The organism is Nonomuraea rosea (assembly GCF_039539705.1).
Taxonomy (GTDB): Bacteria; Actinomycetota; Actinomycetes; order Streptosporangiales; family Streptosporangiaceae; genus Nonomuraea; species Nonomuraea rosea.
Genome location: NZ_BAABDQ010000015.1, coordinates 170865 through 285297, shown reverse-complemented (window position 1 = coordinate 285297; position 114433 = coordinate 170865). Strand labels below are relative to the sequence as shown.

Genomic DNA, 114433 nt, shown 5'->3' with positions numbered 1-114433 from the left:
GATCCGTGCGTTCTCATACCCGCTGGTGTAGCCGGAGATGTTCACGATCGTCGCCAGCCCCTGCACGCCGGTGCCGGCCACGGCGGCACCGAGCGCTCCCTCGTAGGAGTGGCCGATCATCCCGGTGCGTCCGGTGGTCCAGGTGGCCTTGACCGGTTGGCCCTGGTCGTCGTAGGCGCTGGCCCGGCCGTTCAGCCAGTCGACGACCGCCTTGCCGCCCAGCACGTCGGCGGCGCCGTAGGAGGTCGGGCAGCCCTCGGACAGCCTGGTGCCGATCATGTCGACGGCCAGGTACGCATATCCGCGGGGCACGAAGTAGTTGTCGTAGGCCAGCGGGAACTTCGTCACGTTCCCGTTCGCGTCGTACTTCTTGTGATCCAGCTCGTAGCCGACGCCGGGATTGTCGTAGTACGGGCTCTCATGCATGATCACCGGGACCTTGAGCCCGGAACCTGACTCTTTCGGCCGGATGATGTCCACCCGGACTAAATCCTTCTTGCCGTCGCCGTCGCTGTCCACCGACGACTGCACCCGGACGTGCTCACGGATGGCGTCGGTGTAGGAGAAGACGGGCTGCGTGAGCCCGCCGGAGATGTCAATCTTCGGCTCCGCCGTCGCGGAGGCGGCGGGGGTGCCGGCGATCACGAGCGGAGTCGCGAGTGCGACCGCGGCGAGGAACCCCCGCCATTTCAAATCGGACATGTGCCATCCCCTTGAGCTGGTAGCTGCTATCGACAAAGGCGCTGCATCACGGGCCGCCGAGACCCTCGCGACAAGTCCGTCAGACGACGTCGAGGGCTTCGATGATCTTGCGGGTCATATCCGCCTGGGTGGGGCTGGGCTGGGCCTGATGGGTGCGGGCGGTGGCGTCGGCGGCGACGAGGACGGTGTGGCGGAAGTTGTCGGCCCGGTGGGGCTTGCCGGCGGCGTCGGCGGCCGACATCAGCGTGACGGCGCCGTACGCGGCGGTTCGCAAAGTGATCTGCCTGTTCGTCACGCCGATCTGGATCAGGACAGGCTCGCTCGCCACGGTCTAGGAGAGCTTGCGGCGGTAGGTGTTCATGGCGAAGACGTAGGCGACGACGAGGATGCCGACGCACCAGGCCAGCGCGATCCAGATGTCGCTGCCGACCGGCTGCTGGCTGAACAGGGCGCGGATGGCGTTGACGATGGAGGTGACCGGCTGGTGCTCGGCGACAAAACGCACCGGGCCGGGCATGGTGTCGGTGGGCACGAACGCCGAGCTGAGGAAGGGCAGGAAGATGAGCGGGTAGGAGAACGCGCTCGCGCCGTCGATGGTCTTGGCGGTGAGGCCGGGGATGACGGCGATCCACGTCAGCGCCAGGGTGAACAGGATCAGGATGCCGGCGACCGCGAGCCAGGCCGCCACTCCAGCCGACGAGCGGAAGCCCATGAGCAGGGCGACGAGGACGACGACCACGAGCGAGATCGAGTTGGCGATCAGCGAGGTCAGCACGTGCGCCCACAGCACCGAAGAGCGGGCGGTCGGCATGGACTGGAAGCGCTCGAAGATGCCGCCCTGCATGTCGGTGAAGAGCCGGAAGGCGGTGTAGGCGATGCCCGAGGCGACCGTGATGAGCAGGATGCCGGGCAGCATGTAGTTCACGTACGAGTCCGACCCGGTGTCGATCGCGCCGCCGAACACGTAGACGAACAGCAGCATCATGGCGATCGGCATGATCGCGGTCGTGACGATGGTGTCCACGCTGCGGGTGATGTGGCGCAGGGAGCGTCCCAGCAGGACGGTGGTGTCGCCGAAGAAATGCTTGGTCATCGTGGTTCCCTACGCGTTCGTGGCGACGTTGCGGTCATCGCCGGTGTGCTTGTGGCCGTCGGCGCCGACGAGGGTGAGGAAGACGTCCTCCAGGGTCGGCTGCTTTTCGATGTATTCGACCTTGGCGGGCGGCAGCAGCTGCTTGAGCTCGGCCAGGGTGCCGTTGACGATGATGCGGCCCTGGTGCAGGATCGCGATCCGGTCGGCGAGCTGCTCGGCCTCGTCCAGGTACTGCGTGGTGAGCAGCACCGTCGTCCCCCGGTCGGCGAGCTCCCTGACGGTCTGCCAGACCTCGATGCGCGCCTGGGGGTCGAGCCCGGTCGTGGGCTCGTCGAGGAAGATGACCGGCGGGTTCCCCACCAGGCTCATCGCGATGTCGATGCGACGGCGCATGCCGCCCGAATACGTCGACACCTTCCGCCCTCCCGCGTCGGTCAGCGAGAACCGCGCGAGCAGGTCATCGGCTATCTGGCCCGGATCGCTCAGGTGCCGCAACCGGGCGATCAGCACCAGGTTCTCCCGCCCGCTGAGGATCTCGTCGACGGCCGCGAACTGCCCGGTCAGGCTGATCGACTCGCGTACGTCGGCCGGTTGGGTGGCGACGTCGAAGCCGTGCACACTGGCAGTCCCCGCGTCGGCCTTGAGCAGCGTGGACAGGATTTTCACCGCGGTGGTCTTGCCGGCTCCGTTGGAGCCGAGCAGGGCGAAGATGCTGCCCCGCGCCACCTCGAAGTCCACGCCGCGCAGCACCTGCAGCTCTTTGTACGACTTCTGCAGGCCCTGCACGCGGATCGCAGGGCCCTGGGCCTGATGGACTGTCATCTGGACATCCGTTCTCTCGTTGTTGATGGCGCGATTGATGGCGTTGGTCAGGTGGCTCCGGTCGCTGAGCCGTTCATGTCGTTCACCATCGCCGACCGCGCTGATTCCGGGCCGTTGCGGCGCTGACGCGGCCGCTGACACGACATCGCGGATGGTCAGCAGCCGAGCCTGTCGGCGATCACACCCAGCACCTGCCGCAGATCGCGTGACATGCGGGCACGCAGGCCGATCTCGGCGATGCCGGCGGCGAATCCCGGATGCCCGGGAAGGACTCGGTGGACGCTGTGGGCCACCCGGGTGCCCGCGGGGCAGACGGTGACGGCGTACACCCCGCCGTACCAGCTCTGCACCGCCAGCCTGGACCGGGCCCGGTCCACCTGGATCTCCACCGGCTCCACGGGCCCCGCGAACTCGGCGCTGTAGGCGTCGGCGCCGGGCCCGGCCACCACGGTCATCGCTCCCTGGCGTGCCGCCGACGCCCGGGCCAGCACCAGCAGGTTGTCATCGCCCACCCGCCCTTCGGCGACGGCGAGCAGGAGTGCGGAGACGGCTGGAACGGGCGCGGGGAGTATCCCGTCCACTTCCCATCGGACGGGCAGCGCGTCCAGCTCGTCCAGCAGAAAAGGCGTCGTGTGCATGGCGATGAGCTTCGACCCGGCGGCCTGTCCGGGACAATCCGTACCGCGCCTTCCGGGACGCCGCAGATTCCACCGATATCGGGCTGGCCTGCGCTGTCACGCCCGCGAACGGCTGGTGCGCAGGTGTCCCGGGACGGGACGGGACACCGGGGCCAGACTCAGGACACCGGGGCCAGACCCGCTTGAGCCGCCGAGGCCAGATAGCTGAGGCCGTGCGCGGTGGCGATCTCCAGCGCCTCCTGGAAGTGCCGCGCCGCGGCATCTCGATCGCCTGTGGCCAGACAGGCCTTCGCGTACGGGAGGAGGCTGCGCACCATCCGATGCGGCTCACCGGCCTCTTCGAGCATCAGCATGGCCTCGGCGTGCATGGCCGTCGCCTCCTCGGCGTGGCCGAGGTGGCGCAAGGCGACGGCGACGTCTGTGCGGCTGATCGCCTCGAAGACCGGATGGCGGGTGGCCCGGCTGAGCGCGACGGCCTGCTCAGCCAGGTCGAGAGCGGTCTGGGCGGCCCCCAGGCCGAGTGCCGCCCGGCCGAGCACATCCAGGCACATCCGCTCCTTCTGCCGGTCCAGCCCGCGCGCGGTCTCGAGCAGGTCCCAGACGACCTTGCGGGCCTCGCCGTACTCTCCCAGCTGCACCAGAGCCCGCCCGAGGCGTACGCGTACGTACACGCCGGCGGCGGCTTCGCAGGGTGGCACCAGTCCGGTCGCCTGGCGCAGGAGTTCGATGGCGCCTTCGGCGTCACCGGCATACAGCCGGACCTCCGCCAGCTGTTCGATGGCGATGGCCTCGCCGACGACGTCGCCCTCCGCGGCCATCAGCGCGCGAGCCGCCTGGAGCTCTGGCACCGCCTCCGCCAGCCGGCCGGTGCGCAGCAGCGCGGCGCCCAGCAGGTACCGGTGCGAGGCGAGCATCCGGGGCGCGCCGAGCCTTTCCGCTGCGGGCATACTGACCTCGAGCCCGCGGCACAGCTGTGCCATGCCACCGCGCCGCCCGAGGGAGATCACGAAGGCGAACTGGCCGAGCCCGACCGCCGGCGCATCGACGCGCAGCTCCACGGCGAGCGAGAACGTCGCGGTGATGTTGTCCCACTCGGTGTCCAGCCAGTCGGCTCCGGCATGAGAGAGATCGGGCAGCGCGGGAGGCGGCTGCGACACGATGACCGGCACGGGGATGACGACCAGCTCGATCACGTCCTTCACGGCCAGCAGACCGCTCAGGTAATAGTCGGCCAGCCGGGCGATCGCCGGGCCGGAGTCGGCTGCGGTGTCGTCGGCGCGGGCGACCTGACGCAGCAGGTCGTGCATCCGATAGCGACCCGCCGCAGGCTCCTGCAGCAGATGGACATCGACCAGGTCCTCCAGCAGGGCACGGGCGTTGCCCAGCGAGATCTGGGCCAGGGCGGCCGCGCCGTAGGCGTCGATGTCCTCGCCCGGCACCAGCCCGAGCAGCCGGAACATCCGCCGCTGGGCGGGGTCGAGCTGCCGCAGCGACATCCCGAACACGTCCGAGACCGCCAGCTCGCCCTCGCGCAGCCGTTCCGCCAGGGTGTCGAGCGTCCACGCGGGCCGGTGCCGCAGCCGCGCGGCGGCCACCCGGATGGCCAGCGGCAGGTTCCCGCATCGGCGCAGCACCTCGCCGACGTCACCGGGCCGGGTCCCGCCCGCGGAGGCGACGAACAGCTCGGCCGCCTCCTGCGTCGGCAGGACGTCCAGCGAGATCGGCTGGACGGCGTCCAGCTCCACCAGCCGCCGGCGGCTGGTGATCACGACAAAGCTCTCGCCGGCGCCGGGCAGCAGATCGCGTACGTGAAGAGCATTGGCGGCGTTGTCCAGCAGCACGATCGCGCGCCGCGTCGCCAGCTCCGACCGCCACAGCGCGGCCCGTTCGGCCACCCCGTCGGGAATCCTGCCGGGCGGCACTCCGAGCGCGGCCAGCAGCACGCGCAGCGCCTCGGCGGGCTCGACCCGCTCCTTGCCCGGAGTGAACCCGTGCAGGTCCAGGTAGAGCCGGCCGCTGGGGAAGTCGGCGGTCAGCAGATGCGCGGCGTGTACGGCCAGCGCGGTCTTGCCGACGCCGCCCATGCCGTCGATCGCCACCATCGTCGTGTTCCGCGCGGCGTCGAGGAGGGCGGCCAGCTCCTCCCTGCGGCCGGTGAAGGCGGTGACGTCGTGCGGCAAGTCGTTGCGCACCGGCGCGGCGGCAGCCGTACTCACCTGAGGCCCCTCCTTGGCCCGCTCCCACACCTCACGCAGCAGCCTCGGATCACGACCGGCCGCCTTGCACAGCGCCACCACCGCCGGCCAGGGCGGAACAGCCTGGCCGGCGAAGTAGCGCGACAGCGAGGAACTGCTGACGTGGACGTCGCGGGCCAGCTCGCGCAAGCTCCGCCCGGTCGCATCACGCAGCTGCCGCAGCCGCCCCGCCAACTCCTCGCTCATTCTTGCCAGCCCTTCGCAAAGCTCTAAATGGCCCCAAACTATGGCGCGTCGAAAGCGAAGCGGCTACGACCTCGCGCACGATTGGGCCGCGATCTCACTCGCGGGGCGATGACGTTCAGGAGGTTACAGCGGGGCGGCCGTCGGCTCAGATCCGAGGGCCGAGGAACCAGGCGGGGCACCGAGCTCGATGACCGGGAAGCCGGTGCCCTGCGAGTGGTTCAGGGCCTTATGGCCGGACGTACTTGATGGAGCTGGTCTTGTTGTCGAACCCGTTGTTCGTCAGGTCGCCGTCCGAGGAGCTCGGGCTCGCCGCGTAGCCGTACGCGCCGGAGCAGTTGGAGGTGTTGTAGAACTGCACCCTGGCGGCGCTGTTGTTCCGCATGGAGCTCGCCTTGTTGTTCACTCTGGCCACGCTGTAGCACAGGTTCCAGCCTTCGAACATGAACTCCTCTTCTGCGCCCTCGAACTTGTCGTGCTCGTACAGGCAGAAGGCCAGCGCGCAGGAGCTCGCCGCCTCGGCCTGCGCGGTGGGGCCGGCTCCCATCAGGCTCAGCAGGGTCAGTGCCGCCACACCGGCGCCGCGCACTCTCGCTCGCTTCATGCACACCTCATTCTCGGGGAACCGAAGTCGGGGTGATCATGTCAGGTGCATGCCGGAAAATTCCACGAATTTGGTTAAGTGGTGGACATGTGCCGTGTCAGCGCTCCAGCCGCACCCCGCTCTGGTCGAAGTGCCGCTGGAAGGGGGTGTTTCAGCAGATCATCCGCAGTGCGGCCGATCTTGCACGGAGCGTGGGCAACAGGGTGACAACAACCTGTTCGGGCCTGTCTGGCATCGCCCCAACAGCCTCATGAGAAGGAATAGGCTCAGGCGAGAACTTTGGGCCGGCGCGCAGTTGGGGGATGGGTGAGCAAGTCGTTCGTGCACCTGCATGTTCACACCGAGTACAGCATGCTGGACGGGGCAGCAAAGATGAAACCCCTGTTCAAGGAGGCCGAGCGGCTGGGCATGCCGGCGATCGCGATGTCCGATCACGGGAACATGTTCGGCGCGTACGAGTTCCAGTCGGTGGCCAAGAACAGCCCGGTCCAGCCGATCATCGGGATCGAAGCCTATGTGGCGCCCGCGTCGCGCTTCTTCAAGAAGCAGGTCTTCTGGGGGTCCCGCGCGGAGACCGGCGTCGCCGACGGCGAGGGCGGCAAGGACGTGTCCGGCGGAGGCCGGTACACCCACATGACCATGTGGGCCAAGAACGCGACCGGGCTGCGGAATCTGTTCCGGCTCTCCTCCAAGGCCTCGTTCGAGGGCTACTACGGTAAGCCGCGCATGGACCAGGAGCTGGTCGCCGAGTACGCGGAAGGGATCATCGCCACCACGGGCTGCCCGTCCGGCGCGGTGCAGACCCGGTTGCGGCTCGGCCAGTTCGACGAGGCGGTGCGCGTCGCGGGCGAATATCAGGAGATCTTCGGCCGTGACAGCTACTTCCTGGAGCTGATGGACCACGGGATCGACATCGAGCGGGAGGTCCGGGCCGATCTGCTCAAGCTGGCCAAGCATCTCGACATCCCGCTGCTCGCCACGAACGACTCCCACTACGTGACCGAGGACCAGGCCGACGCGCACGACAGCCTCCTGTGCGTCGGCGTCGGCAAGAACAAGGCCGACCCGAACCGGTTCCGGTTCAACGGCTCCGGCTACTACCTCAAGTCCGCGGACGAGATGTACGCCCTGTTCCCCGAGCTCCCGGACGCGTGCGACAACACGCTGCTCGTCGCCGAGATGGTCGGCGACTACAGCGAGGTGTTCGCGGAGGTCAACCGGATGCCGGACTATCCGGACGTGCCCGAGGGGGAGACGCAGGAGTCGTGGCTGCGCAAGGAGTGCGAGCGCGGCCTGGAGCTGCGGTACGGCACCCCGGTCCCGCCGGAGGTGCTGGACAGGTACGAGACCGAGATGAAGGTCATCGGCCCGATGGGGTTCTCCTCCTACTTCCTCGTGGTCGCCGACATCTGCCGGCACGCCCGCGACAACGGCATCCCGGTCGGGCCCGGCCGAGGGTCGGCGACCGGCTCGATCGTCGCCTACGCCACCCGCATCACCGAGCTGGATCCGCTGGAGCACGGGCTGCTGTTCGAGCGGTTCCTCAACCCCGAGCGGATCAACCCGCCCGACGTCGACCTCGACTTCGACGACCGCCAGCGCGACCGCATGGTGGCGTACGTGACCGAGAAGTACGGCGAGGAGATGACCGCGCAGGTCAACACGTTCGGCACGATCAAGGCCAAGGCCGCGGTCAAGGACTCCTCCCGCATCCTCGGTTACCCGTTCGCGGTGGGCGACAAGATCACCAAGGCGATGCCGCCGGACGTCATGGGCAAGGGCGTGCCGCTCGCCGACCTGTTCAACAAGGACCACCCCCGCTACAACGAGGGCAACGAGATCCGCGCCCTGTACGAGAACGACAACGACGTCCGCCAGGTGATCGACACGGGCCTCGGCATCGAAGGGCTCATCCGCGGCACGGGCGTGCACGCGGCCGCGGTCATCCTGTCGTCGGATCCGCTGCTCGACCTCATCCCGATGCACAAGCGGGACAAGGACGGCGTGATCATCACGGGGTTCGACTACCCGAGCTGCGAGAACATGGGCCTGGTCAAGATGGACTTCCTGGGTCTGCGGAACCTGGGCATCCTCGACCACGCCATCAAGATCATCGAGCAGAACAAGGGGGTGAAGCTCGACACCCTGACGATCCCGCTCGACGACGAGACGACCTACCGGCTGATGGCCCGCGGCGACACCCTGGGCGTGTTCCAGCTCGACGGCGGCCCCATGCGGCAGCTGCTCAAGCTGATGGAGCCGACCCGGTTCGAGGACATCGCGGCCGTGCTCGCCCTCTACCGGCCGGGCCCGATGGCGGCCAACGCGCACACCAACTACGCGCACCGCAAGAACAACCGCCAGGACATCGACCCCATCCACCCCGAGCTGAAGGAGGCTCTGGAGCCGATCCTCGGCCCCACCTTCCACCTGCTCGTCTACCAAGAGCAGATCATGGCCGTGGCCCGTGAGCTGGCCGGATACACGCTCGGCGGCGCCGACCTCCTTCGCCGCGCCATGGGCAAGAAGAAGAAGGAGATCCTGGACGCCGAGTTCGCCAACTTCCAGGCCGGCATGCGCGGCAACGGCTACTCGGACGAGGCGATCCAGGCGCTGTGGGACGTCATGCTGCCGTTCTCCGGCTATGCGTTCAACAAGTCGCACACCGCCGGCTACGGCCTCGTCGCCTACTGGACCGCCTACCTGAAGGCGAACTACCCCGCCGAATACATGGCGGCGTTGCTCACCTCCGTGGGCGACGACAAGGACAAGGCCGCCGTCTACCTGGCCGAATGCCGCAAGATGGGCATCCAGGTCCTGCCGCCGTGCGTCAACGACTCCCAGCTCGACTTCGTCGCCGTCGGTGACACCCAGGTCCGCTTCGGGCTCGGCGCGGTCCGCAACGTCGGCGAGAACGTCGTGGAAGGCATCGTCAAGGCCCGCAAGGAGAAGGGCCCCTACACCGACTTCAACGACTACCTGGCCAAGGTGCCGCTGACGGTCTGCAACAAGCGGGTCATCGAATCGCTGATCAAGGCGGGCGCGTTCGACGCGCTCGAACACCCGCGCAAGGCCCTGCTCATGATCCACGAGCAGGCCGTCGAGTCCGTCATCGACATCAAGAAGAACGAGGCCCACGGCCAGGACTCGCTGTTCGGCGGGATGGACGACGACGGCGACGACGCGGCCTTCACGATCGCCATTCCCGAGATGGAGTGGGACAAGAAGACCAAGCTCGACTTCGAGCGGGAGATGCTCGGCCTGTACGTGTCCGACCACCCGCTGGCCGGCACCGAACGGCTCCTGGCCCGCAACCGGGACACCACGATCGCCGACCTGCTCGACAGCGGCCGCGACGACCGCGGCGACGTCCGCGTGTGCGGGCTGATCACGAAGGTGGACAAGCGGGTCAACAAGGCCGGCAATGTGTGGGCGATCGCGACCGTCGAGGACATGGACGCCGCCGTGGAGTGCCTGTTCTTCCCCAAGAGCTACGAGCTGTACGCGCCGGAGCTGCGCGAGGACGTCGTGGTGTCGGTGGGCGGGCAGATCAACAACCGCGACGGAGCCATCAGCATCTTCGGGCAGGACCTGACGCCGCTCGACGTGTCCGGCGTCACCAGCGACGCGGGGCACCCGGTCACCCTGCAGCTGCGCGAGGAACGCATCAACCCGCAGCTCGTGGACGAGCTGCGTAACGTGCTGAAGCTGCACGAGGGGCCGGCGCCCCTGCTGATCAACCTGCGGCGCACGGCAGGGAAGACGATGGTGCTGGCGGTGCCGGAGTTCCGCGTCAACCCCGAGCCGTCGTTCGCGGCCGACATCAAGCAGTTGTTCGGTCCGGAGGCGATATCGCTCTGATCCATCGGCCCAGGCCCCAAAGGACACAGGAAGCTTCCGTACCGTAACCAAACATTGCTTTGCGTATGCTTAGGTGTTCTTTGACATTTCCTGTGTCGGATGGGGTTAACGGGTGTCAAGGTACGGCTGGCGTCATTCGGTGTTCGCGCCCGTGGTGGGACTGGCGGTCTCCGCGCTGCTCATGATCGCCGGAATGGTGGAGGCGCTTCTGGTGTCCGTGGGCGCGGCCACGGCGCCGGTGGCCGCGGAGCTGGTGGTCACGCTCATCATCGCGGTGTTCCTGACCACGGTGCTCAGGATCGTCCGGGCCATCCCGGACATCCGGCGGGAGAGCGAGGCGACGGCGCGGGCGGTGACGAGCATCCAAGCCGTGACGCCGGGCGAGGACACGCTGGTGGGGCGGCGGCTCCGGCTGTTCAAGGAGGCGGCTGAGGCCGGGAACGACTGCGAGGCCGTGCTGAGCGCCCGTTCCGCGCTGGACGACAGCGAGATGGTGAACAAGCACCACCTCGACCACGCGCTGATCTGGGCGCTGCCGGTCTTCGGGTTCATCGGCACGGCGCTGACGATGGGCGCGATGGTCAGCTCGTTCTCCAGCGCCCTGGACAGCAAGGGCGACCCCGGCGTCCTGATCGCCGCGCTCAAGCAGCACGTGCTGCCCGAGCTGGCCTCGGCGTTCGGCGTCACGCTGATCGCGTTGTTCCTGAGCGTGCTCGCGTTCGGCTCGATGGCCCTGGTCGAGCGGGCGGAGCGGGCCAGCGTGGTGGAGGCCGACGAGGTGTTCCTGATCTACATCGCGCGCCTGCCGGCCAAGCAGGCGGCGCCGGCCATGCACGGGCTCACCCAGGAGCTGGCCCAGTCGAGGGGCCGGACGGAAGAGCTGGTCAAGGGCCTGGACGCGCTGCGCACGGCGGTGGAGCGGCTGAGCGCCGCCGAGAGCCGGCCGCAGAAGTACACCCTGGTGAGGGACCAGTGAGGAAACGACCCGTCAGGTCGTTCGCACCGCCGCTCGACCTGCGTTTCATCGACCTGTTCATGGCCATCGTGCTGGCGCTGTCGTTCGTCGCGATCATGCTGACGGTCGTGGCGCGGATGCTGCCGACGGAGGCGGCCACGCCGCCCCCGCGCCAGGAGACGAGTCAGGTGACGCGCCAGGAGCTGCGCCAGAACGTGGCGCAGCTGAAGAAGCAGCTCGACGCCGCCGTGGCGGCCAGGCAGCGGGCCGAGGCGGAGCTGCGTACGGCCCAGGCGCAGTTCGCCGACCAGACGGCCTTCGCGCTGCCCTGGTGGCTGATCGGGTTCTGTGCCGTGCTGGGGGTGCTCGCCGTGTTCATGAGCTGGCGGATCCGGCTGTGGAACAAGGGGAACCTGCCGCGCCTGCGCAGCTGGCTGGTCATCACCGTGGTGGTCGCGGCGGTCACGATGGTGATCAGGTCGCTGAGCGACGCCGACGGCTATCTGCTGCTGGCCGAGATCCCCTGGTGGGGCGCGGCCGCCCTGTGCCTGGGGCTGTTGCTGGTCGCGTACGTGTTGATCACTGACATCCGGGACAGCCGCAGCACGCTCGGCAAGATCAAGGTGCGGTCGGCGAGCGGCTCTGCGCCCGGCCAGTAGCAGATGTTCCCTGATCGTTCAGCGGGCTGTCGGCAGGCGGTCACGGTGATCGGGGGTGACGACTCCACTCTTTATATCGGCTTGCCCGTAATCAAGATCAGGGCTGGTCGTAACGCTGGAGGAGTTCCGCATGCCGAGCAAGTTCCTGTCCGTCCTGACGATGGGCGCCACGGCCGCCGCCGTGCTCGCGAGCGGCGCGGGCACGCCCGCCGCCGCCCAGGCGTCCACCTGCGCCGACGCCCCGCGCGGGCCGGTCGTGACCGGAGCGGTGTTCAGCGAGCCGGTGGGTGGTGACCCGGCCGCCATCGTGCGCGAGCTCTGCGGGCTGGTACGGCAGACGCCCGCGGGTGCGACCATCCAGATCGCGCACTTCGTCATGTCCGGAACGGCCGGCACGGAGTTCGTCGCCGAGCTGGTGAAGGCGCACCAGCGCGGGGTCAAGGTGCGGGTCATCCTGGACGGCGACACGCGGGGCGCGGCGATCGCGGCCCAGCTCGCGACGGCGCTGGGCACCGACGCGGCCGGCGACTCCTGGGTGCACGTCTGCACGGGACCCATGTCGGGCGGCACCGCGGCCTGCATCGGGGACAAGGGGCAGCACAACAAGTTCTACCTGTTCTCGCGGGCGGGCCGGGCCTCCGACGTGGTGGTGCAGTCCTCGGCCAACCTCACCGACCTCAACTCCACGACGTACTGGAACAACGCGGTCGTCCTGCCGGGCAACCGGCGTCTCTACGCCGCGCACGAGTCCTACTTCGGCGACCTGGCCGCCGAGCGGAAGAACCTGGACTACAACCGCGTCGTCCAGACGGGCTCGCGCGGCGGCTCGGTCCTGGCGCACTTCTTCCCCCGCGCCCAGGGCGACCCCATCGTCGACTACCTGGACAAGGTCTCCTGCCGGGGCCGTACGAAGCTCCGGGTCGGCATGTCCGAATGGGACACCTACCGCATCGCCATCGCCGAGCGGCTGCGCGACCTGGCGGGCGACGGGTGCGCGGTGCAGATCGTGTACGGGATCATGGACGAGGAGGTCAAGGCCGTGCTGGCGGCGCAGCCGCGCATCGAGCTGGCCACCCTCGGGTCGGGCAGCGCGCTGCTCGGGCGGATCCACTCCAAGTACCTGCTCGTGGAGGGCTCGTACGACGGGGACCGCGACGCGCGCCGGGTGTTCACCGGCAGCCACAACTACAACGAGACGTCGCTGCGGCGTAACGACGAGACGTTGCTGCAGCTCAACGACAAGGACGTCTACCGGCAGTACGTGGCGAACTTCGACAGGATGCGGGCCGCGGCAGGGGCCGCGCAGACGTCGAGCTGACGGGCCACGCTCGCACCCGCGCGGATCGGATCCTGGAGCGGTCAGCGGTCAGCGGTCAGCGGTCAGCGGTCAGCGGTCAGCGGGCCGGCACGGTCTCGGGATCCGTACGGGTGCCGAGCTCGAACTCGGCGGCGAAGCGCTCATCCCCGAGCGCGTGGCGCAGGGCCCGGGTGATGCGATCCACGTCCCCTCGCTCGGCCGGTGGCAGCGGCGCGCCGACCGAACGGCGGAGGGCGGTGGCGATGCCGAGCAGGCGGGCGGCGCGCGGCGCGTCCCCGGCGAGCCGGTGCGCGCCCGCCAGGCCCTCCATGGACAGGGCGACCGCGCGGGGGTCGCCGATCGCGCGCGCCGAGCCGAGCCCCCGCAGGTGCAGCCGCAGGGCCGCATCGGCGTCGCCGAGCTGCTCCGCGGCGAAGCCCAGCTCCGCCAGGACCAGCGCCAGGCCGGGCTCCCCGCCGACACCCCGCAGCCAGTCCACCCACTTCGACAGGTGGGCGCGGACCTCCTCGTGCCTGCCCTGACGGCGGGCGCTCAACGCCAGCCCCACTTCGGCGAAGTGCTCGGCCACCTTGTCGAACTGCCCGGCGGCCAGCACCATCGCCCGCCGGTGCAGCTCGTCGGCCCCCGTCAGGTCGCCCTCCAGCAGGCTGATCCGGCCCAGGCCCGACAGCCTGAACGAGACGTCGCCCCAGAGCGACAGCTCCTCCGCCATGCGCAGGCCCTCCCGGTGCAGGCGGGCCGCCCGCGGATAGTCCCCGCTGATCTCGGCGAGCTCGGCGAGCGTGTTGGTCGCCTTGACCTGGCCCCACTGGTCGCCGAGTGCGCGGAAGATCGCCTCGCTCTCCAGCGCGTCGCTCTCGGCGGCGGACAGCTCGCCGCGGGCACGCGCGATCGTGGCCCGGACGCTCAGCGCCGCGGCGACGCCCCAGCGGTCGTCCAGCGCGCGGCAGCTCTCCAGCGCCTCGGCGAGGAGGCCGGAGGTGGCGGACAGGCCGGTGAAACCGCGCTGGGCGTAGCTGAGGAACCATTGGGTCCTGGCGCGGGCGCGGGGGCCGGCGATTCGCTCGTACGGGATCGGGGTGATCTCGTCGGTGCCGCTGCTGAGCAGCAGCGATATTCCCGTACGCCAGGCGGCGGCCTGGACGTCGGCGCTGACCTCCAATGCCAGGTCCAGCGACCTGCGGGCCTCGGCCAGGCGGCCGCGTAGCACCCAGTACCAGGCCAGCGCGTTGACCAGCCGGGCGGCGTCCTCGCCCGCGCCGAGCTGCGCGGCGGACTCCAGGGCCGTGCGCAGGTTGGCCCACTCGCTGTCCAGTCGCTCCAGCCGGCGCCGCTGGTCGTGGCCGTGGAGGTGCGGCTGGGCGCGTTCGGCGAGGCCGGTGTAGTAGCGGAGGTGGCGGCGGCGGAGCTCGTCGTACTCCCCGGCCTCGCGCAGGCGCTCGGCGCAGTAGTCCCTGACGGACTCCAGGAGCCAGTAGCGGGGGCCGTCGGCGCTGTCGGCCATGGTGACGAGCGAGCGGTCCACCAGGCGGGCGAGCAGGTCCAGCACGTCGATCCCGGGCTCCGCCGCGACCTGCTCGGCCGCGTCCAGCGCGCACCCGTCGGCGTGTACGGCCAGCCGCCGCAAAACCACGTGTTCCTGCTCGGACAGCAGGCTCCAGCTCCAGTCGATCATCGCGCGGAGCGTCTGCTGCCGTGCGGGCCCGCCACGCCTGCCCGAGGTCAGGACCCGGAACCGGTCGTCCAGGCGGTCAGCCAGCTCGCGCACGCCGAGGGCGCGTACGCGGGTGGCGGCCAGCTCCAGCGCGAGGGGGATCCCGTCCAGGCGGCGGCAGATCGCCGCTATGGCGGAGGCGTTGTCGTGGTCGAGCTCGAACCCGGGCGCCGCAGCGGCGGCTCTGGCCACGAAGAGCGCCACCGCGCTGGAGGTCTTCATGCCCGACGGCGTCGCGTCCTGGGCCGGCAGGTCAAGCGGGGGCACCGGCCACAGCCGCTCACCGGCGATCGCCAGCGGCTCCTGGCCGGTGGCGAGGACCCGCAGGTCCGGCGCCGCCCGCAAGAGCGCCCCGGCCAGTGCGGCGACGGCCTCGACGACGTGCTCGCAGTTGTCGAGCACGAGCAGCATGCGCCTGGCACGCAGTGCCCCCGCCAGCCGCCCCAACGGCCCCTCGCCGGCCAACCTCCCCAACGGCCTTGCGCCGGCCGTCCGTTCCAACGGCCCCTTGCCCGGCAACCGCTCCAACGGTGCCGGTCGGGTCAGGGGGTCGGCTGCAGGGGTGACGTCGTCGCGGATGCCGAGCACCGAGGCCACCACGTCGGCCACGGCAGCCGCCGAGCCGCCGGAGGCGCGTTCGAGGCCGGCCAGCTCCACCAGCCAGACGCCGTCGGCGAACGTGTCCTCGACCGACCGCGCGACCTCCAGCGCGAGCTGGGTCTTGCCCACGCCGCCCGGCCCCGTGAGGGTGACCAGGCGGGACGACTCCACGAGGGCGCGGACCCGGGTCAGCGCTTCCGCCCGGCCGACCAGGTCGGTCACCGCCGCGGGCAGGTTGGTGCGGGAACGTGCCGGGGCGGCGGCCGGAGCCTGCAGCGCCGGGTCCTGCCTGAGCATCGACGTGTGCAGCGCCACCAGCTCAGGGCCGGGATCCGCCCCGAGTGTGTCAGCGAGGTGCTCGCGCAGGTCGGCGTAACCGGCCAGGGCCTCGCCCGCCCGGCCCGCGCGGTAGAGGGCGAGCAGCTGCGCGGCGCGGAGCCGCTCGCGCAGCGGATGGCGGGCCACCAGGTCGCCGAGCTCGCCGGTCAGCAGGCTGTGCTCGCCCAGCTCCAGGCGTACCTCGGCGTGCTCCTCCAGCGCCACCAGCCGCTCCTCTTCGAGCCTGGCGGCCACCGGGCGGGCGAACTCGGCGTCGGCGAAGTCCGCGTACGCCGGCCCCCGCCACAGCGCCAGCGCGTCGGCCAGCAGCCCAGCGCGCGCCCGGGCGTCGCTCGTGGCGCGTGCCCGCGCCGTCATGGCCAGGAACCGGCCCGCGTCCACGGCGTCGGCGGAGACCTTGAGACGGTAGCCCGGCGACTGGGAGTCGACCAGGTCCCGCCCGCCGGGCTCGGCGGCCTCCAGCGCGCGGCGCAGCTGGGAGACCCTCGTGTGCAGCGTGCCGACCGGGTTGCGGGGCAGCCGCTCGCCCCACAGGTCGTCGATCAGCCGCTCGGCCGGCACCGGGCGGCCTTCGTGCGCGAGCAGATCGGCCAGCAGCGCTCGGACCTTCAGGTCGGGGATCCGTACGGGCCTCCCGCCGGCCGTCCAGACGGCCTGCGGGCCGAGCACCCCGAAAAGCATGCCGGAAGGTTACCCGAGCACCGGAAACCGGCCCAGGACCGGGGCTTGCGGCGGGACCTGCAGCGGACCTGCAGAAGACCCGAAGGGCCAGGAGGCAGGGTGAAGCCATCGAACCCGATCGACTGAAGGAACCGACATGATCAACCGTGTGTACCGGCTCGCCTCCCGTCCGCTCGGCGAGCCGCGTCCGGAGAACTTCGAGCTGGTGGAGGAGGAGGTGCCGCGGCCGGGTGCGGGACAGATCCTGGTGCGCAACACCTGGATGTCGGTCGATCCCTACATGCGGGGCCGGATGGACGACGCGGAGTCGTATATTCCGCCGTTCCAGGTCGGCGGCCCGCTGGAAGGCTCCGCCGTCGGAGAGGTGATCGCCTCAGAGGCCGGGGAGATCCCGGTCGGCGCGACGGTGTCGCACTTCCTGGGCTGGCGGGAGTACGCCCTGCTGAACGCCGCGGAGGCGACCGTCGTGGACACCGGCATCGCGCGCCCGCAGGACTACCTCGGCGCGCTGGGCACGACCGGGCTGACGGCGTACCTGGCGCTGACCGTGATCGCGCCGGTGCGGGAGGGCGATGTGGTGTTCGTCTCCGCCGCCGCGGGAGCGGTCGGCAGCATCGCCGGGCAGCTCGCCCGCAAGCTCGGCGCCGCCAAGGTGATCGGCTCGGCCGGAGGGCCGGACAAGGGCAAGAAACTGATCGAGACGTTCGGCTTCGACACCGCGATCGACCACCGGGCCGGCTCGGTGGCCGGGCAGCTCGCCGCCGCCGCGCCGCAGGGCATCGACGTGTACGTGGACAACGTCGGCGGCGACCACCTGGAGGCCGCCATCGGCGCGCTCAGGACCCACGGCAGGGCCGCTCTGGTAGGCATGATCAGCCAGTACAACGCCACCGGGCCGGTCCCAGGCCCGCGCAACGTCTACGACCTGGTCACCAAGCGCCTCTCGTTGCGCGGCGTGCTGGTGACCGATCATCTCGACCGCTTCCCGGAGTACATCGGGAAGGCGGCGGCCTGGCTCACCGACGGCACCCTGCGTACCGAGGAGACCGTGTTCGAGGGCATCGAGCAGGCACCGGCCGCGTTCCTCGGCGTGCTCCGCGGCGCCAACACCGGCAAGATGCTCGTCCGGCTCGGCCGATGACCGGCGACGGCGGCCGGGCTGAAGGAGATCGGGCTGAAGGAGGCCGGGCTGAAGGAGGCCGGGCGATGCCGGGTGCGCTGCTGGTCGTCGCGCACCCGCGCGGTGACTCCCTCACCGCCGCGGTCGCCCGCCGGGCGCGGAGCCGTCTCCAGGCAGCCGGCCTGACCGTGGACACGCTGGACCTGTACGCCGCCGCCTTCGACCCCCGGATGACGCCGGCGGACGAGCCTGACTGGGGCGACCCGGGCAAGACCTATTCCGCCGAGGTCCGCGAGCACATGCGGCGGATCGACGCGGCCGAGGTGATCGCCGTGGTGTTCCCGGTCTGGTGGTACGGGCTGCCGGCCATCCTCAAGGGCTGGATCGACCGGGTCTGGAACTACGGTTTCGCCTACGGTCAGGGCAAGGCCCGCCTGGGAGGCAAACGGCTGCTGTGGCTGGGCCTGGCCGGCGAGTCGCGAGAGTCCTACACCGAGCACGGTCTCGACGAGATGCTGGAGCGCCAGCTCCGGATCGGGATCTCCGCCTTCTGCGGGATCGAGGACGTGGGAGTGCGCTTCCTGTACGGGTGCCTGCCCCAGGACGCCGGAGCGGCGGCGCGGCCCCTGGGCGAGGCGGACGACGTACTGACCGGGTTCCTGCCCGAAGCCGGGGCCGGCCGCGCTCAATGAGCGCAGCCGGCGTACTCGTCGAGGCGGCGCAGCATCGCCACCAGCATGAGCGGGAACATGGCCACGTGCGAGACGATCATCAGCCCGCCGCCGTCGATGACGCCCAGCCACAGCAGCGGGAAGAGCGGCACGACCGGCGCGAACATGACCGCGCACATCTCCAGCGTCGGGGCCCAGCCGTGCCCGCGGAACCGCATCCACGCGGCCATGCCGACGGACATGTTGAAGGCCATCGAGAGGTACCAGAGCTCCGGCTGCTCGGCGTGGGAGACGCCGAGGCCGACGGCGGACTGCAGCAGGCCGAGCGCGAACATCCCGACGAACATCGCGATGATCATCTCGACGTAGTGGAGGGCGAACTTGCCCCAGCGGCGACCGGTGTTCGGGGTTGTCGTAGTCATGCTCCGACTGTGGCGGGCAGGGGCGGCCGGGGGCCAGGGCGGCGGCGAGGGAGGTCCGGAAACTTGGGTTCTCCGTCCCTCGGACCTACAGTCGGTGCCATGGACGTACGGCGGGTCGTGATCGTGGCCTACGAAGCGGCCGAATTACTCGAGATCGCCTCCGTCACCTCGACGCTGGAGAGCGCCAACTGGCACGGCGCGCTGCCGTACTACGAATATCGCGTGGCCACGCCGGGCGGGCACGCCATCACCACCGCCACCGCGCTGACCCTGGACGCGCAGCTGGCGCTGGAGCGGGTCACCGGCCCGCTCGACACGCTGCTCGTGGCCGGCGGCATCGGCCACGAGGACGCCGCGGGCAACCCGCTGGTGGTGGGCCATGTGCGGCGGCTGGCCCGCGAGAGCCGCCGGGTGGCGTCCGTCTGCACGGGCTCGCACATCCTCGCCGCCGCCGGCCTGCTCGACGGCCGGCGCGCCACCACGCACTGGATGCAGGCCCAGGAGATGGCCGCCCGCTTCCCCAAGGTCATCGTGGACCCCGACCCGATCTTCATCCGTGACGGCAACATCGCCACGTCCGCGGGCATCACCGCCGCCCTCGACCTCACGCTGGCCTTCGTCGAGGAGGACAACGGCACCGAGCTGGCCAGGACCGTGGCCCGGAACTTGGTCACCTACCTCCAGCGGCCCGGCAACCAGGCGCAGATGAGCATGTTCGTCAGCGCCCCCTCGCCGGCGAACAGCCTGGTCAAGCGGACCCTCGAATACATCGGCGCCCACCTGCGCGACGACCTGAGCACCTCCGCGCTGGCGACCGAGGCGGGCGTCAGCGAGCGGCACCTGACCCGGCTCTTCCTCAAGCACCTGGGGGAGACGCCGGGCCGCTACGTCCGGCTGGCCCGCACCGAGGCCGCCGCGCATCTGCTGGCCTCCACGTCGCTGCCGATGGCGTCGGTGGCGGTGCGGTGCGGGTTCGGGACGGCGGAGACGCTGCGGCAGGCGTTCGTCGACCGGTACGGGATCCCGCCCTCGCGCTACCGGCTGACCCAGGCTCCCGCGGCCGGATGAACAGTACGGTTCGAGGGTCTGGCTAGTGTGTCTGCGATGAACGGTGACCGCGTCATAGCCGGGTACACGCTGCGGCGCCTGCTCGGCCAGGGCGGCATGGGCGAGGTGCATCTCGCTGCCACGCCCACCGGCGGCCTGGCCGCGGTCAAGGTCATCCACCCGGCGCTGGCCCGGGATCCGGCGTTCAGGCGGCGCTTCGGCCGGGAGGTGGCGGCGGCGCGGCGGGTGGCCAGGTTCTGCACCGCGCCGGTGCTGGACGCGGGGATCGACGGGGACGTCGCCTACCTCGTCACCGAGTACGTCAGAGGGCCCGACCTGGCGCAGGCCGTGCACGATCAGGGGCCGCTGTCGGGCGGGAACCTCGAAGCGCTGGCGGTCGGCATCGCGACCGCGCTGAGCGCCATCCACGGGGCCGGGGTGATCCACCGCGACCTCAAGCCCTCCAACGTGCTCCTCTCGCCGCTCGGCCCGCGGGTGATCGACTTCGGCATCGCCCAGCTCGTCGAGAACGACAGCCTGGCCAGCCAGGCGATACTCGGGACGCCCGCGTTCATGGCGCCCGAGCAGGTGCGCGGGGAGCCGCTCACGCCCGCCGCCGACGTCTTCGCCTGGGGCGGGGTGATCGCGTTCGCGGGGACGGGGCGGCTGCCGTTCGGGGGCGGGGCTCGTGGCGAGGTGCTGTACCGGATCATGCAGGAGGGGCCCGTGCTGGACGGGCTCGACGAGGCGATCAGGGGGGTGGTGGAGCGGGCGCTCGCCAAGGATCCCCGGCTACGGCCCACCGCTCAGCAACTGCTCGGCGAGCTGGTGGGCGGGACGCGTCTGGCCGCGGCCACCGAGGTCGTCGAACGCACCTGGACCGGCGCCACCACCGCCGACCTGCGCTCCGGCGAAGCGGCCCGCCTTGGGGAAGAGGGCCGCTCCGGCGATCCCGCCCGCTTCGGCGATCCTGCCCGCTTCGGCGATCCTGCCCGCTTCGGCGATCCTGCCCGCTCCGGGGAGCCTGCCCGCTCCGGCGATCCTGGCCGCCCTGGGGAGGCCGCCCGCTCCGGGGAAGCCCGCCTCGGGGAAGGGGGCCGTTCTGGGGAGGCTGGCCGCTTCGGGGAGGCGGGCCGTTCCGGCACCGCTCCTGTGGTGGCCGGGTCCCCGGGGGCGGTCGCCGTCGCCGGGAAGCACCGGGCCCGGTGGCCGTGGGTCGCGGGCGGCGGGGTGCTCGCCGTGGCCGTCGCCGTGACGCTGGTGGCCGTGCCGGGGCTCTGGCGGACGACCTGGCCGTACGAGGCGGCCTTCGGCGACTCCTGGGCTCTCGGCTCGTCGGAGGGCGGCGACGCCCGGCTCTCCGGCGCCGGCTACGAGCTGACGGTCAATCCGGAGTGGCGGCTGTGGAAGTCGGCCCCGCGGCAGGAGCCGGAGGGCGGCGTGATCGTCAGCGCGAAGGCCACCCTTGAGGACGGGACCGGGGAGTACGGTGTGTGGTGCCACGGCTCGGCGCGTTCGGGAGAGCGCTACGAGTTCGGGATGAGCGACGCGGGCTACGTCACGATCGTCAAGCGCCGCACGGGCACGCGGGGCCGGACCCTGTTCGGCCCGGCGAAGGCGCAGGGCGCCGAGAGCGACCGCATCGTGGCGGAGTGCGGCCGGAGCGGGGGCAAGGTGACGTTACGCATGTGGCTGAACGAACGCCTGGTCGCCGAGGCGTCCGACGCCGACTCCCCGTACGGTCCGAGCGAGGCCGGCGTCTACGCGGCGGCCGGCGGGAGTGCGTCCGCGCGGGTCCGCTTCGACTCGTTCGCGCTCAGACCGGTGGGCGAGTGAGCCGTAACGTGCTGCTGAGGGGTGCGTGAGCGTGCGGTTCGGCGTGCTCGGGCCGCTGCGTGTGCACGGCGGGCAGGCGCCGGGGCCGGCCAAGCACCGCACGCTGCTGGCCGCGCTGCTGCTGTCGGCCCGTGTGCAGGTGCCGGTCGAGCGGCTGATGTCCGTGGTCTGGGACGACCGGCCGCCGGCGTCGGCGGAGTCGGTGCTCAGGGTGTACGTGAGCGCGTTGCGCAAGCTCGTGGACGGCATCCGTACGGTGCCGGGCGGCTATCTGATCGACGTCGAGCCCGAGGACGTCGACTGCCACCGGTTCGAGGCCCTGGTCGCCGAGGCCAGGCGGGTCAGGGCGGCCGGGCGGGTCGCGGAGGCGGCCGACGCGTACCGGACGGCGCTGGGGCTGTGGCGGGGGCAGGCGCTGGCCGATGTCGAGTCGTCGGTGCTGCGCAGGGCGCACGCGGTGCCGCTGGAGGAGCTGCGCCTGACCGCGGTGGAGGAGCGCGTCCAGCTGGATCTCCGGCTGGGGAGGGGCGCGGAGGTGGTCGGGGAGCTGCGGGCGCTGGTCGGGGCGCACCCGCTGCGGGAACGGGCCTGGGTCCGCCTCATCGAGGCCCTGCACCAGGCGGGGCGCCGGTCGGAGGCGCTCGGGGCCTACCAGGACGCGCGGCGGACGCTGGTCGAGGAGCTGGGCCTGGAGCCGGGGACCGAGCTGGTGGCGGCGCATCAGCGGGTGCTGACGGACGCGCAGGACGGCCTCGCCGGCCCGCATGAGCCCGGCCCGCATGAGCCAGGCCTGCGGGAGCCCGGTCTCTGGGAGCCGATGCGCGAGCCGGCGTCGGCGGGCGCGTACCAGCGGGAGGTGTCCGGCGGTCGCGGGCCGGTGGACGAGCTTCCGCCGGATATTTCGGACTTCGCCGGGCGGCAGGACGTGATCGACTGGATCACCCGGACGGCCGGCGAGAACGTGGCGGGGAGCGGGCACGCCCCAGGGGACGGGCACGTAGCGGGGGAGCGGCGCGGCACGGAGGACGCGCGCGAGCACGCAGGGGCGCCGGTGCATGTGGTGCTGCATGGTCCGCCCGGTTGCGGCAAGTCGGCGGTGGCCGTGCATGCCGCCGCCCGGCTCCGGCGTCCCGACGGACGGCTCTACGCCGCGCTCGGCGCCAGGCCCCCAGGGGCGGTGCTGGAGGACCTGCTGCGTTCGCTGGGCTGCCCGGACGGCGCGGTGCCGCCCGGGCTGGACGAGCGTGTACGGCTGTACCGCAGCATGACGGCCCGCAAGCGACTGCTCGTCGTGCTGGACGACGCCGCCGACGAGGCCCAGGTGCGTCCGCTGCTCCCGACCGGGCCCGGCAGCCTCACCCTGGTGACGAGCCGGTCGTCGATGGCCGGGCTGGAGGCGGCGCGGGCGTACGAGCTGGGGGTGCTCGGCCCGGACGAGGCCGTGGCCATGCTCGGCGGGGTGGCCGGGCACGATCGGGTACGCGCGGAGCCCGAGGCGGCCGCCCGCATCGTCCAGCTCTGCGGCCACCTGCCGCTGGCGCTGCGCATCGCCGGATCCCGGCTGGCCAGGAAGCCCGGCTGGACGCTCGCGCACCTGGCAGGCCGGCTCGGGGACGAACGGCGCAGGCTGGACGAGCTCAGCGCCGGCGACCTGGCCGTACGCGGCAGCCTCGCGCTCGGCTACCGCGGCCTGCCCGACCGGGAACGCCGGCTGCTGCGCGGGCTCGGCGCGCTGTCGGCGCCCGACTTCGCGCCCTGGGTGCTCGACGCCGACCTGGAGCCGCTGGCGGAGGCCGGCCTGCTGCAGTCGCGGGGGCTGGACGAGGCAGGCCAGGAGCGGTACGGGTGGCACGACCTGACCAGGCTCTACGCCGCCGAGCGGCTGGCCGAGGAGGACGGCGGGGCCGGTGCCGTGCTGGCGGCGCGCGCGGGCGCGATCCTGGAGCGGACCCGGCAGGCCAGGGCGTCCCTCCTGCCCGCCGAGCCCGGCACGGGCCGCACGGAGGTCCATCCGCCCGAGCCGTCCCGGCAGAGCGGAGCCTCGCTCCCGCCCGAGTCGTCCCGGGAGAGCGGAGCCTCGCTCCCGCCCGAGTCGTCCCGGCAGAGCGGAGCCTCGCTCCCGCCCGAGTCGTCCCGGGAGAGCGGAGCCTCGCTCCCGCCCGAGCCGTCCCGGCAGAGCGGAGCCTCGCTCCCGCCCGAGCCGTCCCCGGAGGCCGGTGCCTCGCTCAGGACCGGGTGGTTGCGGCAGGAGTCGCGGTGGCTGAGCGCCGAGCGCCGGTTCCTGGTCGCGACGGTCGCCGACTTCCACCACGCGGGCCTGTACGAGGCCGCGTGGCGGCTGGCGTTCTACCTGACGCCGCTGTTCGAGCTGGGCGCGTACCACGACGACTGGCACACGACCACGGCCACCGGGCTGGACGCGGCCAGGGCGGCGGGCCACCGGCACGGCGAGGCGCTGCTGCTCCGCGGCCTGGCCGATCTGCACCTGGCAGAAGGCCGCACGGAAGCGGCGGCCGCGGCGCTGCGGGCGGCCCAGCCGCTGGTGCACGGGCTGGAGCTGGCCAGGCTCACCCTCCGGCTCGGCCTCGTCCAGACCAGGCGGGCGGAGGCGGAGCGGGCGTTCGTACGGGCGCTCGGTGTCTTCGAGGAGGCGGGCGACCGGCGCGGCCGGGCGGACGCGCTGCGTGCCCTGGGCGCGTTGCGCGGCGAAGAGCGCTCGCTCGACGAGAGCCTGGCCGCCTACCAGGCGCTGGGCGATCCGCGCGGCGAGTCGGAAGCCCTGCTGGACCTGGCCAGGCTGCATCTCGCCGCCGGACGGCGCCCGCAGGCCCGCGACTGCGCGGAGCGGCGCCTGGGGATCAACCGCCGCCTCGGCGACCGGCTGCCGGAGGCGGCGGCTCAGCTCGTCCTGGCCGAGATCGCCAGGGCGGAGGGGGCAGCGGGCGCGGCGGCGGACGCGGCGCGGGCGGCGCTGGAGACGTTCAGCGCGTACGGCGACCGCAGGAACGCCGCCCAAGCCCTCCTGTCGCTCGCCCGAGCCGCGTCGGACCTCGGGGATCTCGACGGCGAAGTTGATGCGCTTATGCGTGCTATGGGAGAGTTTGACGGCCTCGGCGACGAACCCGGCAAGGCGGAGGCCGAAAGGCTCGCGCAGGACGCCCGCAGGCGGCGTGGTCAGCGGATATAGCGGACTATGCGGATCCTGAACATCGCCTCCCTACGGTGAGAGCCACATCCCGAACGACGAAGGTGATCACATCATGCGAAAGACGATCGCGCTGGCAGCCGCGGCCGTCGCGCTGGCAGGTTGCGGCATGCTCCCTGGTCAGCAGGGCGGTGGCGGCGAGGAGAAGCAGTCGCAGCCGGTCGCGGCCGAGCCGTCCGCGACGGCGACCGCCACGGCCGCACCCGAGCAGAGCGCGCCCGCGCAGGAGACCGCGGCGATCGCCACCCGCGAGGCCAAGGTGGGCGCGGGCGACATGTACGGCAAGGCCCGCGCGGACATCACCTCGCTCAAGCGCCAGGGCAGGACCATCAGCCTCAACTGGACGATCACCGCGACCGACGGCAAGGTCAACCTGCACAACGGCATGGGCGGCGGCTCGCTCGACTACACGGTCTCGGCCGTGTCCCTGATCGACCCCGTCAACGCCAAGCGTTACCGCGTGGCCCGCAACGGCACGGGCGAGGACGCGGAGTGCGTGTGCTCCGGCACCCAGGGCCAGTTCCTGGAGACGGGCGAGGCGTCCTCCCTGTACGCGGTGTTCGCCGCGCCTCCCGCGGACGTCACGAAGATCAACGTCGAGATGCCGATGATCGGCGTGTTCACCGATGTTCCGATCTCTTAGCCTCGCCCTGACGCTCGTCCTGTCGCCGACGCCCCAGCCGAGCACGCCGCCCGGCGCGACCGGCGCCATCGAGGACCTGGTGCTGCCCGTGGAGGACATCATCGGCGAGGTCGAGTCGCTGGACGGGACCGAGAGCGAGACCAAGCAGGGGCGCCAGGTGACGGTGGCGCTGACCAGCGACGTGCTGTTCGCGCTGGACAAGTGGCAACTGACCGCCAAGGCCCGGCAGCGCCTTCAGCAGGTGGCTGGGAAGGTCAACGCCGAGGGGGCCGGCGGGGTGGTCAAGATCGAGGGGCATACCGACGATCAGGGCGCCGACGCGTACAACGTCGCCTTGTCGCGGCGGCGGGCGCAGGCCGTGCAGACCGCCATGCGCGGGCTGCTGACCGGCGCGGGCGTCACCCTCCAGGCGAGCGGGTACGGCGAGAGCCGCCCCAAGCTGCCGAACCTGGTGGACGGGAAGCCCATGCCGAAGAACCGGGCCAAGAACCGCCGGGTGGAGATCGTCTTCACCGCCAAGCAGTGACCCCACCCCGAATCTTGAGGTAGGCGCAAGCGGCCCGCCCGATGCCGGGGCCGGGGTCACTCGCCTTGGAGCTGGCCCATGGTCACGACGATGGTCTGCTTGGCTCCGTTCGAGCGGACCAGCCCCACGCGGGCCCGCTGGCCGGGCTGGAGAGTGGTGATGGTCTCCGACAGGTCGGCCATCGTCGGGGTCGGCTCGCCGTTGATCGAGACGATCACGTCACCGGCCTTGATCCCGGCCTTCGCCGCGCCGCCGTTCGGCTCCACCCTGGCCACCCCCACGCCGCTGGGCTGGCCGTCGGAGCCGATGATCGTGCTGCCCCTGACGCCCAGCGCGGCCCGGTGGCTGTTGGTGACCTTGCCGTTCTTGACGATCTGATCCGCGATGTCGGTGGCCGTGTTGCTCGGGATCGCGAACCCGATGCCCGGCGCGGCGCCCCCGGCGAGGTCGGGGTCCGTGGCCGCGAGCGTCGGGATGCCGATCACGTGGCCGGACAGGTCCACGAGCGCGCCACCGCTGTTCCCCGGGTTGATGGCGGCCGAGGTCTGGATCGCGCCCGCGATCGTGGCACCGGGCGAGCCCGGGTTCTGCGGCTCCGTGACCGTGCGGCCGAGCGCCGAGATGATGCCGTTCGTGACGCTGCCCGACAGGCCCAGCGGGTTGCCCATGGCGAGCACGATCTGCCCGACCCGCAGCTTGGACGAGTCGCCGAACCGGGCCGGTCGCAGCCCGTCCGGATTGGTCACCTTGATGACCGCCAGGTCCCCGGCGCTGAACGACTTGACCAGCTTGGCCTTGCGCGGCGCGCCGCCGGTGGCGAACGTGACGTCCATCTCGGTGGCCTGGCCGACCACGTGAGCGTTCGTGACGATGTGCCCGGCCGAGTCGAACACGATGCCGGACCCGAGCCCCACCTTGGTGGTGATCTGCACGATCGACGGCAGGACGTCCGTGATGACCTTCTCGTACGCGGCCTCCAGCGGCTGCACCGCGGCGGGCGAGCTCGGAGACGGTTTCGCGGACGTCGCGGTCCGGCTGGGTGAAACGGTGGTCGGACTGGCGGACGGCCCGGCGGCCGGTGGAGGGCCGCAGCCGGCGAGCAGCAGTACGGCGGCGGCCAGTCCAGCGGCGATCTCCCTCATGGGAGATCTGTGCCCACCTCAGCCCGAAAGATACGTTTCACGGACATGTCGCCTGCTCAGCTTGCCTGTCGGCGTGCGCGGCAGCGACTCCCGATATTCGATCAGGCGGGGGTGCTTCAGCCTGGCCAGCCGGGGTGCGCAGTGGCGCAGCAGCTCCGCGGTCAGCTCTTCGCCGCCCGCCACACCCGCCTCCGGCTGGATGAGCGCCACGACCTTGTGCCCCCACTCGGGATCGGGTACGCCGATCACCGCGACGTCCGCCACCGAGGGATGTTCGAGCAGCGCCGCCTCGATCTCCGCCGGATAGATGTTGACCCCGCCGGAGATGATCAGGTCCGTCCGCCGGTCCAGCAGGAACAGGTAGCCGTCCGCGTCCAGATAGCCGATGTCCCCGGGCGTGTACGCCCGGCCACGCATCGACGCGGCCGTCTTGTCCGGATCGCGGTGGTACTCGAACCTGTTGATCCCGCCGATGTACACGAGCCCGGGCAGGCCGGCCGCCACCTCCTGCCCGTCCTCCCCGATGATCGTGAACGCCATCCCGTCCAGTGCCTTGCCGACCGTGCCCGGCCTGGCCAGCCACTCCTGCGACGACACCATGGTCGCGACGGCCGCCTCGGTCGAGCCGTAGTACTCCCACAGCACCGGCCCCAGCCAGTCGATCATCGCCTGTTTGGTGGCCGGCGGACATGGCGCGGCCCCGTGGTACAGGTGGGTGAGGGACGACAGATCGTACGACTCCCGGTCGGGCACCGCCAGCAGCCGGTGGAACATCGTGGGCACCATGAACGCGTTCGTCACCCGATACCGCTCGATCAGCCCCAGCACGGAGGCGGCCTCGAACCGCTCGGGCGCCACGATCGAGTGCCCGAGCTGCAGCGCCATCATCGCCTGCCCGTACGGAGCCGAGTGGTAGAGCTGCGAGCACACCAGGTGCACGCCGCCGGGCGGGAGCCTGAAATGCCGCCAGCTCTTACGCATCAGGATCGGGTGCAGCTCCTCCGGCGTCAGGTCCAGCAGCCGCCGGCGGACCCCCTTGGGCTGTCCGGTGGTCCCGGAGGTGTAGAGCATCATCGACCCGGCCCGCCGCTGCGCGGGCGCGGTGCCCGGCTGCCCGGTCAGCAGCTCGCCGACCGTGAGCGCCTCCGGTGAGATCACCACCTTGGCCCCGCAGTCGGCCACGATGTAGTCGGTCTCCTCGGCGGTGAAGTGCCAGTTGACCGGAACGAGGTATGCGCCGATCTGGTACGTCGCCAGCATCATGGTGAGGGCGTCGAGCCCGTTCTTCAGCACGGTGACCACGCAGTCGCCCGGTCCGGTTCCGCGCGAGGTCAGGCCGTTGGAAGCCTGGTTCACCCGGGTCAGCAACTCGCCATAGGTCGCGCCCTCGTCACCGAGCAGGGCAGGACGTTCAGGGTCGTCGGCCGCGATCTCATAGAAACCCCTCATGTCCGCAGACCATACAGAATTAGATTCTGCTGGGGGAATAGAGGAATTATCCTGCGCTGTCGTGACGTAACCTCAAGGCCATGGCGGACGTCGGCGACCAGAGACCTTCATATGACTCACCCACCACCCCGTTCCGCAAGATCGTCCTTCCCGCCGAGGAGACGATCAGGATCTCTCGGCCGCCCGCGCCGGGCCCGTCCAGCCCGATAAAGCCCCCGAACCAGGCACCGGGCCAGCCGTCGAACCAGCCTCCCAGCCAGGCCCCCGCTCAGCCGCAGAACCAGCCGCAGAACCAGCCGCCGGGCCAGCCGCAGAACCAGCCGCCGGGCCAGCCGCAGAACCAGCCGCCGGGCCAGCCGCCGAGCCAGCAGAACCAGTCGCCCAACCAGGAGCCGCCGCGGCAGCCGCCCGTGTGGCCGCCCGCGAACTTCCCCGTCTCGGGCAACCGGGGGCAGCAGCGGACCCAGCCGCCCCCGCACCACCCGTTGCCGATCCCGCCCAAGCCCCCGGCCAGGCGTCTCGGGGACATCCCGATCAAGGCCATCTACCTGCTCGGCGCCATCCTCGGCACCGTCGTGGCCGTAGCGCTGATCTTCGTGCTGTTCTCGGGCGACGTGCCCGCCAACAAGCAGTCGTCGGAGACGGTCGCCCCCGTCGCGCCGGTCCCGAGCGCCAGCGTCTCCGCGTCGGCGTCGCCCAGCCCGACCGTCAGCGAGAGCCCGATCGTGCTCCCGCCGGTGCCGGAGAGCAAGAAGTTCCCGACCCTGTCGGGCACGGCGTCCCTGGTCTCGGGGCTCATCACCGACAAGACGGTCGGAATCACCTACCCGCGGCTGGCTGCGCCGTGGAAGGCCAAGTCGTTCCCGCCGTTCTCGATCGCGCAGCGCATCGGCAAGGTGGCCATCCCGCACACGGTGGTCGCCTCGGCCATGTTCCCCGGCGATTCGCCGACCAAGAAGCCCACCACGAACGCCGACTACCGCGAGATCGCCACCCAGGCGGCCCGCTGGGCGATGCGCACCCAGTACCCCAAGGGCGCCACGCTGGCCTGGACCGGCTCCCAGAAGAACCCGCTCGGCAAGGGCTGGACGCTCGGCTTCAAGGTCACCTTCACCTCCGGCGGCAAGCAGCAGGTCGCCCAGGCCGTGGTGACGGTCGTCGAAGTGGGCAAGACGAAGCCCGGCATGCTCATGGCCTCGATCCCCGAGTCGAACAAGACCCGCTGGCCCGATCTGAACACGCTCATCAAGCAGGTGCGACCGCTCTAGCCCGGCCGTCCGTCTAGGTCAGAAGCATGCTCTAGAATATGATTCTGGCATGGACGCGTACCTGGCTGGAGGATGAGCAGATGGCGATCGGGTTGAGCGAGGAGCACGAGGCGCTCCGCGATTCGGTGAGCGGCTGGGCGGAGCGCAACGTGCCCGCGGATTTGCCGCGCACCGGGGCGGACGAACGCCCCGCGTTCTGGTCGGGCCTCGCCGAGCAGGGGCTGCTCGGCCTTCACCTGCCCGAGGAGTCCGGTGGGTCGGGCTACGGGCTGCTGGAGACGGCTGTGGCCGTCGAGGCGCTGGCCGAGCGGCTGGCGCCGGGGCCTTATGTGCCGACCGTGCTGGCCAGCGCGGTCATCCACGCGTCCAAGCGGCGCGAGCTGCTGGAGTCGCTGGCCGACGGGAGCCGCACCGGCGCCGTCGCCCTGACAGGCGCGCTGAGCGGCCGCCGCGCCGACGACGGCTCGCTGGTCGTCTCCGGTACGGCGGAGCCCGTGCTCGGCGGTTCGCTGGCCGACGTGCTGGTGCTGCCGGTGACCACCTCGGAAGGCGAGGAGTGGATCGCTATCGACGCCTCCGCCGCCACGGTCACCACGATCAGGTCGCTCGACCTGACCAGGCCGGTGGCCAAGGTGGAGCTGTCGGACGCGACCGTGCCCGTGGAGCGGATCCTCGACGGCGTCGAGGGCCCCGACGTGCTCAACCTGGCCGCCATCCTGCTCGGCGCCGAGGCGGCGGGCCTGGCCTCGTGGTGCGTATCGGCCGCTTCCGACTACGCCAAGGTACGCGTCCAGTTCGGCCGCCCGATCGGCCAGTTCCAGGGCATCAAGCACAAGCTCTCACGCATGCTCGTCGCCCTTGAGCAGGCCCGCGCGACCGTCTGGGACGCCACCAGGGCCGAAGGCAAGGAGCTCGAGTTCGCCGCCGCCGTCGCCGGGGTGATGGCCCCCGACGCCGCGGTCCAGTGCGCCAAGGACGCCATCCAGACGTTCGGCGGCATCGGCTACACCTTCGAGCACGACGTCCACCTCTACTACCGCCGCGCGCTCACCCTGCGCGCCCTGCTCGGCTCGTCGAGCGAGTGGGCCGCCACGGTGACCTCGCTGGTCCTGCAGGGCGTCTCCCGCGAGATGGAGATCGACCTGCCCGAGGACGCCGAGGAGCTGCGCGAGTCGATCCGTACGGAGGTCGCGGAGATCGCCACGCTCGAAGGCAAGGAGCAGAAGCGGGCCCTGGCGAGCCGCGGGTTCGTCATGTCCCACCTGCCCAAGCCGTGGGGCCGCGACGCCAAGCCCCTGGAGCAGGTGCTGATCGCGCAGGAGCTCAAGGCCGCCAAGGTCAGGCTGCCCGCGATGATCATCGGCGCCTGGGTGGTGCCGTCCATCGCCGCCTACGGCACGCCCGAGCAGCAGGAGCGGTTCCTGCCGAAGACGCTCAGCGGCGAGATGATCTGGTGCCAGCTCTTCTCCGAGCCCGGCGCCGGCTCCGACCTGGCCTCGCTGCAGATGAAGGCGGAGCAGGTCGAGGGCGGCTGGCGGCTCAACGGCCAGAAGATCTGGACCTCGGTCGCCCACGTGGCGGAGTGGGGCATCTGCATCGCCCGCAACTCCAGCGAGGGCTCCAAGCACGAGGGCATCACCTACTTCCTCGTGGACATGAAGGCCCCGGGCGTCACGGTCAGGCCGCTGACCGAGATGACCGGCGAGAACCTGTTCAACGAGGTCTTCCTGGACGACGTCTTCGTCCCCGACGACCTGGTCGTGGGCGAGGTCGGCGAGGGCTGGAAGGTCGCGCGCAACACGCTGTCGAACGAGCGCGTCTCGCTGTCGTCCGGCTCGGGCGGCACCGGCGCGTCCGTGCCCGACCTGGTGGGCCTGATCGGCAGGCTGGGCCGCGAGCTCACGCCGGCCGAGGAGCAGGAGGTCGCCGGGGTCGTCTGCGAGGGCCACTCGATCAACGCCCTGTCGCTGCGGGTCACGCTCAAGCAGCTCGCCGGGTCCGAGCCGGGCGCGGACGCCTCCGTACGCAAGCTGCTGTCCACCTCGCACGCCCAGCACGTCTCGGAGTCGGCTGTGGACCTGCTCGGCGCCGCCGCCGTGGTGGCGGCCGACATGAAGCTCGGCGACGCGGGCTACTGGAACAGGGCGGTGCTCGCCACCAGGGCGATGACCATCTACGGCGGCACCACCGAGGTGCAGCTCAACATCATCGCCGAGCGCATGCTGGGCCTGCCCAGGGACCCTGAGCCGGGCAAGTGACGCGTCCCGCTATCCCCCCACGGGCTGTGGGGGGATGGCCGGGCCGTTCTCCGCGGGGGCGGGGACCCCGATCCTGATCTCCCCGACGCACGACGTGCCGCCGGTCGTCCGGAGGGCCAGCTCGTTCCCGGCGCCCCTGACCGGGACGAAGGTCCTGCCCAGGTCCCGCCCGGCCGGCGCGGAGCCCTGCGCGAACCCGAGCCGCACGTTCATGGTGGTCTCGGCGCCGTTGAGGTAGGAGACCTGGACGGTGTACTCGGCGTCCGGCAGCGGGGCGGGCAGCGGGAAACGTACCTCGTCCCGGCCGACGGGCACGCAGGCGGCGCGGGCGGGGATCGTCACGCCGTCGATCCGCAGCGGGCGCAGCCGCCCTTGCCGGTCGAAGATCAGCGGGTCGGCCACCGGGCCCGCGAGCTGCTTGAGCCAGGAGATCGCGTGCGGCGCGGTCGGGCCGAGCACGCGGGAGTGCCGGGCGTAGTCGTAGAAGAACACCGGGAAGGCCACCTTGTCCGGCACGAACGTGTCCAGGACCACCGTGCCCGCGGGCACCGCCGCGAGCGCCTGCGCGCCGGTCTCCACGTAGCTCTTGACGTTGCGGCCGAGCGGCCGGTCGGCGTAGGCGGCGACCGACCACACCGAGCCCGCCGCGAACACCACCGCCACCGGCGCCCACACCCATTTGAGCGGGATCGCGGGGCGGCGCCAGGGCCGCTCCTCGCCCTGGAGCGGGATGAACGCCAGCCCGATGACCAGGGCCACGACCACGGCGGTGGAGGAGACGTACCGGAGCTCGAATCCGCTCAGATCGGGACCGAGCAGCTCGACCCGCCCGAGCATGATCGGCACCACGTCCGCCAGCAGGAAGTAGCCCAGCAGCAGGAGCCAGGCCAGCCACGCGCGCCGCCGCCAGAGCACGGACACGGTCACCGCGACGACCGCGACGGCCAGGCTCGCCCACATGAGCGCGGGCGGCGTGGCGCCCAGCGCGTAGTCCTCGCCGATCGGCTGCCACCGCCACGGCCCGCCCAGCGACGTCGGCACGAGAGAGCCGGTCAGCAGCGTCCACGCCGCCTTCACGGCGACCTCGGCGCTCGGCAGCGACGGCTCGAACGCGGCGTTCGTGAGCTGCACGGAGGAGAAGAGCTGACGGAAGAACACCACCGCGTACGGCACGAGCACGCCCAGGTAGAGCAGCCACACCCGGCGCAGCCGCACCCCGCCGAGCCAGCCGATCGTGAGCACGAACGCCAGCACCGGGATGAACGGCGCCTTCACGAAGAAGACCATCCCGAGCACCGTCCAGCCCGCCGCCGCCACCGCGTGCCTGAACAGCCCGGTACGGGTGTAGAGCACGTGCGAGCCGAGCGCCATCGGCAACGCGATCTGGAACGGCAGGGTCTCCGCCACCACCGCCCACCACGACAGCCCCGGCACCGTCATCGGCGTCAGCAGGTAGAACCCGAGCGGCACGAGGATCGCCGGCCGCGTCCCGAACAGCAGCCGCAGCAGCCGCAGCAGCGCCAGCCCGGCCGCCGCCTGCAGCCCGATCGCGAGCCCGTGCGCGAGCACGTCGTTGTAGACGCCGAGCCGGCCCATCGCCCAGTGGATCCCGAACGCCCCCGGCATCAGGTGGCCGAAGTCGATCCGCATCAGGTAGTCCCAGGAGAGCGGGCCCTCCAGCCCCCTGGCGATGAACATGAAGTCGTCCTGACGGAAGAACGTCCGTCTGACCAGGTCGAACTTCCACACGAGCTGCACCGCGACCAGCACCAGCCCGATCGCGAGCACGGCGTCGCCACTGCGCAGCCGCTCGCGTAACCGTTCGAGTCGCCCTTGACGTGCCCCCGCTGTCATCACGCTCGTCATCACCCCGTGCCTCCCGCCGAAGAGTAACCAGGCGGAGCTCGGGCGGGGAATGGTCGTATCAGGCTTGTGATGTCATAGCGGGATGCCGCACGCGTCCCGAGCCGGGCTCGCCTCCGCCCTCCTCGGGCTCGCTCTCGGCTGCCTGGCCCTCGGCCCGGCGCTGGGCTGGGGGTTCACGCTGCTCCAGGACATGGTGTTCGTGCCGGACCCGGAGTTCTCGCGGTTCACGTTCGGGCTGGCCGGCGGGGCCGCGCGGGTGGTGCCCAGCGACGCCGTCGTGACCGCGCTGTCGATGGTGCTGCCCGCCGAGCTGGTGCAGAAGCTGATCCTGCTGGCGATCTTCGTGCTGGGCTGCTCGGGGGCCGCGCTGCTGCTGCCCGCGGACTCGCTGGGGCCCAGGCTGGTGGCGGGGACGTTCTACGTGTGGAACCCGTACGTGGCCGAGCGGCTGCTGATGGGGCAGTGGGCGCTGCTGCTCGGGTACGCGGGCCTGCCCTGGGTGGTGCGGGCCGTGTGGCCGGGGCGGCGGGTGGCGCTCGCGGTGCTGCCCGCGGCGGTCGGCGGGTTCGCGGCGATGACGGTCACCGCGCTCACGGCGCTGCCCGTCGCGCTCCCGCGTTGGAAGGCGGTCGCGCGGGTGGCGGGGGTGCTGGCGGTGTTCAGCCTGCCGTGGCTGGTGCCGACCGCGCTGCGGCCGCAGGGGATCGACGGGGACCCGGTGGGGGTGGAGGCGTTCGCGGCGCGCGCGGACACGCCGTTCGGCGCGGTGGGGAGCCTGCTGTCGCTCGGCGGGATCTGGAACGCGCACGCGGTGCCGCCCGGCTACGAGACCTGGGCGGGGGCGGTGGCCAGGCTCCTGCTCACCCTGGCCGGGCTGGTCTTCTTCCTGCGTGGCGAGGCGCCGTACAAGCGGGGGCTGGCCGTGGCGGCGGCCGTCGGGCTGGGCGTGGCGTGCGTGGGGGTGAGCGAGCCGGGCAGGCAGGCGTTCACCTGGGTCATCGGGGTGTGGGGCGGGTTCGCGGTGTTCAGGGACGCCCAGCAGTTCATCGCGCCGCTGGCGCTGGCGGCGGCCCTGGGGCTCGGGCTGCTGACCGCAGCCGTCGGCCGCAACCGGGCGTGGGCGGGGGCGATGGCCCTGGTGCCGGTGGCGGTGCTGCCGACGATGGCCTGGGGCTCCCTGGGGGCGCTCGGCGCGGTGCCCTACCCCGAGAGCTGGGCGGCCGCCCGCGCGGCCATCAGAGGCGACCAGGCGGCCGGGGACGTGCTGGTGCTGCCGTACGAGTCGTACCGGCGGTTCCCGTGGAACGGGGGGCGGGCGGTGCTCGATCCGGCGCAGCGCTACTTCGCCGTCCCGGGGCGGCGGGTGGTCGCCAACGACGCCGTACGGGTCGGGGGACTGGTCGTGGAGAGCGAGGATCCGCGGGCCCAGGAGGTAGAACGCGTACTAGAAGGACCCTCACCGGACCTGCCGCGGGCGGGGTTTCGCTACGTGATAGTCGATGCGGGGACTGGTGAAGAACGGGACCGGTTCGGCATCTGGCTACGGAGTGCGAGGGTCCTGGTCGACACCGGTGACCTGCGACTGTACAGATTTGAAGGGCCTGTCGCGGAGGTCTCGTCAGGATAGGCATCCTGATCAGCGGATTTATTAAGATTTCGTAGAGCTACTTCCGAGTAGCAAGAATTGGTTCTAAGTTTGGGGACGCCCGCACCATTGCCCGCTTGAGGAGGAACCCCCGTGATCAAGATCCTCTTAGCAGCGATCATCGGCGTCGCTGTAGCGGCTCTCGTGGCCACGGTCACCACGGTCTCCCTCACCGGTGCCACTGCGACGCCGGTCAATCAGCCGCTCTACAACTACGGCGACCGGTAACCAGAGCCGCCATGCCTCCCTCTCCGCGAGGGGACGAGGGGACCAGCCGACCACCACTGCTTGAGATCGTCATTCCCGCGTACAACGAGGAACGACGACTGCCAGGGGGGCTCCTGCAGCTGTGCGCGAAGCTTGCCCGCATGCCGTTCCCGACTGCCGTCATCGTCGTAGACAACAACAGCACCGACCGCACGGCCGAGATCGTCGAGACCTGGCCGCGCGGCTCCGTGCCTGTCCGGCTCATCCACTGCGCGACTCCAGGGAAGGGAGCCGCCGTCCGCGCCGGCCTGCTCGGTACGAGCGCGCCGTTCGTCGGCTTCTGTGATGCCGACATGGCCACCGACCTCGACGCCATCGACGCGGCCTTCGGGCTGCTGCTGTCCGGCGAGCGGGTGGTGATCGGCTCCAGGGGGCATCAGGGGTCCCTGGTGGAGAACCGGCACAGCAAGGTCCGCGAGCTGGGCGCCTTCGGGTTCCGCGCGCTCGCCGGCGTGCTCGTGCCGGGAGTGAGCGACACCCAGTGCGGCTTCAAGTTCTTCGACGGCGTCCTGGCCCGCGAGGCCGCCGCCGTGCTGCGCACGCCCGGCTTCGCCTTCGACGTCGAGCTGCTCGCGCGCTGCGTCGAGCACGGCTCGGCGGTCCAGGAGATCCCCGTGCGCTGGCACGACGTGCCGGGCTCGCGCTTCTCGCCGGCCAGGCACACCTTCGGCATCGTGCTGGAGCTGGGCAGGATCTGGCTCCGGCTGCGGGCCCAGCCGCGCGTCGTCGAGCGCCCGGCCTGGGAGCCGCCGCTCGACCCCGTCGGATATCCGTGAAGATCGCCGTCGTCAACTGGCGTGACCCCTGGCATCCCCAGGCAGGTGGCGCCGAGACGTACGCCTGGGAGCTGGCGCGCCGCTTCGCGCGCTCCGGCCACGAGGTGTGCTTCGTCACCGCCCGGGCGCCGGGGCAGAGCAGGAGAGAGCGCGTCCAGGGGGTGCGGATCGAGCGGATGGGCGGTGTTTTCACCGTCTATCCGCTGGTCCTGGGCTGGCTGCTGGCCCGGCGCGGCCGGTTCGACGCGGTGCTCGACTGCCAGAACGGGATCCCGTTCTTCACCCCGTGGGTGGTGCGGCGGGGCACCAAGGTGTTCTGCGTCATGCATCACGTGCACGACCGGCAGTTCGGGGTGCACATGCCGGGGTGGCTGGCGGCGTTCGGGCGCTTCCTCGAAGGGCCGGTGTCCCGGTGGAGCTACCGGCGGCACGAGAGCGTGGCCGTCTCGCCGTCCACCGTGCAGGCCATGCGGGAGCGGCTTGGGTGGCACGGAACGGTGCACATCGTGCCGAACGGGGTGAGCGTCGCTCAGCCCGGAGAGGTCGTGCGAAGTCCGGCGCCACGGCTCGTGTGCCTGGGCAGGCTCGTCGCGCACAAGCGGGTCCACCTGCTGCTCGACGCCGTGGACTCGCTCAGGGAGCGCTGGCCGGGGCTGACCGTGGACATCGTCGGCAGAGGGCCTGAGGAGGCGCGGCTGCGGGCCCGGCTGCCCGAGGGCGTCACGTTGCACGGCTATCTGTCCGAGGAGGACAAGGCCCGGCTGGTCGCTCAGGCCTGGTTGCACGTGAGCGCCTCGCAGGGGGAGGGCTGGGGGCTGAGCGTGCTGGAGTCGGCCGCGCTCGGCGTCCCTACCGTGGCGTACGACGTGGACGGGCTGCGGGACGCGGTACGGCCTGGCGAGACGGGCTGGCTGCTGTCCGAGGGGACGGACCTGGCCAAGGGCATTGCCGCCGCACTCGACGAGCTGGACCACACTTATACCGTGAAATGTCGGGATTGGGCGGACCGTTTCTCCTGGGATCGCAGCGCGGAACGCTTCACCGCGCTGCTGCTCGGCCATGACGTCGAGCCGGGCTGGGGGGCGCGGTGACCCGGCGGCCACCGATCGACCGGCTGGTCGCCGGTCGGGCGGCGACCCAACCGGCGACAGACCGCCTGGTCGCGGGCCGCCCCGGCACCGGCCGCCAAGGTCGCCCCGCCGCCGGCCAACCCGCCGCCGGCCAGCCTGTCTCCGGCCAGCCTGTCTCCGGCCAGCCCGTCTCCGGCCAGCCCGTCTCCGGCCGGCCCGTCTCCGGCGCGCCTGCCTTCGGGCGGCCGGACGGCGCGGCCGCCGCCGGTCCGGCGGAGCGCGTGCCCGCAGGACGCGGGGATGGCGCGCAGCCGGTTGACGCGGATCAGACGCCGGCGGCGCGGTTGCCCGGAGGTGCCGGGCAGGCGGCGGGGCGGATGACCGGGCGGGCGATGGGGGAGCGGGCCAGGCAGCGGTTCTGGCTGCTGATCTGCTGCCTCGGCTTCGGCGTGCTGGCGTTCACCACCAAGCCCGGCCACCTGATCTCCGACACCAAGATGGACCTCGCGCTCAACCCGGTCGGCTGGCTGGAACGTGCCGCTCACCTGTGGGACCTCCAGCACTTCGGCCAGCTGCAGAACCAGGTCGCCGGCTACATCTTCCCGATGGGCCCGTTCTTCACGCTGGGCGACCTGGCGGGCGTCGCGCCCTGGGTGACGCAGCGCCTCTGGCTGACGCTGCTCATGTGCGTGGCCTTCCTCGGCGTCGAGCGGCTGGGCAGGCAGCTCGGCATCGGCACGCCGGGCACCAGGATCGTCGGCGCGCTCGCGTACGCGCTGGCTCCCAGGACGTTGTCCATCCTCGGCGAGATCTCGATCGAGTGGCTGCCCGCCGCGATGCTGCCGTGGATCCTCATCCCGCTGCTCACGGCCTCGGAGACGGGCCAGCGGGCGCGCGCGGCCGTCAGGTCGGCGCTGGCCGTGGCGCTGTGCGGCGGCGTGAACGCGGTAGCCGTGCTGGCCGTGCTCGTCGCGCCCGTCCTCTACATCCTCACCAGGCCGCGCCCGGTGCCACGCTGGCGCATGTTCGGCTGGTGGACGGCCGCGGTCTCGGTCGCCACCCTGTTCTGGTGGCTGCCGCTGCTGCTGGTCGGCCGCTACGCGTTCTCGTTCCTGCCGTACACCGAGACCGCCGAGACCACCACGCAGGTCACCTCGCTCACGAACGTCCTGCGCGGCGCCTCCGACTGGGTGCGCTACCTGCCGCTCAGCGGCGTCTTCGAGCAGCCGGCCAGCTACGCGATCGCCACCTCCGCGGTCATGATCGTGGTCACCGGCCTCCTGGCCGCGCTCGGCCTGGCCGGGCTGGCCCGCCGCGACCTGCCCGCCAAGGGTTTCGTGGTGCTGCTGTTCCTGGTGGGCGTGACCGCGCTGGTGGCGGGGCACATCAGCGCGCTGGAGCCGATCGTGGCCGAGCCGGTGCGCTGGCTGCTCGACGGCCCGCTCGCGCCGCTCCGCAACCTGCGCAAGTTCGACCCCCTGGTACGCCTCGCGCTCGCCTTCGGGCTGGCCCACCTGCTCGTCAGGGCCCGGCTGCCGCTGCGTACGGTCTCGGTCGTGGCCTTCGCCGCGCTCGTGCTGCCGGTCTTCAACCAGGGGCTGGCCGCGCCCGGCGACTTCAAGGAGGTGCCCGCGCACTGGCGGGAGGCGGCGGCCTGGCTCGACCAGAACGCCGGCGACGACGGCGTGCTGATCGTCCCCGGCGCCAAGTTCGGCGAGTACGTCTGGGGCCGCCCCCTGGACGAGCCCATGCAGGCCCTGTCCACCGCCCGCTGGACCACGAGGCAGATCACGCCACCGGGCTCCGTGGGCCTGACCAGGCTCCTGGACGCCATCGACCAGCGGCTCACCGCCGGCCAGGGCTCGCCGGGGCTGACCGCCGTGCTGCGCCGCATGGGCGTGCGCTACCTGCTCGTCAGGAACGACCTGATCAGGCAGAACCTCCAGGGGGCCTGGCCCGCCCGGATCTTCGAGGCACTGCGCGAGTCGCCCGGCATCAAGCGGACCCGCTCGTTCGGCGAGCCCGTCGGCGACAAGGAGACCGACGACGCCGTCAACTCGCTGGACGCGCCGTTCCCCGCGCTCGACCTGTACGAGGTGACCGGCGGCTCGGACCTCGTCTCCGTGCAGCCGGTGGCCGACGCGCTGGCCGTGCGCGGCGGCCCCGACTCCCTGCTCACCATGGGCGACCTCGGCCTGCTCGGCGACGGCCCGGTCCTGGTCAACGGCGACGCGGGCAAGCGCGAGACGCCGACCGTGGTCAGCGACGCGCTGCGGCTGCGCGAGCGTTCGTTCGGCGAGATCAGGTCGAACTGGTCGCCCACCCTCACGGCGGACAAGAAGGCGGATTTCGCCGGGGTCAGGGAGCTGGACCTGCTGGAGGACGGCTGGCTGGAGGACACCGCCACCGCCGAGTACCGCGGCATCTCCGGCATCAGCGCCTCCTCCTCGGTCGCGGATCCGTACGCGATCGCCGGGATCAGCACCACGGGCCGCAGCCCGTGGGCGGCCATGGACGGCAATGTGGGCACCGGCTGGGAGAGCGACGGCACGAAGGCCCCGCAGGGCGAGTGGCTGCGCGTGGACCTGCCGGGACAGATGCGGATCCCGGATCTGCAGGTCATGTTCGCCCCCGACCTGCTGCTCGGCCAGGCGGTCAAGCGGGTGGCCGTGGAGACCGAGTCGGGCAGCCTGGAGCAGGACGTCCAGCGGACCACGGACCCGCAGCGGCTGCGCGTCCCCGCGGGGCCCACGAGCTGGGTACGGATCAAGGTCGTCGCGACCGCGTCCGCCGAGTGGAGCTACGGACAGCGCGTCGGCATCGTCGAGCTGTCCATCCCCGGAATCGTGGCGGCCCGCACGGTGCGGCTGCCCGGCAAGGGCGGCGACGTGTTCGTCATGGACCGCGGGCTCGACGAGCGGCCCGCGTGCATGCGCAACCAGACCCGGTGGATCTGCAACGAGCTGGCGCTGGCCAAGCAGGGCGAGGAGACCGGGTTCGACCGGACGTTCGCCGCCGGATCCGGCATGAGCGCGAACGTGCGGGGATCGGCCGTGCTGAGGGATCCCGAGCTGGCCGACCGCTTCACCCGGGTCCGTGCGGACCTGACCACCGTGACCGGCTCGTCCCAGCTCAGCGACGACGCGGTCGTGTCGCCCAGGTCGGCGTTCGACGGGGACGCGAGCACCACCTGGATCCCCAAGTCCGAGGACGCCGAGCCCACGCTCACGCTCGCCTGGAAGGGCAGGCGGACGATCTCCAAGCTGCAGATCGGCCGCCCCGGCGGCGACAAGCAGCCGCTCGACGTGATCGTGACGGGGGACCGCGGCGCCGTCCGCGCCGGCCGGGCCGACGAGCGGGGCGTGCTCACGTTCAAGGCCATGTCCACCACCCGGCTCAAGCTCCGCTTCGCGCCGTTCTCCAAGCGGCTGCAGGTGACCGAGCTGGTGGTCCCCGGCGTCGACCCGGTGGGCAGGCCCGCCGACATTCCGCTCAGGCTCGGGTGCGGGCTCGGGCCCGCCATCCAGGTGAACGGCAAGACGATCCGCACCAAGGTCGCCGGCACCCACGCCGACCTGCTCGAACAGCGGCCCGTGCAGATACTCGGCTGCTCGAGGGCGGAGGTCGCGGAGGGCGACAACCGGGTGCGGGTGGCGGGCTGGGAGCCGTTCACGGTCGAGAACCTGGTGATCGGCACGCTCCCCGGCAAGCCGCGCGGCGTGGAGGGCGGCGTGGTGCAGAGCGTCTGGACGCCGGCGGAGCGCGAGCTCAAGGTGAGCGCGCCCAAGGACTCCTTCCTCGTCGTCAACGAGAACTACAACGCCGGCTGGCGGGCGCAGATCGGCGGGAAGACGCTCAAGCCCGTACGGATCGATGGCTGGAAGCAGGGCTGGGAGCTGCCGGCGGGCACCACCGGGACCGCGCGGCTGGAGTACGTGCCGGACCGCGCCTACTGGTTCGCGCTCGTCGGCGGGCTGGCCGGGATCGCCCTGCTCGCCCTGATCGCTCTCGTGCTGCGCGGCCCGCGGCCCGAGCACGTGCGCTCGACCGCCCCCGCCTGGGCCGCCCGCCCGGGGCGCTGGCGCGCGCCCTACGCGGTCGCGCTGGGCCTGGCGTTCGGCGGCTGGGTGGCGAACTGGCCGGGCATGCTCGCGGTGCTGGGGGCCGTCCTGGTGACCCTCCTGCTACGCGCCAGGCGGCTGCCCGCGCACTGGGCGGCGGCCGTCGCGTTCGGCGGGGCCACGCTGTCCCTGGCGGCGGCCATGGTGCTCAGGAACCAGGGGGTGGACGTGGCGCTGTTCCTGGATCCGGTGCCGCAGCTGGCCGCCTGCGCGGCGGTGGGCGTGCTGTTCGGGCAGCTCGTCACGGAGCCGGCGCGACCGGCACAGGAGCAGGAGAGCCCGGCGGCCGAGCAGCTGCTGACCGGCGTCCGCTGAGCCTGAGCACGGGCGACTCCACCAGGTGGTAGCTGCCCACGCTGAGCAGCGTCGTCACCACGAACGACACCACCGCCACGCTGGTGAAGTCGGCGGAGAACGGCTGCGCCCCGGTGAGCTTGAGCTGCAACGTGATCACCGGCGCGTGCCAGAGGAAGAAGCTGTAGGAGACGCGACCCAGGTAGGCAGCCACGGGGTTGCCGATCACCCGGTTCCTGAGCGAGCCGGGCCTGGACGCCAGCGCGAACGGCGCCACCAGCAGCACCGCCACCGCGGCCTCCAGGCTCACCCGCCACAGCGACTGCGACAGGGTCGGCAGCGTCAGCGAACGCGGCCCGCCCAGCTCCGTGCTCAGCACCGCGTACAGCAGCAGGGCCAGCACCAGGAGCTGCGGCGCCAGCGAGTCGATCACCCTGCTGTGCCCGATCCAGACCGACAGCACCGCCATCGCCATGCCACAGGCGAAGAACACCAGGTGGTACGGCAGCCAGAGCGCCAGCTGCGGCTGCTCGAACGTCCGCGCGACGACCACCGTGGCCACCGAGACGACCGGCAGCACCGCGATCCCCGCCAGCAGCCTGACCGCCCTGTTCGCGCCCGCCCGCGCCCACTTGTGCAGCGCCCAGGCCAGCACCGGCAGCAGCACGTAGAACGACATCTCGATGGGCAGCGTCCACATCTGGTAGAGGCCGTCGGGCGTGGGATCGCCGGGGAAGTAGTTCTGCAGCAGCAGCATCCATTTCGCCCAGCCGGTCCAGTCGAACGAGCTCCACGCCCACAGCGCCAGCCCGGTCACGAGCCAGTAGACGGGCATGACGCGCAGCACCCGGCGCCACAGGTAACGCAGCGGACGCGGACGTGGCGTATCCTCGATCACCGCGCGCGCCCACGGGCGGTACAACAGCAGGCCCGACAGGAGGAAGAAGATGGGGACGGCGATGCCGAGCCGGCTCATCATCCAGGCGTACATGCCCTCGCGGTACATGACGCCGGTGTTGCTGCCGACGTGCAGCAGCCAGACGCCGAGAGCGGCGACCGCGCGGATGCCGTCGAGGGCGGCGTCCCTGCTTCTCATCCCTGCCTCCACGCTGCTGTCCCCCCGGCTGTCCACTGGGCTATGCCCCTCGGCCAAACCACGATAGAACTTGTTTCTATCGATTTGGTTGCGGTGGTATGGCCGCCAGTGACGCGCATCACCCCCTGTCATACTTTGTTGCTCGACGCTCACACCAGACGGAAACACGTTCTACAAATGCGGAGGATTCGATGGGCCGTATCTCCACGCTCGTCCTCATCGGGTTCGGCGCTTTCTTCATCGCGTTGGCGCCACTGGTGAAATTCTGGGCCGCCGAGCAGATCATCTCCGCCCCGGCCGACCAGTTCGGCATCTCGCGGCTGGAGGCCAAGGGCGCCCAGTACTTCTCCCTGCAGGACCTGAAGGTTCTCACCGGTGACCTGGACATCATCGTCACCACGCGCGGGGACGTGAAGGAGGCCAACTCCGACCGGGTGGTCTGGGACGAGGCCACGGTCGTCAACGACGTGACGAACGCCCGCCCGCAGATCGACATCTCGGAGCGGCGCAGCGCCTTCAACCGCTACACCGGCACGGGCGTCAACTGCTGCGGGACCAGCATCGAGAAGGCGCCGGTCACGCTTGAGGGGCAGATCTACAAGTTCCCGTTCGACGTGGAGAAGAAGACGTACAAGGTGTTCAACTCCACGGCGGCCAAGGCGTTCGACGCCACGTTCGTCCGCGAGGACAACGTCAACGGCCTGCCGGTCTACGTCTTCGAGCAGACCATCCCGCCGACCAAGACCGAGACCCGCAGCGCGCCGGCCAACGTGCTCGGCATCACCGGCACCACCGGGGACGTGCAGGTGGACCGCTGGTACGACGGCAAGACGACGTTCTGGATCGAGCCGGTCACCGGCGCGCCGGTCCGGCAGGAGCAGCAGCGTCACGAGGTGCTGAAGACGCAGGACGGCGTCGAGCGCACCGCGGCCTTCATCGCCACCGCGAAGATGACCGAGCAGACCGTGAACGACCTGGTCAAGAGCGCGCAGGACGGCAAGAGCCAGATCAACCTGGTACGCAACATCATCCCGCTGGTGCTGCTGGTCCTGGGCGTCGTGCTCGTCGTCGCGGGCATCGTCCTGGGCCGCAGCCGCCGCACCGAGTGACCAGCCGCACTTTCAGGGGCCCGCATTTCGCGATGCGGGCCCTTTTTCGCGCTGGCGGCGAGGCGAACTAGAACACGTTATCGCTGTAGGTTACTCGCTGGTACCGACGAAAGGTTCTAGTCTAGAACGCGTTGCAGTTCGCCGTTCTGCGGACGTATTGTCGGGGCCATGCGGACACGTGTCACGGACATGTTCGGAATCGAGCTCCCGATCTTCGCCTTCAGCCACTGCCGGGATGTGGTCGCCGCCGTCAGCCGCGCGGGCGGCATGGGGGTCCTCGGGGCGCTCTACTTCACACCTGAAGAGCTCGAGATGGAGCTCAAGTGGATCGACGACCACGTGGACGGCAAGCCGTACGGCGTGGACGTCGTCATGCCGGCCTCCTACGAGGGCGCGGACTTCGCGCCCGAGGAGCTCGTCGGCCGCCTGCAGTCGATGATCCCCGACGGGCACCGCGCCTTCGTCGAGGACCTGCTCGCCAAGCACGGCGTGCCGCCGCTGTCCTCGGACTCGGATCACGGCCGCGTGCTGCTCGGCTGGACGGACGCGACGGCCAGGCCGCAGGTGGAGGTGGCCCTGCGCCATCCCATCGCGCTCCTCGCCAACGCCCTCGGCCCGCCGCCCGCCGACGTCGTGGACCTCGCCCACTCCCACGGGGTGAAGGTGGCCGCGCTCGCCTCCACCCCCCGCCACGCGCTCAAGCAGGTGGAGGTCGGGGTGGACGTGGTCGTGGCCCAGGGCACGGAGGCCGGCGGCCACACCGGCGAGATCTCCACCATGGTGCTGATCCCTCAGGTGGTGGACGCGGTGGACGTGCCCGTGCTGGCCGCGGGCGGCATCGGCAACGGCCGTCAGATGGCCGCGGGGATGGCGCTCGGCGCGGAAGGCGTCTGGACGGGCTCCATCTGGCTCACGGTCGAGGAGGCCGACACCCCGGAGATGGCCAGGCAGCGCATCCTGGAGGCCACCTCCAGGGACACCGTGCGCTCGCGGAGCTGGACGGGCAAGCCCGCCCGGCTGCTCAAGAACGAGTGGACGGAGGCGTGGGAGTCCGAGGAGTCGCCGGGGACGCTGCCGATGCCGATGCAGTTCATGCTGGTGTCGGACGCGCTGCGGCGGATCGGGCGCTCGGACGTCTCGGAGCTGGCCACGTTCCCCGCCGGGCAGATCATCGGCATCATGAACCAGGTCCGCTCGACCAAGGACGTGGTCTTCGGGCTCGTGGAAGAGTACGCGGAAGCCCTCGAACGGCTGGACCGCATCACCGGCGACTGATCCGGCGACCTCGGCGGGCGTGTGCTCGCCGAGGTCTCCCGGTCTCAGTGGGCCTGATAGGTCGGAGGGCGCTTCTCGCGGAAGGCCCTGGTGCCCTCCTTGGCGTCCTCCGAGCCGATCACCGGCCACCCGAGGTCGTCCGAGACCTTCAGCGCCTCGGGCTCCGGCAGGCCGAGCGTGTCGCGATAGGTGCGCAGGATCGCCTGCACCGCCAGCGGTCCCGACGCGGCGACGTCCGCCGCCAGCTCGCGCGCCACCGCCAGCGCCTGGCCGTCCGGGACCACCCGGTTGACCAGCCCCATCGACAGTGCCTCCGCCGCCGTGACCGGGCGGCCGGTGAGCAGCAGGTCCATGGCATGGCAGTACGGGATCTGCCGGGGCAGCCGGACGGCGCTGCCGCCCATGGGGAACAGCGCGCGCTTGGCCTCGAACAGGCCCAGCGTGGCCGACTCCGCCACCACCCGGAGGTCGGTGCCGACCAGCAGCTCGGTGCCGCCGGCCACCGCGTAGCCCTCGACCGCGCAGATGATCGGCTTGGTCGGCAGGTCCTCCCGCAGCAGGCCCTTCCAGTGGAAGTTGGGGATCTGGGCGGCTCTGGCCTGGACGTCCGGGTCCGCCGACGGCTGGCCCATGGCCTTGAGGTCCGCGCCGGAGCAGAACGTGCCCTCCGCGCCGGTCAGGATCGCGACCCGGATCCCGGGCTCGGCGGACGCGTACGCCCATGCCGAGGCCAGGCCGATCAGCATGTCCGAGGACAGCGCGTTGCGGGCCTCGGGCCGGTTCATCGTGACGGTCAGCACGTGGCCGTCGCGTTCGATCCGGCAGTGCGGCGTGCTGATCGGCAGGAGCTCCACGTATGCCTCCGAAGTCGGTTAATCAAGCGCTTGCTACGAACTTCGGCCCCAGGATACGCTCCCAGCATCAAACAAGAACAGGTTCCAATTTTGCTTCACCCGAACCGCCGTGCGAGGGAGTGCCGTCGTCTGGGCAGCGGCGTGAGGCGACAGCGCCGTTTCGCGGAGCGAGGTCTGAGGTTTTGCGAGGGAGTGCCGTCGTCTGGAGGAGCGTCGGGAGCGCAGCGACCAGAGCGGGGGAAGACGGCGGCGTAGGGCGACCGAGCCCGCCGAACGGAGTGAGGCCATGAACAGGAGGAGCAGATGGGGACGCTCGGTTTCTGGCGGCTCGCGCAGGCGGATCCCGAGTGGATCGCGGTCGTGGACCCCGACGGCACGCAGCACCGCGCAGGTGACCTGCTGGCCCGCTCGAACCGCCTCGTACACGGACTGCGCGAGCTGGGCCTGAAGCCGGGTGACGGCATCTGCGGCCTGGCCCCGAACGGCGCCGACGGCCTGGTGCTCTACCTGGCCGCGCTGCAGGCCGGCTGGTACTACACCCCGGTCAACTGGCACCTCACCGGGCACGAGATCGCCTACATCGTCTCCGACAGCGAGGCCAAGGCGTTCTTCGTTCACCCCCGCCACCTCAAGGACGGCGCCATCGGCGCGGAGGCCATCGAGCCGGACCGCCGCTTCCTGCTGGGCGAGGCCGGCGACGAGGGCGCGGGGTTCCGCCCGGTCGCCGACCTGACCGACGGGCAGCCCGACACCGCGCCCGCCGACCGCACCGCCGGCGCCACCATGCACTACACCTCCGGCACGACGGGCAAGCCCAAAGGCGTCAGACGCCGGCTGAACGGCCTGGACCCGGACGACGCCGCCGAGCTGATGACCTTCCTGCTCGGCCTGTTCGGCATCACGCCCGGCCGCCCCAACGCCCACCTGGTCACCTCCCCGAGCTACCACACGGCGGTGACCCAGTTCGGCGGCACGGCCCTGCACATGGGCCACACGCTCATCTACATGGACAGATGGGACGCCGAGGAGATGCTGCGCCTCTGCGAGCGTCACCGCGTCACGAGCTCCCACATGGTCCCGACGCACTTCAAGCGCCTGCTCTCGCTGCCGGAGAAGACCCGCGAACGGTACGACCTGTCCTCGCTCACGTGGATGATCCACGCCGCCGCCCCCTGCCCGGTCCCGGTGAAGTGGGCCATGTTCGAGTGGTGGGGCGACTGCGTGTACGAGTACTACGCGGCCACCGAGGGCGGCGGCACCCTGGCCACGCCCGAGGGCTGGAAGTCCCACCCGGGCACGGTCGGCTCCGCCTGGCCGATCAGCGAGCTGCTCATCGCGGACGACCAGGGCGAGGCCGTAGCGACCGGCACGCCGGGCACGATCTACATGAAGATGATGGGCGTCCCGTTCGAGTACAAGGGCGACCCCGCCAAGACCGCCGCGAACCGGCTCAAGGACTACTTCACCGTAGGAGACATCGGATACCTGGACGAGGACGGCTTCCTCTACCTCTGCGACCGCAAGGCCGACATGATCATCTCCGGAGGAGCGAACATCTACCCCGCCGAGATCGAGAACGAGCTCATGGTCCACCCGAAGGTGGCGGACGTGGCCGTGTTCGGCATCCCGGACGAGGAGTGGGGCGAGCAGATCAAGGCCGTCGTCGAGCCCGCCGAGGGCGTGCGGCCCGGCCCCGAGCTCGTCGCCGAGCTGCTCGCGTCGCTGGAGGGCCGCCTGGCCAGGATGAAGTGGCCCAAGACGGTCGACTTCATCGCCGAGATGCCCCGCGAGCCGAACGGCAAGCTGCTCAAGCGCAAGCTCCGCGACCCGTACTGGGAGGGACACGACCGTGCCATCTGACCCGCTGGTAGCTCAGCACGTCCTGGAGTTCCCCGGCGGCTACACGCGCACCACGGGCCCGGTGATCGGCCGCTTCCTGAGCGAGTTACGCGGCCGTCGCATCGTCGGGGTGCGGACCGCCGAAGGCCGGGTGCTCGTGCCGCCCCTGGAGTACGACCCCGCGACCGGGGAGCCGGTGACCGGCGAGTACGTCGAGGTCGGCCCGGCCGGCACGGTCGTGACGTGGGCGTACGTCCAGGAGCCGATCGACGGCCACCCTCTCGACCGCCCCTTCGCCTGGGCCACGATCAAGCTGGACGGCGCGGACACCGCCCTCGTCCACGCCGTCGACGCCGACAACCCGAAGCTGCTGCAGGCGGGGCTGCGCGTCTGGCCGGTCTGGCGCGACCGGCCCACCGGCAACATCACCGACATCTCCTACTTCGCCCCCGAAGTCACGAAGATCGTGTCCAGCGTGCGCGCCGAATACCGCCTCCAGGCGGGCGGCGCGCTGCGCGTGTTCCTCGAAGGCGTCGCGCGCGGCGTCCTGCTCGGCGGCCGATGCGCGACCTGCGACAAGGTGTACGTGCCCTATCGCCGCTCGTGCCCGGAATGCGGGAGCGGCATCGCGGAGACCCTGGAGATCCCCGACACCGGGACGATCACCACGTTCGCCATCAACAACCTGCCCGACCCGCGCGCGCCCGAGGTGCCGTTCGTGTCGGCGTACATCCTGCTGGACCAGGCGGACATCCCCTTCATCGCGCTGATCGGCGGCGTGCCGGCGCACGAGGTGCGCCAGGGCATGCGGGTCAAGGCGGTCTGGGTGCCCGAGAGCGAGCGCACGGCGTCCATGGCGAACATCCGCTGGTTCGCCCCCACCGGCGAGCCAGACGTGGAGCTGACATGAGAGACGTGGCGATCGTCGCGTTCGCCCAGACGCGGCACACCGATCACGACACCGGGCTGACCGAGCCCGAGCTGATCCTGCCGGTGATCAACGAGGTCAAGGAGCGCACGGGGCTCAAGCGCTTCGGCTTCACCTGCTCGGGGAGCTGCGACTACCTGGCCGGCGCGCCCTTCTCGTTCGTCTCCGCCCTGGACGCGCTGGGCGCCTGGCCGCCCATCTCGGAGAGCCACGTGGAGATGGACGGCGCCTGGGCGCTCTACGAGGCCTGGGTACGCCTCCAGCACGGCGACATCGACTCGGCCCTGGTCTACGGCTTCGGCAAGTCGTCACTCGGGGACCTGAACAAGATCATGACGTTCCAGCTCGATCCGTACTATCTGGCGCCGCTCGGCCTCGACCAGCTCTCCTACGCCGCGCTCCAGGCCAACGCGGTCGGCGCGGACCGGAAGGAGCTCGACGAGATCGTCCGGCGCAGCCGTACCGACGGGCGAAGCAACCCGTACGCGCTCGATCTGCCCGACCCGGACGGCGCGGAGTTCGCCGTACAACCGCTGCTGAAGACGGACGTGCCGCCCATCACGGACGGCGCGGCCGCGATCGTGCTGGCGACCGGCGACCTGGCTGCGCGGCTGTGCCCGCATCCCGCCTACATCAGGGGGATCGCCCACCGCATCGAGCCCCACTACCTGGGCATGCGTGATCTGGCCAGGTCGGTCTCCGCGGCCGACGCCGCGCGTGCCGCGGGCATCGGCAAGGGGCCGGTCGAGGTGGCCGAGCTGCACGCCCAGTTCCCGCACGAGGAGCTCATCCTGCGGGAGGCGCTGGAGCTGCGCGGCGACACGGTGATCAACCCCTCGGGCGGGCCGCTGGCCGCCAACCCCGTCATGGCCACCGGCCTCATCCGCATCGGCGAGGCGGCGCGGCGCATCCACGACGGCACCGCGGTCCGGACCGTCGCGCACGCCGCCGGAGGCCCCTGCCTGCAGCACAACCTCGTCACGGTCCTGGAGGCTTGAGATGGGCAACCGGTGTGCGGTCATCGGCGTCGGGCAGACGCACTACACGACCAAGCGCAGGGACGTGTCGATCGCCGGGCTCGTCCGCGAGGCGGCGCTGCGGGCGCTGGAGGACGCGGGGCTCACGTTCAAGGACATCGACGCCGTGGTCGTCGGCAAGGCGCCCGACCTGTTCGAGGGCGTGATGATGCCGGAGGCGTACCTGGCCGACGCGCTCGGGGCGGCCGGCAAGCCGATGATGCGGGTGCACACGGCGGGCAGCGTCGGCGGCTCCACGGCGCTGGTCGGGGCCAGCCTCATCCAGGGCGGCGTGCACGAGCGCGTGCTGGTCGTGGCGTTCGAGAAGCAGTCGGAGTCCAACGCCACCTGGGCGCTGTCCACGCACCTGCCGTTCAGCGCGTCGCTGGTGGTGGGCGCGGGCGGCTACTTCGCGCCGCACATCCGCGAGTACATGCGCAGGTCGGGCGCGCCAGGACACATCGGCTCGCTGGTGGCGGTCAAGGACCGGCGCAACGCGCTGAAGAACCCGTACGCGCACCTCAAGATCCCCGGCATCGACCAGCGGATGGTCGAGTCCACGCCGATGCTGTGGGAGCCGATCCGCTACCTGGAGACCTGCCCGTCCAGCGACGGCGCGTGCGCGATCGTCCTGTCGTCGGAGTCCGCGGTCACCGGGACCCCGGCCTGGGTGCACGGGACGGCGATGCGCTCCGAGCCGATCTTCCGCGCCGGGCGCGACGCGGTCAGCCCGCTGGCGGGCAAGGACTGCGCGGCCGACGTCTACCGCCAGGCCGGGATCGCCGACCCGCGGCGGCAGATCGACGTGGCCGAGGTGTACGTGCCGTTCTCCTGGTACGAGCCGATGTGGCTGGAGAACCTGGGGTTCGCGGCGGAAGGCGAGGGATGGAAGCTCACCGAGTCCGGCGCCACGGCGCTCGACGGTGACATCCCGTGGAACCCCTCGGGCGGGGTGCTGTCCAGCAACCCGATCGGGGCCTCAGGTCTGATCAGGTTCGCCGAGGCCGCGCTGCAGGTGCGCGGGATGGCCGGCGAGCACCAGGTGGACGGCGCCCGTACGGCGCTCGGCCACGCCTATGGCGGGGGAGCACAGTTCTTCGCGATGTGGATCGTCGGACGGGAGAAGCTCTGATGGAGTTCAACCACGCTGACTTGTTCGAAGGGCTCGCGGACACGATCGGAGACAGGACGGCCATGGTGTGCGGCGCCGAGCGCCGTACCTACGCCGAGCTGGAGGCCGAGTCGAACCGGCTCGCCCACTACCTCATGGACCTCGGCGTGCAGCCGGGACAGCACGTCGGGCTGCACCTCTACAACGGCGTCGAATACGTCGCCGGCCTCCTCGCCGCGCTGAAGATCAGAGCGGTGCCGATCAACGTCAACTACCGCTACGTCGAGGCCGAGCTGCTCTACCTGTACCAGGACTCCGACATTCGGGCGCTGCTCTACGACGTCGAGTTCGACGCACGGGTGGCCGCCGTCGCGCACCAGGCGCCGCTGCTGGACCACCTCGTCTCGGTGGGCGGGCCGTCGTCGATCGCGTCGGCGGTGCCGTACGAGACGGCTCTCGAACGGGGCAAGCCCGAACGCGGCTTCCCGCCGCGCTCGGGGCAGGACGTGTACATCATCTACACCGGCGGCACCACCGGCATGCCGAAGGGCGCGATGTGGCACGTCGAGGACCTGTTCATGGGCTTCGGCGGCGGCAACCCCTACGGCGCCCCGCGCACCACCCCGCAGGAGGTCGTCGACGAGGCGATCAAGGCCGGTCCCATGGTCATGATGGCCGCGCCGCCGCTGATGCACGGCGCGGCGCAGATGGCCACGTTCATCGCCTGGTGGATGGGCGCGACCATCGTGTACGTGCGCAAGTTCGACGCCGCGGAGGTGTGGCGGACGGTCGAGCGCGAACACGTGTTCACCATGAACATCACCGGCGACGCCATGGCCAGGCCCCTGGCCGAGGCGCTGCAGGGCGGCGGCTACGACGTCTCCTCCCTTCTGGTGGTCAGCTCGACCGGCGCGATCCTGTCCGGCGCGGTCCGCGACCGCCTCCAGGAGCTGCTGCCCAACGTGATGATCCTGGACAACTTCGGCTCCACCGAGTCCGGCTACACCGCCTCGGGCGTGGCCGGGTCCTCGCCGGAGAAGGGCCTGCGCTACCAGCCGAACTCCGTGGTCAACCTGGCCGTGCTGGACGAGCAGGGCCGGCCCGTCGAGCCTGGCTCCGGCCAGATGGGGACGATGGCGAGGACCGGGCGAGTGGCGTTCGGCTACTACAACGATCCCGAGAAGACCGCCCGCACGTTCGTCACCGACGCCGACGGCACCCGCTGGCTGCTGACCGGCGACCTGGCGACCGTGGACGCCGACGGGACCGTGAACGTGTTCGGCAGGGGCTCGCAGTGCATCAACACCGGCGGGGAGAAGGTGTTCCCCGAAGAGGTCGAAGCGGTGCTCAAAGGGCATCCGTCGGTGTTCGACGCGGTGGTGACCGGGGTGCCCGACGAACGGTGGGGCAACCGGGTGGCGGCCGTGGTGGAGCCGCGCGAGGGCGTCGAGGTGACGGCCGCTGAGCTGGACGAGCACTGCAGGACGCTGCTGTCGGGGTACAAGGTGCCTCGTTCGTACGCGTTCGTGGCGGAAATGGTGCGCTCGCCCGCGGGCAAGGCGGACTACCGCTGGGCCCGCGAAACGGTGCAGGCGAACGACTCCTAGCCTTTCCCGCGCCGTAGCTTTCCCGCGCTGCACGCCCCCGCTGCTCGCCCCCGCTGCTCGCCCCCGCTGCTCGCTCAGCGGGGCGTGAGGCGCCTGAGCTCGTCCTCGACGGCCTTCCGCTCCTCGTGCACGCCGGCCTTCTCCAGCAGCCGCAGCCGGCGGTGCAGCACGTCACGGAGCAGCGCGCCCAGCTCTTCGCCCTGGTCCGTGCCCTCGTCGGCGGGCGTCTTCGTGGCGGCCAGGTCGCGCAGCAGCCCGGCGGAGACCCGCAGCGCGGCGTCGGCGGCGTCGTCCCTGCCCAGCTCCTGCTGGCAGAAGCCGAGCCGGGCGTGCGCCACGGCCCTGGACAGCTCGTCCCGCGTCACCTGCGTGCCGCGATGGAAGACGAGCCCGGCCTCCAGCGCGCGGCCCGCCTCCATGAGCGCGTCGCCCAGCATGAGCATCGCCCTGGACAGCAGCCCGCCGAGCAGCGGATCCCCGTCCGGGGCGAACCGCTCCAGCGCCGCCACCGCCTCCCGCAGCGGCTGGACGGCCTCGGCCGCCAGGTCCCGCATCCTGAGCGCGGCGGCCAGCGTGAGGCAGGCGCCGGCCCGGCTGGTGTGCAGGGCGTGCGCGTTCATGCCCGTGGTCAGCAGCTCGTCGTAGATCGCGATGGCCTCCCGCGCCCTGGCCTCGGCCTCCGTGCCGCCGTCCAGCCGCAGCAGGGGCAGCAGCTCGGAGCTCTGCGCCAGCGAGTCGGCCAGGATCGCCCGGTACGTGAGATCGCCCGGCGACCGCCTGGCCACCGGGATCAGGCCCTCCACCAGCGCGTTCGCTTCGGCCAGCGCGCCCAGCATCATGTGGCACCTGGCCAGCCGCTGGGTGGCCAGCGCGTGCTTGAGCGTGTCCAGCGGATGCCCGGACGCGGCGATTCGCGCGTACTCGGCGGCCTCGGCCGGCCGACCGGCCGCCAGGAGGTCGTCGGCGATCACCGCGGCGGTCTCGGCCGCGGCCGGCGGATCGGGCAGCCGGGTGAACAGGCCGAACGCCTCCACGAGGTGCGCCATCGCCTCCTGCTTCCTGCCGAACGCCCGCAGCACCCGCCCGCGCACCTGGATCGCCTGGGCACGTACGTGCGGCAGCTCCGGTCCGGTCTCCTCGGCCCGGTCGAGCTCGGCCAGCGACCAGGTGATCGCCTCAAGGGCGGCCTGCGGGCGGTCCAGCATGGCCAGGCTGGAGCCGAGCCGGGCGTAGGTGACCGCGGCGACGGCGGGGTCGTCGAGCTCGTCGCACAGGTCGGCGGCGCGCTCGCAGTGCGCCAGGGCTTCGACGGGGCGGCCGTGTTCGAGCAGCTTGACGGCGTACCGGTTGAGGGTGTCGGCCAGCAGCCCGCCGTCGGCCTCTTCCCTGCCGAGCAGGTCGACGGCCCGCTCCAGCACGGCCAGCTCGTCGCCGGCCCGGTCCGGCGACGCGGGGCCGCCGTGGCTCGCGTGGCTCGCGTGGCTCGCGTGGCTTTCGTGACCGAAACGGGCGAGCGCGGCCAGGGCCTGGCCGAGGGCGCGCCGGTGGGAGCCGGCGACGGCGGCGAGCCCTTCGTACACCCGCACGGCCAGCTCGGCGGCCAGGATCGCGCTCTCCCCATCGCCCGCACGCTCCGCGGCGTCGGCGAACCGCGCCAGGCACCGGCCGTACTCGTCGTGCACCTCGGGATTCCCGCTCGCCGCCACCTCACGCTCCAGCGCCTGCGCGAACCCGCCGAGCGACGGGAGCAGCAGCCGTCCGGCCCCTTCGGCGCCCGCGAGCTCGCTGAGGAAGCCGGAAAGCTCCTGGACGAGGACGTGGAGCACGTCCGGCCCGGGCAGCGGCCGCAGATCGAGGATCCGCGCGTGCAGGCCGATGCCGGCCGCGGGCCCCTCCTCCGCCACCCGCATCCGGGCCAGCCGGATCAACGCCAGCAGATGGACGTCGACGAGATCGGGCGGCGCGGACCCGTGCCGCATGAGCAAAGCGGTCCCCTCGGCCAGCTTCGCCGCGGCCGCGTCCCTGGCCGCGTCTCTGGCTGCGTCCCTGTCGCGCGGCCTGTCGCTATCGCGTGGCCTGTCGCCGTCGTGCGGCTCATCCCTGCCGTGCGGCTCGTCGCTGTCGTCCGGCCCGGCACCGTCGTCCGGCTCGTCACCGTCGTCCGGCCCGGCACCGTCGTGTGGGTCGTCGCCGTTGTGCAGCTGGTCGTCCCGGTCGGACAGCTCGGCCAGGCACAGGCCGCTGAGCTCCAGGCAGGTGGCGAAGAGCAACTCGTCGCGACCGCCCGGCTCGGCCGGCAGGAGGTCGAGCGCCTCGGTGACCGCCTGGAGCGCGCCCTCCACGTTCTGCCTGGTGAAGCGGATCCCGGCCTGGAGCCGCAACGCTCCGGCGAGCGCCCGCGGCGCCTCGAACCGCTCTCCCACAAGCCCCGCGTACAGCTCGACCAGCCGACCGGCGGCCGACTCCGCTTCGGACGCGCGGCCGGCGCGGGACAGCGCGACGGTCTCCAGGATCCGCAGCTCGGCCAGCTCCGTGCGGAACGCGAGGTTCGTACCGATCTGCGGCTCGTAGGACTCGATGGCGGTGAGCAGGTGCGGCAGGGCCTCCTGGTCGCGGCCGAGCGCCACGAGCGTCCGCCCGAGCGCCGCCGCCACCATCCCCACGGCGATCGGATGCAACCGCTCCGGTACGGAGTGCCGCTGGAGCAGCTCGGCGGCCTGCGTCGCGAGCACGAACCCGTCCCCGGCCCGCCCCGCGTCCGCCCAGGCGCGGGCCAGCACGGTCTGGGCGGAGAGGTAGGCGTGGACCTCCTCGGGCCCGGGCGTGCCCGCGCTCTCGACCGCATTCCTGCGCTCGGCCAGCAACCGCTCGGCCCTGTCGACGGCCTGCTCCGGCCGATCGGCGACCAGCGCCAGCAACCAAGGCCGCTCATGACGCCGCTCGCCGACGAGAGCTGTCAGCCGAGGTAGCTCATGGCGGTGCTCGCCGACCGGAGCCGCCGGCTCAGGCTGCTCATGGGGACGCTCCCCGACCGGAGTCGGCAGCCAAGGCCGCTCATGGCGGCGCTCGCCGACCAGAGCCGCCAGCGCCGGTTGCCCGGTGGCCGGTTCTAGCTGGTCATGTGCGCGTTCTGCGACCTGTGCCGCCCGCAGCCGTCCCAGGCCGGCCCGGACCTCGGACCGATGGCGCAGGTAGGTGCCGTCCGCCGCGTCCAGCACGTCGTACAGCTCGGCGGCGAGTTCGAGCTGAGCCACGCCGTCGGCGGTCCTGCCGAGCTCGGTCAGGCACAGGCCGAGCAGCCGTCTGGCCCTGGCCTGCGTCGCCGTGTCGTCCTCCGCCGTCACGCACCCGGCCTCCTGGAGCGGATCGAGCGCCTCCTCCGGCCGGTCGTCGATCAGCAGCAGCTCGCCCAGATGGAGCAACTGCCCGGCCAGCTCGTGGCGGTGCTCGTCGGGCTCCAGGGCGACGAGGGCACGCAGGTTCCGTACGGCCTCGGCGGCGGCTCGTACGGCGGCGTCCAGATCGTCCAGCCGGTCGTGCAACCTGGCCAGCAGGGCGGCGGCCTCGGCCAGCATGAGCCGCAGCCCGGGCTCCTCGCCGGCCAGGCCGCGCAGGCGTACGACGGCTTCGGTGGCGGGGACGAGGGCGTCGCGCGGCCGGTCGTGGGCGTCCAGCCAGGCGGCGAGCAGGTGCAGGCGATGGGCCACGTCGCGGTTCGTGGCGGCCGCGGCCCTGACGGCGGTGGCGACGGCGACGGCCAGACAGGCGGCCAGCTCGGGCAACGCGGCCGCGTCCGACTCCTCGAACGGCGCCAGCGGCTCCGGCCCCTGCCCAACTCCCACTTCGACCAGCCCAGACGTCCCAGACCCGGCGCCCCGAGTAGTCCTGCCGGCTACGTCCCTCGGCACACCCGGGTTCGCCCCGACCCCACCCGCCAGCGCGCCGGCGCCCTGACCTGCGGTGCCTCCACCTGCGGTGCCTCCCGGCGCACCGATACCGCCCTCGGGACGGACTGTCCTGGCCTCCGGCAGGCCGCCCGCTCGGACGGCCGTCGCCGGAACAACGGGCGCCTGGGCGGTGGCCGCTGGGGCAACGCCGGGGTCTCCCGATCGCTCGCCGCCAGGGTCTCCCGATCGCGTCTCCGGTCGCCTGTCGCCGGGGCGTCCCGATGGTGCCCCCAGAAGCCCCGCCGCACCCTCCGCCCGCTCTCCCGCCAGGCGTTCGTCCGGGCGGTCCGGCGGCGTCAGCAGGCGTGGAGTCGTCCGTCCGGAAGGCGCCGGCGGGCGTTCGTGCGTGCGGCCGAGAGGCGTCGGCGGGCGTTCGTAGGCGCGTCCGGGAGGTGTCGGCGGGCGTTCGTACGGGCGGCCGGGAAGTATCGGCGGGAACTCGTGCGCACCGGACGCGGTGGTGACGGCGGCGGGCAGCACCGACAGTACGCCCGCAAGATCCGCCGCGAACGCCGCGTCACCGCCCGCCGCCTCGAACGCGTCGATCGCCTCGCTCAGCCGCCCGACCTCCAGCAGCGCGCACGCCAGGTTGTGGTGGGCCTGCGCCGCCGGCCCCACGTACCTCGGGTCGTCCTCGGCCAGGATGCGATACCGGGTCGCCGCCTCCTGTGCCGTCTTGAGCGCGCTGCCCGGCTCACTCGTCAGCAGCAGGCAGGCCGCGAGGTTGAACAGCGCCTCCGCCTGCCCGGCCGCCTCCCCGTACGGGGGAGCCGCGGCGAAGATCTCCACCGATTCGGCAGCCGCGACGATGGCCTCGCCCAACCGGCCCACGGAGGCAAGCCGGCCCGACAGCAGGGACAGCGCCCCCGCCAGCGCGTTCCGCTCACCCCTTGCCCGCCGGTGACGTACGGCCAGCTCGCCGAGCGTCACCCCGAGGGCGCGCAACCCCAGCGACGTGTCCCGCAGCGGCAGGGCGTCCGCGGCAGACCCCGCCGCGTCCCCGAGCCCACCGGGGAACAACCCCAGCGCGGCGTCGAGCACGTCGCCGAGCCGCGTCCCGGGCGCCGACGCCGCCTCCGCGACCAGGCTGCCGATCCTGGCCGAGATCAGTGAGCGCAGCGCCGACCGGACCGGTTCCCTGTTCGCGGACAGCCGCAGGACGTCGAGCATCCGTACGAGATGCCGCACCGTGCGGCCTTCGTCGTCGTGCACGGCGAGTACGAGGGCGTCCAGCCCCTCCGTCTCGGCCAAAAGCTGCTCGGCCACGACGTCAGGACCGAGCGGGGACAGTCGCGCACCGCCGGGGAAGACCCGGCTCAGCCAGCTGCCCATGTGCGAGGCCCGGCCGCGGAGCCCGGCCTCGCTCATCGCACGAACCCGGAGCCCCGGTACGGCCGTCAGCAGGCCGGGCAGCTCCGCCGGCGTCGGCTCGGTCAGCGTGAGCACCGCGACGGCCTGCCGCACGGTCACGTCGTCCACCCGGTCGTACCCCGACGGCCAGACCCGCGCCCACTGATCGCACTCACGCGTCAGGAAGCGCCCGAGCAGCCCCCAGCCGGTTTCGCGCGACGTGCCCAGCCCGCTGCCCGGTCTGTTGCTGGGTCCGTTGCCCGGCCCGTTGCCCGGTCCGTTGCCCGTGTTGGGCCGGTGCGTTTCCTCCGGCTCCACGTCCTCGCCGCCGTCGCGCAGCCGCATCAGGGCGGCCAGATGGACGTGCAGCGGAAGGCCGTGATCCGGGTCGTCGAGACGGGGCAGATCCGGCAACGCGGCCCTGCTGGGCGCGAACGCCTTCATGGCCGCCCGCGCGTGCTCGGTGCGTTCCGCCAGGGTGAGCGGATGGCCGTTGAGCTGGATGGTGGTGGTCGTGAGCCGTCTCAGCCACCCGCCCGCCGCCGTGTCGAGCCGCCGCCGCCACTCCGCCTCGGCGGGCTCGCGGGTCACCAGCAGGAGCCGTGCGCGGGGGTTGCGCCCGTGCTTGGCCAGCCGCCGTACCAGCTCGCCCACCAGCGGCGACGACGGCTCGGGGTGGTCGATGACGAGCAGCGCGGGGCGTAGGGCGTTCAGGGCGGTGGCCTGCTCGGCCAGCGGGCCGCAGGCGGCATCCAGCGGGAGGAATCCGGCGTCCCACCCCGATTCCGCCAGCTCCGCGCACAGCTCGCCGGCCAACCGGGTCTTGCCTGTGCCGCTGCGGCCGGTCAGGACGGCGATCGACAGCGCGGCGGGCTCGGCGGCCCAGGCGCGCAGCTCCGCCAGCTCGTCCTCCCGCCCCAGGTAAGGCACCACCGCGTGCCGTGCCATCAGCAGCATCCAGTCCGGGGAGTCCTGCGGCAGCGGGGCGCGAGCCGGCGTCAGCAGGCTGGAGAGGGTCACCGCGGGCTCGCCCTCCGCCACGGTTTCGAGCTGCCCGGGCGCCACGCCCGTCAGCTCGCGGAACCGTTCGTCGCTCAGCAGCGCCGTCACGGGGACTGCGTCGAGGCGGCGCTGGATGTATCCGGCGGGACCGGCCGCGATCACGCCGATGAGCTGCCCGGCGGGCTCGGCGAGCAGGACGGCGCCCGACATGCCGTGCCAGAGGGAGGCGGGCACCGACTCGGGCTCCGGGCTGAGCACGCTGACCGCCAGCGCCTTCGACACCGCGCCCGTGGGGGCGTCCACGAGACCGGACAACGTCTCCGCCGCCCTGAACCCGGCCCGCTGCCGCGCCTGCGGAAAACCCCTGGCCACGCAGCGCAGCCGGTAGCCGGAACGGTCGGCGGCGACGCGGGCCCAGCGGACGTGTTCGATGCCGGGCAGGTCGCTCCACGGCGAATCGGCCACCCGCAGCAGGACCGCGCCCGATCCGCCGCGCCCGCGCCACACCTGCTCGGCCGCGACCCAGCGGGCCGACCACGGCGGGCGTACGTGACACGGCGTGTCAGGATCGACCACGCTGCCAGAGGTCAGCACGAGATCGGCACCGATCACGTAACCCGACCCGGTCATGCCGACGAGGTCGTCATGACCCGAGTAGACCTCGACGACCCGTTCGAGCCCGAGGCGTTGTGGTGGCGTGTCCATGGGGTCCGCCTATGCGCTACGTCCGGACGTGCCGTCTCCCGCGATCAGCTTGTGATCTCACTATCGCACTATGGCTCGGAAATTTCGCGGCTTGTCGGGCCATCTTGAAAGGGCGATATATCAAGAGTCATCAAATTCCCGATATATGCCGTCGGGGACCGCGCGACAGGGTCAGGTCTTCTCGGCGGTGAGCCAGGCGGCCAGCCCGAGGTACACCACGCCGCTGCCGACATCGAGCCGCCGGCGGATGCGGGCGGACCTGCGCACCCGCCCGGCGAGCGCGGAGGCGAGCATCGCGTACGTGCCGTCCGTCGACATCCCGAGCGCCATCCACAGCAGCCCGAGCACCAGGATCTGCGGCCCGACCGGTCCCGCCGCCGGGTTCGTGAACTGCGGCAGGAACGCCAGGAAGAAGATGGCGGTCTTCGGGTTGAGCACGTTCACCACGAAGCCCTCCCAGAACAGCCGGCGCTTCGACTGCACGCGCAGCTCGATCGCCTCCTCGGCCTCCTCGCGCCGGATGAGCTTACGCAGGCCGAGCCAGATCAGGTAGGCCACGCCCACGTACTTGACCACGGTGAACGCCGTGGCCGAAGCCGCCAGCAGCGCACTGATGCCCAGCGCGGCGGCGGCCACGTGGACCAGCGAGCCCGCGTGCACGCCGAGCACCGAGATCAGGCCCGCGGCGCGGCCTTGCGAGACGCTTCTTGTGACGATGTAGAGGACCGCGGGTCCGGGAACCAGCAGCAGGCCCAAGGTGACCGCGCAGAAAATGGCAAGTGCGGAAATGTCCGGCATGGGGCAATCGTAAAGGCCACGTCAAAGGCTTTCTCGGCAGGGTGAAGGCTCTCCCGCAGGCGAACACGAGGCCCCCCTAGCACGCGCGGAGGTCCGGCGGGCGGTTAGCCGGGCAGGCTCTGGCGCAAGGACTGGAGCAGGGCTTCCGTGGCCGGCGGGTGCGGGGGCTCGCCGTAGACGGCGGCGTACACGTGCCTGCTCGACCCCGGCACCTCCGCCACCTCCACCTCCGGGTTGCGATGCGCGCTGAGCGCGAGCCCCGGCAGCATGGTCAGCCCCAGCCCCGCCGCCACCAGCGCCTGCACCGCCACGATGTCGTCACTGGTGAACGAGATCCGCGGCTCGAACCCCGCCTTCTCGCAGAGGTCCAGCAAATGGCTGCGGCACCGGTCGCACCCCGCGATCCACCACGATTCCGCATGGTCGGCGAGCTCGCCCGCCGGGCCGCTGGACACCAGGTAGCTGGGGTCGTCGAAGAGGTGGATCAGGTGCAGGCCGCCGTCCTCGGGGGCGGTGTCGTCGTACCTGAAGATCACCGCGACGTCCACCCGCCCAGCCCGCAGCAGCCTGAGCGCCTCCGGCGGCTCGGTCTCCGTCAGATGCAGGCGCAGGTCCGGGTGCTCGCCGGACAGAACGCGGGCCGCCTTCGGGATGAACGTGCCCAGCGCGGAAGGGAAGCCCGCCAGGCGTACGCGGCCGGAGCGCAGGCCCACGTGGGCGGCGAGCTCCTCGGCCGTGGCGTCGAGCCGGCCGAGGATGTCCGCGGCCCGCTCGGCCAGCAGCCGGCCCGCCTCCGTCAGCCTGATGCCGCGCCCGGCGCGCTGGATGAGCCGGGCGCCGGTCTCCGCCTCCAGCCGGGCCAGATGGTGGCTGACCGAGGGCTGGGAGTAGTGCAGCTCCTTGGCGGCCGCGGTCAGCGAGCCCTTGCGGGCCACCGCGACGAGGACCCGCAGGCGTGCGACGTCGAGCATTCATCAATCATATCTATGGATATGCCAGAAGACTTCAGTTGGACCTATCGGTCAGGACATAGGACCGTAGAAGGGGAAGGCAGGTTATCCATTTTCCCTAGGGGGATAGCATGAATATGGCCACCATTACCGCCGTCAGGCCGGGGCTGGATGCGCTCGTGTCCGGCGTTTCCGGCATCGTCGCTCAGCGTCAAGGAGGCCACGAGACCGCGCATGCCGTCGCCGACCTGATCCGCGACCGGCTGCCCGGCCCCGATCTCCTGACCCCGCAGGAACGTGCGGGCGCGCCCGACCACTACGTGTCGTACGTGCTGCACGCGCAGGAGGAGTTCTCGATCGTCGGGGTCGTGTGGCGCCCCGGTCAGTACACGGTGATCCACGACCACGTGTCCTGGTGCACGTTCGGGATCCTCAGCGGGATCGAGCACGAGACCCTCTACCGGGACATGGGCGACCACCTGGTCGAGATCGGGCAGACCGCCAACCGGCCGGGCGAGGTCAGCGGGTTCGCGCCGCCCGGGGACATCCACATGGTGCGCAACACCAGCGCGGAGGTCGGGGTGTCGGTGCACGTCTACGGCGCCGACGTCAGCCGCCTGGGCAGCAGCGTCCGCCGCGCCTACGACCTCCCGGTGAGGTGACCGCCGGCGGCCTGGCCGGTTCGCCTGCGGCGGCGAACGGCTCACCGACGCTCCGGCCGGTCTACGGCCTGACGGGCAGGTAGCCTTCCAGCCGGTCGGCCAGCTCCTTCGGCCGGGCGAGCATGGGTGCGTGGCTGCCGTCGATCTCGTCGGGCGTGATGCCGAGCCGATCGCGTACGACCCGCCGCATGAAGTCAGGCGTGAAGAAGCGGTCGTCCCTGCACAGCAGGAACCTCGTCGGCACGTCCGGCCACCCGTCCAGCGGCCAGGGCTCGGCCGTCGACTTGTCCGCGTGCGACCGGCCGCGCGTCATCGACTCCGCCGCCAGCTCCGCCGGCACGTCGTGCAGGAACAGGCCGATGGGATCGTCCATGTCCTTGTGGTCGAAGCCCGTGTCGCGCCACCAGTCGGCAGGCCGCTCGCCCGGCGCCGGGATCATGGCCGTCACCATCACGAGGAGGTCGGCCGGCCGGCGCGCGCAGACCAGCGGGCCGACGAAGCCGCCCCACGAATGAGCCACCACGACCAGGTCGCGGCGGTCCCCGACGGCCTCGATCACCGTGTCGGCGTAGTCGAGCAGGCCGGCCGACTCGTCCTCGACCGGCAGGTCCACCGCGACCGTGTCATGCCCCCTGCCGCGTAGCTCGGGCTCCAGCAGGTGCCAATCCCAGGCGGAGCCCCCTCCGCCGTGAATCAGCGCGAACGTCGCCATCTCCGCACCTCCCCCGGCGCGTCCAGCACGCGCCCGCTCGACCAGCAGCCTGACATCTCCCTACGACAGTTCTCCGCTGCCGGCGCCCCAAAGCTCGCTGGACTGGGACGGCGTGCGCGTGGAAGGTGGCAGGGAGGTGGTGCCGAGTCCGGCGATGAATTCCGGACGCCGGGGGAGTCTGCCCATGCGTACGGCCGTACCGAAGGAGTGATCATGGAACCGACCACGGAGCTGGACGCCCGGTTCAGCGCGGAGAACGCCACCCCGACCCCCTGGGCACAGGCCCGCGACCAGCTCGAACGAGCGGAGACGTACTGGCTGAGCACCGTACGCCCCGACGGCCGCCCGCACGTCACGACGCTGCTGGCCATCTGGCGGAACGACGCGATCTACTTCTGCACCGGAGCGGAGGAGCAGAAGGGCAGAAACCTCGCTGCCAACCGCAACGTCGCGCTCACCACCGGCGCCAGCTCGTTCAGTGAGGGCCTGGACCTGGTGGTGGAAGGGGTGGCCGAGCGGATCACGGATCCCGGCCACCTCAAGCGCCTCGCCTCGGCCTGGGAGGCCAAGTACGGCGCGGAGTGGCATTTCGAGGTCGGCGACGGCGCATTCGTGAACTCGGCGGGCGGGGAGGCGCTGGTGTTCGAGGTGGCGCCCGCCAAGGTGCTGGGCTTCCGCAAGGGCGACTACAGCCAGACCCGCTGGCGCTTCCAGTAGAGACAGGAAAGGAAATTTGTGCAAACTATATTGCGCAAATTTCCTTTCGCATTTAGAGTCCTGGTATGGCCGCTGAGAAGACCCATCGCGTCACGGACATGGACACGCTCAAGGCGCTGGGTCACCCGCTGCGCATCAAGCTCTACCGCGCCCTGTTCGTGGCGGGCACGGCCACCGCCTCGCAGCTCGCCGACCAGGTGGGCGAGGCCGTCTCGCTGGTCAGCTACCACCTGCGCAAGCTCGCCTCGCACGGCATCATCGAGGAGGCGCGGGCCGGTCGCGGCGACGCCAGGGAGCGATGGTGGCAGCCGACGGCGACCACCATCAGCACCCGGGACGAAGACTGGCGCGACGAGCCCGAGCGCGCCGCCGTGCACACCGCCGTGTCGCGCATCTACGCCGGCCAGCGCACCGAGATGTACGACGCCTACCTCGACGCCAAGGAGTCCTGGGACGAAGACTGGCGCGACTCGGCCTTCGCCTCGGAATACCTGCTGGCGCTCACGTCCGACGAGCTCAGGCAGCTCGGCGCGGAGCTCAACGAGGTCATCTCGAAGTGGCGGTCGCACGGCAGGTCGGCCCGCGAAACAGGCGACACGCAGGGGCGCGAGAACGTCGCCGTGCACGCGTACGGCTTCCCTTTCCGCACCTGAGGAGGACTGATGTATCCGGAGTTATTCCTGTACGTCGAGAACGTGCGAGCCCGCGAGCTGCGGGCCGAGGCGGAGCGTCACCGGCGGGCCGGGCCGTCCTCGGTCGTCCGCACCTGGGAGACGCGCCTGGGCTGGGCCCTGGTGGAGACCGGCCTGCGGCTTGTCTACCGCACCGCCCGCACCACCGCGAACTAGTCGAGACCGAGCTGGTGGCGCATGGCCACGGCGTCGCGGATGGCCCAGTGCTCGACGATCCGGCCGTCCCGTACGCGGATCATGTCCATGCCGCGCACCTCGTACCGGCGGCCTGAGGCCGTGTGGGTGCCCCGGCTGAGGTAGATGTTCGATGACAAGTCATCGTTCGAGAGGTTCTGCTCCACCGTCACGGACACGTCGTGGAAGCCCGTCTCGCCGGAGAACGCCTGCTCCCACTTCGACCGCCAGGCTCCCAGGCCGTGGTGGTCGCCGTCGGTGCCGCCCCGGTGATCGATCACGTCGGGGTCGATGAGAGCGAGCGCCTCGTCCATGTGGCCGCTGGCCAGGACCTCGGGGTAGAGCTCGAGTATCCGCCGATGCACGTCGAGCGCCGTACGCATGGCGCCTCCTTCTGCCGCTAAGTGGGGAACTCCCCGTTTCTGTGTTGCGGTTACACTAACCGGGGAGTTCCCCACTTAGCAAGGAGACCTATGGGATCGCGTCCTCGCCGGGCGGATGCGCAGCGCAACTACGACCTGTTGCTGGCCGCGGCCGCGCGGGTGTTCGCCGAGCGCGGCGCCGACGCGCCCCTCGACGACGTCGCCCGCCGGGCCGGGGTCGGGAACGCCACCATGTACCGACATTTCCCGACTAGGTCGGACTTGCTGGTGGCCGTCTACGCCGACGAGGTCGCCCAGCTCTGCGCGAGCGGCGAGGTCCTGCTGGCCACCGAACCACCCACGGAGGCGCTGCATGAGTGGCTACGGCGGTTCATGGAGCACGTCACCTCCAAGCGCGACCTGGCCACGGCCATCACGAACGACACCCCCGCCGGCGCCCTGCTGGCCGGCTGGCACGAGTCGATGCTCACCACCGCCACGACCCTGCTGGACGCGGCCAAGCGGGCGGGCGCCGTACGCGCCGACCTCGACGTCCGCGACCTGCTGACCCTCGTCATGGGCATCGCCCTGGCCACCGCGGACCAGGCCCACGCCGAACGGCTCCTGTCCCTGATCGCCTGGAACTGACGCGAATCACGGCACGTCGCCCGGCTGGTCCACGATCCCCACGGGGACTCCGAGCGCGACGGCGGCTTCCTCGTACGTGAGCTCCGTCCACGCCACCAGCAGCAGCGTGTCCCGATGCTTCTGGGACAGCCCGGCCAGCGCCTTGGCCAGCCGTCTGCGCGCGCTGCCCGCGGCCACCCGCCGATCGACCTCGTCGGTGAACGGCTCGATCACCGGGTCGGCCCCCGTGCGGCTCAGCGCCTTGTACAGGCCGACCTCACGGCGACGGTGCCGGCCGATGAGGTTGGTGGTGATGCCGTACAGCCAGGAGCGCTCGTCCCCCCGGCCCACGTCGTACGACTCCAGGCTCTGCAGCGCCACCACGAACGTCTCGGCCACGATGTCGTCCGCAGGCTCCACCCCGAGCCGCCGGATGACATAGCGCTTGAGCTCGGGAGCGTGACTGGTGAACAGCGTGGCGAAGCGATCGCGCCCTGTTCCTGCGATCGCCGCGCCGCCGCGTTCGTCCGGTGGCGCGGCCTCGGGCCAGGGTGGCGCGCCCGCCCGGCTCTCGTGTCGCATCTCTTGCCCTCTCGGGTGACTCGGTCATGACACGAGTTAATTGCCACGAACACCCTTCGCGGTTCCATGAATTTTCGCGGCTGCTTCACGCGTCACATGGCGAGGTCTTCGCAAGGGCGAACAGGTTCGAGGAGACCGGGCAGGGCGCAGCGGCCCCGTAGAAAGAAACCGGAAAGAGAAAGCGGGTGGCCGCGGGCGCGAAGGCGCGCCCGCGGCAGGGCTACTACACCCCGAGAGCTGAAGGAAGGCTGAGCTCGCGCAGGAACAGGGCCTCCGTGGTGGCGACCCGGCGCAGCTCCTCCAGGTCCACGCGCTCGTTCGGCGCGTGGATGGCGGCGTCCTCGTCCTCGGCCCCGAACAGCAGGATCTCCGCCGCGGGGAACTGCTTCAGCAGCGTGTTCACCAGCGGGATCGACCCACCGGCCCCCACGTCGCGCGGCGGGCGGCCGAAGGCGCGCTCCATCGCGCGGTTCAGGGCGGTACGGGCCTTGCCGCCCGAGTCCGCCTGGAAGCCGGAGCCCACGGTGAAGTCCCCGAACGACACCTGCGCGCCCCACGGCGCCGCCTGACGCAGGAACTCCACCACGGTGTTCACCGTCGTCTTCGGGTCGCCGGCCGGAGGCACGCGTACGGTGACCCGGGCCCGCGCCGCCGGCTGGACCGCGTTGACCGCGCCCGACACGCTCGGCACGTCCAGGCCGGTCACGGTGATCGCGTACGACGACCACAACCGGTCCGCCAGCGAGCCGGAGCCCACGAGCGACACCCCGTCGACCACGCCCGCCGTCTTCCTGAACTCCTCCTCCGACGGAGGCTGTCCCAGGAACGCGCCGCGGGGCAGCCCGGGGACGCGGATGTCGCCGTTGTCGTCGTGCAGCGCGGTCAGCATGCGCATGAGCGCGGCCAGCGCGTCGGGGGCGGCGCCGCCGAACGAGCCGCTGTGCAGCGCCTCACGCAGCGTGCGGACCTCGATGGTGAAGGCCGCCATGCCGCGCAGCGACGTGGTGACGGCGGGGTCGCCGACGCGCGGGTTGCCGGTGTCGGCCACCACGATGGCGTCCGCGCGCAGCAGATCGGGGTTGCGCTCGACGAACGCCTCCAGACGCTCGCCCGCGTACTCCTCCTGGCCCTCGATGATGACCTTGATGCCCACGGGGAACTGCCCCTGGAAGGCGCGCAGGGCGAGGACGTGCGAGATGACGCCCGACTTGTCGTCGGCGCAGCCCCGCCCGTACAGCTTGCCGTCGATCAGGGTCGGCTCGAACGGCGGCGTACGCCATGCGGCCGGGTCCCCCGCCGGCTGCACGTCGTAGTGCGCGTAGAGCAGGACGGTGGGCGCTCCGGGCGGGGCGGGCGCCTCGCCGTAGATCGCGGGGAAGCTGCCGTCCACCGCGACCTGCTGGACGTGCGGCAGGCCGGCGGAGCGCAGCAGCTCCTCGGTGAGGGCGGCGGCGGCGAACACCGGCTCTTCCGGGTGCCCGGGGAAGGCCACGGAGGGGATGGCGGCGAGCCGCTTCAGCTCCTCCACGGCCTGTGGCATCGCGGCGGCAACAGCGCTCTCTAGCTGGTCAGGAGTCACGGGACGGTCCCCCGGGGGTCGTTCTCTACAGATGTGGACATTTTGCTTTCATTGGATCACAGAAGGTGCACCCTGCGAAAACGGGGATGACCCGCGCGTAAATCTACCTGCGGATTTCGTTGCTGTTACATGTCGGTTCTGCGGATCTCGGTTTTCTTGCAGAGTGCTGCCACCGATTCGCTTGGCAAACCCCAGGTGAACGGGCAGACTGTGATGAGTTCAGACACGAGGGAAGATAACCATGACGCAGCCGGAAAACGACGTCCTCAAGGCCGCGCAGGACAACCTGTGGTTGCACTTCACCAGGCACAGCGCGTACGAGCAGTCCGAGATCCCGACCATCGTGCGCGGTGAGGGGTCCTACGTCTACGACATCCATGGCAAGCGCTACCTCGACGGTCTGGCCGGGCTGTTCGTGGTCCAGGTGGGCCACGGACGCCATGAGCTGGCCGAGGCCGCCGCCAAGCAGGCCCAGGAGCTGGCCTTCTTCCCCCTGTGGTCCTATGCGCACCCGAAGGCGGCGGAGCTGGCCCAGCGTCTGGCCTCCTACACCCCCGGCGAGCTGAACCGCGTCTTCTTCACCACGGGCGGCGGCGAGGCGGTCGAGAGCGCCTGGAAGCTGGCCAAGCAGTACTACAAGCTGGTCGGCAAGCCGCTCAAGCACAAGGTCATCAGCCGCCAGATCGCCTACCACGGCACGCCGCAGGGCGCGCTGTCGATCACCGGCATCCCGGCGTTCAAGGAGATGTTCGAGCCGCTCGTGCCGGGCTCGGTACGCGTCCCGAACACCAACCACTACCGGGCCGAGGAGATCTCCGGCGTCAAGGGCATGACGCCCGAGGAGTACGGGTTCTGGGCCGCCGAGCGCGTGGCCCGCGCGATCGAGATGGAGGGCCCCGACACCGTGGCCGCCGTCTTCGCCGAGCCCGTGCAGAACGCCGGCGGCTGCTTCCCGCCGCCCCCCGGCTACTTCCAGCGCCTGCGCGAGATCTGCGACGAGTACGACGTCCTGCTCGTCTCCGACGAGGTCATCTGCGCCTTCGGCCGGCTCGGCACCATGTTCGGCGGCCAGAAGTTCGACTACGTGCCCGACATCATCACCTGTGCCAAGGGCATGACCAGCGGCTACTCGCCCATCGGCGCGATGATCGCGCACGAGCGGCTGTTCGAGCCGTTCAAGAACGGCGACACCATGTTCGCCCACGGCTACACCTTCGGCGGCCACCCGGTCTCCGCGGCCGTCGCGCTGGCCAACCTCGACATCTTCGAGCGCGAGGACCTGCTCGGCCACGTCACCAGGAACGAGCCGGTGTTCAAGGCGGCGCTCGACGGCCTTCGCGACCTGCCGATCGTCGGCGACGTCCGGGGTTCGGGCTATTTCTGGGGTATCGAGCTGGTCAAGGACAAGGCTACAAAGGAGACATTCAACGCGGAGGAGTCCGAGCGGCTGCTGCGCGGGTTCCTGTCGAAGGCGCTGTTCGACGCCGGCCTCTACTGCCGTGCCGACGACCGCGGCGACCCCGTCATCCAGCTCGCGCCGCCGCTGATCGCGGGCGAGAAGGAGTTCGACGAGATCTCCTCCATCCTCAGGAACGTGCTCACCGAGGCGTGGGCTCGCCTGTAGGGCGATCCGCCGCCGGTGGCGGTCCGCAGGACGCGGCCACCAGAACACCCCTCAATCCGGTACGACGGAGTGCCGGTTCCCGAAAGGATCCACCGCAATGAAGATCGGCGTCCCCGCCGAGGTCAAGAACCACGAATATCGTGTCGCCGCCACGCCGGCGGGCGTTCATGAGCTGGTGCGCAACGGCCATGACGTCACCGTCCAGCGGGGGGCGGGCCTGGGCTCGCACATCACGGATGAGGAGTACCTCGCGGCGGGCGCGAAGATCCTCGACAGCGCCGACGCCGTGTGGGGCGGGGCGGACATGGTGCTCAAGGTCAAGGAGCCGATCGCCGAGGAGTACCACCGGCTGAGGGAGGGGCTGGTGCTGTTCACGTACCTGCACCTGGCCGCCTCCCGGCCGTGCACGGACGCGCTGCTCGCGGCCAGGACGACCGGCATCGCGTACGAGACGGTCCAGGTGGGCCACTCGCTGCCGCTGCTGGCCCCGATGTCCGAGGTCGCCGGGCGGCTGGCGCCGCAGGTGGGCGCGTACAACCTGATGCGCTTCAACGGCGGCCGCGGCGTCCTGCCCGGCGGCGTGCCCGGCGTGGCGCCGGCGAAGGTGGTCGTGATCGGCGGCGGTGTGTCAGGGCTGAACGCCGCGCAGATCGCCGTCGGCATGGGCGCCGACGTGACCGTCCTCGACACGAACGTCGACCGCCTGCGCTTCATCGACGCCATCTACCAGGGCCGGCTCAAGACGCTGGTCTCCACCCGGTACGCGATCGAGCAGGAGGTCCTGGCGGCCGACCTGGTCATCGGCGCCGTGCTGATCCCGGGCGCCAAGGCTCCGACGCTGGTCTCCAACGACCTCGTCTCCCGGATGAAGCCGGGCTCGGTGCTCGTGGACATCGCCATCGACCAGGGCGGCTGCTTCGAGGACTCGCGCCCGACCACGCACGCCGAGCCCACGTACAAGGTGCACGAGTCGATCTTCTACTGCGTGGCGAACATGCCCGGCTCCGTGGCCAACACCTCCACCTACGCCCTGACCAACGCGACCCTCCCGTACGCGGTCAAGCTGGCCAACCTGGGCTGGCGCGAGGCGCTGAAGGCGGACGCCGGGCTCGCGGGCGGGCTCAACACGCACGACGGCCTGCTCACCAACGAGCCGGTCGCGCAGGCGCTCGGGCTGCCGTTCACGCCGGTCGCCGAGCTCGTCTAACCAGTGGCCGGAGGGTACGGCCGCGCCGCCGTGCCCTCCACGATCTCGTCCGGGGTGAGCTGCTCCCTGGCCGTCGTCACCGCCCAGCGGTGCCCGAACGGGTCGCGCAGCACGCCGTACCGCTCGCCCCAGAACATCTCCTGGACCGGCAGCTCCATCTCAGCCCCCGCCGCGACGGCGCGCCCGGCCACCGCGTCCGGGTCGTCCACCTCCAGCAGGATCAGCACCGGGCTGCCGCCCAGCGTCGGCGGCGCCAGCGCGCCCAGGGTGGGCGTCTCCTCGCTCACCAGCAGCCGGCCGGATCCGAGCTGCAGCTCCACGAACAGGATCACCCCGTCGGGCAGCGTGTTGCGGAACACCTCCACCGCCCCGAGCCCCTGACGGTAGAAGGCGACCGCCGCCTCCGCGCCGATCACGAACAGATGCGGGCACAGCCCCTGCGGTCGCAGCGATGTCACGTGATCAGCCCTGCCTCTCTCGCCGCCGTGACCATGCGGGCCAGCAGCGCGGCCTCGTCCCGCGCGGCCTGCTCGCCCAGCGGGGTCAGCTTGTAGTAGCGCCTGCGGGCGTCGTGCGGCGCCGCGGGATCGGCGTCGCCGGACTCCGTGACCAGGCCGTCGGCCACCAGGCGGCTGATCGTCCGGTAGAGCGTGCCGGGGCCGAGCTTGACCGCGCCGCCGCTGGCCTCCTCGACGAACCGCATCACCGCGTAACCGTGCCCTGAGCCGCTGGCCAGCGCGAGAAGCACGTGAAACCCCGCGGCCGTGAGCATGATTGACACCATAGCACCACAATGGTTATATCCACCTTGGATACAATCTGAGGAGGAGCGATGGCGCTCAGCATCAGCCAGGTCACCATCTACGTCGAGGACCAGCAGCAGGCGGTCGACTTCTGGACGGGCAAGATGGGGTTCAAGGTCACCACCGACATGCCGTACGGCGAGGATCGCTGGATCGAGGTCGAGCCGCCCGGCGGCGGGGCCCGGCTGGTGATCTACAAGGCCGACCGCGACATGCCCGCGCTGGCCACGGACCTGCCCAACTACGTGCTGTTCCACGCGGACGACATCGTCCAGACGCATGCCGAGCTGGCCGCGAAGGGCGTGGAGTTCACCCAGGAGCCGAAGCGGGAGCCGTGGGGCTGGTCGGCGGTCTTCAAGGACGACGCCGGCCACCTGTTCCACCTGGGCCAGCGCTAGTCAGCGCCCGCCGGTTTATCGGATGCCGAGGCGGTGCCGCAGGTTCCGGGCCGTGGCCAGGACGTGCTCGATCTCGCCGATCCCCGGCCACGGCGCGCTGCCGGGCCGCAGCAGCGTGCCGCGCACCGACGCCAGGTGCTCGATCGCGCTCATATGCACCCCACTCCGCTCGACCAGCCACCCGATCACGTCCGAATGGTCGTGCAGCGGCCTGGTCACCAGGTCCCACGTGGCCAGGACCTCCGTCAGATCGGTGACGGCCAGCGGTACGTCGCCCCTGCGCCCGGTGGCGGCCGAGGCCAGCTCGGCCCTGGCGGCCAGCTCGGGCTCGGCGGGCCGCCCCCATGCGGGCGGCGGGGGATCGGACAGCCACTCCTGCGCCTCGCCGAGCTCGCCGGCCACCGACAGCAGCCCGCCCAGCTCGACCGCGGCCCCGTGGTGCCCGGCTCTGGCCGCCTGCCTGAACCAGTGCTGGCCCCCGGCCAGGTCGCCGAACTCGGCGATGAGCAGCAGCCCGTAGTTGAAGGCCGACTCGGCGTCCCCGCCCGCCGCCGCCCGGCCGAACCAGTGGCTGGCCGCCGCGCAGTCGCCCAGCTCCACGCACACGAACCCGGCCATCCGCTGGTCCTCCGCCCGCCCGGTGCCCGCGGCCTGCTCGAACCAGGCGCGGGCGGTCCGCAGGTCGCCCCTCGACAGCGCGACGCCGCCGAGCTGGGAGGCGGCGCCGGCGTGCTCGCTCTTGGCGGCCAGCCGGTAGTAGGCCTCCGCGCCCTCGGGGTCGCGGCTGGCGTGCAGGTAGAGGCCCATGCAGTACGCCGAGTCCGCGTGGCCGCCCCGCGCCGCGTACTCCCACCAGCGCACGGTCTCCGCGTCGTCGCCCGAGGAGTAGGCCAGGAAGCCCAGATCGTGGGCCGAGGCCACGTCGCCGTCGCCGGCCGCCTGCCGATGCCACTCGCGCGCCGCCGCGAGCTCGCCCGCGTCCTCGCACAGCAGCGCCAGCCTGCGCGCGGCGGTCCTGGACCCGGCCCGCGCCGCGCTCTCGAACCAGCCCCTGGCCGCCTCCAGGTCGCCGCGCTGCTCCAGCAGGAGCGTGGCGAGGTTCGCCGCCGCCTCGGCGTCGCCGGTGCCCGCGGCGATTTCGTACCAGGTGACGGCCTCCTCCAGGCTGCCGTGCTTCTCGTGCCAGATGCCCAGGTTGTAGGCGCTGTCGACGTTCCCGCCCGCGGCGGCCCGCTCCCACCAGAGCCGGGCGGCCGCCCGGTCGCCGTGCTGGGCGTACAGCTTGCCCAGCCGGTGCGCGGCCTGCGCGTCGCCCGACCGTGCGGCGGTCAGCAATTCGGGCTCGTCTCCCACGCGCGGTGCCGGTACGGCCGGTGCCGCCACCTCTCCTTGCCAGGACATGGCGACAGACTGGCACGTGATCGCTCGATCGCGAACGGTAATCGCCGACAAGCCTTACGAGAAGTTGATGAAGCCCGTATACATGCCCATCCCGCAGACGTAACGCAGCGACCCGGGCCGCTGCGGCGGCAGTCGTACGGTGGCCGGCAGCGCGACGTCGCGCCCCTCGATCGCCACCGTGCCCGTGCAGCCCCGGTCCACCAGCTTGAAGACCACCTCGACCGGGACGCCCGCGCGCGCCGTCACCATGGCGGGCCGGTAGCCGTCGCGGGTGGCGAACACCGTGACCGTCTGGGCCCCCGGGCCGGCCGCGGGGGGCGCGGCGGGGCCGGGGAGCCAGCCGCCCAGGTTCACTCCGGCACCCGCCGTCCAGAGGCCGGCGGCGATCGCCGCGACCCCGGCGAACCGGGCCAGCCGGGTCCGGGAGACGCGGCGCAGGACGTACCCGAGCAGGGCGAAGGCGGGAGCGGTGCCGACGACGAACCCCGCCATGGCCGCCGCCCCCGCCACCGGGGAGCCGCTGGAGATCGCGATCATCTCCACGCCGAGCGTCACGCCGCAGGGCACCAGGATGGTGGCCGCGCCCAGCAGGGGCGCCTTGTAGCGGGAGGACGCGGCGCGCGACGGCGGCGCGCAGTCGGCGCGGCCGCGTCTCATGAGCCGGACGGCGAAGACGATCACGGTGACGCCGGCTGCGATCAGCAGCACCGCCCGCGCCTGGGGCGGCAGGCTGACGACCGAGCCGAGCAGGCCGAGCAACGCGCCCGCCGTGGTGTAGGAGGCCAGCCGCCCTGCGAGGAACCAGCCGACCAGCGCGGGATCGCGACCATGGCAGTGGTCGATCAGGCCCATGAGGAGCCCGCCCTGCGCTGCCGTGCATGTGGCGGTCCCCGCCAGAAGCCCGGCGGCTACTCCGCCGGCGAGCAGGGTGGCGGCCTGTGCGCTCAGTGGACGAGCGCCAGGCTGTCCAGAGCGCCGCTCTTGGCGGCCTCCACGATCGAGCCGAACTGGTCGAGGCTCATCTCGACGCGCTGCCCGAAGTCGTCGGTGATGACCACTTGACGCTCCTCAGGCGCCGTGTGGTCGACGAACAGCTCGGGGCAACCACAACTGCACTGGCCGCAGAACCTGGCGATGGACTGCATTCCTGTCCCCACTCTCTATGAAGCCGGTATACGAAACGTAACGCGGCATCCTGGATGCGGCCAGTGACACTTGTTGCACCCTTAGTGATGTTTATGCAGACCCGCCTTTGAGAACGGATATCTTTTCGAAGTATTCGTCGTCGCTCATCTCGCCGCGGGCGTACCGCTCGGCGAGGATCTGCTCCGCCGACGCGGTGGGGCCGGCCGCGGTGGGGGCGGCCGTACGGTGCGGGCCCCACCAGCCTCTGCGCCTGGCCGTGATCGCGAACGCGACGACGGCGACCCAGAACAGGCCCCAGACGAGCGGGATGACCGGCGAGAAGCCGCCGCCCCAGTGCGGACCCCACTGGGCGCCCCATTCGGTGATGCTGTGCATGTCTCCTCCTTGACGTGTACCTCAAGGGTCCGCCGGAGAGGCGCTCGCCGAATCGGACACCGGGCGGCGTTCTTCCTGCGCCTGGGGGAGTGCTCAGACGGGCCGGCCGTACGCCTGCGGGGGTAGGGCGCCGGTGCGTTTCATCGTCCTCAGGACGGGGGCGGTCTCCAGGGTCTGGATCGCGTCCAGGGCGCTGACCCGTTCCGTGAGATAGCGGTACAGGCCGGCGTTGTCGCGGCAGACGGCGGTGGCGAGGAGGTTCGTCGGGCCGGTGGTGACGGCGGTGAAGGAGATCTCCGGATGACCCGACAGCGTCGTGGCCACGTCGAGCAGCGCGGACGGGCGTACGGACAGCCACAGCCTGGCCTCGGCGCGGTAGCCGAGGAGCCGGGGGGAGTAGTCGAGCTGGATGCGGAGCGCGCCCGAGGCCCTGAGCCGGCCGAGCCGGCGCTTGACGGCGGACTCCGACCAGCCGGTGGCCCCGGCGAGCTCGGGGTACCCGGTCCGGCCGTCCCTGGCCAGCGCGTCGAGGAGGGGGCGGTCCTCCTCCTGGGGGAGGAGGTCGTCCCGTCCGTCCGGCGGCGCGGGGCGCAGGCGCGCGGCCTGCTCCTCGGTCAGGCAGGCCAGCCCCTGCCAGCCCTCGGGCGTGGCGAAGCCGTGCAGGAGCGAGTGCGCGGTCATGTCCAGGACGCGGCGGGTCCGCGGCAGCTTCTCCAGCAGGACCGCGTCGGGGGACTGGGTGAAGCACGAGATCTCGGTGCCGCCGGACAGCAGATGCACCCAGTACGTGTCGGGCCGCCTGGCCAGGGCCTCGGCGATGGCCGGGCCGGCGTCGGGCGTGCAGCGTACGCGGAGGGTCCAGGGCGTGTGGCCGAGCCGCAGTCCGTCCACCCCGCCGACCACTCTGATCACGCCGGCCGCCGACAGCCTGCGGTAGCGGCGGGCCACGGTCTGCTCGGAGACGCCCAGCACGTCCGCGATCCTGGCGAAGGGGGCGCGGCCGTCGAGCTGCAAGGCGTGCACCAGGGCGCGGTCGGTGTCGTCGAGGGTGGCGGATTCCATCGCATCAGGGTATTCACCTGGAGGATATTCACCGAAATATCGCGAGAAGGTGGGGCTGGTTGCGGGGTCGCGGCCACCCTTGACCACATGATTCTCGTAACAGGAGCCACCGGGAACGTCGGCCGTCAGCTCGTCCACCAGCTCGTCGAGGCGGGCCGGCCCGTACGCGCGCTGACCCGCCGCGACCCCGCCGCGGCCGGGCTGCCGAAGGCGGCCGAGGTCGTCCAGGGTGAGCTCGAAACCATCGGCCGCTGCCTGGAGGGCGTGGAGTCGGTGTTCCTCATCTGGCCCTTCCACACCGCCGACGCCGCGCCCGCCGTCGTCCAGGCGATCAGGCGGCACGCGCGCCGCATCGTCCTGCTCTCCTCGGGAGCGGTGCGCGACCAGCCGGACTCGTCCGTGGGCCGCTCGCACCACGACGTCGAGCAGTGCGTCGAGCAGTCGGGGCTGGCCTGGACGATGCTCTGGCCGAGCACGTTCGCGGCGAACGCGCTCTGGTGGGCCGGCCAGATCCGGGCGGGCGACGTGGTGCGCGGCGCGTACGGGGCGGTGCCGATGGCGATGCTGCACGAACGCGACCTCGCCGCCGTCGCCGCGCGCGCCCTGACCTCGGGCCCGCTCTGTCACGACGGGGTCCGCTACGTGCTGACCGGTCCGGAGGTGCTGACCCAGACCGAGCAGGTACGGATCATCGGCGACGCGCTCGGCCGCCCGTTGCGCTGGCAGGAGCTGACCCGCGAGGAGGAGCGGCGGCGGCTGCTGGCCGACGACTCCTTCCCTGATGCGTTCGCCGACGCGCTGCTCGACGGCTACGCCCAGATGCTCGACGGGCCGCCGCCCGTGCTCACCACGACGGTGGAGGAGGTGACGGGACGCCCTGCCCGTACGTTCGCGCAGTGGGCCAGGGACCACGCGGCCGACTTCGCCTAGGCCCGGCTTAGGCTTCGGCCAGGCAGAACTCGTTGCCCTCCGGGTCCGCCATGAGCACCCAGTCGTCGTACGTGGCCAGCAGCCTGGCGCCCAGCCCGGTCAGGTGGGCGATCTCGGCATCGAGGTCGTCGGCTCGGAGGTCGAGGTGGAGGCGGTTCTTGACGATCTTGCGTTCGGGCACCCGCTGGAACCACAGCCGTGGCGACCCGCCCTCGACCAGGACCGTCGGATCGTCCTCAGGATCCTCGATCCCTTCGCCGCGCAGTCGCGCCAGCTCGGCCTCGTCGTAGGGCGCCACGGCGTAGTCGTCGAGCGCGGCGGCCCAGAACCTGGCCAGCGACGCCGGATGCACGCAGTCCACCACGACGTCACGCAGCCTGGCCATCGGGCCTCCTCGCCTCGATGAGGAACCGGGACGAATGCGCCACGAACGCCCCCTCGGCCTCGATCCGGTCATGCAGCTCGCGCACCTTGTCCTGGTAACGCGCGACGGAGAACCCCGGCACGATCCAGATCACCTTCCGCAGGAAGTAGATCACCGCCCCGATGTCGCGGAACTCCATCCGCAGCCGCTCGAACCGCAGGTCCACGACCTCCAGCCCGGCGGACTCGGCCGCCTGCCTGGCCTGCTCAGGATCGCGGCTGGAGCCGTCGTGCGGCCCGTAGAAGTAGTCGGTCAGCTCGGCGACGCTCCACGGCCCGACCTGCTGGGAGAAGTAGGTCCCGCCGGGCCGCAGCACGCGGGCGATCTCCGCCCACCACGTTGCCACCGGGTGGCGGCTGGTCACCAGGTCGAAGACCCCGTTGGCGAAGGGCAGGCGCGGCTCCTCGTCGTCGGCCACCACGTACGCGCCGCGCGGGCGCAGCCGGGAGGCGGCCAGCTCCAGGTTGGGCGGCCACGACTCGGTGGCCACCGTCATCGGTGGCAGGACCGGCACCCCGGCCAGGATCTCGCCACCGCCGGTCTGGACGTCGAGCGCGGCCCGCGCTGCGGCCATCCGCCGGCCGAGCAGCTTGGCGTAACCCCACGAGGGCCGCTCCTCGGTGGCCCGGCCGTCGAGCCACGAGAAGTCCCAGCCGTCCACGGAGACGGTGTCCGCCTCTTGGACGAGGTCGTCGTATGTGCGCCGCATCCTCCGACCTTGTCAGCGGGGCCGGCGGGCGTACAACCAAATTTCCCCCAACTGCCGCACCTTTCGGACGCACCGGACTGGCGCGGGTGCGGCCCTTTTGGGTGTGGGGAGTTATGCCGCGAGGGGTGTGATGTGGCGCGGCCGGTCGCGCGGCTGCGGCCGTTCGGGATGACGGGGTCACGTGGCGGAGGGGCGTGAGGCGCGCGGCGTCACGTGGCGCGGGCGGTCGTTCGGGTGCGGCGGGCGTGCGGCTCGCTCGGCTGGCCGTTCAGGAGGGCCGGGGACTTGTGGGGTGGGGTGGGCCGCGGGTCAGGCGATGCGGGTGCGGACGGCCGTTCGGTCGATGCCGAGCTGGTCGACCAGTTGGGCGACCGGGTCCGGGCGGTCCTGGGCCAGGAGGGCGAGGGTGAGGTGGCGGGGCGCCTGGGTGGACCGGGTCTTCCCCGTCGTGGCCTTGATGGCCTGGTTGATGACCGCTCGGGCGCTCGACGTGATCGCGGTGCCGGGGACCGCCGGATGCTTGCGCGGCGCCGTGGGCGGCATGTCGCCGACCTCCAGGCCCAGCATGCGCAGCGCCGCCCGGTCGAGCTCGTCGAGTGCCGTGCGCGCGGTGGCGAGGTCCACGCCCAGCGCCTGCGCGGAGTCGCCGTGGTGCAGGAGGCCGAGCAGCAGGTGCTCGGTGCCGAGCCGCCGGTCCCCGCGCTGCCTGGCCTCATCGAACGCGGCCTTGACCACCACCGCGAACGGGCTCTTCTTGCTGCCGAACATGGTGAGACCCTCACTTTCCGTATTTGGCGTGCACCGACTGCCGTGACATGCCGAGCGCGTCGCCGATCTGCTCCCAGGTCCAGCCCTGCTCCCTGGCCTGCGCCACCGACATCGCCTCGACCTGCTCGGCCAGCCGGTGCAGCGCGCCCACCGCCCGCAGGCCCATGGCCGGGTCGCTCGACCTGATCCGCTCGGACAGCTCTGTTACGTCCACGGTGTCAGGCTAGCTTGACAGCTCGCCTTTTGTCAATCTAGCCTGACACGCATGGAAGATGTGCTGATCGTAGGTGCGGGTCCGGTGGGCCTCATGCTCGCGTGCGAGCTGGGCCTGGCGGGGATCCGCCCGATCGTGCTGGAGAAGAGACCGGAGCCCGGTGACCTCCCCAAGGCGAACGGCCTGGGCGGGCAGATCATCGACTTACTCGACCATCGCGGCCTGCTGGAGCGCTTCAGCGCGGGCAGCCCGTTCTCGGGGCGGGCTCCCGGGTTCCCGTTCGGCTCGGTGCCGCTGCGGTTCGCGGGGCTGGACGACATTCCGTTGCGGCTGCTGATGATCCAGCAGCCCAGGCTGGAGCGGCTGCTGACCGAGCGGGCGGCAGAGCTCGGGGTCGAGATCAGGCGCGGGCAGGAGGTGGTCTCGCTGGCCCAGGACGAGAATGGCGTGACCCTCGGCATCGAGCCCCAGGGCGGTGGGCGGCGGGAGGTGCGGGCGCGTTATGTCGTGGGTTGCGACGGCGGCCGGAGCAGGCTGCGGGAGCTGGCCGGCGTCGGGTTCCCCGGCACCACGGACGACGAGGTGCTGCGGCTCGGGCACTTCGCCGCCGACGTGCACCTGTTCGAGTCCCCGCAGGTGAGCGGCCTGCAGCCGGGCTGGAACCAGATGCCCACCGGCCGCGTGCTGCTCACCTCGCTCCAGCAGGGCGTGGTGATCGCCGGGGTAAGGGAGAAGGGCACGTACTCGGACGGCCCGGTGAAGCTGGAGGAGTTCAGGGCGGCCGTGCGCCGGGTGGTGGGCGAGGACCTGCCGCTGGGCGAGCCGATCTGGCTGTCGAGCACGGTCTCGCAGGCCAGGCTGGCCGAGCGGTACCGGGAAGGGCGGGTGTTCCTGGCGGGGGACGCGGCTCACCTGTTCCCCGCGGGCGGCTCGGCGCTCAACGTCGGCATGACGGACGCGGCCAATCTCGCCTGGAAACTGGCCGCCGGGCTGCGCGGGCGGGGGCCGGAGTGGCTGCTGGACACGTACGAGTCCGAGCGCCGGCCCGTCGCCGAGCGGGCCATGATCCAGACCCGGGCCCAGGCGGCGCTCGACCGGGCGGAGGGCGCGGACGGCGAGGCGCTGCGGGCGTTGCTCACCGAGGTGTTCGCGTACGAGCAGGCCGCACGGCACCTCGCCGCGATGCTGCAGGGCTCCGACACCCGATACGCCCGGTACGGCCCCGACTCCGGTCTAGGCCGCGAGGCCGGTCAAGGTCCCGACTCCGGTCAAGGCCCCGACACAGGTCAAGGCTCCGAGGGCGGTGGGCATTCGCTGGTCGGCCGGTTCGTGCCGGATCTGGCGCTGGCGGACGGGCGGCGGGTGGCCGAGCTGATGCGCCGGGCCCGGCCCGTGCTGCTCGACCTGGGCGGCGGCGGCACCGTGCCCGACGACTGCGCCGACTGGATCGACGTCGTACGGGCCCGTGCCGAGGACCCGCCCGCCGGCACGCTGCTGATCCGCCCCGACGGGTACGTGGCCTGGGCGGGCACGGACGGGCTGGCCCGAGCGGCCGAGGAGTGGTTCGGCCGCGCGTCCTCCCACGCCTGAAAGGGAAGGTCAGAGCCAGCCCGGCTTGACCAGCCCGGACTCGTAGGCGATCACGACGAGCTGGGCCCGGTCACGGGCGTGCAGCTTCATCATCGCCCGGCTCACATGCGTCTTGGCCGTAGCAGGGGACATGAACAGCTTGGCGGCGATCTCGTCATTGGTCATCCCGGTCCCGACCAGGGCGAGCACCTCGCGTTCGCGGTCGGTGAGCTGGTCGAGGCCGTCGGTGACGATCGGCTCCTTGGCACGGGAGGCGTACTCGGCGATCAAGCGGCGGGTCACGCTGGGCGACAGGAGCGCCTCGCCCGCCGCCACCACCCGGACCGCCTGGATCAGCTCGGCCGGCTCGGTGTCCTTGACCAGGAAGCCGCTGGCCCCGCCGCGCAGCGCCTCGAAGACGTACTCGTCCAGCTCGAACGTGGTCAGGATGATGATGTGCGGCCCCGGCGGCATCTGGCGGGTGGCGGTCAGCCCGTCGGTGCCCGGCATGCGGATGTCCATCAGGACCACGTCAGGATGATGCTCGCCGGCCAGCCGCACCGCCTCGGCGCCGTCGGCCGCCTCGGCCACCACGGTCATGTCCGGCTGGGCGTTCAGCAGCGCCTTGAACCCTGCCCGTACCAGCGCCTGGTCGTCGGCCAGCAGCACCTTGATCATGACGTCTCCTCGGGTAGTGGCAGCCGGGCCTCGACCTGGAAGCCGGTGCCTTCAGGGACCGGCAGCGGGCCCGCGACCAGCGTGCCGCCCAGCGCGGAGGCCCGTTCGCGCATGCCGGGGATGCCGTTGCCGCTGCCGGACTCGGACAGTACAGCAGGCGCGGTCGCGCCCGTGTCCCGCACCAGGACGGCCAGCTCCTGCACGCCGTACTCCAGCCGCACGGTCACCTCGGAGCCGGGGGCGTGGCGGGCGGCGTTGGTGAGCGACTCCTGCACGATCCGGTACGCCGCCCGCTCGACCGAGGTCGGCAGCGGGCGCGAGCCGACGCGTTTGAGCGTCACCCGCAGCCCCGAGCGTTCGACGAGATCGTCGAGGCGGTCGAGCCCGGCGGTCGGGGAACGGGGGGCGCCTTCGCGCAGAACGTTCAGCACCGAGCGCATTTCTCCAAGAACTTCCTTGGAGGCCGTCTTGATGGTGGCCAGAGCGGTTCTGGCCTGCTCGGGGTTGTCGTCGATGAGGTGCAGCGCGGTGGACGCCTGGACGTGGATGAGCGAGATGTTGTGCGCCAGCACGTCGTGCAGCTCCTGCGCCATGGTCAGGCGCTCCTCGCTGGCCTGCCGCCTGGCCTCCTCCTCGGCGGTGCGCTCGCGCTCGGCCCGCCGCTCCTTGACGATCCTGACCAGCTCGGCCAGCACCATGAGCAGCATGAGGAAGGTGAGTATCCACACGTTGTGGAAGAGGTCGCGATTGCCGACCAGCCAGGCGTAGCTGATGAACGAGAGCAGCGTCATCCCCGCCATGAACCAGGCGATCAGCCGCTTGCCCCGGACGACCAGCAGGAACAGCAGGACTCCCGGGCTGATGAAGCTCGGGCCGTAGGCGTACCCGCCGACGAGGAAGAGGTCGCAGGCGGCGAGCGCGGCGGCGGTCGTGAGCAGCGGGAAACGGCGATGCGCCAGGATCGCCAGCGGCCCCACCAGCAGCAACGCATAGGCGTAGGGGTCCAGCGGCTCCCTGAACGTCTGCTGCCCCCAGGTGGCGCCCTTGGCGATCACCATCTGGGCGGCGGCCACGATCAGGGCGAGATAAGGGTCGAATCCGAGCTTCCCGCGCACGTTCCTACGCTAGATCACGGCTCTGACCAGCGCATCATCCCAGCGTGTGAGGGGGCCCTACCACGATGGGCGTAGCTGGGCCATCGTGGAGACCATGCGCCGAGTGATCGTTCCCGCAGCAGCAGTCCTCGTCTCTCTCGTGTCCGCGCCGCCCGCGCAGGCGCAACCGCAGCAGAAAGTCCCGGTCGCCGAGGGGTACGGCGGTGCCGTCGCCACCGTCGACCTCGACGCCAGCAAGGCCGCCATCGCCGTGCTCAGGAAGGGCGGCAACGCCGTGGACGCCGCCGTCGCCGCCGGCGCGGTGCTCGGCGTCACGGAGCCGTATTCGTCGGGCCTGGCCGGCGGCGGCTTCATGGTCTACTACGACGCCAGGCAGCGTAAGGTCTTCACGATCGACGGCCGTGAGACCGCACCGCAGGCCATGACCTCGACGACGCTCGAAGGCATCCCGTTCGACGAGGGCGTCACCAGCGGACTGTCGGCCGGAGTGCCGGGTACGGTCGCGAACTGGGACCTGGCCCTACGCAGATTCGGTACGTTCTCCCTCAAACAGGCACTCCAGCCCGCCATCGAGGTCGCCTCCAAGGGCTTCGTCGTGGACCAGACCTTCTACGACCAGACCAACGCGAACCTCGCCCGCTTCAAGGACATCTCCACCACGGCCAAGCTCTACCTCCCGAACGGCGCCCCGCCGCCCGTCGGCTCGACGTTCAGGAACCCCGAGCTCGCCGCCACGTACCGGGAGCTCGGCAAACGCGGCCCGAGCTGGCTGTACGGCGGCCGGCTCGGCGAGGAGATCGTGGCCACCGTCAAGCAGCCGCCGCTCACGCCCGGCAGCACCCGCAACGTCAGGCCCGGCCTGATGGAGCTGTCCGACCTGCGCGCCTACCGCGCGCTCCTGCGCGAGCCCACCAAGGTCTCCTACAACGGCATGGACGTGTACGGCATGGCGCCCCCGTCCTCCGGCGGCTCGACGGTCGGTGAGGCGCTCAACATCCTCGAAGCGCTCCCCGGCGTCGGCCTGCACGAATATCTGGAGGCCTCCAGGCTGGCCTTCGCCGACCGCGGCAAGTACGTCGGAGACCTCCCCGGCGTCCCGCTCAAGGAGCTGCTGTCGGACGGCTTCGCCAAGGAGCGGTCCTGCCTGGTCGGCGCCACGGCGATGGCCCACCCGGCCGCGCCGGGCAACCCGGACGGCTCGTACGAGACCTGCCCCGCCCCGACGGGCACCGCCACCCCGGTCGCGGACGAGGGCCCGGAGACCACCCACCTGGTGGTCGCCGACCGCTGGGGCAACGTGATCGCCTACAACCTGACCATCGAGTCCACCGGCGGCAACGGCATCGTCGTGCCCGGACGCGGCGTGCTGCTCAACAACGAGCTGACCGACTTCACGTTCGGCCCGGCCCCCGGCGACCCGAACCTGCCCGCCCCCGGCAAGCGGCCGCGCTCGTCGATGGCGCCGACGCTGGTGTTCGACCACGGCAAGCCGGTGCTGGCGGCGGGCTCGCCCGGCGGCTCGACCATCATCACGACCGTCCTGCAGATCCTCGTCAACCGGTACGAGCTGGGCATGAACCTGCCGGACGCGCTCGCCGCGCCCCGCGCCACCCAGCGCAACACCGCGCAGACGCAGGCCGAGCAGGCGTTCCTGGACAAATACCGGGCCGAGCTGGAGGCCAAGGGACACAGCTTCGTCCTCAACCCGGAGATCGGCGCCGCCACGGCGCTGGAGTTCGTCGGACGCGGCCGGATCCAGGCCGTGGCCGAGCCGTCCAGGCGCGGCGGCGGCAGCGCCATGGTGGTCGCGCCGGGCAGATGAGCCACTGACCCGTCTCAGCCGGCGGGTCAGGAGGCCAGGGCGCCGGCCGACGCGAGTGCGGCGGCTTCGGCGCCCGCCCGGCGGCCGACCACCGAACCGGCGGCGAGGCCACTCCCGCCGGGGTAGTCGTGCCGGGGCGGGTGGCCGCGTTGTACTCCTCGACCGTGGCGGCCGGCCCGGCGGGGTCGATGCCGGCCTGCTCGGCGAGCTCGGCGATCGAGTCGGCCTGGAAACGGGAGACGCCGGGGGCTTCGTACTCGGCCGCACGCAGCAGGGGCGTCGTCTTCGCGTCGAAGAGCTGGAAGGCGAGGGCGCCCGGCTGACGCAGGATCTCCGCTGTTCGCTGGACGTCAACGACACCAAGTTCTACAAGGGATCATCGGGCGGCCCGCCCGGCTGGCGGGCCTGCTACGGGTGCTCGACCGGATCAGTGCGCGCGACGACGTCTGGATCACGGGACGCCATCGCCGGCTTCTGGCAGGACCGCTTCCCTCCTGCCGGGAGCGGGGCCTGAGCGCGGGCAGCATCTGCGGTAGGCGTTAGTAGATGAGCTCGTAGGCGCCGGGCTGCACCTTCCTGGTACGCGCCCAGTACTCGAAGGTGAAGCCGGGCCAGATCGTCCTGTTCACTCCGTGCTCGTCCAGATACCAGGACGTGCAGCCGCCCGCGTTCCACACCAGGGGGTCGAGCCGTTCGTGCAGGGCGCGGTTGAACGCCCGCTGCGCGCCCGGTTTGACGTCCATGGCCCTGGCCTGGGTCCTGGAGAGCAGGCGCAGGCAGTTCAGGACATAGCGGACCTGCGATTCGATCATGAACACGACCGAGTTGTGCCCGAGGCCCGTGTTGGGGCCGAGCAGGAAGAACAGGTTGGGGAAGCCGGCGGTGGCGATCCCGTAGTAGGCCTCCACGCCGTCCTGCCAGGCGTCCTGGAGCTTGCGTCCGCCCCGTCCGACGATCCGCTGCTCGGCCAGCGCGTCCACGACCTTGAAGCCGGTGCCGTAGACGATGGCGTCCACCTCGTGCTCGGCGCCGGAGGCGGTCACGATCGTGTGCGGCCTGATCCGCGTGATCGGGTCGGTGACGAGCGAGACGTTGTCCCTGGTCAGGGCCGGGTAGTAGTCGCTGGAGATGAGGATGCGCTTGCAGCCGATCAGGTAGCCGGGCGTGAGGTCGCGGCGCAGCCCGGGGTCGGGGACCTGGGCCTTCAGGTGGTTGAGCGCGAGCTTCTCGTGGGTCTTCATCAGGCGCGGATCGACGGCGAAGCCGAGCGCCCTGGTCTCCAGCGCCCAGTAGATCCCGTCGCGCAGGGTCCTGGCCATCCCCGGCAGGCGCAGGACGCGCTTCATGGCGGGCGGGACGGCGAAGTCGGGCTTGGGGTGCAGCCATGGGGGCGTGCGCTGGAAGACGGTCAGCTCGGCGACGCTGGGGGCGAGCTGGGGGACGAACTGGACGGCGGACGCGCCGGTGCCGACGACGGCCACGCGCTTGCCGGTCAGGCCGGCCGAGTGGTCCCATTCGGCGGAGTGGAAGGCGGGACCACGGAAGGTCTCACGTCCCTCAATATCAGGAAATTTCGGTATATGGAGGGCGCCGATGGCCGAGATCACGGCCTTCGCCCGCAGGGCCTCGCCGTCATCCGTGGTGATCGACCAGTCGCGCCGCTCGTCGTCGTACTCCAGGGCCACGACGCGCTTGCCGTACCGGAGGTGCGGGGTGATGCCGTATTTGGCGGCACAGGCGCGGAGGTAGTCCCAGATCTCCTCCTGCGGGGCGAACATCCGCGACCAGTCCGGGTTCAGCTCGTACGAGTAGCTGTACATGTGCGAGGGCACGTCGCACGCGCAGCCGGGATAGGTGTTGTCACGCCAGGTGCCGCCCAGGTCGGGGGCCTTCTCCAGGATGACGAAGTCGTGGTAGCCGGCTTCCTTCAGCTTGATGGCCATGCCGATCCCGGCGAAGCCGGAACCGATGATCACTATCCCTGGCTCAGTCATGTGACCTCCGGGACGCGCGCTTATTGGACGCTAGGTCTAATGTAAGAAGCGCCTCCGGATTCCGTCCAGGGTGAAACCTGTCACATTTGGACATCACCCAGGGAACGTCGAAAACCCGCCGCGGTGTTCCGCAGCGGGTGTGGCCTCCTGCCGGCTACTTCAGCAGCAGGAAGGCGGCGACGCCGATGATCACGATCGCAAGGACGACCGCGATGATCGGGAGCAGCGGCGACTTCTTCGGCTTGGCCGCGGCGGCGGCCTCCTGCTCACGCGCGTTCGCGAACGCGCGGAAAGCCTGAGTGTTGCCCGCCGGGTCGATGTGCTGGTCAGACATGGCCAGCAGCCTAGCGTGACCTCCTGCGGCTTTTGCACGGTTTGGCGGGATCTGTAGGTATGGGCTGATTAGGGGACCGCCCCACCCGGCGGATACTTTTGAAGCATGCTCCGGACCCTGCTCTCCCCCCGCGTCATGGGGCTCCACCTGCTGACGCTCGGGGTTCTGGTGGCGTTCATCCTGCTCGGACGCTGGCAGCTCGGGGTCTTCCAGGATTCGGGAAAGCCGCACACCTCCGTGGATCCGGGGCCCGTCGCGGTCGCGACGCTGGCCCCGGTGGGCGCGCAGATGAACGGTGAGGTCGTGAGCCGGAGGGTCACGGCCGAGGGCTCCTACGACGCCGGCCGCCAGCTCCTCGTCGCCGACCGGCGAGCCGACGTGGACGCCCCGGGCGGCAACGTCTCGCGCGACCACGGCTACTGGGTGCTCACGCCGCTCAGGCTCGACGACGGCACGCTGATGCCGGTCGTGCGGGGCTGGACGGCCAAGCCGGACGACCCCGCGGTGGCGGCCGTGCCGCAGGGCAGGGTCGCGGTGGCCGGACGGCTGCGACCGCAGGAGGGCACCGACAGCGTGCAGCGGCGCGCGGAGGGCCTGCCGGCCGGTCAGGTGCAGACGGTCTCCACGGGCGAGCTGGTCAACCTGTGGACCGGGCAGAAGGTGCGCACCGGATATGTGGTCGCGGAGCCGCCGTCAGGCTCGCTGACTCAGGTCAAAGCCGCGCCACCGATCGTGGGCGGCACACTAACCTGGCGTAACCTGGCTTACGCCGCCAACTGGTGGATCTTCGCTGGATTCGCCGTCTTCATGTGGTTTCACTTCGTCCGCGATGCCGTGCGAAGCGATCGGGACCGCGGCAAGTCGTCCCCTGAGATGGTTCTGGAAGGTTAACGGTGGAATCGGCTCTGAAGCCCTTCCGGGTGCTCGCGTACGTGGTCGGCGTCATGCTGCTCGTGCTCTGCGTCGCCATGGTGCTGCGTTACGGTTTCGGCGAGGCGGAGATGTCGAAGGTCATCGCCCCCATTCACGGCGGGCTCTACATGATCTATCTGATCGCCGTCATGAATCTGGGCATGAAGGCACGCTGGAGCTGGCCGTACATGCTCGGCGTCATGCTCGGCGGCACCGTCCCGTTCCTGTCCTTCTACGTCGAGCGCAGGGTGACCCAGCGCGTGCAGACGGCGCAGGCCGCGGCGGAGGCCTGAGAGCGGCCCCCGCCGCCGGGCTCAGCGGCCGAGGCCGCGCCTGCGGGCTCTTTTGAGCCGCTCGCGCTGCGACGGGTCGAGCATCAGGTAGCCGACCACCGGGGCTGCGACCACGCCGAGGATGACCAGCAGGGTGATCCATCCGGTTCCGAAGAAGATCAGCGAGAGCAACACGGCAGCGCCTGCACCAATGGCGTACTTCTGGACTGGCGACATCCTCAACTTCCTCCGAACGCGGAGCGCACGCCCCGCCTCTCCCACATTCTGCGTCGCCGGTCCAACGAACGAACCCCCGGCTCTGGTTCCTCAACGCGATGTATCGCAATTGTTGCGCAAAGCGCGCGGCGCTTCATGGCCGTTCGCCGGTGATCGCGCGGAGCTCCCTGCGCAGCTCGTCGGGGGTGGGACGGTCCAGCGGGTTGCCCGACAGCAGCCGGAACAGCACGGGAGCCAGCGCTCCCGCCCGGGTGAGCGGCGCGCCCGGCGTGGGCGGCGCGCCCTCGACCGCCATGAAGAGCGTGGCCCCCAGCGACCACAGGTCGGCGGCCAGGGTCGGGGCGGCCTCTGGAGCCGTGTAGGCGGGCAGCGTCCCGGCACGCGGCAGGGGCAGCAGCCGCGTCCCCGCGCCGATCATGATGTTGCCCGGCTGCACCCCGCCGTGGAACCCGCCGGCCGCCTCCAGCTGGTCGATCACGGCCAGCCCGATCGCGGCCACCCGGGCGGGCGGCAGCGGCCCCGACGTCGCCACGACGGCGTCCAGCGGCCGGTCCGCGGCCAGCCGTTCGAGCGTCTCGCGCACCACCGAGTCCGGCGGCGGCCCCGCGGGGTGCAGCATCGCCCGCAGCAGCGACCTGAGCGGGTCGGCGCCCTCGGCGGGCACCTGGCCGGGCGGGCGCCCCTCGACGGCGAAGTGCAGCGTGGCGGCCAGCGCCCACAGATCGGCCGACGGCAGCATGCTGAGACTCGGGGACCCGAACCCGGTCAGCACCGCCCGGCCCGTGGTGGTGAGCAGGACCTTGCCGGGATCCACCCGCCCGTGCACGATCCCCGCCGCGTGCGCGGCCGACAGCGCGGACAGGAGACAGACCCCCACCCTGGCCGCCTGCGCGACCGGCAGCGGCCGGCGCGAGCGCACGGTCTGCTCCAGCGACGCCCCCGACACGAACTCCATGACCAGCCACGGCGTCCCGTCCTCGACCACCACGTCGAGCACCCGCACGATCAGGGGGTGCCGCAGCCCGGCCGCTCTGTGCGCCTCCTGCAGCGCGATCTCGCGCAACTCGGCGGGGACGCGCAGCTCCTTGACGGCGACGTCACGGTGTCCGGACTCGTCGAAGGCCAGGCGTACGGACCCCGTGCCCAGGGGGTTGAGCAGCCGGTAGCGGCCGGCCAGTTTCCTGGTCTCTCCCATGTCGAGGTGCACGTTAGCGCCCGCCCGCTACCGGGACGTCACGCGACCATCACGCGGCCATCACACGATTTGGCACGTCGCTACTGTGGCGCACCGGACAGCCAGGCCTCGTGGGCGTCGTACACCTTGCGCCACAGCTTGTCCTTCTCCTCGGCGCTCACGTCGTCGAGCGGCAGCACGAAGATGTCCTCCAGCGCCGCGTAGTAGTCGCGGGCCGTGCTCAGGGTGACCGAGCTGGCGCCGTGGCCGATGCGCGACAGCACGAGCCCGCGCAGGCTGTCCACGCCGTACGCGTCGCGCCGCTGGACCGTGGCCACGCGGACGAAGCCGGACGTCGGCGAGGTGGTCAGCTGCCGGTGCATGTCGGCGAACGCGGACATGCCGGTGGAAGCCAGGCCGAAGTCCATGCCGTCGAAGGAACCACTCGGATCGTGGTCGAACCGCCAGCCGCCGGGCGCGACCTCGGACGGGCGCAGGACGTACGTGAAGGGGCCCTGGGTGTAGGTGCCCGCGACCAGCGGGAGCGGCTCGTGCAGCGCGTCGCCGAGCCCGGCGTCCACCAGCCACTCGCCGCCGGGGTTGGCGTCGGAGGGCAGGCCGCGGGCGGTGAGCACCAGGTGGTTGGCGGTGATGCCGGGCGCGCCGCCGCGCATCTGCACGCCGCCGACGTGCCTGGTCACGTCGTACCCGAGCGCCCTGAGCAGCTCGGAGAAGGCGCCGTTGAGGTGGTAGCAGTAGCCGCCGCGGCCCCGGATGATCCGCCCGGCCGACTCGGCCGGATCGACGGTCGTGGGGCGGCCGAGCCAGATCTCCAGCGCCTCGTACGCGACCTTCTCGATGTGCGCGACGTGCAGCGCGCGCAGGCTCTCCGCGCTGGTGGGAGCGTCGAGCAGGGTGGGCAGGCCGAGACGGCGGAGGTATGCGGCTGTGTTCACTCCGACAAGTCTGCACTGTTTGTGCACAAATTTAGGAGTGTCGTCTGCACAGGGCGCTTCTAGTCTTTCGTACGTGGCAGAGCAGCGACGCATCCTTGTGGTCGAGGACGACTCGACGATCGCACTCGCCGTGCGGAACAGGCTGGCCGCCGAGGGCTTCGACGTCAGAGTGGCAGGGGACGGGCAGGACGCCCTGATCCAGTACGGCAAGGCGGATCCGGATCTGGTGATACTCGACCGGCTGCTGCCGTGGCTGGACGGGCTGGAGGTGTGCCGCCGGATGCAGGCGGCCAGGCCGGTGCCCGTGCTCATGCTGACGGCGCTCGGCGAGGAGACCGACGTGCTGGTCGGGCTGGGGGTGGGGGCCGACGACTACCTGGCCAAGCCGTTCAGCATGCGCGAGCTGGTGGCCAGGATCCACGCGCTGCTGCGCCGGGTCGAGCGCGCCTCCCAGCTCGCGGTCGAGGACACCGTGATCAGGGTGGGCGAGGTGGAGATCGACACGGCGGCCCGCCGGGTGTTCGTGCGGGGCGTCGAGGCGCAGCTCACCAGGACCGAGTTCGACCTGCTGCGCCGCCTGGCCGAGCGGCCCGGCCAGGTCTTCGAGCGCGACAGGCTGCTGTCCGACGTGTGGGGCTTCTCCGAGGCCGCGGCGACCAGGACCGTGGACAGCCACGTCCGCGCGCTGCGCCGCAAGCTGGGCTCCGACGTGGTGCGCACCGTGCACGGCGTCGGCTACGCCCTGGTGCGACGATGAGGCCGCTCGACTTCCTCGGCCGGATCAAAGTCAAGCTCGGGATCGTGATCGTGCTGGCCGTGGGCACGGCGTTCGTGGTGAACGAGGTCGGCATCAACTCCGGGCTCTCCCGCGAGACGCGCATCGCGGTCGCCGTCGTCCTGGCGTTGATCATGGTGCAGGTCCTGGCCATGGGGATGACCAAGCCGCTGCGCCAGATGGCCCGCGCGGCGCAGACGATCGCCAAGGGAAGCTACGGCCTGCGCGTGCGCGCCACCTCCCGGGACGAGGTCGGCGAGCTGGCCAGGGCGTTCAACGCGATGGCGGCCGACCTCGGCGAGGTGGACAGGCAGCGGCGCGAGCTCATCGCGAACGTCAGCCACGAGCTGCGCACCCCCATCACCGGCCTGCGCGCGGTCCTGGAGAACGTCGTGGACGGCGTCTCCGCCCCCGACCCCGTCACCATGCGGACCGCGCTCGCCCAGACCGAGCGGCTCGGCCGCCTCGTGGCCCAGCTGCTCGATCTGTCGCGGCTGGACTCCGGCGTGCGGCTGATCGAGCCGGAGGCCATCGAGCTGGGGCCGCTGGTCGAGCAGGCGGTGCGGGAGGCGGCGCTGGCCCGCGAGGACGTGGTGATCCGGGCGTCGGTCCCGGCCGGCCTGGCGGTGCGCGCCGACCCCGACCTGCTCGCGCAGGTCCTGGCGAACCTCCTCGACAACGCGGTACGGCACAGCCCCCCTGACGGGGCGGTGACCGTGAGCTGCGTCGCGGAGGGGGCCGGGATGCGGGTGTCCGTCGCCGACCAGGGAGCGGGGATCCCGGAGTCGGCCAGGGGACGCGTGTTCGAGCGCTTCTCCCGGCTGGACGCGGGGCGGGCGGCCGACTCGGGGGGCGCCGGGCTGGGGCTGGCCATCGTGAAGGAGATCGTCGAGCTGCACGGGGGTTCCATTCGTATCGACGACTGCGCGGGGTGCCGCATGGTGGTCGATTTACCAGGGAGGACGACGATGACGGACGCGCCGTTGGAGGGCGAGCGGGGAGCGGTGGACGAGGCGCGGCCGGAGCTGGTGGCTCCGATCGAACCGGTCGAGGACGCCGTCCCGGCGCAGGGCGAGCCTGCGGCCCCGGCGCAGGGCACGGCTCCCGCACCGGGCGAGGACGTCCTGGTGGCGCAGGCCGCTCAGCAGACCGCTCAGCAGGCCGCTCAGCAGACTGAGGCCGCTCGCGTGGCTCTGGAAGCGCTCGTGGGCGGGGACACCGCTCAGGAGCGCGTGGGCGCCGTGGTTCCACCCGTGGTCGCGCCCGTGATTCCGCGTGTGGCGGCCTCCGCAGCACCGATCTCTGGGTCCATCAATGGGGCCCCGTCCGTGGTCGCGGAGGTGCCGAGGGCGGGGGCTCCTGCCGGGGCCGCGGGGAGCGGCGGGGTCGGGTACTCGGCCCCGGGCGGGAGCCTGGCCAGGATCATCGGCGGCGGCGTGATCGGGCTGCTGGTGGGCTTCCTGGTGGGCATGTTCGCGGCCGTGTTCGTCAGCGTGACCGTGGGCGACGGGCTGGCGCTCGTCACGCTCGTCGCGTGTGTGTCGCTGCTGGGCGCGACCGGGGTGGCGCTGGGGGCCGGGTCCGGGCGGCGGACTGCGGCGGTGGCCTACCAGGCGGCCCAGGGGATGCAGCAGAGGCAGACGGCCGGGTCGTACCAGGGGATGCAGCAGGGGCAGGCGGGGGCGTACCAGGGACCGGGGCCCGCGCCGTACCAAGGACAGCCGGGCTTTTCCGGGCAGCAGGGGCCGCCGCCCGCGTACGTGCCGCCGCCGCTCTTCCCGCGCCCCGAGCTGCCGGAGCCGCCGCGCTGGCTGCTGCCCGCGGCGGCGGGGGCAGGCGTGTTCGCCGCGGTGGCGTTGCCCGAGGCGCAGGTCGGGCTGGGGATCGTGCTGGTCGCGATGGTGCTGGGCGCCGCCGCGCTGCCTGCCGTGATGCGGCGGATGACGCCGTGGACGGTGGCGTTCGGGGTGACGGCGTACCTGCTGATCTCCATGGCGGCGGTCCGCGACGCGGACTGGCTGGTCGCGCTCCTGCTCGTGGCGGGGGCCGCGCTGGGGGCGCTGGCCGTGTCGGGGGCCGGCGCCGGCTGGCTGGGCGTGATCAGGGGCGGCATGTCCGTGCTGCTCGCGCTCGGGCCCGTGCCGTGGTTCCTGGCCAAGCCGATGAAGCGGCTGACGGCCCGGCGGCGCGTCCTGCCGATGCTGGCCGCGCTGGGCATCACGGTGGTGCTGCTGCTGGTGTTCGGGCTGCTGTTCGCCTCGGCGGACGCGATATTCGCCTCCTACCTGGAGCGCGTGACCACCGCGCCGGACTGGGCGGAATCCCTGCCTGGGCGGATCATCCTGTTCGGGCTCTTCGCCGTCCTGCTGGCCGGCGTGGTGCTGGTCGCGCTCAGACCCGTGATCGACCCGGTGGGCCCGGAGACCAAGGTCACCGTGATCAGGAGCGTGTGGCTGGTGCCGCTGACGGCGGTGAACCTGCTGTTCGCGTCGTTCGTGGCGGTGCAGATCACGGCGCTGTTCGGCGGCGACACCTGGGTGCTGAGGACGGCTGGGCTGACCTACGCCGAGTACGCCAGGCAGGGCTTCTTCCAGCTCGTGGTGGTCAGCGTGTTCGTGCTGGGCATCGTGGCGGTCGCCGCCGGGCTGCTGCGGGTCGAGCGCCGCGAGCGCTGGCTGCTGGCGGTGCTGCTCGGCGTGCTCTGCGGGCTGACCATGGTGGTGCTGGCCTCGGCCCTGCACCGGATGAACCTCTACACCGACGCCTACGGCCTGTCCAGGCTGCGCCTGTCCGTGCAGGCCACGGTCTGGTGGCTGGGCGCGCTGTTCGCGCTGGTGCTGATCGCCGGGGCGGTCCGGTTCGCCGGGCGCGGGTCCGGCTGGCTGCCGCGGACGATCGTGCTGGTCACGGGGCTCGGGCTGGCCTCGTTCGCGATCGTGAACCCCGATCTCCGGGTCGCCTACACGCAGGTGGAGGTGCGCGGCGTACAGAAGCTGGACTCCGACTACCTGGGCGATCTCGGCGCGGAGGCGGTGCCGGCCCTGGACCGGCTGCCGGAGCCGCAGCGCAGCTGCGTGCTCGCTGACGTGGTGAGGGCGAACGGGCTGGACCGCGCCGATCCGTGGAACGGCTGGAACCTGGCCCGTTCCCAGGCCCGTGCCCTGCTGGCGGAGCGGCCCGTCCTCGCCTCGGCCCAGTGCGACCAGGAATCGGGTCGCGGCTCTGATTGAATCCTGGGGTGAGGTTCGACGTAGTCATCAGCGGCGGCCGGGTGATCGACGGCACGGGCGCGCCCCCCTTCCGGGCGGACGTGGCGATCGCGGGCGATCGGGTCGCGGCGGTCGGCAGGCTGGACGGCGTGCCGGCCGCGACCGTGATCGACGCGACGGGACGGCTGGTCGCGCCCGGGTTCGTGGACTGCCACGCGCACGGTGACGCGGCCGTCTTCGACCCTGGCGTGCAGCGGGCGGCGCTCCGGCAGGGGGTGACCACGTTCGTGCTGGGACAGGATGGTCTGTCCTATGCGCCGGGATCCGCCGCCACGGTGGCCTATGCCGCGCGGTACTTCGCGGCCGTCAACGGCGCCCTTTCGCAAGGGATGCTGTCCGGCGGCGCCCCTGATCAGGGCGTGCCGTTCGAGGGGCCGCTGAGCGTGGGGGAGCTGCTCGACGGCTACGACCGCGCGGTGGCGCTGAACACGGCGTACCTGCTGCCCCACGGCACCATCCGCTACGACGTCATGGGGCCCTCGCCCGACGCGGCCTCGCGCGACGACCTCGCCAGGATGCTGCGGCACGTCGAGCGGGGGCTGTCCGAGGGCGCGGCGGGGCTGTCGAGCGGGCTCGAATACCTGCCGGGCCGCTACGCCTCCGCCGAGGAGCTGGCCGCGCTGTGCCGGCCGCTCGGCGGCCTCCCCTACGTCACCCACATGCGGGCCTACGGGGCCCAGGCCCGGGTGGGCATGGCGGAGGTCGTGGACATCGCCGAGCGCTCCGGCGCCGCCGTACACGTCTCGCACCTGCACGGGCCCGCCCCGGTGCTGATGCCGCTGGTCGAGGACGCGCTGGGCAAGGGCGTGGACCTCACCTTCGACACCTACCCCTACCTGCGCGGCAACACGATCCTGGCGATGGTCGTGCTGCCGCCGTCCGTGCCGGGCGCCGAGACCGACCTCGCGCTGGAGATGATCGCGTCGCGGGAGCTGGACGACTGGTGGCCGACGCTGACCGGCACGTGGCCGCGGCTGACCGTCTCGCACGCGCCGGGCCTGGAGTGGGCCGAGGGCCTGACCATGGTCGCGGCGGCCGAGCGGGCGGGGGTCGAGCCGGCCGAGTTCTGCCGCCGCCTCCTGACGGAGACGCGGCTGGAGGCGGGGGTCGTCTCCGCGCGGCCCGACGAGGGCCCGGAGGGCGAGGAGTCCGTACGCAGGATGCTGCGTCACCCCTCGCACACCGGCGGGTCCGACGGCATCTACGTGGGCGGTCATCCGCATCCGCGCGGGTTCGGGGCGTTCGCCAGGTTCCTCGGCCGGCACGTCAGGGAGCTGGGCGACTGGACCTGGGAGCAGGCCGTGGTGCACCTGGCCTCGCATCCGGCCCGGCGCTTCGGCCTGGCGGACCGCGGGCTGCTGAGGGGCGGCTTCGTGGCCGACGTGGTCGTGATCGACCCGGTCACGGTGGCCGACCAGGCGACGTACGCGGCTCCGCGCACGCTCGCGACCGGGGTCGACGACGTGTTCGTGTCGGGAGTCCGGGTGCTGGCCGGGGGAGAGCTGACGGGAGCCGCTCCTGGACGTGCGCTCCGATCTTGATCAATAAACCGGTTGAGATAGGGTCGGACGCGGACAAACGGGGGGTGTTGTGCAGGCGATTCTCGGCCAGTCGGTGTTCGACGGCGGTCTCGGTTTTCCGTTGATGGTGGTGCACAAGGACGCGCTGGAGCACAACGTCGCGACGATGGCGGCGTTCGTCCGCGATCACGGCATGGAGCTGGCGCCGCACGCCAAGACGCACCTGTCTCCCGAGATCTCCGCACTGCAGCTCGAAGCGGGTGCCTGGGGGCTCACCGTGGCCAACACCCGGCAGGCGGAGGTGGTCAGGGGCTTCGGGGCCGGCCGGATCATGGTGGCCAACCAGATCGTCGATCCCGCCGGGCTCGCCTGGGCGGCCGGGGAGCTGGCGCGCGATCCCGGCTTCGAGTTCCTGAGCTTCGTCGACTCCGAGGCCGGGGTGGACATCCTGGCCCGACATGCCGGGCCGCGGCCGTTCCAGGTGCTGGCGGAGCTGGGGCACGAAGGCGGCAGGGCCGGCTGCCGGACGCTGGACGAGCTGCTGAAGGTCGTCGCCTACGCGCAGGAGACGCCGGGGGTCGAGCTGGCCGGGATCGCCGGCTACGAGGGCGCGCTGAAGACCGAGGAAGAGGTCAGGAGCTATCTGGGCGCGCTGCAGGAGGCCGTCGAATACATCCGCGTCAAGAGCCCCATCCTGACCGTCGGCGGCAGCCAGTGGTTCGACGTGATCGGCAGGGAGCTCGTCGCCACCCAGGCCAGGATCCTGCTGCGCAGCGGCGCCTACGTCACCCACGACGACGGCTACTACCGGGAGCGCACGCCGTTCAACCGGATCGAGGGCGAGCTGCGCCCGGCGCTGGAGGTGTGGGGGCACGTGCTGTCCACGCCCGAGCCCGGGCTGGCGGTGATCGGCATGGGCAAGCGGGACGCCCCCTACGACGAGGGGCTGCCGATCCCGCGGCGCGGCGGCGTGACGATCACGAAGATGCAGGACCAGCACACCGTCGTGCGCGCCGACGGGCTCAGGCCCGGTGACCTGCTCGCTTTCGGCATCTCCCACCCCTGCACCGCCTTCGACAAGTGGCGCGTGCTGCCGCTGGTGGACCGGGACTACCGTGTCGTAGGCACCATAACCACCAACTTTTAGGGAGATTTCGTGAAAAAGGAGCTTAAGACCACTGAAGGCGCGGCCCCGGTCGGCGCGTACTCGCAGGGTCTCGTGGTGGGCGACTTCGTCTACACCTCCGGCATGGGCCCGCTCGACCCGCACACCGGCGAGATCGTCGGTGACGACGTCGCCGCGCAGACGCACCGGGTCATGCGCAACCTCGGGGCCATCCTCGCCGCGCACGGCCTCGGCTTCGACGACGTGGTCAAGTCCACGGTGCACCTGCAGCACCTCAAGCGGGACTTCGCCGCGTACAACGAGGTGTACAAGTCGTACTTCAGCCAGCCCTACCCGGTACGCACCACTGTGGGGTCCGAGCTGATGAACATCCTCGTGGAGATCGACTTCGTCGCGCACAAGAGCGCTTAAGGTCTGGTTGTGGATAGTTCGGTGTACGTCTTCGCCGAGGACCTGCGCGGCGAGGGCGTCGAGCGGGTGCTCGACAGGATCAGTGGGTACGGCGTGTCCGGCGTCACCGTCGGCGCCGTGCATCATGCCTCCCGCGACGTCACCCCGCACGGGCTGTCCCGGCTGACCATCCGTCATGACGGGGCGCACTTCACCCCGCCGCCCGAGTTGTTCGCCGGGCTCCGGCTCGCACCGGTGCCTGGCTACCCGACCGCTCTCGACGGGCTTCGCGAAGCGTGTGCGAAGCGGTCCATGAAGCTCCACGGATGGACGGTCTTCCTGCGCAACGCGACGATCGGCACCGAACATCCGGACGTGACCGTACGCGACTGTTTCGGCGACCGCGGCTCGCTCACCGACCTGTGCCCCGCCCATCCGGACGTGCGCGACTACGCGGTCGCGCTGGCCAGGGCGGTGGCCAGGCTCGGCGTGGACAGCGTCGTGGCGGAGTCGCTGCACTTCAGGCCGCTCAAGCCGCAGCGCTCGTTCGTGCCGCTGGGGCCGATGGACGCCTACCTGTTCGGGCTCTGCTTCTGCGACTACTGCATGCGCAGGGCGACCGACCTGGGCGTCGACGCCGAGGTCGCGCGGGAGGAGTGCGCGCGGATCGTGGGCGGCGTGTTCGACGGTGATCCGGCCGCGCAGGGCGAGGTGACCAGGGCGGCGCTGACCGCGTACGCGGGGCCCGACGTCGTGGCCTACGCGCGGGCGCGCTCCGAGACCGTCACCACGCTGGTCTCCGAGGTGGCCTCCGCGGTCGCGGAGGACGGCTCCAAGCTGGTGTTCATCGACTCCACCGGGGCCGTCAAGGGCTACACCGACGGGTTGCCGACGCCCGGCCTGGCCGCGCACGACGCCTGGCAGCTCGGGGTCGACCTGGTCGCGCTGGGGGATCTCGTGCCCGCCTTCGGGGTGCTGGCCTACGCGCGCGACGCGGCCAGGGTGGCCGACGACGTGGGGGCCTATCTGCGGTCCGTCGGCAAGGACCGCGAGGTGCGGGCGGTGCTGCGGCCCGGCTATCCCGACAGCGACTCCACCGATCGGCTGGTGGCCAAGGCGCGGGCGGCCAAGGCGGCGGGGGCGCTGGCGGTGGACTTCTACGCGTACGGGCTGGTGCCCCACCCGGTGCTGGACCGCATCCCGGAAGCGCTGTCCGAAGCCCTGTAGGGCCCCGAGGTGCCGCCGGCTCAGATGCCGTTTGCGTGCCGCCGGCTCAGATGCCGTCGAGGAGCGCGGCGACCGCCTCGACGGGGAAGTCGTCCGTCATGCGCAGGCCCCTGAACACCGTGCGCATCCACACCGCCCCCGCCAGCAGATCGACGATCAGCATCGGATCGACCGACTGCTTGAGCTCGCCCCGGCGTACCGCGCGCTCGAAGATCTCCCGCTCCCGCGCGAACCTGTCGGCGAAGAAGCGGCGCGCGTCCAGCTCGGGATGGCGGACGGCGGCGCCGAGCGCGGCGACGGCGATGTCGCTGCCCGGCGGCTCGGTCAGGAGCCGCTTGATGCCCTCGACCAGCGCCACCAGGTCGCCGCGCAGGCTGCCTGTGTCCGGCGGCTCGAAGCCGAGCACGTCGGCCTCGACCAGCGCCGCTCCGAGCAGCGCGGCCTTCGACGGCCACCAGCGGTAGATCGTCGTCTTGTTGACGCCCGAGCGCTCGGCGACCCCCTCGACGGTCAGGCCGTCGTAGCCCTTCTCCGCGACCAGCCGCAGCGTCGCATCGAAGATCTCTTGCTGCTTCCTCGGCGCCATGGCCTCATCTTCTCCCGGCGAACGCGGTGGCCACGCCGAGACCCAGGTAGACGACGCCGCTGACGTACCGCAGGGTTCTGGAGCGCCTGGTGAGGCGGGTGGCGAGGGCGCCGGCGGTGAGCGCGTACACGATGTCCGAGATCAGGCCCAGGAGCAGCAGCGTCAGGCCGAACAGCGTCACCTGCAGGGCGGGGGAGCCCGCCCCCGGGACGACGAACTGCGGCAGGAATGCCAGGAAGAACAGCGCCACCTTGGGGTTCAGCACGTTGACGAGCACGCCTTCGAGGAAGACCTTGCGCAACGGCTGCGGCGGCGGCGCCGCGCCGTCCTCCTCCTTGCCGGTGAACGCGCGGATCCCCAGGTAGACGAGGTACGCGACGCCTGCCCACTTCACGATCGCGAACAGTGTCGCCGAGGTCGAGATCACGTACGACAGGCCCGCGGCGGCGGCCGCGATGTGCACGAGCGTGCCGGTCTCCACGCCGATCGCGCTGGCCAGGCCCGCCGTCCGCCCTTGGGCCAGCCCTCTGGCGGTGATGTAGAGGTGGTTCGGGCCCGGAATGAGCACCAGAGCGAGCGAGGCGCCCACGAACCAGGCGAAAGTCGTTGGAGAAATCATGAAACAGCAGCGTAAAATGGTTTTGGTATGTCAAAGAAGGCCAATAGCCGGCCAGTTTCCTGGACCAATCGAATGTCAGTGAGGCGTGGCATAGTTTCCTGCGTGAACGGTCTTCTCGTCGGGCGCTCAGCTGAGCTGGCCAGACTCGTGCGGGTGCTCCGCGCCGCCGCCGAGGGCACGGCCGGCGTGGCGCTCGTCGGCGGGGACGCCGGCATCGGCAAGACCCGGCTGACCGCCGAGCTGGTCTCCGAGGCCCGCGAGTGCGGCTTCAACGTGCTGGTCGGCCAGTGCGCCGAGCTCGGTGACGCGCTGCCCTACCTGCCGCTGGCCGACGCGCTGCGCGGCGCGGAGCCCGCCGTCCGCGAGGCCGCCTCCGCCCACCCCATGCTGGGCCAGTTGCTGCCCGGCACGGAGAGCGCCCCGTCCACCGGGCTCACCCAGCAGCGGCTGTTCGGCTCGCTGCTCGGGCTGCTCGCCGACGTTCAGCCGGTGCTGTTCGTGATCGAGGACCTGCACTGGGCCGACCGGTCCACCCGCGACCTGCTGGTCTTCCTCAGCCGCATGGTCCAGACCGAGCGGGTCTGCGTGGTCGGCACCTATCGCACCGACGACCTGCACCGCCGCCATCCGCTGCGCTCGGTGCTGGCCGAGCTGAAGCGGCTGCCCACGGTGACGAACGTCGAGCTGAGGCCACTGGCCTCCGGCGAAATGTCCGACTATGTCGCCACTTTGGGGCAGGTCGATGCTCAGGAGCTCGGCCTCATCGTGTCCCGCGCCGACGGCAACCCGTTCTACGCGGAGGAGCTGTTCGCGGCCATGGCCGAGGGCGACAGCCTGCCCGACGGGCTGGCCAGCCTGCTCATGTCCAGGGTCGAGGTGCTGTCGGAGGCCGGGCAGCGGGTGCTGCGCGCCGCCGCGGTGGCCGGCCGCAGGGTGGAGGACGAGCTGCTGCGCGAGGTGTCGGGGCTGCCGCTGACGGAGTTCGAGGAGGCGATGCGGGAGATCGTCTCGCGCGGGCTGCTCAGGGTCGACGGCTACGGCTACGCCTTCCGCCATGCGCTCCTGCAGGAGGCGGTCTACACCGACCTGCTGCCCGGCGAGCGCACTCGCCTGCATGCCACGTTCGCCCATCTGCTGACCGCGCCGGCCGAGCTGGCCCACCACTACCTCGCCGGCCACGACCTGGCAGGGGCGCTGAAGGCCTCCGCGGAGGCGGGCCGGCTGGCCGAGCGCCTCGGCGCGCCCGCCGAGGCCCACAGCCACTACGACCAGGCCCTCAGCCTGTGGGAGCGGGTGCAGGACGCGGCCGTGCTGGCCGAGGAGAGCCGGGCCGAGCTGGCCTTCCGCAGCGCCGTCATGGCGGCCGACAGCGGCGACAACCACCGCGCGATCACTCAGCTCCGCGTCCTGCCGCCGACGTCCGAGGTCGACGAGCGGCTGGCCTACTACCTCTACGAGACCGACGACCCGGCAGGGGCGATGGCGGCGGCACAGCGCGCGGTCGAGAGCGCGCGTGACGAGTCCGCGCTGGCCCGCGCCCTGGCCACCCAGGCCCGCACGCTGCTGTGGAGCCCACGGCACCGGGAGGTGGAAGACCTCACGGCCAGGGCGCTGGCGACGGCCCGCGCGGCCGGGGCCAAGGACGCCGAGGTGGGCGCGCTGCTCACGCTGGCCACCTACGTCGAGCACCGGGGCGACGTGCACAGGGCCCATGAGCTGGTCGAGACCGCCTCCGCCGAAGGCACCGGCGACCTGGCCATGGACCTGCGGGCCCGCTTCCACCACGCTCGCATCCACTACGAGCAGGGCCTGCTCGCGCAGGCGGCCGAGGTCGCCGACGAGGGCGTCAGGATGGCCGTGGAGACCGGCCTCAACTGGAGCACCTACGGCACCGACCTGCGGTTCCTGCGCTTCCTCATCCACTACGTCGCGGGCGAGTGGGACCAGGCGGAGGCGGTCGCGGCCGGGTTCGGGGCGCGGGTGGGCACGCTGCCCGAGGCGATCCTGTCGTCGTTCGCGCTGTTCATCGAGGTGGCGCGCGACCTGCCCGCGGTCGAGGCCCGGCTGAGCTGGCTGCGGCCCTTCTGGTCCGACGAGCTGGCCGTCTACATGTCCAGAGGGCTCGCCGCCGAGCACGCGCTGTGGCACGGCGATCCCGCGGCGGCGCTCGACCACGTGCGCGCGGCCCTGGCGCCGCTGGTCGAGGGCGACGCGAGCACGCTCCGGCTGGCCGCCGTCGGGCTGTGGGCGCTGGCCGAGCTGGGCACCACGGAGGGTGCCGACGAGCTGGTCTCCCAGGCGCGCTTCGCGGTCGACTCCGGGCCCACCGGCGAGCGCGGCCACCTGGGGTCCGAGGGGCTGGCCTGGGCGCTGCGGGCCGAGGCGGAGTGGCATCGCGTCCACGGGCGGCTCGACGTGGATCTGTGGCGGCAGGTGGTGGCAGCCTTCGACTTCGGGTTCGTCTACGAGGTGGCGCGGGCCCGGTGGCGGCTGTCGGAGGCGCTGCTGGCGGCCGGTGATCGGGCGGCGGCGCAGGTGGAGTGGGAGCTGGCCAGGGAGACGGCGGGCAAGCTGCGGGCGGTGCCGCTGGAAAACGCGTTGACCGAGTTCGGGCGGCGGGCGCGGTTCGGGGGCGGGGGCGCCGGCGACGGCGGGTTGACGGCTCGGGAGGTGGAGGTCCTGCGGCTGGTCGCGGAGGGGCTGACCAACCGGGAGGTCGCTGAGCGGTTGTTCATCGCACAGAAGACGGTGAGCGTGCACGTGTCCAACATCCTGGGCAAGCTGGAGGTGTCCACGCGCACCCAGGCTGCGGCGGCGGGGCGAGAGCGCGGCTTGCTGCCCTGACCAGCGGCTGTGTGCTCTCTCACATATAACTAGCTAACTTAATTAGTTACTTCTGTAGTAGTCTTCAACCATGACCAATGCGGCACCGAACTGGGCGACCGGCGACCCCATCATGGCGAGCCTGCAGCTGATCGGGTTGCTGACCCGCCAGGTGGAGCAGCGCCTGAGCCAGGCCCTGGGCATCAACTCCACCGACCTGTCGGCGATCGAGCATCTGATCACCGACGGCCCGCTCACCGCCAAGGACCTGGCCGACCGGCTGCAGGTCTCGACGGCGGCGAGCACGCACATCGTCGACCGCCTCGAGCGGGCCGGTCACATCACGCGGCAGCCGCACCCCACCGATCGCCGCAAGGTGCTCGTCCTGGTCTCCGACGCCTCGAAGGACAAGCTCTTCGAGAACCTCACCCCGCTGATCAACGGGGTGCGCGAGCACGTCGGCAAGCTCGGCGACGCCGAGCGGGAGGCCATCGAGCAGTTCCTGAGCGGCGTCGTCGAGATCTACACCGCCGCCGCGGAGTCCTAAGCCCCGCCGTCTCACTCCCGGTCGCGCCCACGCGCGGACCGGTTCTCCACCATGCCCTTTTCCGGAGGCTCACGCATGTCCGCCCCTTCTCCCGCTCGCCGATGGCTCGGTCTGATGGCCATCGCGCTGGGTGTGGCACTGATCGTGGTCGACACCACGATCGTCAATGTGATCATCCCGCCGATCATCGAGGACCTGAAGGTCAACGCCACCCAGGCGCAGTGGATTCAGGAGTCCTACGCGATCGTCTTCGCCGCGCTGCTCCTGCTGACCGGCCGCTACTCCGACATTCTCGGCGCCAGGCGGGTCTTCCTCGCCGGGGTGGTCGTCTTCGGCGCGACCAGCTTGCTGGCCGGCCTCGCGCCCGATGGCGGCCTGCTCATCCTGGCCCGCTTCCTGCAGGGCGCGGGGGCCGCGATGATCCTGCCGACCTCGCTGGCGCTGCTCAACGCCTCCTTCACCGGCAAGGCCCGCGGTCAGGCGTTCGCCGTATGGGGTTCCACCATCGGTGCCGCCGCCGCGTTCGGCCCGGCACTGGGCGGCTGGCTGTCGGAGCATGCCTCCTGGCGCTGGGCCTTCGGCATCAACATCCCGCTGTCGTTGCTGATCTTGGCCGGCGGCATGATGTTCCTGGCCCGCTCGCCCAGGAAACCCGCGCGCATCGACGCCACCGGAGCGGCCCTGTCGATCCTCGGTCTCGGGCTGCTCGCGTTCGCACTGGTCGAGGGGCGTACCTACGGCTGGCTGGCCCTCATCGAGCCGCTCGACGTCCTCGGCTTCACCTGGGACAGCGGCCCGTCGCCCGTCCTGGCGGCGCTGGTGCTGTCCGCGCTGGCACTGATCGGCTTCGTCCGCAGGCAGGCCGTACTCACCAGAAGCGCGGAGCCCGCCAGGGCGCTGATGGACGTCCGGCTGTTCTCCATCTCCTCCTTCCGCAACGGCAACATCGCCACCACGATCATCGGGCTCGGCGAGTACGGCATCATCGCGGTGCTGCCGCTGTGGCTGCAGTTCACCCTCGGCTACAGCGCGGTCCAGGCGGGTCTGTCCCTGCTGGCCGTGGCCGTGGGCAGCTTCGTGGCCAGCGGTGCCAGCTTCGGGCTGGCCACCAAGGTTCCGGCTCTCGGCCTGGTCCGGATCGGGCTGGCGCTGGAGGCGGCGGGCCTGGTCGTGCTCGGGCTGATCGCCGCGACCGACAGCCCGTGGTGGACGATCGCCGGGGCTCTCTGCCTGTACGGCGTGGGCGTCGGGTTCGCCACCGCCCAGGTCACGAACGTCGTCCTGGCCGATGTGCCCGAGACGAGTTCGGGGCAGGGATCCGGCGTGCAGAGCGCGTTCAGGCAGCTCGGCTCGGCGCTCGGCATCGCCGTACTCTTCACGGTGTTCTTCACCGCGCTCGGCACCAACCTGCAGGACAGGTTGACCGAATCGGGGCTTCCCCTGGCTCAGGCCGAGCAGCTGGCACGCACGGTCACCGACAGTGCGGGCGCCGCGATCGCGCCACTGGCCGCGAACCCGAGCACCGCCACCGTGGCCGAGTCCGCGCACGAGGCGATGACCGGCGGGCTGGCCCTCGGCGCGTACGTCGGAGCGGGTTTCCTGCTCCTCGCCCTGCTGGCCACCGCCCTGATCCCCGCCGCCAGGAACGCCAGCCAGCACAGGCAACCGGCACACCACTGATCGTCAGGGCCGTTTCACCCCCTATTTCCAAAGGAGCGCACGATCACCGAGCTGGAGATTCTGCGGGGCGAGCTGTCCGCGCGTCTGTACGAGCGCACCCGCCAACCGGTTACCGGGGTGCGGGTCAGCTCGTGATCGTCAGGTCGCGCAGGAGGAAGTAGCTGGCGAGGTCGGTCTGCAGGTAGGTGTGGAACTTCGTGGCCTTGGAACGGGCTGACTTGTCGGCGGTGACGATCGTGACGATCACATACTTCTTGGACGCGCCCGAGCGGATCTTGCCGTACGAGTAGTTGGCGTGGGCCTTCTCCTTGCGCCAGCGCACGGCGTCGGAGGAGAGCTTGGCCAGCTTCGCGGCCGTGGTCTTGGCGGCCTTGTCACTGGGGAAGGCCATCATGACCTGGACCGCCTTGAGGTGCCCGCCGTAGGCCGAGTAGGCGACCTCGACGGCGCGTACGCAGTCGTTCTTGGCCAGCACGCCCTGGCCGTCCACCGGGTCGCAGTTGCCGTACGTCCAGCCGCCCACCTTGTCGGCGTTGAGTTTCACGCTTCCGAGCCCGAACTTCCAGTCCTCGAACTCGTCGTCGGTGATCGGTGAGCCCGGCTGCGCCCGCTTCGAGGTCGGCACCGAGTCGGTCGGGGTGGTGCTCGGCTCGGCGGTGGGGGACTCCGACGGGTCGGACGATGGCGGGTCGGACTGCGGGGGCGTGGTCGTCGCCGTGGGGATGGGCTCCAGGGTGGGCATGGCGATGGTGGGTGCCGGGCCGCGGGAGCTGAGGTAGGCGTACGCGCCGAAGCCGCCGCCGCCCAGCACGAGCACGGCCAGGGCGGCGACCAGGCCGATGACCAGGCCGTTGGAGCTCTTCGCCGGGGGTTGGCCGGTGGCGTGGGGGCCGGTCGGCGCCCAGCCCGGTCCGTACGGGCCCGCACCCTGCCCCGGCTGCTGCCCATAGCCCTGCTGCGCGTACTCCTGCTGTCCGTAGCCCTGCTGCCCGTACCCCTGCTGCCCATAACCCTGCGGGCCGTAGCCCGGCTGGGTGGGACCCTGCCCCGGGGGCGGGCCGTACTGGGGAGGCGGGGCGCCCTGGCCGGGCTGCGGGCCATAACCGGGAGGCGGGCCTTGCTGTGGGCCATAACCGGAGGGCTGCGGGCCGTAATTGGCGGGCTGGCCGGGCGGAGGGCTGTAGTTGCCAGGCTGGCCGGGCTGAGGGCCGGAACCGGGGGGCGGGCCGGGTTGGGGGCCGTGGTTCTGCGGCGGCGGGCCGTACCCTTGCGGCGCTCCTTGCCCCTGTGCTCCCCAGGGGTCCTGGGGCTGAGGCTGAGGTTGTGGAGGCTGTGGAGGGTATGCCATCCCTCCATTGTGGGGTAGTTCGTTCCCTTGCGCCCCATCTACCCCACCAAAAACCTCACCGACCCCAGCCGCGAGAGCCCGTTCAGCACCCCGATCGGCGCGGCGGTGAGGCTGTCACCCGACGGACCCGCGACGAAGTAGCCGCCGGCCCCCGGGATGCCGTCTTTAGTCGGCTCGGGATGAGACGAAGGTTCGATGCCGGGGCATCGCCGCTGTTCGTAGCTTCAGGTCCATGACGGAAACCCGTACCCCGCTCGCCGGGCGCGTCCACGAGGTCGATGTGGTGCGCGGGTTCGCGCTGGCCGGCATCCTCGTCGCGAACATCGGCTTCTTCGCCGATCCCGGCTACGCCATGGAAGGCAGCATGCCGATCCCGGACGGGCCGGTGGCGCTGGCCATCACGGCCTTCGTCCTGACCAAGTTCTACATCATCTTCTCCTTCCTGTTCGGCTACTCGTTCACCCTGCAGCTGCGCTCGGCCGAGCGGGCGGGGGCGAGCGTGCGGGCCAGGACGCTGCGCAGGTGCCTGGGCCTGTTCGTGATCGGGGTGCTGCACGGCGTGCTGCTGTGGGTCGGCGACATCCTCACCCTGTACGCCGTGCTGGGCCTGATCCTGCTGGCCCTGCGCGGCATCAAGCCGAAGACCGCGGTGGTCGCCGGATCGGTGATCGTCGGCGTGCTCACCCTGCTGATGGCGCTGCTGGCGTGGCTGACCACGCTCGATCCGGCGGCGGGTCAGACGCCCGCGGCGGATCCGAGCGTGGCCGCCAGGACACTCGCGCTGGCCACCGGCGGGCCGCTCGACTTCCTGAGCCTGCAGGTCGAGCTCTATCCGCCGCTCGTGGCGATGATCTGGGCGTTCCAGGGGCCGATGGCGCTGGCCATGTTCCTGTTCGGGCTGGCGGCGGGCAAGTCGAGGCTGCTGGAGGAGACCGAGCGATGGTGGCACCTGCTGCCGCGGATCCAGTGGCTGGGCTTCGGACTCGGCATCCCGGGCGGGATCCTGTTCGCCCTGACCGCCAGCCGGGAAGGGGCGCCGGAGCTGATGGGCATCGCGGTGAGCAACGTGACCTCGCTGCTGCTGGCCGCGGCCTACGTGGCGACCCTGCTGCGGGTGATCAGGCGCTTCCCCGCCGCCGGCCGGGCGCTGGCCCCCGCGGGCCGGATCGCCGCCTCCAACTACCTGGGTCAGTCGGTGCTCGCCTGCCTGGTCTTCACCGGGTACGGCCTCGCGCTGGCGGGCCGGCTGTCGCCGATCGCGGTGATGGGCGTGGCCCTGGTGATCTACACGGTCCTGCTCTGGCTCAGCGCGCGCTGGCTGCGCACCCACCGCTACGGGCCCGTCGAGTACGCCCTGCGCCGCCTGACGAACTGGAGCTAGGCGGAACGGGCGGCGGCCTCGCCGCAGACGTGGCGGCGGTACCGGCCGGGGGCCAGCCCGTACTCACGCTTGAACGCGTTGCCGAACGCGAACTCCGACCCGTAGCCGACCCGGTCCGCCACCTCCGCCACCGAGGCGTCGGACTCGCGCAGCAGGCGGGCCGCCACGGCCAGCCGCCACCAGGTGAGGTAGGCCAGCGGCGGCCGGCCGACGAGGCCGGTGAAGCGGCGGGCGAAGCCGGCGCGCGAGAGCCCGGCGTGCGCGCCGAGCGACTCGACCGTCCAGCGGTCCGCGGGGGCGCGGTGGATGGCGTCGAGCGCGCGGCTGATGGCCGGGTCGGCGAGCGCCGCGGCCCAGCCGGTGCGTTCGCACGCCCCGCCTTCGAGGTCGAACCAGGCGCGCAGGATGTAGAGCTGCAGCATGTCGAGCAGGGACGTGACCACGGTGTCCGCGCCCAGCCGCGGATGGTCGATCTCGCCGGCCAGCAGCTCGACGGCGGCTCGGAGCTCCGGATGGTGCCCGAGCGTCGTGGGCAGGTGGATCACGCTGGGCAGCCCGGCCAGGATGGGGTGGGTCCGGCCGGGGTCGAGCTGGTATCCGCAGGCGAGAGTGACCGTCTCGGCCCCCGCGCCGCCGAACCCGGCCGAGCCGAACAGCCCGGCGTCCCCTTCGCAGGAGGGGGCGGTCAGCGGGCTGCCGGGGTCGTCGGCGAGGGCGTAGCCGTCACCGTGCGGCAGGAACACCACGTCGCCCACGCTCAGCGGCACGGGCTCGCCGGCCGGCGGGATGAGCCAGCACGAGCCGCGCAGCACCACCTGGAAGCCCGCGGACCCGGGCGCGGATGGGAACTCCTGACCCCAGGGGGCGCGCCAGGAGATGCGCGCGGACGTCGGGCGGCCGGTCCGCATGAGCGCGACGACGTCGCTGAGGACATCCATGAGCGAAGTCTACAGCGGGAGACTTTCACGCATGGATTGCCGATATCCGCGCATCGTTCATCTCAGAGGGCGTAACCGCTACGAGTCTCGGTTGTAGGTATTTATCCCTGTTCACCAGCCCTCTGCGCAGGCACGATCCTGAGTGATGGCAGGAGGGAGCAGCCGTGCCGGTGACCTGGGGAGCCGTACGCGGACGGGTCGTCTTCGACAGTTCGCAGCACCACATGTTCGTGGAGCAGCAGTCGTCCGGATTCTCCTGGACCGGCAGCCGCTCTCTGCTGCTGACCGACCAGCCCGCCGTGTACGTCCACGACACCGGCGGGCTCGGCACCCCGGTCGTCACCGCGCTGGACCCGGCGAAGGACCCCGACGCCACGATCGGGCTGGCCGACCGGAGCACCAGGCTCGTCGCCGACCTCACGCTGCCGCAGGGCCGGTCGATCCGGCTCACCTCGGGCGAGCTGCCCGAGCCCGCGCTCGCCGCGCTGACCGGGCTGCGCGGCCGATTGATGCCGGACGCCGCGACGACCGACTTCATCAGCCCCTGCGCGGTCTCCGTCACCCCCTGGTACGAGTCGGAGCCCGACCGGTCCGCGCTGGACGAGGACGACGACTCCACCCCCGCCGAGCTGATGGCGTACGTCGTCGTCGCCGGAGGGCGGCTGCGGCTGCGCAGCCAGGGGAAAGTCCTCCTGGAATGGCCCGTGAACCGGGTCACCGTGACCCCCGCCGGGCCGAGCGCAGCCGAGCTGCGCGGCGGCGCCCTGCTCGGCGGGCACTTCCTGACCGGTGCCACCCTGCACCTCGTCACCCCCCTGGTACGGCGGGCCTTCCTCGCCGTCATCGGGTCGGCGGGACCTGGACCGGGCATCGTCGGCACCTCCGCGCCCGTGTCGGTACGCGGCCTGGGCGGCGCCGGGGCGCGCAAGACGGACTGCGTGCTGAGCGAGGGCGCGCTGGAGTTCCAGTCACCGGAGACGCAGCGCGTGCTCGCGCACTTCGACCTCGGCGATCCGCACCTGCGGATCGCCGGGACGGCCGAGCGGTTCGTGGTGTTCAGCCCGGCGCACGGGCCGGTGACGGTGGAATGCGCCTCCGAGGTGTTCGGGCGCCGGCTGTACGGCAACGCCCGGCTGCGGGCCGCCGCCGAGCACACGCTCACCTCGGGCGTCCTGCCCGCCGAGCTGGCCGACGGCCGGCCGGTCGCGTGCGCGTTCGCGCCGGACGGCATGCGAGTCAAGGGCTCCGGGGTCAACCTGCGGATCGCGTACGAGTCGATCAGGACGGTCGAGGCCGAGCCCAAGCCGCCACGGGCGGAGATGCGGCTGACGACCGAGCGCACCGACCTGCGGATCGTCGCCCAGCCGGAGCTCGTCCAGGCGCTGCACACCGAGGTCAGGGCGTGGAGCAACGCGTGCGCGGGCGCGGGGCGGATCCCGGACATGCTGCGCGCGGCGGTCGGGCTGGAGGAGGACTACCTGCTCTACACGGTGTTCGGCCCGTTCTACGAGCTGCACGCCGCGCTGCTCGGCGACGTCGGGGCGGACGGCCTGGGCACGCCGGTCCCGCCGCCCGGCCCGCCGGAGGAGCGCTCGCGCGTGGCGGCCGTCCTCCAGGCCGGGCTCGGCGAGCTGCAGACCCATCTGGACCAGGTGGGCTACGTGCTGCCCGCCTTCCTGCGGCATCGGGACGCGTGCCTGATGGCGGCGGTCACCGGCGGCGCGGAGCCGGACTGGCTGAAGGCGGGCGAGGCGAAGCTGCGGGTCGCGTTCGCGCCGGTGCAGCGGGCCGCGGCGGAGACCGCGCAGCTCGCCGGGCAGCTGTCGCGGGTGATGGACCTCGATCCGGCCGCGCTGCCGAAGGTCAGCTACGCGGGGGCGGCGCTGTCGTTCGGGGCGGCGGCGCTGCTGAACCCGGTGTTCGCGGTGTCGGGGATCTCGCAGGCCTACTCGTCGCACGCGCAGGGGGAGCAGCGCAAGGCGCAGGTGACCGCCCAGTCGGAGCGCGGCTGGGCGGTGGTGCTGGAGCGCTGGAACGCGCTGGTGGGCACCGCGCTGCCGGTCCTCGGGTACGTACTGACCGAGAACGTGTTCGGCCTGCGGTGGGAGAGCGCCCGCCGCATCGGCCAGGAGCTCGGCGCCGCGCCCGAGGCCGCCAGGCCGGCGGTGCTGCGCGCGGTGGCCCGCCGGCTGGCCACACTCGACGTCATGCGGCGCTACCCGGGCGGCTCAGGGGTCCGGCTGCGGCGCGGCGAGATCGCCGATCACCTGCGGACCGCCCGCGAGAACGTCCCCACTCCGCGTTTCCTCGACTTCTGAAAGGCACGTCATGCCGATCTTCAGCAGCCAGTTCGATCGGGCCCGCGAGCTGTCGCAGACCTACGCGGGGGAGGCGTCGGAGCGCCGCTTCTGGATCCCGGCCGCCGTCGCCGTGGCGGGTGCGGCGGGCGTCACGGCCCTGGCCGCGGCGGGCGACGCCGAGGCCGCGACGGAGCCGGTGACGGAGGCGTCCGAGTGGGGCGCGGGCTGGGACGAGGGCTGGGGGACCGGCCCGGCAGCCGACGACGACTCGCAGGCGGCTCCCGGCGGTGACGACGGCGGCGCGTGGTCGTACCACAGCGACTACACCGGCGCGTCGGTCGGCGGTGACGGCGACTTCTTCTACTTCGTGGACGGCGACACCAGCTACACCATCGGCTGAGCGCCCCGACGGTCAGCCGATCTCGCCCCACCCGAACGTCCTCGTCACGGCCTTCTTCCACCCCGCGTAGCCCTCGTCGCGCTGCTCCTGGCTCCAGGACGGCTCCCAGCGGCGGTCCTCCGCCCAGTGGGCCCGCAGCTCCTCGACGTCCTGCCAGAAGCCGACGGCCAGCCCGGCCGCGTACGCCGCGCCGAGCGCGGTGGTCTCGGCGACGACCGGGCGGCTGACGGGCACACCGAGGATGTCGGACTGGAGCTGCATGCACAGGTTGTTCGCGGTGACGCCGCCGTCCACCTTCAGCACGTCCAGGACGACCCCGGAGTCCTGCTGCATCGCCTCCACGACGTCCCTGCTCTGGTAGCAGATCGCCTCCAGGGTGGCGCGGGCGAGGTGGGCGTCGTTGTTGAAGCGCGAGAGGCCGACGATCGCGCCGCGGGCGTCCGCGCGCCAGTAGGGGGCGAACAGGCCGGAGAACGCCGGCACGAAGTACATCCCCCCGGAGTCCTCCACCTGCCGGGCCAGCGCCTCGCTCTGCGCGGCGGAGCTGATGACGTGGAGCTGGTCGCGCAGCCACTGCACGGCCGAGCCGGTCACCGCGATCGAGCCTTCGAGCGCGAACACCGGGGGCTGGTCGCCGAACTTGTAGGCGACGGTGGTGAGCAGGCCGCTCTGCGAGCGTACGAGGTTGGTGCCGGTGTTGAGCAGCATGAAGTTGCCGGTGCCGTAGGTGTTCTTGGCCTCGCCGGGGGAGAAGCAGACCTGCCCGACGGTGGCGGCCTGCTGGTCGCCCAGGATGCCGGTGATCGGCACCTGCCCGCCGACCGGCCCGTACGGGATCGTCTCGCCGTACGCGGCCGGCTCCGACGACGGCCGGATCTCCGGCAGCATCTGGCGCGGGATGCCGAAGAAGGACAGCAGCTCGTCGTCCCAGTCGAGGGTCTCCAGGTTCATCAGCATCGTGCGGCTGGCGTTGGTGACGTCGGTGATGTGCACGCCGCCGTTGGTGCCGCCGGTGAGGTTCCACACGGTCCAGGTGTCGGTGTTGCCGAAGACGGCCTCGCCCCGGTCCACCGCCTCGCGGACGCCGTCCACGTTCTCCAGGATCCACTGGATCTTGCCGCCGGAGAAGTACGCGTCCGGCCGCAGGCCCGTCTTCCTGCGGATGACGTCGCCCCGGCCGTCCCGGTCCAGCGCGGCGGCGATCCGGTCGGTCCTGGTGTCCTGCCAGACGAGCGCGTTGTAGTACGGGCGGCCGGTGCGCGGGTTCCACACGACCGTGGTCTCGCGCTGGTTGGTGACACCCAGCGCGGCCAGGTCGGTGTCGTGCAGCCCGGCCCGCTGGAGCGTGGTCTGGATGACGGCGGCGGTCCTGGTCCAGATCTCGATCGGGTTGTGCTCCACCCAGCCGGCCCTGGGCAGGATCTGCTCGTGTTCGAGCTGGTATTTACCGATCTCGGCGCCCGCGTGATCGAAGATCATGAAGCGGGTGCTGGTCGTGCCCTGGTCGATGGCGCCCACGAACTCGGGCATGTCGTTCTCCTTCGCGGGTTTCCGGCGGGTACGAGCGGGTTTGAGGGATGGTCAGGCGGTCTCAGGCGTCTGACGGTTTCACGGAGTCGCGGTCCTCGCCGGGCGGCAGGAAGCGGGCGATGCACGCCTGGTACAGCCCGGCCCCGATGATCCCGCCGATCACGGGGCCGACGATGGGCACCCAGAAGTACAGGTCGCCGTACTGATCTCGCCACGCCGTCGCGTACCCGGTCAGGAACGAGGCCAGGCGCGGGCCGAAGTCGCGGGCCGGGTTGATCGCGTAGCCGGCGTCCGCGCCAAAAGCCATCCCGATCGCGACGATCAGCAGGCCGATGACGACGGGGCCGAGGTTCGCGCTCGGCGCCATGTTCCTGGTGTCGGACAGGGCGAAGATGACGAACAGCAGGATCGCGGTGCCGATGATCTGGTCCCGGAGCGCGCCCCACTGGCTCACCGGCAGCGTGCCGTTCCCCGGCAGGGTGGAGAAGACGCCTTGTGTCTTGAGCGTGTGGCCGGGGTCGGCCATGGCCAGCACCTCGGTGTAGTTCCAGCGGACCAGCAGTGCGCCGGCGAAGGCGCCCGCGGTCTGCGCCAGGGCGAACGGCGCGACCTTGTTCCAGGCGAAGCCGCGGAAGGCGGCGAAGGCCAGCGTGACCGCGGGGTTGAGGTGCGCGCCGGTGGTACGGCCCGCGACATAGACGCCGAGCGCGACGCCGATTCCCCAGGCCCAGGCGATGCTGTCGTGGTCGCCGAGCCCGGCGGCCACCACCTGCGCGACCACGCCGACGCCGAAGAGGATGAGCACCATCGTCCCGGCGAACTCGGCGATCAGCTCGCCGGCCAGCCCCATCCGGTTGAGACGTTCGACCACTTCACTCCCCGCTTTCTGGCCCCTTGTGTGCCATTCCCGAATCGAGGGAATGCATACGGACTGTGCGTGATCCGTTGCAGAAAGTGAGTGATGTGCCATGGGTCTGAACGGCGTGCTCGATGCCAGGAACCGGCAGGACACGATCGACCGGCTCGCCGGGCAGACCTTCGACGTGCTCGTCATCGGCGGGGGCGTGACCGGCGCGGGCGCCGCGCTGGACGCCGCCTCACGGGGGCTGCGCGTCGCGCTGGTGGAGAGCCGCGATCTGGCGTCGGGCACGTCGAGCCGGTCCAGCAAGCTGATCCACGGCGGGCTGCGCTATCTGGAACAGTTCGACTTCAAGCTCGTCCGCGAGGCGCTCAAGGAGCGCGACCTGCTGGTCTCCCGCCTGGCTCCGCACCTGGTCAAGCCGGTCACGTTCCTCTATCCGCTGCGCCGCAAGGTGGTCGAGCAGCCGTACGTGGCGGCCGGGCTCACGTTGTACGACGCGCTGGAGGGCATGCGCCGCCCGATGCCCAGGCACCGGAGCCTGACGGTCAAGGAGGCCCGCCGCCTGGCCCCCGGCCTGCGGGCCGACGCGCTGACCGGCGCCATGATCTACTACGACGCCCAGGTCGACGACGCCCGCTACACGCTCATGCTGGCCCGCACGGCCGCCGCGCACGGTGCGGTGATCGCGACCAGGGCGAGCGCCACGCGGCTGCTGCGGGACGAGCGCGGCGAGCGGATCGTCGGAGCCGGGGTGCGCGACGAGGAGACGGGACGCGAGATCGAGATCGGCGCCGACTCCGTCGTGATCTGCGGGGGCGTGTGGACGGACCTGCTCGGCGAGCTGCCCGGCGGGGCCGAGCCGGGCTTCAAGGTGCGGATGTCGAAGGGCGTCCACGTGCTGGTGCCGGGTGAGGCCATCCGGTCACGGACCGGAATGATCATCCGTACCGAGAAGAGCGTGTTGTTCATCATCCCGTGGACCAGGCGCCGGTGGATCCTCGGCACCACCGACACCGACTACGAGGGCGAGCGCGCGGAGCCCCAGGCGACGGGCGAGGACATCGACTACATCCTGGAGCACGCCAACTCCGTGCTGGCCAGGCCGCTGACCCGCGACGACGTCGTGGGGCTCTACGTCGGGCTCCGGCCGCTGGTGGCCGCCGACGAGCGGTCCGCCACCACCAAGCTGTCCAGGGAGCACGTCGTGGACGTGCCGATGCCCGGGCTGGCCGCGATCGCGGGCG

The 114433-nt window shown here is 71.6% G+C and carries 97 protein-coding genes (2 of these 97 only partly in view); 52 read left to right on the top strand and 45 right to left on the bottom strand.

The features are described from left to right. From ABEA43_RS31940 to ABEA43_RS31910, 7 genes are all read right to left on the bottom strand, one after another. Positions 1-702 carry the beginning of a CocE/NonD family hydrolase gene (locus tag ABEA43_RS31940; protein WP_345567647.1) on the bottom strand. The gene continues 1191 nt to the left of window position 1, outside the view, so 702 of the gene's 1893 nt are visible here — the first part of the coding sequence; the start codon lies at positions 700-702; its stop codon lies beyond the left edge, outside the window. 79 nt (positions 703-781) lie between these two features. Continuing rightward, entirely contained in the window at positions 782-1030 is a 249-nt protein-coding gene (locus tag ABEA43_RS31935) for a hypothetical protein (RefSeq protein ID WP_345567646.1), read from the bottom strand. Between the two features lie 3 nt (positions 1031-1033). After that, positions 1034-1795 carry an ABC transporter permease gene (locus tag ABEA43_RS31930; RefSeq protein WP_345567645.1) on the bottom strand — a complete coding sequence of 254 codons (762 nt, stop codon included), beginning with the start codon at positions 1793-1795 and terminating at the stop codon, positions 1034-1036. Positions 1796-1804: 9 nt separating this feature from the next. Continuing rightward, the gene (locus ABEA43_RS31925) at positions 1805-2617 is read right to left on the bottom strand and encodes an ABC transporter ATP-binding protein (protein ID WP_345567643.1); all 813 of its coding nucleotides are present in this window, start codon (positions 2615-2617) and stop codon (positions 1805-1807) included. Between the two features lie 155 nt (positions 2618-2772). Then, positions 2773-3255, bottom strand: coding sequence for a hypothetical protein (locus tag ABEA43_RS31920; protein WP_345567641.1), 483 nt, complete (start codon positions 3253-3255; stop codon positions 2773-2775). A 158-nt stretch (positions 3256-3413) separates the two neighbouring features. Further along, positions 3414-5696, bottom strand: coding sequence for an ATP-binding protein (locus ABEA43_RS31915; RefSeq protein ID WP_345567640.1), 2283 nt, complete (start codon positions 5694-5696; stop codon positions 3414-3416). Positions 5697-5922: 226 nt separating this feature from the next. Next, the gene (locus ABEA43_RS31910; RefSeq protein ID WP_345567638.1) at positions 5923-6297 is read right to left on the bottom strand and encodes a peptidase inhibitor family I36 protein; all 375 of its coding nucleotides are present in this window, start codon (positions 6295-6297) and stop codon (positions 5923-5925) included. Between the two features lie 306 nt (positions 6298-6603). On the opposite strand from ABEA43_RS31910, the gene dnaE reads away from it, so the two are divergent. The 4 genes from dnaE to ABEA43_RS31890 all read left to right on the top strand — a co-directional run bounded on the left by dnaE (position 6604) and on the right by ABEA43_RS31890 (position 13090). Continuing rightward, positions 6604-10158, top strand: a complete 3555-nt coding sequence (gene dnaE, locus ABEA43_RS31905; RefSeq protein WP_345567636.1) for a DNA polymerase III subunit alpha — start codon at positions 6604-6606, stop codon at positions 10156-10158. A gap of 112 nt (positions 10159-10270) precedes the next feature. After that, positions 10271-11134, top strand: a complete 864-nt coding sequence (locus ABEA43_RS31900) for a hypothetical protein (protein ID WP_345567634.1) — start codon at positions 10271-10273, stop codon at positions 11132-11134. Beyond that, the gene (locus ABEA43_RS31895) at positions 11131-11772 is read left to right on the top strand and encodes a hypothetical protein (protein ID WP_345567632.1); all 642 of its coding nucleotides are present in this window, start codon (positions 11131-11133) and stop codon (positions 11770-11772) included. The genes ABEA43_RS31900 and ABEA43_RS31895 overlap by 4 nt, the downstream gene beginning before the upstream one ends. A 130-nt stretch (positions 11773-11902) precedes the next feature. Continuing rightward, a complete protein-coding gene (locus ABEA43_RS31890; protein ID WP_345567630.1) occupies positions 11903-13090 on the top strand; it encodes a phospholipase D-like domain-containing protein in 1188 nt (395 codons plus the stop codon). A 76-nt stretch (positions 13091-13166) separates the two neighbouring features. On the opposite strand, the gene ABEA43_RS31885 is transcribed toward ABEA43_RS31890, so the two are convergent. Beyond that, on the bottom strand, positions 13167-16424 hold the full coding sequence (locus ABEA43_RS31885; RefSeq protein ID WP_345567628.1) for an AfsR/SARP family transcriptional regulator: 3258 nt from the start codon (positions 16422-16424) through the stop codon (positions 13167-13169). A gap of 136 nt (positions 16425-16560) precedes the next feature. Between ABEA43_RS31885 and ABEA43_RS31880 the strand changes: the two genes are divergently transcribed. Both ABEA43_RS31880 and ABEA43_RS31875 read left to right on the top strand, forming a co-directional pair. Further along, the gene (locus ABEA43_RS31880; protein WP_345567626.1) at positions 16561-17565 is read left to right on the top strand and encodes an NADP-dependent oxidoreductase; all 1005 of its coding nucleotides are present in this window, start codon (positions 16561-16563) and stop codon (positions 17563-17565) included. A gap of 65 nt (positions 17566-17630) precedes the next feature. Then, on the top strand, positions 17631-18236 hold the full coding sequence (locus tag ABEA43_RS31875) for an NAD(P)H oxidoreductase (RefSeq protein WP_345567624.1): 606 nt from the start codon (positions 17631-17633) through the stop codon (positions 18234-18236). Here the strand turns inward: ABEA43_RS31875 and ABEA43_RS31870 are convergent. Further along, positions 18230-18637 (bottom strand): hypothetical protein, encoded by a 408-nt coding sequence (locus ABEA43_RS31870; protein ID WP_345567622.1) that lies wholly within the window; start codon positions 18635-18637, stop codon positions 18230-18232. The genes ABEA43_RS31875 and ABEA43_RS31870 overlap by 7 nt on opposite strands. Before the next feature lie 99 nt (positions 18638-18736). Between ABEA43_RS31870 and ABEA43_RS31865 the strand changes: the two genes are divergently transcribed. The 5 genes from ABEA43_RS31865 to ABEA43_RS31845 all read left to right on the top strand — a co-directional run bounded on the left by ABEA43_RS31865 (position 18737) and on the right by ABEA43_RS31845 (position 25894). Then, positions 18737-19705 carry a GlxA family transcriptional regulator gene (locus ABEA43_RS31865; RefSeq protein ID WP_345567621.1) on the top strand — a complete coding sequence of 323 codons (969 nt, stop codon included), beginning with the start codon at positions 18737-18739 and terminating at the stop codon, positions 19703-19705. Between the two features lie 36 nt (positions 19706-19741). Next, the gene (locus ABEA43_RS31860; RefSeq protein WP_345567620.1) at positions 19742-21520 is read left to right on the top strand and encodes a serine/threonine-protein kinase; all 1779 of its coding nucleotides are present in this window, start codon (positions 19742-19744) and stop codon (positions 21518-21520) included. 25 nt (positions 21521-21545) lie between these two features. Then, on the top strand, positions 21546-24707 hold the full coding sequence (locus tag ABEA43_RS31855; RefSeq protein WP_345567618.1) for an AfsR/SARP family transcriptional regulator: 3162 nt from the start codon (positions 21546-21548) through the stop codon (positions 24705-24707). A gap of 73 nt (positions 24708-24780) precedes the next feature. Next, positions 24781-25368 (top strand): hypothetical protein, encoded by a 588-nt coding sequence (locus tag ABEA43_RS31850; protein WP_345567616.1) that lies wholly within the window; start codon positions 24781-24783, stop codon positions 25366-25368. After that, positions 25352-25894 carry an OmpA family protein gene (locus ABEA43_RS31845; protein WP_345567614.1) on the top strand — a complete coding sequence of 181 codons (543 nt, stop codon included), beginning with the start codon at positions 25352-25354 and terminating at the stop codon, positions 25892-25894. The genes ABEA43_RS31850 and ABEA43_RS31845 overlap by 17 nt, the downstream gene beginning before the upstream one ends. 56 nt (positions 25895-25950) lie before the next feature. Here ABEA43_RS31845 and ABEA43_RS31840 read toward each other — a convergent pair whose 3' ends face one another. Both ABEA43_RS31840 and ABEA43_RS31835 read right to left on the bottom strand, forming a co-directional pair. Continuing rightward, positions 25951-27036, bottom strand: coding sequence for a S1C family serine protease (locus tag ABEA43_RS31840; protein ID WP_345567612.1), 1086 nt, complete (start codon positions 27034-27036; stop codon positions 25951-25953). An 18-nt stretch (positions 27037-27054) separates the two neighbouring features. After that, entirely contained in the window at positions 27055-28485 is a 1431-nt protein-coding gene (locus tag ABEA43_RS31835) for an AMP-binding protein (RefSeq protein ID WP_345567610.1), read from the bottom strand. An 80-nt stretch (positions 28486-28565) separates the two neighbouring features. Here ABEA43_RS31835 and ABEA43_RS31830 point away from each other — a divergent pair, with 80 nt between their 5' ends. Both ABEA43_RS31830 and ABEA43_RS31825 read left to right on the top strand, forming a co-directional pair. Further along, positions 28566-29753 (top strand): hypothetical protein, encoded by a 1188-nt coding sequence (locus ABEA43_RS31830; RefSeq protein ID WP_345567608.1) that lies wholly within the window; start codon positions 28566-28568, stop codon positions 29751-29753. An 80-nt stretch (positions 29754-29833) separates the two neighbouring features. Beyond that, positions 29834-32011, top strand: a complete 2178-nt coding sequence (locus tag ABEA43_RS31825) for an acyl-CoA dehydrogenase family protein (protein WP_345567655.1) — start codon at positions 29834-29836, stop codon at positions 32009-32011. Between the two features lie 9 nt (positions 32012-32020). Here the strand turns inward: ABEA43_RS31825 and ABEA43_RS31820 are convergent, their stop codons facing one another. Continuing rightward, positions 32021-33877, bottom strand: a complete 1857-nt coding sequence (locus tag ABEA43_RS31820; RefSeq protein WP_345567606.1) for a hypothetical protein — start codon at positions 33875-33877, stop codon at positions 32021-32023. Between the two features lie 82 nt (positions 33878-33959). Here ABEA43_RS31820 and ABEA43_RS31815 point away from each other — a divergent pair, with 82 nt between their 5' ends. From ABEA43_RS31815 to ABEA43_RS31795, 5 genes are all read left to right on the top strand, one after another. Beyond that, on the top strand, positions 33960-35504 hold the full coding sequence (locus ABEA43_RS31815; protein WP_345567605.1) for an MmpA family trehalose lipid delivery protein: 1545 nt from the start codon (positions 33960-33962) through the stop codon (positions 35502-35504). A gap of 111 nt (positions 35505-35615) precedes the next feature. Beyond that, the gene (locus tag ABEA43_RS31810; protein WP_276617307.1) at positions 35616-35750 is read left to right on the top strand and encodes a hypothetical protein; all 135 of its coding nucleotides are present in this window, start codon (positions 35616-35618) and stop codon (positions 35748-35750) included. Positions 35751-35761: 11 nt separating this feature from the next. Then, a complete protein-coding gene (locus ABEA43_RS31805) occupies positions 35762-36565 on the top strand; it encodes a glycosyltransferase (RefSeq protein ID WP_345567603.1) in 804 nt (267 codons plus the stop codon). Then, complete coding sequence (locus ABEA43_RS31800; RefSeq protein ID WP_345567602.1) at positions 36562-37656, top strand: glycosyltransferase family 4 protein; 1095 nt, start codon at positions 36562-36564, stop codon at positions 37654-37656. Before ABEA43_RS31805 ends, ABEA43_RS31800 begins: the two co-directional genes overlap by 4 nt. Then, positions 37653-42071: an alpha-(1->3)-arabinofuranosyltransferase domain-containing protein gene (locus tag ABEA43_RS31795; RefSeq protein ID WP_345567600.1), complete on the top strand. Its 4419-nt coding sequence runs from the start codon at positions 37653-37655 to the stop codon at positions 42069-42071. Before ABEA43_RS31800 ends, ABEA43_RS31795 begins: the two co-directional genes overlap by 4 nt. Here ABEA43_RS31795 and ABEA43_RS31790 read toward each other — a convergent pair. Further along, positions 41998-43146 (bottom strand): acyltransferase family protein, encoded by a 1149-nt coding sequence (locus ABEA43_RS31790; RefSeq protein WP_345567598.1) that lies wholly within the window; start codon positions 43144-43146, stop codon positions 41998-42000. The two genes, ABEA43_RS31795 and ABEA43_RS31790, sit on opposite strands and share 74 nt — an antisense overlap. Positions 43147-43337: 191 nt before the next feature. Between ABEA43_RS31790 and pgfA the strand changes: the two genes are divergently transcribed. Next, the gene (gene pgfA, locus ABEA43_RS31785; protein WP_345567596.1) at positions 43338-44255 is read left to right on the top strand and encodes a cell envelope lipid trafficking protein PgfA; all 918 of its coding nucleotides are present in this window, start codon (positions 43338-43340) and stop codon (positions 44253-44255) included. Positions 44256-44423: 168 nt separating this feature from the next. After that, entirely contained in the window at positions 44424-45530 is a 1107-nt protein-coding gene (locus ABEA43_RS31780; protein ID WP_345567594.1) for an NAD(P)H-dependent flavin oxidoreductase, read from the top strand. Positions 45531-45574: 44 nt separating this feature from the next. Here the strand turns inward: ABEA43_RS31780 and ABEA43_RS31775 are convergent, their stop codons facing one another. Beyond that, the gene (locus ABEA43_RS31775) at positions 45575-46384 is read right to left on the bottom strand and encodes a crotonase/enoyl-CoA hydratase family protein (RefSeq protein ID WP_345567592.1); all 810 of its coding nucleotides are present in this window, start codon (positions 46382-46384) and stop codon (positions 45575-45577) included. Between the two features lie 303 nt (positions 46385-46687). Between ABEA43_RS31775 and ABEA43_RS31770 the strand changes: the two genes are divergently transcribed. The 5 genes from ABEA43_RS31770 to ABEA43_RS31750 are packed head-to-tail and all read left to right on the top strand — an operon-like array spanning position 46688 to position 52885. Next, the gene (locus ABEA43_RS31770) at positions 46688-48244 is read left to right on the top strand and encodes an acyl-CoA synthetase (protein ID WP_345567590.1); all 1557 of its coding nucleotides are present in this window, start codon (positions 46688-46690) and stop codon (positions 48242-48244) included. Continuing rightward, on the top strand, positions 48234-49133 hold the full coding sequence (locus ABEA43_RS31765) for a Zn-ribbon domain-containing OB-fold protein (protein WP_345567588.1): 900 nt from the start codon (positions 48234-48236) through the stop codon (positions 49131-49133). Before ABEA43_RS31770 ends, ABEA43_RS31765 begins: the two co-directional genes overlap by 11 nt. Further along, positions 49130-50149, top strand: coding sequence for a thiolase domain-containing protein (locus tag ABEA43_RS31760; RefSeq protein WP_345567586.1), 1020 nt, complete (start codon positions 49130-49132; stop codon positions 50147-50149). Before ABEA43_RS31765 ends, ABEA43_RS31760 begins: the two co-directional genes overlap by 4 nt. A gap of 1 nt (position 50150) precedes the next feature. After that, the gene (locus tag ABEA43_RS31755; RefSeq protein WP_345567585.1) at positions 50151-51299 is read left to right on the top strand and encodes a thiolase domain-containing protein; all 1149 of its coding nucleotides are present in this window, start codon (positions 50151-50153) and stop codon (positions 51297-51299) included. Continuing rightward, a complete protein-coding gene (locus ABEA43_RS31750) occupies positions 51299-52885 on the top strand; it encodes an acyl-CoA synthetase (RefSeq protein WP_345567583.1) in 1587 nt (528 codons plus the stop codon). Before ABEA43_RS31755 ends, ABEA43_RS31750 begins: the two co-directional genes overlap by 1 nt. A gap of 74 nt (positions 52886-52959) precedes the next feature. Here ABEA43_RS31750 and ABEA43_RS31745 read toward each other — a convergent pair whose 3' ends face one another. The 3 genes from ABEA43_RS31745 to ABEA43_RS31735 form a co-directional block, all read right to left on the bottom strand. Further along, positions 52960-59889 carry a hypothetical protein gene (locus tag ABEA43_RS31745; RefSeq protein ID WP_345567582.1) on the bottom strand — a complete coding sequence of 2310 codons (6930 nt, stop codon included), beginning with the start codon at positions 59887-59889 and terminating at the stop codon, positions 52960-52962. 171 nt (positions 59890-60060) lie between these two features. Beyond that, the gene (locus tag ABEA43_RS31740; RefSeq protein ID WP_345567580.1) at positions 60061-60687 is read right to left on the bottom strand and encodes a LysE family translocator; all 627 of its coding nucleotides are present in this window, start codon (positions 60685-60687) and stop codon (positions 60061-60063) included. Positions 60688-60791: 104 nt separating this feature from the next. Further along, complete coding sequence (locus ABEA43_RS31735; protein WP_345567578.1) at positions 60792-61658, bottom strand: LysR family transcriptional regulator; 867 nt, start codon at positions 61656-61658, stop codon at positions 60792-60794. 116 nt (positions 61659-61774) lie between these two features. On the opposite strand from ABEA43_RS31735, the gene ABEA43_RS31730 reads away from it, so the two are divergent. Further along, entirely contained in the window at positions 61775-62299 is a 525-nt protein-coding gene (locus ABEA43_RS31730; RefSeq protein WP_345567576.1) for a cysteine dioxygenase family protein, read from the top strand. 61 nt (positions 62300-62360) lie between these two features. On the opposite strand, the gene ABEA43_RS31725 is transcribed toward ABEA43_RS31730, so the two are convergent. Continuing rightward, entirely contained in the window at positions 62361-63011 is a 651-nt protein-coding gene (locus tag ABEA43_RS31725; protein ID WP_345567575.1) for an alpha/beta fold hydrolase, read from the bottom strand. 213 nt (positions 63012-63224) lie between these two features. Between ABEA43_RS31725 and ABEA43_RS31720 the strand changes: the two genes are divergently transcribed. From ABEA43_RS31720 to ABEA43_RS31710, 3 genes are all read left to right on the top strand, one after another. Then, positions 63225-63728 carry a pyridoxamine 5'-phosphate oxidase family protein gene (locus tag ABEA43_RS31720; protein ID WP_345567573.1) on the top strand — a complete coding sequence of 168 codons (504 nt, stop codon included), beginning with the start codon at positions 63225-63227 and terminating at the stop codon, positions 63726-63728. A gap of 65 nt (positions 63729-63793) precedes the next feature. Next, positions 63794-64381 (top strand): winged helix-turn-helix domain-containing protein, encoded by a 588-nt coding sequence (locus tag ABEA43_RS31715; protein ID WP_345567572.1) that lies wholly within the window; start codon positions 63794-63796, stop codon positions 64379-64381. A gap of 9 nt (positions 64382-64390) precedes the next feature. Continuing rightward, complete coding sequence (locus ABEA43_RS31710; protein WP_345567571.1) at positions 64391-64576, top strand: hypothetical protein; 186 nt, start codon at positions 64391-64393, stop codon at positions 64574-64576. On the opposite strand, the gene ABEA43_RS31705 is transcribed toward ABEA43_RS31710, so the two are convergent. Beyond that, positions 64573-64977, bottom strand: coding sequence for an ester cyclase (locus ABEA43_RS31705; protein ID WP_345567570.1), 405 nt, complete (start codon positions 64975-64977; stop codon positions 64573-64575). The genes ABEA43_RS31710 and ABEA43_RS31705 overlap by 4 nt on opposite strands. A gap of 90 nt (positions 64978-65067) precedes the next feature. On the opposite strand from ABEA43_RS31705, the gene ABEA43_RS31700 reads away from it, so the two are divergent. Beyond that, complete coding sequence (locus tag ABEA43_RS31700) at positions 65068-65604, top strand: TetR/AcrR family transcriptional regulator (protein ID WP_345567568.1); 537 nt, start codon at positions 65068-65070, stop codon at positions 65602-65604. A gap of 6 nt (positions 65605-65610) precedes the next feature. Here ABEA43_RS31700 and ABEA43_RS31695 read toward each other — a convergent pair whose 3' ends face one another. Further along, the gene (locus tag ABEA43_RS31695; protein WP_345567566.1) at positions 65611-66165 is read right to left on the bottom strand and encodes an RNA polymerase sigma factor; all 555 of its coding nucleotides are present in this window, start codon (positions 66163-66165) and stop codon (positions 65611-65613) included. 223 nt (positions 66166-66388) lie between these two features. Beyond that, positions 66389-67744, bottom strand: a complete 1356-nt coding sequence (locus ABEA43_RS31690; RefSeq protein ID WP_345567565.1) for a dipeptidase — start codon at positions 67742-67744, stop codon at positions 66389-66391. 241 nt (positions 67745-67985) lie between these two features. Here ABEA43_RS31690 and ABEA43_RS31685 point away from each other — a divergent pair, with 241 nt between their 5' ends. Together ABEA43_RS31685 and ald are read left to right on the top strand one after the other, a co-directional pair. Further along, positions 67986-69368, top strand: a complete 1383-nt coding sequence (locus ABEA43_RS31685; RefSeq protein WP_345567563.1) for an aspartate aminotransferase family protein — start codon at positions 67986-67988, stop codon at positions 69366-69368. A gap of 97 nt (positions 69369-69465) precedes the next feature. After that, entirely contained in the window at positions 69466-70575 is a 1110-nt protein-coding gene (gene ald / locus ABEA43_RS31680) for an alanine dehydrogenase (RefSeq protein WP_345567561.1), read from the top strand. Here the strand turns inward: ald and ABEA43_RS31675 are convergent. Both ABEA43_RS31675 and ABEA43_RS31670 read right to left on the bottom strand, forming a co-directional pair. Further along, positions 70572-71033, bottom strand: a complete 462-nt coding sequence (locus ABEA43_RS31675) for a VOC family protein (RefSeq protein ID WP_345567559.1) — start codon at positions 71031-71033, stop codon at positions 70572-70574. The genes ald and ABEA43_RS31675 overlap by 4 nt on opposite strands. Then, positions 71030-71347 (bottom strand): PadR family transcriptional regulator, encoded by a 318-nt coding sequence (locus ABEA43_RS31670; protein WP_345567558.1) that lies wholly within the window; start codon positions 71345-71347, stop codon positions 71030-71032. Before ABEA43_RS31670 ends, ABEA43_RS31675 begins: the two co-directional genes overlap by 4 nt. 60 nt (positions 71348-71407) lie before the next feature. Between ABEA43_RS31670 and ABEA43_RS31665 the strand changes: the two genes are divergently transcribed. Then, a complete protein-coding gene (locus tag ABEA43_RS31665; protein ID WP_345567556.1) occupies positions 71408-71776 on the top strand; it encodes a VOC family protein in 369 nt (122 codons plus the stop codon). A gap of 15 nt (positions 71777-71791) precedes the next feature. Here the strand turns inward: ABEA43_RS31665 and ABEA43_RS31660 are convergent, their stop codons facing one another. From ABEA43_RS31660 to ABEA43_RS31640, 5 genes are all read right to left on the bottom strand, one after another. Further along, positions 71792-73177 carry a tetratricopeptide repeat protein gene (locus ABEA43_RS31660; RefSeq protein ID WP_345567554.1) on the bottom strand — a complete coding sequence of 462 codons (1386 nt, stop codon included), beginning with the start codon at positions 73175-73177 and terminating at the stop codon, positions 71792-71794. A 54-nt stretch (positions 73178-73231) separates the two neighbouring features. Then, positions 73232-74074: an urease accessory protein UreH domain-containing protein gene (locus ABEA43_RS31655; protein ID WP_345567654.1), complete on the bottom strand. Its 843-nt coding sequence runs from the start codon at positions 74072-74074 to the stop codon at positions 73232-73234. A 47-nt stretch (positions 74075-74121) separates the two neighbouring features. Then, positions 74122-74322 carry a hypothetical protein gene (locus ABEA43_RS31650; protein WP_345567552.1) on the bottom strand — a complete coding sequence of 67 codons (201 nt, stop codon included), beginning with the start codon at positions 74320-74322 and terminating at the stop codon, positions 74122-74124. 91 nt (positions 74323-74413) lie between these two features. Next, positions 74414-74698 carry an SHOCT domain-containing protein gene (locus ABEA43_RS31645; RefSeq protein ID WP_345567550.1) on the bottom strand — a complete coding sequence of 95 codons (285 nt, stop codon included), beginning with the start codon at positions 74696-74698 and terminating at the stop codon, positions 74414-74416. Between the two features lie 93 nt (positions 74699-74791). Continuing rightward, on the bottom strand, positions 74792-75760 hold the full coding sequence (locus ABEA43_RS31640) for an Lrp/AsnC family transcriptional regulator (protein ID WP_345567548.1): 969 nt from the start codon (positions 75758-75760) through the stop codon (positions 74792-74794). Between the two features lie 87 nt (positions 75761-75847). On the opposite strand from ABEA43_RS31640, the gene ABEA43_RS31635 reads away from it, so the two are divergent. Next, positions 75848-76690 (top strand): SDR family oxidoreductase, encoded by an 843-nt coding sequence (locus ABEA43_RS31635; protein ID WP_345567547.1) that lies wholly within the window; start codon positions 75848-75850, stop codon positions 76688-76690. Positions 76691-76697: 7 nt separating this feature from the next. Here ABEA43_RS31635 and ABEA43_RS31630 read toward each other — a convergent pair whose 3' ends face one another. From ABEA43_RS31630 to ABEA43_RS31615, 4 genes are all read right to left on the bottom strand, one after another. Next, positions 76698-77075 carry a VOC family protein gene (locus ABEA43_RS31630; RefSeq protein WP_345567546.1) on the bottom strand — a complete coding sequence of 126 codons (378 nt, stop codon included), beginning with the start codon at positions 77073-77075 and terminating at the stop codon, positions 76698-76700. Next, positions 77059-77823, bottom strand: coding sequence for a class I SAM-dependent methyltransferase (locus ABEA43_RS31625; RefSeq protein ID WP_345567545.1), 765 nt, complete (start codon positions 77821-77823; stop codon positions 77059-77061). The genes ABEA43_RS31630 and ABEA43_RS31625 overlap by 17 nt, the downstream gene beginning before the upstream one ends. A gap of 309 nt (positions 77824-78132) precedes the next feature. Beyond that, a complete protein-coding gene (locus tag ABEA43_RS31620; protein ID WP_345567544.1) occupies positions 78133-78591 on the bottom strand; it encodes a Clp protease N-terminal domain-containing protein in 459 nt (152 codons plus the stop codon). Positions 78592-78601: 10 nt separating this feature from the next. Then, positions 78602-78805 (bottom strand): hypothetical protein, encoded by a 204-nt coding sequence (locus ABEA43_RS31615; protein WP_425570385.1) that lies wholly within the window; start codon positions 78803-78805, stop codon positions 78602-78604. A gap of 51 nt (positions 78806-78856) precedes the next feature. On the opposite strand from ABEA43_RS31615, the gene ABEA43_RS31610 reads away from it, so the two are divergent. Continuing rightward, the gene (locus ABEA43_RS31610; protein ID WP_345567542.1) at positions 78857-80395 is read left to right on the top strand and encodes an FAD-dependent monooxygenase; all 1539 of its coding nucleotides are present in this window, start codon (positions 78857-78859) and stop codon (positions 80393-80395) included. Positions 80396-80404: 9 nt separating this feature from the next. On the opposite strand, the gene ABEA43_RS31605 is transcribed toward ABEA43_RS31610, so the two are convergent. Beyond that, positions 80405-81052, bottom strand: a complete 648-nt coding sequence (locus ABEA43_RS31605; RefSeq protein ID WP_345567540.1) for a response regulator transcription factor — start codon at positions 81050-81052, stop codon at positions 80405-80407. Then, entirely contained in the window at positions 81049-82167 is a 1119-nt protein-coding gene (locus ABEA43_RS31600) for a sensor histidine kinase (RefSeq protein ID WP_345567538.1), read from the bottom strand. Before ABEA43_RS31600 ends, ABEA43_RS31605 begins: the two co-directional genes overlap by 4 nt. 94 nt (positions 82168-82261) lie before the next feature. Here ABEA43_RS31600 and ggt point away from each other — a divergent pair, with 94 nt between their 5' ends. Both ggt and ABEA43_RS31590 read left to right on the top strand, forming a co-directional pair. Then, on the top strand, positions 82262-83989 hold the full coding sequence (ggt, locus tag ABEA43_RS31595; protein WP_345567536.1) for a gamma-glutamyltransferase: 1728 nt from the start codon (positions 82262-82264) through the stop codon (positions 83987-83989). A gap of 149 nt (positions 83990-84138) precedes the next feature. Beyond that, positions 84139-84312 (top strand): hypothetical protein, encoded by a 174-nt coding sequence (locus tag ABEA43_RS31590; protein WP_345567535.1) that lies wholly within the window; start codon positions 84139-84141, stop codon positions 84310-84312. Between the two features lie 216 nt (positions 84313-84528). Here ABEA43_RS31590 and ABEA43_RS31585 read toward each other — a convergent pair whose 3' ends face one another. Together ABEA43_RS31585 and ABEA43_RS31580 are read right to left on the bottom strand one after the other, a co-directional pair. Then, positions 84529-85983, bottom strand: a complete 1455-nt coding sequence (locus ABEA43_RS31585) for a flavin-containing monooxygenase (protein WP_345567534.1) — start codon at positions 85981-85983, stop codon at positions 84529-84531. Positions 85984-86137: 154 nt separating this feature from the next. After that, positions 86138-86317 (bottom strand): hypothetical protein, encoded by a 180-nt coding sequence (locus ABEA43_RS31580; RefSeq protein ID WP_345567533.1) that lies wholly within the window; start codon positions 86315-86317, stop codon positions 86138-86140. Positions 86318-86422: 105 nt separating this feature from the next. Between ABEA43_RS31580 and ABEA43_RS31575 the strand changes: the two genes are divergently transcribed. Both ABEA43_RS31575 and ABEA43_RS31570 read left to right on the top strand, forming a co-directional pair. Further along, positions 86423-87208 carry an SURF1 family protein gene (locus tag ABEA43_RS31575; RefSeq protein ID WP_345567532.1) on the top strand — a complete coding sequence of 262 codons (786 nt, stop codon included), beginning with the start codon at positions 86423-86425 and terminating at the stop codon, positions 87206-87208. A gap of 2 nt (positions 87209-87210) precedes the next feature. After that, positions 87211-87522: a DUF3817 domain-containing protein gene (locus tag ABEA43_RS31570; RefSeq protein WP_345567531.1), complete on the top strand. Its 312-nt coding sequence runs from the start codon at positions 87211-87213 to the stop codon at positions 87520-87522. 21 nt (positions 87523-87543) lie between these two features. Here ABEA43_RS31570 and ABEA43_RS31565 read toward each other — a convergent pair whose 3' ends face one another. The 3 genes from ABEA43_RS31565 to ABEA43_RS31555 all read right to left on the bottom strand — a co-directional run bounded on the left by ABEA43_RS31565 (position 87544) and on the right by ABEA43_RS31555 (position 89868). Then, entirely contained in the window at positions 87544-87696 is a 153-nt protein-coding gene (locus tag ABEA43_RS31565; RefSeq protein WP_345567529.1) for a hypothetical protein, read from the bottom strand. Positions 87697-87871: 175 nt separating this feature from the next. After that, positions 87872-88933, bottom strand: coding sequence for a protein kinase domain-containing protein (locus ABEA43_RS31560; protein WP_345567527.1), 1062 nt, complete (start codon positions 88931-88933; stop codon positions 87872-87874). Between the two features lie 80 nt (positions 88934-89013). Beyond that, complete coding sequence (locus tag ABEA43_RS31555; RefSeq protein ID WP_345567525.1) at positions 89014-89868, bottom strand: arylamine N-acetyltransferase family protein; 855 nt, start codon at positions 89866-89868, stop codon at positions 89014-89016. Positions 89869-89941: 73 nt separating this feature from the next. On the opposite strand from ABEA43_RS31555, the gene ABEA43_RS31550 reads away from it, so the two are divergent. From ABEA43_RS31550 to ABEA43_RS31525, 6 genes are read left to right on the top strand one after another with little or no spacing between them, the layout of a single operon-like run. Beyond that, on the top strand, positions 89942-90625 hold the full coding sequence (locus ABEA43_RS31550; RefSeq protein WP_345567523.1) for a response regulator transcription factor: 684 nt from the start codon (positions 89942-89944) through the stop codon (positions 90623-90625). Then, positions 90622-93873 carry a DUF4153 domain-containing protein gene (locus tag ABEA43_RS31545; RefSeq protein ID WP_345567521.1) on the top strand — a complete coding sequence of 1084 codons (3252 nt, stop codon included), beginning with the start codon at positions 90622-90624 and terminating at the stop codon, positions 93871-93873. The genes ABEA43_RS31550 and ABEA43_RS31545 overlap by 4 nt, the downstream gene beginning before the upstream one ends. 8 nt (positions 93874-93881) lie before the next feature. Beyond that, positions 93882-95453, top strand: a complete 1572-nt coding sequence (locus ABEA43_RS31540; RefSeq protein ID WP_345567519.1) for an N-acyl-D-amino-acid deacylase family protein — start codon at positions 93882-93884, stop codon at positions 95451-95453. 49 nt (positions 95454-95502) lie between these two features. Then, positions 95503-96579, top strand: coding sequence for an alanine racemase (locus tag ABEA43_RS31535; RefSeq protein WP_345567517.1), 1077 nt, complete (start codon positions 95503-95505; stop codon positions 96577-96579). Positions 96580-96588: 9 nt separating this feature from the next. Next, a complete protein-coding gene (locus ABEA43_RS31530; RefSeq protein ID WP_345567515.1) occupies positions 96589-96969 on the top strand; it encodes a RidA family protein in 381 nt (126 codons plus the stop codon). Between the two features lie 9 nt (positions 96970-96978). Further along, positions 96979-98175, top strand: coding sequence for a hypothetical protein (locus ABEA43_RS31525; protein WP_345567513.1), 1197 nt, complete (start codon positions 96979-96981; stop codon positions 98173-98175). Between the two features lie 46 nt (positions 98176-98221). Here ABEA43_RS31525 and ABEA43_RS31520 read toward each other — a convergent pair whose 3' ends face one another. After that, entirely contained in the window at positions 98222-98761 is a 540-nt protein-coding gene (locus tag ABEA43_RS31520) for a TetR/AcrR family transcriptional regulator (protein ID WP_345567512.1), read from the bottom strand. 4 nt (positions 98762-98765) lie between these two features. After that, positions 98766-99380, bottom strand: a complete 615-nt coding sequence (locus tag ABEA43_RS31515; RefSeq protein WP_345567510.1) for a LysE family translocator — start codon at positions 99378-99380, stop codon at positions 98766-98768. A gap of 102 nt (positions 99381-99482) precedes the next feature. On the opposite strand from ABEA43_RS31515, the gene ABEA43_RS31510 reads away from it, so the two are divergent. From ABEA43_RS31510 to ABEA43_RS31500, 3 genes are all read left to right on the top strand, one after another. Further along, positions 99483-102224: a helix-turn-helix transcriptional regulator gene (locus ABEA43_RS31510; RefSeq protein ID WP_345567508.1), complete on the top strand. Its 2742-nt coding sequence runs from the start codon at positions 99483-99485 to the stop codon at positions 102222-102224. Positions 102225-102294: 70 nt separating this feature from the next. Further along, positions 102295-102750 (top strand): MarR family winged helix-turn-helix transcriptional regulator, encoded by a 456-nt coding sequence (locus tag ABEA43_RS31505; protein WP_345567506.1) that lies wholly within the window; start codon positions 102295-102297, stop codon positions 102748-102750. A gap of 75 nt (positions 102751-102825) precedes the next feature. Continuing rightward, complete coding sequence (locus tag ABEA43_RS31500) at positions 102826-104430, top strand: MFS transporter (protein ID WP_345567504.1); 1605 nt, start codon at positions 102826-102828, stop codon at positions 104428-104430. Between the two features lie 124 nt (positions 104431-104554). Here the strand turns inward: ABEA43_RS31500 and ABEA43_RS31495 are convergent, their stop codons facing one another. After that, positions 104555-105778, bottom strand: a complete 1224-nt coding sequence (locus ABEA43_RS31495; RefSeq protein WP_345567503.1) for a hypothetical protein — start codon at positions 105776-105778, stop codon at positions 104555-104557. A 232-nt stretch (positions 105779-106010) separates the two neighbouring features. On the opposite strand from ABEA43_RS31495, the gene ABEA43_RS31490 reads away from it, so the two are divergent. After that, complete coding sequence (locus ABEA43_RS31490; RefSeq protein ID WP_345567501.1) at positions 106011-107159, top strand: DUF418 domain-containing protein; 1149 nt, start codon at positions 106011-106013, stop codon at positions 107157-107159. Here ABEA43_RS31490 and ABEA43_RS31485 read toward each other — a convergent pair. Beyond that, positions 107156-108097 (bottom strand): AraC family transcriptional regulator, encoded by a 942-nt coding sequence (locus tag ABEA43_RS31485; protein WP_345567499.1) that lies wholly within the window; start codon positions 108095-108097, stop codon positions 107156-107158. The genes ABEA43_RS31490 and ABEA43_RS31485 overlap by 4 nt on opposite strands. 164 nt (positions 108098-108261) lie before the next feature. Here ABEA43_RS31485 and ABEA43_RS31480 point away from each other — a divergent pair, with 164 nt between their 5' ends. Both ABEA43_RS31480 and ABEA43_RS31475 read left to right on the top strand, forming a co-directional pair. Continuing rightward, entirely contained in the window at positions 108262-110415 is a 2154-nt protein-coding gene (locus ABEA43_RS31480; RefSeq protein WP_345567497.1) for a hypothetical protein, read from the top strand. A 10-nt stretch (positions 110416-110425) separates the two neighbouring features. Beyond that, a complete protein-coding gene (locus tag ABEA43_RS31475) occupies positions 110426-110797 on the top strand; it encodes a hypothetical protein (protein WP_345567495.1) in 372 nt (123 codons plus the stop codon). Between the two features lie 12 nt (positions 110798-110809). Here ABEA43_RS31475 and glpK read toward each other — a convergent pair whose 3' ends face one another. After that, the gene (glpK, locus tag ABEA43_RS31470; RefSeq protein WP_345567493.1) at positions 110810-112327 is read right to left on the bottom strand and encodes a glycerol kinase GlpK; all 1518 of its coding nucleotides are present in this window, start codon (positions 112325-112327) and stop codon (positions 110810-110812) included. A gap of 61 nt (positions 112328-112388) precedes the next feature. After that, positions 112389-113198, bottom strand: a complete 810-nt coding sequence (locus tag ABEA43_RS31465) for an MIP/aquaporin family protein (RefSeq protein WP_345567491.1) — start codon at positions 113196-113198, stop codon at positions 112389-112391. A 97-nt stretch (positions 113199-113295) separates the two neighbouring features. Here ABEA43_RS31465 and ABEA43_RS31460 point away from each other — a divergent pair, with 97 nt between their 5' ends. Continuing rightward, positions 113296-114433 carry the 5' portion of a glycerol-3-phosphate dehydrogenase/oxidase gene (locus tag ABEA43_RS31460; RefSeq protein ID WP_345567489.1) on the top strand. The gene runs 542 nt beyond the window's last position, so 1138 of the gene's 1680 nt are visible here — the first part of the coding sequence; it begins with the start codon at positions 113296-113298; its stop codon lies off the right edge, out of view.

Bases quoted from the DNA above. Each gene is read 5' to 3' on its own strand.
- ABEA43_RS31925 (WP_345567643.1), bottom strand. From the start codon at position 2,617: ATGACAGTCCATCAGGCCCAGGGCCCTGCGATCCGCGTGCAGGGCCTG.
- ABEA43_RS31605 (WP_345567540.1), bottom strand. From the start codon at position 81,052: ATGATCAAGGTGCTGCTGGCCGACGACCAGGCGCTGGTACGGGCAGGG.
- ABEA43_RS31545 (WP_345567521.1), top strand. From the start codon at position 90,622: ATGAGGCCGCTCGACTTCCTCGGCCGGATCAAAGTCAAGCTCGGGATC.
- ABEA43_RS31505 (WP_345567506.1), top strand. From the start codon at position 102,295: ATGACCAATGCGGCACCGAACTGGGCGACCGGCGACCCCATCATGGCG.
- ABEA43_RS31495 (WP_345567503.1), bottom strand. From the start codon at position 105,778: ATGGCATACCCTCCACAGCCTCCACAACCTCAGCCTCAGCCCCAGGAC.
- ABEA43_RS31635 (WP_345567547.1), top strand. From the start codon at position 75,848: ATGATTCTCGTAACAGGAGCCACCGGGAACGTCGGCCGTCAGCTCGTC.
- ABEA43_RS31705 (WP_345567570.1), bottom strand. From the start codon at position 64,977: ATGCGTACGGCGCTCGACGTGCATCGGCGGATACTCGAGCTCTACCCC.
- ABEA43_RS31650 (WP_345567552.1), bottom strand. From the start codon at position 74,322: ATGCAGTCCATCGCCAGGTTCTGCGGCCAGTGCAGTTGTGGTTGCCCC.
- ABEA43_RS31725 (WP_345567575.1), bottom strand. From the start codon at position 63,011: ATGGCGACGTTCGCGCTGATTCACGGCGGAGGGGGCTCCGCCTGGGAT.
- ABEA43_RS31730 (WP_345567576.1), top strand. From the start codon at position 61,775: ATGGCCACCATTACCGCCGTCAGGCCGGGGCTGGATGCGCTCGTGTCC.
- ABEA43_RS31920 (WP_345567641.1), bottom strand. From the start codon at position 3,255: ATGCACACGACGCCTTTTCTGCTGGACGAGCTGGACGCGCTGCCCGTC.
- ggt (WP_345567536.1), top strand. From the start codon at position 82,262: ATGCGCCGAGTGATCGTTCCCGCAGCAGCAGTCCTCGTCTCTCTCGTG.
- ABEA43_RS31770 (WP_345567590.1), top strand. From the start codon at position 46,688: ATGGGGACGCTCGGTTTCTGGCGGCTCGCGCAGGCGGATCCCGAGTGG.
- ABEA43_RS31700 (WP_345567568.1), top strand. From the start codon at position 65,068: ATGGGATCGCGTCCTCGCCGGGCGGATGCGCAGCGCAACTACGACCTG.
- ABEA43_RS31560 (WP_345567527.1), bottom strand. From the start codon at position 88,933: ATGGGAGAGACCAGGAAACTGGCCGGCCGCTACCGGCTGCTCAACCCC.
- ABEA43_RS31860 (WP_345567620.1), top strand. From the start codon at position 19,742: ATGAACGGTGACCGCGTCATAGCCGGGTACACGCTGCGGCGCCTGCTC.
- ABEA43_RS31870 (WP_345567622.1), bottom strand. From the start codon at position 18,637: ATGACTACGACAACCCCGAACACCGGTCGCCGCTGGGGCAAGTTCGCC.
- ABEA43_RS31625 (WP_345567545.1), bottom strand. From the start codon at position 77,823: ATGCGGCGCACATACGACGACCTCGTCCAAGAGGCGGACACCGTCTCC.
- ABEA43_RS31780 (WP_345567594.1), top strand. From the start codon at position 44,424: ATGCGGACACGTGTCACGGACATGTTCGGAATCGAGCTCCCGATCTTC.
- ABEA43_RS31865 (WP_345567621.1), top strand. From the start codon at position 18,737: ATGGACGTACGGCGGGTCGTGATCGTGGCCTACGAAGCGGCCGAATTA.
- ABEA43_RS31790 (WP_345567598.1), bottom strand. From the start codon at position 43,146: ATGAGAAGCAGGGACGCCGCCCTCGACGGCATCCGCGCGGTCGCCGCT.
- ABEA43_RS31915 (WP_345567640.1), bottom strand. From the start codon at position 5,696: ATGAGCGAGGAGTTGGCGGGGCGGCTGCGGCAGCTGCGTGATGCGACC.
- ABEA43_RS31830 (WP_345567608.1), top strand. From the start codon at position 28,566: ATGGCGGACGTCGGCGACCAGAGACCTTCATATGACTCACCCACCACC.
- ABEA43_RS31490 (WP_345567501.1), top strand. From the start codon at position 106,011: ATGACGGAAACCCGTACCCCGCTCGCCGGGCGCGTCCACGAGGTCGAT.
- ABEA43_RS31685 (WP_345567563.1), top strand. From the start codon at position 67,986: ATGACGCAGCCGGAAAACGACGTCCTCAAGGCCGCGCAGGACAACCTG.
- ABEA43_RS31845 (WP_345567614.1), top strand. From the start codon at position 25,352: ATGTTCCGATCTCTTAGCCTCGCCCTGACGCTCGTCCTGTCGCCGACG.
- ABEA43_RS31755 (WP_345567585.1), top strand. From the start codon at position 50,151: ATGGGCAACCGGTGTGCGGTCATCGGCGTCGGGCAGACGCACTACACG.
- ABEA43_RS31515 (WP_345567510.1), bottom strand. From the start codon at position 99,380: ATGATTTCTCCAACGACTTTCGCCTGGTTCGTGGGCGCCTCGCTCGCT.
- ABEA43_RS31740 (WP_345567580.1), bottom strand. From the start codon at position 60,687: ATGCCGGACATTTCCGCACTTGCCATTTTCTGCGCGGTCACCTTGGGC.
- ABEA43_RS31815 (WP_345567605.1), top strand. From the start codon at position 33,960: ATGCCGCACGCGTCCCGAGCCGGGCTCGCCTCCGCCCTCCTCGGGCTC.
- ABEA43_RS31715 (WP_345567572.1), top strand. From the start codon at position 63,794: ATGGCCGCTGAGAAGACCCATCGCGTCACGGACATGGACACGCTCAAG.
- ABEA43_RS31910 (WP_345567638.1), bottom strand. From the start codon at position 6,297: ATGAAGCGAGCGAGAGTGCGCGGCGCCGGTGTGGCGGCACTGACCCTG.
- ABEA43_RS31640 (WP_345567548.1), bottom strand. From the start codon at position 75,760: ATGGAATCCGCCACCCTCGACGACACCGACCGCGCCCTGGTGCACGCC.
- ABEA43_RS31880 (WP_345567626.1), top strand. From the start codon at position 16,561: ATGATCAACCGTGTGTACCGGCTCGCCTCCCGTCCGCTCGGCGAGCCG.
- ABEA43_RS31735 (WP_345567578.1), bottom strand. From the start codon at position 61,658: ATGCTCGACGTCGCACGCCTGCGGGTCCTCGTCGCGGTGGCCCGCAAG.
- ABEA43_RS31840 (WP_345567612.1), bottom strand. From the start codon at position 27,036: ATGAGGGAGATCGCCGCTGGACTGGCCGCCGCCGTACTGCTGCTCGCC.
- ABEA43_RS31620 (WP_345567544.1), bottom strand. From the start codon at position 78,591: ATGTTCGGCAGCAAGAAGAGCCCGTTCGCGGTGGTGGTCAAGGCCGCG.
- ABEA43_RS31585 (WP_345567534.1), bottom strand. From the start codon at position 85,983: ATGACTGAGCCAGGGATAGTGATCATCGGTTCCGGCTTCGCCGGGATC.
- ABEA43_RS31875 (WP_345567624.1), top strand. From the start codon at position 17,631: ATGCCGGGTGCGCTGCTGGTCGTCGCGCACCCGCGCGGTGACTCCCTC.
- ABEA43_RS31645 (WP_345567550.1), bottom strand. From the start codon at position 74,698: ATGCACAGCATCACCGAATGGGGCGCCCAGTGGGGTCCGCACTGGGGC.
- ABEA43_RS31575 (WP_345567532.1), top strand. From the start codon at position 86,423: ATGCTCCGGACCCTGCTCTCCCCCCGCGTCATGGGGCTCCACCTGCTG.
- ABEA43_RS31665 (WP_345567556.1), top strand. From the start codon at position 71,408: ATGGCGCTCAGCATCAGCCAGGTCACCATCTACGTCGAGGACCAGCAG.
- ABEA43_RS31760 (WP_345567586.1), top strand. From the start codon at position 49,130: ATGAGAGACGTGGCGATCGTCGCGTTCGCCCAGACGCGGCACACCGAT.
- ABEA43_RS31745 (WP_345567582.1), bottom strand. From the start codon at position 59,889: ATGGACACGCCACCACAACGCCTCGGGCTCGAACGGGTCGTCGAGGTC.
- ABEA43_RS31670 (WP_345567558.1), bottom strand. From the start codon at position 71,347: ATGCTCACGGCCGCGGGGTTTCACGTGCTTCTCGCGCTGGCCAGCGGC.
- ABEA43_RS31890 (WP_345567630.1), top strand. From the start codon at position 11,903: ATGCCGAGCAAGTTCCTGTCCGTCCTGACGATGGGCGCCACGGCCGCC.
- ABEA43_RS31485 (WP_345567499.1), bottom strand. From the start codon at position 108,097: ATGGATGTCCTCAGCGACGTCGTCGCGCTCATGCGGACCGGCCGCCCG.
- pgfA (WP_345567596.1), top strand. From the start codon at position 43,338: ATGGGCCGTATCTCCACGCTCGTCCTCATCGGGTTCGGCGCTTTCTTC.
- ABEA43_RS31710 (WP_345567571.1), top strand. From the start codon at position 64,391: ATGTATCCGGAGTTATTCCTGTACGTCGAGAACGTGCGAGCCCGCGAG.
- ABEA43_RS31695 (WP_345567566.1), bottom strand. From the start codon at position 66,165: ATGCGACACGAGAGCCGGGCGGGCGCGCCACCCTGGCCCGAGGCCGCG.
- ABEA43_RS31500 (WP_345567504.1), top strand. From the start codon at position 102,826: ATGTCCGCCCCTTCTCCCGCTCGCCGATGGCTCGGTCTGATGGCCATC.
- ABEA43_RS31475 (WP_345567495.1), top strand. From the start codon at position 110,426: ATGCCGATCTTCAGCAGCCAGTTCGATCGGGCCCGCGAGCTGTCGCAG.
- ABEA43_RS31630 (WP_345567546.1), bottom strand. From the start codon at position 77,075: ATGGCCAGGCTGCGTGACGTCGTGGTGGACTGCGTGCATCCGGCGTCG.
- ABEA43_RS31820 (WP_345567606.1), bottom strand. From the start codon at position 33,877: ATGACGAGCGTGATGACAGCGGGGGCACGTCAAGGGCGACTCGAACGG.
- ABEA43_RS31885 (WP_345567628.1), bottom strand. From the start codon at position 16,424: ATGCTTTTCGGGGTGCTCGGCCCGCAGGCCGTCTGGACGGCCGGCGGG.
- ABEA43_RS31930 (WP_345567645.1), bottom strand. From the start codon at position 1,795: ATGACCAAGCATTTCTTCGGCGACACCACCGTCCTGCTGGGACGCTCC.
- ABEA43_RS31805 (WP_345567603.1), top strand. From the start codon at position 35,762: ATGCCTCCCTCTCCGCGAGGGGACGAGGGGACCAGCCGACCACCACTG.
- ABEA43_RS31580 (WP_345567533.1), bottom strand. From the start codon at position 86,317: ATGTCTGACCAGCACATCGACCCGGCGGGCAACACTCAGGCTTTCCGC.
- ABEA43_RS31850 (WP_345567616.1), top strand. From the start codon at position 24,781: ATGCGAAAGACGATCGCGCTGGCAGCCGCGGCCGTCGCGCTGGCAGGT.
- ABEA43_RS31720 (WP_345567573.1), top strand. From the start codon at position 63,225: ATGGAACCGACCACGGAGCTGGACGCCCGGTTCAGCGCGGAGAACGCC.
- ABEA43_RS31660 (WP_345567554.1), bottom strand. From the start codon at position 73,177: ATGTCCTGGCAAGGAGAGGTGGCGGCACCGGCCGTACCGGCACCGCGC.
- ABEA43_RS31610 (WP_345567542.1), top strand. From the start codon at position 78,857: ATGGAAGATGTGCTGATCGTAGGTGCGGGTCCGGTGGGCCTCATGCTC.
- ABEA43_RS31835 (WP_345567610.1), bottom strand. From the start codon at position 28,485: ATGAGGGGTTTCTATGAGATCGCGGCCGACGACCCTGAACGTCCTGCC.
- ABEA43_RS31520 (WP_345567512.1), bottom strand. From the start codon at position 98,761: ATGGCGCCGAGGAAGCAGCAAGAGATCTTCGATGCGACGCTGCGGCTG.
- ald (WP_345567561.1), top strand. From the start codon at position 69,466: ATGAAGATCGGCGTCCCCGCCGAGGTCAAGAACCACGAATATCGTGTC.
- ABEA43_RS31750 (WP_345567583.1), top strand. From the start codon at position 51,299: ATGGAGTTCAACCACGCTGACTTGTTCGAAGGGCTCGCGGACACGATC.
- ABEA43_RS31825 (WP_345567655.1), top strand. From the start codon at position 29,834: ATGGCGATCGGGTTGAGCGAGGAGCACGAGGCGCTCCGCGATTCGGTG.
- glpK (WP_345567493.1), bottom strand. From the start codon at position 112,327: ATGCCCGAGTTCGTGGGCGCCATCGACCAGGGCACGACCAGCACCCGC.